Origin of the sequence: Nonomuraea sp. NPDC005730, from assembly GCF_040630865.1 — a bacterium.
Lineage (GTDB): Bacteria > Actinomycetota > Actinomycetes > Streptosporangiales > Streptosporangiaceae > Nonomuraea.
On record NZ_JBEXYK010000002.1, the window covers coordinates 54,263 to 168,507 of the forward strand.

Annotated in this window: 100 protein-coding genes and 1 other RNA gene (2 of these 101 running past the window's edge); 44 read left to right on the top strand and 57 right to left on the bottom strand. The window is 72.1% G+C overall.

The window, feature by feature from the left end; all coding sequences use genetic code 11:
• Window positions 1–512, top strand: partial view of a Xaa-Pro dipeptidyl-peptidase gene (locus tag ABZ444_RS02920; protein ID WP_357991784.1) — the end only. Its footprint begins 1,411 nt before the window's first position; only the last 512 of its 1,923 coding nucleotides appear in the window; its start codon lies off the left edge, out of view; its stop codon occupies window positions 510–512.
• Window positions 513–543: 31 nt separating this feature from the next.
• Here the strand turns inward: ABZ444_RS02920 and ABZ444_RS02925 are convergent, their stop codons facing one another.
• The 5 genes from ABZ444_RS02925 to ABZ444_RS02945 form a co-directional block, all read right to left on the bottom strand.
• Complete coding sequence (locus ABZ444_RS02925; RefSeq protein WP_357991787.1) at window positions 544–2,418, bottom strand: sigma-70 family RNA polymerase sigma factor; 1,875 nt, start codon at window positions 2,416–2,418, stop codon at window positions 544–546.
• A 27-nt stretch (window positions 2,419–2,445) separates the two neighbouring features.
• Complete coding sequence (locus tag ABZ444_RS02930) at window positions 2,446–3,630, bottom strand: FAD-dependent oxidoreductase (RefSeq protein ID WP_357991790.1); 1,185 nt, start codon at window positions 3,628–3,630, stop codon at window positions 2,446–2,448.
• Window positions 3,627–4,367, bottom strand: a complete 741-nt coding sequence (locus tag ABZ444_RS02935; protein WP_357991793.1) for a hypothetical protein — start codon at window positions 4,365–4,367, stop codon at window positions 3,627–3,629. The genes ABZ444_RS02930 and ABZ444_RS02935 overlap by 4 nt, the downstream gene beginning before the upstream one ends.
• Window positions 4,368–4,404: 37 nt before the next feature.
• Window positions 4,405–4,605: a hypothetical protein gene (locus tag ABZ444_RS02940; RefSeq protein WP_357991796.1), complete on the bottom strand. Its 201-nt coding sequence runs from the start codon at window positions 4,603–4,605 to the stop codon at window positions 4,405–4,407.
• Between the two features lie 477 nt (window positions 4,606–5,082).
• A complete protein-coding gene (locus ABZ444_RS02945) occupies window positions 5,083–5,820 on the bottom strand; it encodes a hypothetical protein (RefSeq protein ID WP_357991798.1) in 738 nt (245 codons plus the stop codon).
• Window positions 5,821–6,042: 222 nt separating this feature from the next.
• Between ABZ444_RS02945 and ABZ444_RS02950 the strand changes: the two genes are divergently transcribed.
• Together ABZ444_RS02950 and ABZ444_RS02955 are read left to right on the top strand one after the other, a co-directional pair.
• Window positions 6,043–7,299 carry a Scr1 family TA system antitoxin-like transcriptional regulator gene (locus tag ABZ444_RS02950; protein ID WP_357965360.1) on the top strand — a complete coding sequence of 419 codons (1,257 nt, stop codon included), beginning with the start codon at window positions 6,043–6,045 and terminating at the stop codon, window positions 7,297–7,299.
• Between the two features lie 204 nt (window positions 7,300–7,503).
• Entirely contained in the window at window positions 7,504–8,298 is a 795-nt protein-coding gene (locus tag ABZ444_RS02955) for an SAM-dependent methyltransferase (RefSeq protein ID WP_357992784.1), read from the top strand.
• 78 nt (window positions 8,299–8,376) lie between these two features.
• Here ABZ444_RS02955 and ABZ444_RS02960 read toward each other — a convergent pair whose 3' ends face one another.
• The 4 genes from ABZ444_RS02960 to ABZ444_RS02975 are packed head-to-tail and all read right to left on the bottom strand — an operon-like array spanning window position 8,377 to window position 12,834.
• Entirely contained in the window at window positions 8,377–10,002 is a 1,626-nt protein-coding gene (locus ABZ444_RS02960; RefSeq protein WP_357991801.1) for an MFS transporter, read from the bottom strand.
• Window positions 10,003–10,027: 25 nt separating this feature from the next.
• On the bottom strand, window positions 10,028–10,447 hold the full coding sequence (locus ABZ444_RS02965) for a hypothetical protein (protein WP_357991804.1): 420 nt from the start codon (window positions 10,445–10,447) through the stop codon (window positions 10,028–10,030).
• Window positions 10,444–11,961 carry a hypothetical protein gene (locus ABZ444_RS02970; protein WP_357991806.1) on the bottom strand — a complete coding sequence of 506 codons (1,518 nt, stop codon included), beginning with the start codon at window positions 11,959–11,961 and terminating at the stop codon, window positions 10,444–10,446. Before ABZ444_RS02970 ends, ABZ444_RS02965 begins: the two co-directional genes overlap by 4 nt.
• 54 nt (window positions 11,962–12,015) lie before the next feature.
• Window positions 12,016–12,834 carry a DUF4253 domain-containing protein gene (locus tag ABZ444_RS02975; protein ID WP_357991808.1) on the bottom strand — a complete coding sequence of 273 codons (819 nt, stop codon included), beginning with the start codon at window positions 12,832–12,834 and terminating at the stop codon, window positions 12,016–12,018.
• A gap of 126 nt (window positions 12,835–12,960) precedes the next feature.
• On the opposite strand from ABZ444_RS02975, the gene ABZ444_RS02980 reads away from it, so the two are divergent.
• A complete protein-coding gene (locus tag ABZ444_RS02980) occupies window positions 12,961–13,545 on the top strand; it encodes an HAD-IA family hydrolase (protein ID WP_357991811.1) in 585 nt (194 codons plus the stop codon).
• 55 nt (window positions 13,546–13,600) lie between these two features.
• On the opposite strand, the gene ABZ444_RS02985 is transcribed toward ABZ444_RS02980, so the two are convergent.
• Both ABZ444_RS02985 and ABZ444_RS02990 read right to left on the bottom strand, forming a co-directional pair.
• Window positions 13,601–13,960 carry a hypothetical protein gene (locus ABZ444_RS02985; RefSeq protein WP_357991814.1) on the bottom strand — a complete coding sequence of 120 codons (360 nt, stop codon included), beginning with the start codon at window positions 13,958–13,960 and terminating at the stop codon, window positions 13,601–13,603.
• A gap of 261 nt (window positions 13,961–14,221) precedes the next feature.
• Window positions 14,222–15,349: a TIGR03118 family protein gene (locus ABZ444_RS02990; protein ID WP_357965342.1), complete on the bottom strand. Its 1,128-nt coding sequence runs from the start codon at window positions 15,347–15,349 to the stop codon at window positions 14,222–14,224.
• 119 nt (window positions 15,350–15,468) lie between these two features.
• On the opposite strand from ABZ444_RS02990, the gene ppgK reads away from it, so the two are divergent.
• From ppgK to ABZ444_RS03005, 3 genes are all read left to right on the top strand, one after another.
• Window positions 15,469–16,200, top strand: coding sequence for a polyphosphate--glucose phosphotransferase (gene ppgK, locus ABZ444_RS02995; RefSeq protein WP_357965339.1), 732 nt, complete (start codon window positions 15,469–15,471; stop codon window positions 16,198–16,200).
• Window positions 16,201–16,346: 146 nt separating this feature from the next.
• The gene (gene hrpA, locus ABZ444_RS03000; RefSeq protein WP_357991817.1) at window positions 16,347–20,219 is read left to right on the top strand and encodes an ATP-dependent RNA helicase HrpA; all 3,873 of its coding nucleotides are present in this window, start codon (window positions 16,347–16,349) and stop codon (window positions 20,217–20,219) included.
• Window positions 20,220–20,253: 34 nt separating this feature from the next.
• A complete protein-coding gene (locus ABZ444_RS03005) occupies window positions 20,254–20,916 on the top strand; it encodes an HAD family hydrolase (protein ID WP_357991820.1) in 663 nt (220 codons plus the stop codon).
• Between the two features lie 21 nt (window positions 20,917–20,937).
• Here ABZ444_RS03005 and ABZ444_RS03010 read toward each other — a convergent pair whose 3' ends face one another.
• From ABZ444_RS03010 to ABZ444_RS03025, 4 genes are all read right to left on the bottom strand, one after another.
• The gene (locus tag ABZ444_RS03010; protein WP_357965330.1) at window positions 20,938–21,264 is read right to left on the bottom strand and encodes a DUF5709 domain-containing protein; all 327 of its coding nucleotides are present in this window, start codon (window positions 21,262–21,264) and stop codon (window positions 20,938–20,940) included.
• A gap of 82 nt (window positions 21,265–21,346) precedes the next feature.
• On the bottom strand, window positions 21,347–22,885 hold the full coding sequence (locus tag ABZ444_RS03015) for a gamma-glutamyltransferase (RefSeq protein WP_357991822.1): 1,539 nt from the start codon (window positions 22,883–22,885) through the stop codon (window positions 21,347–21,349).
• Window positions 22,886–22,894: 9 nt separating this feature from the next.
• Complete coding sequence (locus tag ABZ444_RS03020) at window positions 22,895–24,163, bottom strand: MFS transporter (RefSeq protein WP_357991825.1); 1,269 nt, start codon at window positions 24,161–24,163, stop codon at window positions 22,895–22,897.
• 119 nt (window positions 24,164–24,282) lie between these two features.
• Window positions 24,283–26,016, bottom strand: coding sequence for an ABC transporter ATP-binding protein (locus ABZ444_RS03025; protein ID WP_357991828.1), 1,734 nt, complete (start codon window positions 26,014–26,016; stop codon window positions 24,283–24,285).
• Between the two features lie 69 nt (window positions 26,017–26,085).
• On the opposite strand from ABZ444_RS03025, the gene ABZ444_RS03030 reads away from it, so the two are divergent.
• Entirely contained in the window at window positions 26,086–26,505 is a 420-nt protein-coding gene (locus tag ABZ444_RS03030) for a MarR family transcriptional regulator (protein ID WP_357991831.1), read from the top strand.
• 62 nt (window positions 26,506–26,567) lie between these two features.
• Here ABZ444_RS03030 and ABZ444_RS03035 read toward each other — a convergent pair whose 3' ends face one another.
• Together ABZ444_RS03035 and ABZ444_RS03040 are read right to left on the bottom strand one after the other, a co-directional pair.
• Window positions 26,568–27,575 carry an amidohydrolase family protein gene (locus ABZ444_RS03035; protein ID WP_357991834.1) on the bottom strand — a complete coding sequence of 336 codons (1,008 nt, stop codon included), beginning with the start codon at window positions 27,573–27,575 and terminating at the stop codon, window positions 26,568–26,570.
• 207 nt (window positions 27,576–27,782) lie between these two features.
• The gene (locus ABZ444_RS03040) at window positions 27,783–28,937 is read right to left on the bottom strand and encodes a helix-turn-helix domain-containing protein (protein WP_357991837.1); all 1,155 of its coding nucleotides are present in this window, start codon (window positions 28,935–28,937) and stop codon (window positions 27,783–27,785) included.
• A 110-nt stretch (window positions 28,938–29,047) separates the two neighbouring features.
• Between ABZ444_RS03040 and ABZ444_RS03045 the strand changes: the two genes are divergently transcribed.
• Together ABZ444_RS03045 and ABZ444_RS03050 are read left to right on the top strand one after the other, a co-directional pair.
• The gene (locus ABZ444_RS03045; protein WP_357991840.1) at window positions 29,048–31,159 is read left to right on the top strand and encodes a M6 family metalloprotease domain-containing protein; all 2,112 of its coding nucleotides are present in this window, start codon (window positions 29,048–29,050) and stop codon (window positions 31,157–31,159) included.
• 72 nt (window positions 31,160–31,231) lie between these two features.
• Entirely contained in the window at window positions 31,232–33,748 is a 2,517-nt protein-coding gene (locus tag ABZ444_RS03050; protein WP_357991843.1) for a tetratricopeptide repeat protein, read from the top strand.
• Window positions 33,749–33,758: 10 nt separating this feature from the next.
• Here the strand turns inward: ABZ444_RS03050 and ABZ444_RS03055 are convergent, their stop codons facing one another.
• Window positions 33,759–34,733, bottom strand: a complete 975-nt coding sequence (locus ABZ444_RS03055; protein ID WP_357991846.1) for a hypothetical protein — start codon at window positions 34,731–34,733, stop codon at window positions 33,759–33,761.
• 73 nt (window positions 34,734–34,806) lie between these two features.
• On the opposite strand from ABZ444_RS03055, the gene ABZ444_RS03060 reads away from it, so the two are divergent.
• Window positions 34,807–35,589 (top strand): tyrosine-protein phosphatase, encoded by a 783-nt coding sequence (locus ABZ444_RS03060; RefSeq protein ID WP_357991849.1) that lies wholly within the window; start codon window positions 34,807–34,809, stop codon window positions 35,587–35,589.
• A 9-nt stretch (window positions 35,590–35,598) separates the two neighbouring features.
• Here ABZ444_RS03060 and ABZ444_RS03065 read toward each other — a convergent pair whose 3' ends face one another.
• Together ABZ444_RS03065 and ABZ444_RS03070 are read right to left on the bottom strand one after the other, a co-directional pair.
• Window positions 35,599–36,639 (bottom strand): Gfo/Idh/MocA family oxidoreductase, encoded by a 1,041-nt coding sequence (locus tag ABZ444_RS03065; RefSeq protein ID WP_357991852.1) that lies wholly within the window; start codon window positions 36,637–36,639, stop codon window positions 35,599–35,601.
• 35 nt (window positions 36,640–36,674) lie between these two features.
• Complete coding sequence (locus ABZ444_RS03070) at window positions 36,675–37,574, bottom strand: PAC2 family protein (protein WP_357991854.1); 900 nt, start codon at window positions 37,572–37,574, stop codon at window positions 36,675–36,677.
• Window positions 37,575–38,179: 605 nt separating this feature from the next.
• On the opposite strand from ABZ444_RS03070, the gene ABZ444_RS03075 reads away from it, so the two are divergent.
• Window positions 38,180–39,100 (top strand): hypothetical protein, encoded by a 921-nt coding sequence (locus ABZ444_RS03075; RefSeq protein ID WP_357965301.1) that lies wholly within the window; start codon window positions 38,180–38,182, stop codon window positions 39,098–39,100.
• 10 nt (window positions 39,101–39,110) lie between these two features.
• Here ABZ444_RS03075 and ABZ444_RS03080 read toward each other — a convergent pair whose 3' ends face one another.
• The 4 genes from ABZ444_RS03080 to ABZ444_RS03095 form a co-directional block, all read right to left on the bottom strand.
• Window positions 39,111–41,231 carry an ATPase gene (locus ABZ444_RS03080; protein WP_357991857.1) on the bottom strand — a complete coding sequence of 707 codons (2,121 nt, stop codon included), beginning with the start codon at window positions 41,229–41,231 and terminating at the stop codon, window positions 39,111–39,113.
• Between the two features lie 700 nt (window positions 41,232–41,931).
• On the bottom strand, window positions 41,932–42,300 hold the full coding sequence (locus tag ABZ444_RS03085) for an MBL fold metallo-hydrolase (protein ID WP_357992787.1): 369 nt from the start codon (window positions 42,298–42,300) through the stop codon (window positions 41,932–41,934).
• The gene (locus ABZ444_RS03090) at window positions 42,243–42,407 is read right to left on the bottom strand and encodes a hypothetical protein (protein ID WP_357991860.1); all 165 of its coding nucleotides are present in this window, start codon (window positions 42,405–42,407) and stop codon (window positions 42,243–42,245) included. The genes ABZ444_RS03085 and ABZ444_RS03090 overlap by 58 nt, the downstream gene beginning before the upstream one ends.
• Before the next feature lie 59 nt (window positions 42,408–42,466).
• Window positions 42,467–42,847, bottom strand: a complete 381-nt coding sequence (locus ABZ444_RS03095) for a nuclear transport factor 2 family protein (RefSeq protein WP_357991863.1) — start codon at window positions 42,845–42,847, stop codon at window positions 42,467–42,469.
• An 88-nt stretch (window positions 42,848–42,935) separates the two neighbouring features.
• On the opposite strand from ABZ444_RS03095, the gene ABZ444_RS03100 reads away from it, so the two are divergent.
• The 5 genes from ABZ444_RS03100 to ABZ444_RS03120 all read left to right on the top strand — a co-directional run bounded on the left by ABZ444_RS03100 (window position 42,936) and on the right by ABZ444_RS03120 (window position 46,457).
• A complete protein-coding gene (locus tag ABZ444_RS03100) occupies window positions 42,936–43,718 on the top strand; it encodes a helix-turn-helix transcriptional regulator (protein WP_357991866.1) in 783 nt (260 codons plus the stop codon).
• A gap of 83 nt (window positions 43,719–43,801) precedes the next feature.
• A complete protein-coding gene (locus tag ABZ444_RS03105; RefSeq protein ID WP_357991869.1) occupies window positions 43,802–44,191 on the top strand; it encodes a hypothetical protein in 390 nt (129 codons plus the stop codon).
• A 41-nt stretch (window positions 44,192–44,232) separates the two neighbouring features.
• Entirely contained in the window at window positions 44,233–45,060 is an 828-nt protein-coding gene (locus ABZ444_RS03110; RefSeq protein ID WP_357991872.1) for a recombinase family protein, read from the top strand.
• A 130-nt stretch (window positions 45,061–45,190) separates the two neighbouring features.
• The gene (locus tag ABZ444_RS03115; RefSeq protein WP_357991875.1) at window positions 45,191–45,331 is read left to right on the top strand and encodes a hypothetical protein; all 141 of its coding nucleotides are present in this window, start codon (window positions 45,191–45,193) and stop codon (window positions 45,329–45,331) included.
• Complete coding sequence (locus ABZ444_RS03120; RefSeq protein WP_357991878.1) at window positions 45,324–46,457, top strand: methyltransferase domain-containing protein; 1,134 nt, start codon at window positions 45,324–45,326, stop codon at window positions 46,455–46,457. The genes ABZ444_RS03115 and ABZ444_RS03120 overlap by 8 nt, the downstream gene beginning before the upstream one ends.
• A gap of 114 nt (window positions 46,458–46,571) precedes the next feature.
• Here ABZ444_RS03120 and ABZ444_RS03125 read toward each other — a convergent pair whose 3' ends face one another.
• From ABZ444_RS03125 to ABZ444_RS03135, 3 genes are all read right to left on the bottom strand, one after another.
• A complete protein-coding gene (locus tag ABZ444_RS03125; RefSeq protein ID WP_357991880.1) occupies window positions 46,572–47,066 on the bottom strand; it encodes an RICIN domain-containing protein in 495 nt (164 codons plus the stop codon).
• 172 nt (window positions 47,067–47,238) lie between these two features.
• A complete protein-coding gene (locus ABZ444_RS03130) occupies window positions 47,239–48,243 on the bottom strand; it encodes a hypothetical protein (RefSeq protein ID WP_357991883.1) in 1,005 nt (334 codons plus the stop codon).
• Window positions 48,244–48,542: 299 nt separating this feature from the next.
• Entirely contained in the window at window positions 48,543–48,695 is a 153-nt protein-coding gene (locus ABZ444_RS03135; RefSeq protein WP_357991886.1) for a hypothetical protein, read from the bottom strand.
• Between the two features lie 473 nt (window positions 48,696–49,168).
• Between ABZ444_RS03135 and ABZ444_RS03140 the strand changes: the two genes are divergently transcribed.
• On the top strand, window positions 49,169–49,645 hold the full coding sequence (locus ABZ444_RS03140) for a VOC family protein (protein ID WP_357991889.1): 477 nt from the start codon (window positions 49,169–49,171) through the stop codon (window positions 49,643–49,645).
• Here ABZ444_RS03140 and ABZ444_RS03145 read toward each other — a convergent pair.
• Genes ABZ444_RS03145 through ABZ444_RS03155 form a run of 3 tightly spaced genes read right to left on the bottom strand, consistent with a single transcriptional unit; the run spans window position 49,638 to window position 53,575 of the window.
• A complete protein-coding gene (locus ABZ444_RS03145; RefSeq protein ID WP_352359061.1) occupies window positions 49,638–50,486 on the bottom strand; it encodes an ABC transporter permease subunit in 849 nt (282 codons plus the stop codon). The two genes, ABZ444_RS03140 and ABZ444_RS03145, sit on opposite strands and share 8 nt — an antisense overlap.
• Entirely contained in the window at window positions 50,483–53,107 is a 2,625-nt protein-coding gene (locus ABZ444_RS03150; protein WP_357991892.1) for a CocE/NonD family hydrolase, read from the bottom strand. Before ABZ444_RS03150 ends, ABZ444_RS03145 begins: the two co-directional genes overlap by 4 nt.
• Window positions 53,108–53,167: 60 nt before the next feature.
• A complete protein-coding gene (locus tag ABZ444_RS03155) occupies window positions 53,168–53,575 on the bottom strand; it encodes a PaaI family thioesterase (RefSeq protein ID WP_357965262.1) in 408 nt (135 codons plus the stop codon).
• Between the two features lie 25 nt (window positions 53,576–53,600).
• Between ABZ444_RS03155 and ABZ444_RS03160 the strand changes: the two genes are divergently transcribed.
• Window positions 53,601–54,911: a cytochrome P450 gene (locus ABZ444_RS03160; RefSeq protein WP_357991895.1), complete on the top strand. Its 1,311-nt coding sequence runs from the start codon at window positions 53,601–53,603 to the stop codon at window positions 54,909–54,911.
• 69 nt (window positions 54,912–54,980) lie between these two features.
• A complete protein-coding gene (locus ABZ444_RS03165) occupies window positions 54,981–56,165 on the top strand; it encodes a hypothetical protein (protein WP_357991898.1) in 1,185 nt (394 codons plus the stop codon).
• Here ABZ444_RS03165 and ABZ444_RS03170 read toward each other — a convergent pair.
• A complete protein-coding gene (locus ABZ444_RS03170; RefSeq protein WP_357991901.1) occupies window positions 56,123–57,157 on the bottom strand; it encodes a CopD family protein in 1,035 nt (344 codons plus the stop codon). The genes ABZ444_RS03165 and ABZ444_RS03170 overlap by 43 nt on opposite strands.
• Window positions 57,154–57,735 (bottom strand): copper resistance CopC family protein, encoded by a 582-nt coding sequence (locus ABZ444_RS03175; protein ID WP_357991904.1) that lies wholly within the window; start codon window positions 57,733–57,735, stop codon window positions 57,154–57,156. The genes ABZ444_RS03170 and ABZ444_RS03175 overlap by 4 nt, the downstream gene beginning before the upstream one ends.
• A gap of 51 nt (window positions 57,736–57,786) precedes the next feature.
• Here ABZ444_RS03175 and ABZ444_RS03180 point away from each other — a divergent pair, with 51 nt between their 5' ends.
• Window positions 57,787–58,548: a class I SAM-dependent methyltransferase gene (locus tag ABZ444_RS03180; RefSeq protein ID WP_357991907.1), complete on the top strand. Its 762-nt coding sequence runs from the start codon at window positions 57,787–57,789 to the stop codon at window positions 58,546–58,548.
• 26 nt (window positions 58,549–58,574) lie between these two features.
• Here the strand turns inward: ABZ444_RS03180 and ABZ444_RS03185 are convergent, their stop codons facing one another.
• The 4 genes from ABZ444_RS03185 to ABZ444_RS03200 form a co-directional block, all read right to left on the bottom strand.
• Entirely contained in the window at window positions 58,575–59,372 is a 798-nt protein-coding gene (locus ABZ444_RS03185; protein WP_357991910.1) for an SDR family oxidoreductase, read from the bottom strand.
• Window positions 59,369–60,346 (bottom strand): diiron oxygenase, encoded by a 978-nt coding sequence (locus ABZ444_RS03190; RefSeq protein ID WP_357991913.1) that lies wholly within the window; start codon window positions 60,344–60,346, stop codon window positions 59,369–59,371. The genes ABZ444_RS03185 and ABZ444_RS03190 overlap by 4 nt, the downstream gene beginning before the upstream one ends.
• A gap of 69 nt (window positions 60,347–60,415) precedes the next feature.
• On the bottom strand, window positions 60,416–61,015 hold the full coding sequence (locus ABZ444_RS03195) for a TetR family transcriptional regulator C-terminal domain-containing protein (protein ID WP_357991915.1): 600 nt from the start codon (window positions 61,013–61,015) through the stop codon (window positions 60,416–60,418).
• Window positions 61,016–61,026: 11 nt separating this feature from the next.
• Window positions 61,027–62,376 (bottom strand): HAMP domain-containing sensor histidine kinase, encoded by a 1,350-nt coding sequence (locus ABZ444_RS03200; protein ID WP_357991918.1) that lies wholly within the window; start codon window positions 62,374–62,376, stop codon window positions 61,027–61,029.
• Window positions 62,377–62,539: 163 nt separating this feature from the next.
• On the opposite strand from ABZ444_RS03200, the gene ABZ444_RS03205 reads away from it, so the two are divergent.
• The 3 genes from ABZ444_RS03205 to ABZ444_RS03215 are packed head-to-tail and all read left to right on the top strand — an operon-like array spanning window position 62,540 to window position 66,249.
• Window positions 62,540–63,706 carry an acyl-CoA dehydrogenase family protein gene (locus tag ABZ444_RS03205; RefSeq protein ID WP_357991921.1) on the top strand — a complete coding sequence of 389 codons (1,167 nt, stop codon included), beginning with the start codon at window positions 62,540–62,542 and terminating at the stop codon, window positions 63,704–63,706.
• Window positions 63,703–64,740 (top strand): acyl-CoA dehydrogenase family protein, encoded by a 1,038-nt coding sequence (locus ABZ444_RS03210; protein WP_357991924.1) that lies wholly within the window; start codon window positions 63,703–63,705, stop codon window positions 64,738–64,740. The genes ABZ444_RS03205 and ABZ444_RS03210 overlap by 4 nt, the downstream gene beginning before the upstream one ends.
• Window positions 64,741–66,249 carry an AMP-binding protein gene (locus ABZ444_RS03215; protein WP_357991927.1) on the top strand — a complete coding sequence of 503 codons (1,509 nt, stop codon included), beginning with the start codon at window positions 64,741–64,743 and terminating at the stop codon, window positions 66,247–66,249. It abuts the gene before it with no gap.
• On the opposite strand, the gene ABZ444_RS03220 is transcribed toward ABZ444_RS03215, so the two are convergent.
• The 7 genes from ABZ444_RS03220 to ABZ444_RS03250 form a co-directional block, all read right to left on the bottom strand.
• Window positions 66,210–67,331 (bottom strand): C45 family peptidase, encoded by a 1,122-nt coding sequence (locus tag ABZ444_RS03220; RefSeq protein ID WP_357991930.1) that lies wholly within the window; start codon window positions 67,329–67,331, stop codon window positions 66,210–66,212. The genes ABZ444_RS03215 and ABZ444_RS03220 overlap by 40 nt on opposite strands.
• 68 nt (window positions 67,332–67,399) lie before the next feature.
• The gene (locus tag ABZ444_RS03225) at window positions 67,400–68,836 is read right to left on the bottom strand and encodes an Nramp family divalent metal transporter (protein WP_357991932.1); all 1,437 of its coding nucleotides are present in this window, start codon (window positions 68,834–68,836) and stop codon (window positions 67,400–67,402) included.
• Window positions 68,837–68,897: 61 nt separating this feature from the next.
• Complete coding sequence (locus ABZ444_RS03230; RefSeq protein WP_357991935.1) at window positions 68,898–69,686, bottom strand: GNAT family N-acetyltransferase; 789 nt, start codon at window positions 69,684–69,686, stop codon at window positions 68,898–68,900.
• 76 nt (window positions 69,687–69,762) lie between these two features.
• A complete protein-coding gene (locus tag ABZ444_RS03235; RefSeq protein ID WP_357991938.1) occupies window positions 69,763–70,176 on the bottom strand; it encodes an SSI family serine proteinase inhibitor in 414 nt (137 codons plus the stop codon).
• 231 nt (window positions 70,177–70,407) lie between these two features.
• Window positions 70,408–71,469: a M20 family metallopeptidase gene (locus ABZ444_RS03240; RefSeq protein ID WP_357991941.1), complete on the bottom strand. Its 1,062-nt coding sequence runs from the start codon at window positions 71,467–71,469 to the stop codon at window positions 70,408–70,410.
• A complete protein-coding gene (locus ABZ444_RS03245; RefSeq protein ID WP_357991944.1) occupies window positions 71,466–72,494 on the bottom strand; it encodes a dipeptidase in 1,029 nt (342 codons plus the stop codon). The genes ABZ444_RS03240 and ABZ444_RS03245 overlap by 4 nt, the downstream gene beginning before the upstream one ends.
• A 72-nt stretch (window positions 72,495–72,566) precedes the next feature.
• A complete protein-coding gene (locus ABZ444_RS03250) occupies window positions 72,567–74,033 on the bottom strand; it encodes an NAD(P)/FAD-dependent oxidoreductase (protein ID WP_357991947.1) in 1,467 nt (488 codons plus the stop codon).
• Window positions 74,034–74,150: 117 nt separating this feature from the next.
• Between ABZ444_RS03250 and ABZ444_RS03255 the strand changes: the two genes are divergently transcribed.
• The 4 genes from ABZ444_RS03255 to rnpB all read left to right on the top strand — a co-directional run bounded on the left by ABZ444_RS03255 (window position 74,151) and on the right by rnpB (window position 77,511).
• A complete protein-coding gene (locus tag ABZ444_RS03255; protein WP_357991950.1) occupies window positions 74,151–74,951 on the top strand; it encodes a Nif3-like dinuclear metal center hexameric protein in 801 nt (266 codons plus the stop codon).
• A 2-nt stretch (window positions 74,952–74,953) separates the two neighbouring features.
• Entirely contained in the window at window positions 74,954–75,694 is a 741-nt protein-coding gene (locus ABZ444_RS03260) for a C4-type zinc ribbon domain-containing protein (protein ID WP_357991952.1), read from the top strand.
• Window positions 75,691–76,938 carry a bifunctional RNase H/acid phosphatase gene (locus ABZ444_RS03265; protein ID WP_357991955.1) on the top strand — a complete coding sequence of 416 codons (1,248 nt, stop codon included), beginning with the start codon at window positions 75,691–75,693 and terminating at the stop codon, window positions 76,936–76,938. The genes ABZ444_RS03260 and ABZ444_RS03265 overlap by 4 nt, the downstream gene beginning before the upstream one ends.
• Before the next feature lie 182 nt (window positions 76,939–77,120).
• Window positions 77,121–77,511, top strand: an RNA gene (rnpB, locus tag ABZ444_RS03270) — RNase P RNA component class A.
• 579 nt (window positions 77,512–78,090) lie between these two features.
• On the opposite strand, the gene ABZ444_RS03275 is transcribed toward rnpB, so the two are convergent.
• From ABZ444_RS03275 to ABZ444_RS03290, 4 genes are all read right to left on the bottom strand, one after another.
• Window positions 78,091–79,107, bottom strand: coding sequence for an NAD-dependent epimerase/dehydratase family protein (locus tag ABZ444_RS03275; RefSeq protein WP_357991958.1), 1,017 nt, complete (start codon window positions 79,105–79,107; stop codon window positions 78,091–78,093).
• A gap of 33 nt (window positions 79,108–79,140) precedes the next feature.
• Window positions 79,141–81,336 carry a SulP family inorganic anion transporter gene (locus tag ABZ444_RS03280; protein WP_357991961.1) on the bottom strand — a complete coding sequence of 732 codons (2,196 nt, stop codon included), beginning with the start codon at window positions 81,334–81,336 and terminating at the stop codon, window positions 79,141–79,143.
• 80 nt (window positions 81,337–81,416) lie between these two features.
• A complete protein-coding gene (locus tag ABZ444_RS03285) occupies window positions 81,417–82,841 on the bottom strand; it encodes a hypothetical protein (RefSeq protein ID WP_357991964.1) in 1,425 nt (474 codons plus the stop codon).
• A 184-nt stretch (window positions 82,842–83,025) separates the two neighbouring features.
• On the bottom strand, window positions 83,026–83,538 hold the full coding sequence (locus ABZ444_RS03290; RefSeq protein ID WP_357991967.1) for a YbhB/YbcL family Raf kinase inhibitor-like protein: 513 nt from the start codon (window positions 83,536–83,538) through the stop codon (window positions 83,026–83,028).
• 929 nt (window positions 83,539–84,467) lie between these two features.
• Here ABZ444_RS03290 and ABZ444_RS03295 point away from each other — a divergent pair.
• Both ABZ444_RS03295 and ABZ444_RS03300 read left to right on the top strand, forming a co-directional pair.
• A complete protein-coding gene (locus tag ABZ444_RS03295; RefSeq protein WP_357991970.1) occupies window positions 84,468–84,989 on the top strand; it encodes a PH domain-containing protein in 522 nt (173 codons plus the stop codon).
• Between the two features lie 71 nt (window positions 84,990–85,060).
• Window positions 85,061–86,554: a PH domain-containing protein gene (locus ABZ444_RS03300; RefSeq protein ID WP_357991973.1), complete on the top strand. Its 1,494-nt coding sequence runs from the start codon at window positions 85,061–85,063 to the stop codon at window positions 86,552–86,554.
• A 111-nt stretch (window positions 86,555–86,665) separates the two neighbouring features.
• Here ABZ444_RS03300 and sepH read toward each other — a convergent pair whose 3' ends face one another.
• Together sepH and ABZ444_RS03310 are read right to left on the bottom strand one after the other, a co-directional pair.
• The gene (sepH, locus tag ABZ444_RS03305) at window positions 86,666–89,671 is read right to left on the bottom strand and encodes a septation protein SepH (protein ID WP_357991976.1); all 3,006 of its coding nucleotides are present in this window, start codon (window positions 89,669–89,671) and stop codon (window positions 86,666–86,668) included.
• Window positions 89,672–89,832: 161 nt separating this feature from the next.
• Window positions 89,833–90,792, bottom strand: coding sequence for a protease inhibitor I9 family protein (locus ABZ444_RS03310; RefSeq protein ID WP_357991978.1), 960 nt, complete (start codon window positions 90,790–90,792; stop codon window positions 89,833–89,835).
• A gap of 113 nt (window positions 90,793–90,905) precedes the next feature.
• On the opposite strand from ABZ444_RS03310, the gene ABZ444_RS03315 reads away from it, so the two are divergent.
• Window positions 90,906–91,772, top strand: coding sequence for a hypothetical protein (locus tag ABZ444_RS03315; RefSeq protein WP_357991981.1), 867 nt, complete (start codon window positions 90,906–90,908; stop codon window positions 91,770–91,772).
• Here ABZ444_RS03315 and ABZ444_RS03320 read toward each other — a convergent pair.
• From ABZ444_RS03320 to ABZ444_RS03330, 3 genes are read right to left on the bottom strand one after another with little or no spacing between them, the layout of a single operon-like run.
• The gene (locus ABZ444_RS03320) at window positions 91,769–93,046 is read right to left on the bottom strand and encodes a D-arabinono-1,4-lactone oxidase (RefSeq protein WP_357991984.1); all 1,278 of its coding nucleotides are present in this window, start codon (window positions 93,044–93,046) and stop codon (window positions 91,769–91,771) included. The genes ABZ444_RS03315 and ABZ444_RS03320 overlap by 4 nt on opposite strands.
• A 44-nt stretch (window positions 93,047–93,090) precedes the next feature.
• Window positions 93,091–93,813 (bottom strand): polysaccharide deacetylase family protein, encoded by a 723-nt coding sequence (locus ABZ444_RS03325; RefSeq protein WP_357991986.1) that lies wholly within the window; start codon window positions 93,811–93,813, stop codon window positions 93,091–93,093.
• Between the two features lie 55 nt (window positions 93,814–93,868).
• Window positions 93,869–95,071: an MFS transporter gene (locus ABZ444_RS03330; protein WP_357991989.1), complete on the bottom strand. Its 1,203-nt coding sequence runs from the start codon at window positions 95,069–95,071 to the stop codon at window positions 93,869–93,871.
• Window positions 95,072–95,163: 92 nt separating this feature from the next.
• On the opposite strand from ABZ444_RS03330, the gene ABZ444_RS03335 reads away from it, so the two are divergent.
• Window positions 95,164–96,348, top strand: a complete 1,185-nt coding sequence (locus ABZ444_RS03335) for a lytic transglycosylase domain-containing protein (protein ID WP_357991992.1) — start codon at window positions 95,164–95,166, stop codon at window positions 96,346–96,348.
• Here ABZ444_RS03335 and ABZ444_RS03340 read toward each other — a convergent pair.
• Window positions 96,339–97,298, bottom strand: coding sequence for a ferrochelatase (locus ABZ444_RS03340; protein WP_357991995.1), 960 nt, complete (start codon window positions 97,296–97,298; stop codon window positions 96,339–96,341). The genes ABZ444_RS03335 and ABZ444_RS03340 overlap by 10 nt on opposite strands.
• 108 nt (window positions 97,299–97,406) lie before the next feature.
• On the opposite strand from ABZ444_RS03340, the gene ABZ444_RS03345 reads away from it, so the two are divergent.
• Entirely contained in the window at window positions 97,407–99,383 is a 1,977-nt protein-coding gene (locus ABZ444_RS03345; RefSeq protein ID WP_357991998.1) for a prolyl oligopeptidase family serine peptidase, read from the top strand.
• The gene (locus tag ABZ444_RS03350; RefSeq protein WP_357992001.1) at window positions 99,383–100,171 is read left to right on the top strand and encodes an inositol monophosphatase family protein; all 789 of its coding nucleotides are present in this window, start codon (window positions 99,383–99,385) and stop codon (window positions 100,169–100,171) included. The genes ABZ444_RS03345 and ABZ444_RS03350 overlap by 1 nt, the downstream gene beginning before the upstream one ends.
• A 63-nt stretch (window positions 100,172–100,234) precedes the next feature.
• Here the strand turns inward: ABZ444_RS03350 and ABZ444_RS03355 are convergent, their stop codons facing one another.
• Complete coding sequence (locus ABZ444_RS03355) at window positions 100,235–100,399, bottom strand: hypothetical protein (protein ID WP_352359142.1); 165 nt, start codon at window positions 100,397–100,399, stop codon at window positions 100,235–100,237.
• A gap of 223 nt (window positions 100,400–100,622) precedes the next feature.
• Between ABZ444_RS03355 and ABZ444_RS03360 the strand changes: the two genes are divergently transcribed.
• The 4 genes from ABZ444_RS03360 (at window position 100,623) to ABZ444_RS03375 (ending at window position 104,126) form a co-directional block, all read left to right on the top strand.
• A complete protein-coding gene (locus ABZ444_RS03360; RefSeq protein ID WP_349451511.1) occupies window positions 100,623–101,276 on the top strand; it encodes a response regulator transcription factor in 654 nt (217 codons plus the stop codon).
• On the top strand, window positions 101,273–102,583 hold the full coding sequence (locus ABZ444_RS03365) for a HAMP domain-containing sensor histidine kinase (protein ID WP_357992004.1): 1,311 nt from the start codon (window positions 101,273–101,275) through the stop codon (window positions 102,581–102,583). Before ABZ444_RS03360 ends, ABZ444_RS03365 begins: the two co-directional genes overlap by 4 nt.
• A gap of 340 nt (window positions 102,584–102,923) precedes the next feature.
• Entirely contained in the window at window positions 102,924–103,223 is a 300-nt protein-coding gene (locus tag ABZ444_RS03370; protein ID WP_352324238.1) for a DUF4193 domain-containing protein, read from the top strand.
• Between the two features lie 93 nt (window positions 103,224–103,316).
• On the top strand, window positions 103,317–104,126 hold the full coding sequence (locus ABZ444_RS03375; RefSeq protein WP_357992007.1) for a hypothetical protein: 810 nt from the start codon (window positions 103,317–103,319) through the stop codon (window positions 104,124–104,126).
• A gap of 25 nt (window positions 104,127–104,151) precedes the next feature.
• Here the strand turns inward: ABZ444_RS03375 and paaK are convergent, their stop codons facing one another.
• The gene (gene paaK / locus ABZ444_RS03380; RefSeq protein ID WP_357992010.1) at window positions 104,152–105,450 is read right to left on the bottom strand and encodes a phenylacetate--CoA ligase PaaK; all 1,299 of its coding nucleotides are present in this window, start codon (window positions 105,448–105,450) and stop codon (window positions 104,152–104,154) included.
• The gene (gene paaI, locus ABZ444_RS03385; RefSeq protein WP_357992790.1) at window positions 105,447–105,815 is read right to left on the bottom strand and encodes a hydroxyphenylacetyl-CoA thioesterase PaaI; all 369 of its coding nucleotides are present in this window, start codon (window positions 105,813–105,815) and stop codon (window positions 105,447–105,449) included. Before paaI ends, paaK begins: the two co-directional genes overlap by 4 nt.
• A gap of 174 nt (window positions 105,816–105,989) precedes the next feature.
• Between paaI and ABZ444_RS03390 the strand changes: the two genes are divergently transcribed.
• From ABZ444_RS03390 to ABZ444_RS03400, 3 genes are read left to right on the top strand one after another with little or no spacing between them, the layout of a single operon-like run.
• The gene (locus tag ABZ444_RS03390; RefSeq protein WP_357992013.1) at window positions 105,990–106,937 is read left to right on the top strand and encodes an MBL fold metallo-hydrolase; all 948 of its coding nucleotides are present in this window, start codon (window positions 105,990–105,992) and stop codon (window positions 106,935–106,937) included.
• Entirely contained in the window at window positions 106,934–108,484 is a 1,551-nt protein-coding gene (locus tag ABZ444_RS03395) for an FAD-dependent monooxygenase (protein ID WP_357992016.1), read from the top strand. Before ABZ444_RS03390 ends, ABZ444_RS03395 begins: the two co-directional genes overlap by 4 nt.
• Window positions 108,485–108,493: 9 nt before the next feature.
• Entirely contained in the window at window positions 108,494–109,927 is a 1,434-nt protein-coding gene (locus ABZ444_RS03400; protein WP_357992018.1) for a trehalose-6-phosphate synthase, read from the top strand.
• Here ABZ444_RS03400 and ABZ444_RS03405 read toward each other — a convergent pair.
• Entirely contained in the window at window positions 109,860–110,144 is a 285-nt protein-coding gene (locus tag ABZ444_RS03405) for a DUF4235 domain-containing protein (RefSeq protein ID WP_357992021.1), read from the bottom strand. The two genes, ABZ444_RS03400 and ABZ444_RS03405, sit on opposite strands and share 68 nt — an antisense overlap.
• A 107-nt stretch (window positions 110,145–110,251) precedes the next feature.
• On the opposite strand from ABZ444_RS03405, the gene valS reads away from it, so the two are divergent.
• The 3 genes from valS to ABZ444_RS03420 all read left to right on the top strand — a co-directional run.
• On the top strand, window positions 110,252–112,729 hold the full coding sequence (gene valS / locus ABZ444_RS03410) for a valine--tRNA ligase (RefSeq protein ID WP_357992024.1): 2,478 nt from the start codon (window positions 110,252–110,254) through the stop codon (window positions 112,727–112,729).
• A gap of 110 nt (window positions 112,730–112,839) precedes the next feature.
• On the top strand, window positions 112,840–114,030 hold the full coding sequence (locus ABZ444_RS03415; RefSeq protein ID WP_357992027.1) for an AI-2E family transporter: 1,191 nt from the start codon (window positions 112,840–112,842) through the stop codon (window positions 114,028–114,030).
• Window positions 114,031–114,120: 90 nt separating this feature from the next.
• Window positions 114,121–114,245 carry the 5' end (the start) of a PaaI family thioesterase gene (locus ABZ444_RS03420; protein ID WP_357992030.1) on the top strand. The gene runs 430 nt beyond the window's last position, so 125 of the gene's 555 nt are visible here — the first part of the coding sequence; the start codon lies at window positions 114,121–114,123; its stop codon lies beyond the right edge, outside the window.

Here is a 114,245-nt window from a genome sequence, read left to right on the forward strand (position 1 = left end):
ACCTGACCGCCCTGCTCGTCGACTTCGGCGAGGACACCCGCGTCGACTGGCGGCGCGGCCAGGGCGTCACCACGCTCACCGAGGAGGACTGCCACGGCGAGAGCACCGCGGCCGACGACGCCTGCTACAAGAAGGTCACCACGAACGTGGCCACCCGGCCGCTGGAGATCGTCGCCCGCGGCTGGATCGACGTCCAGAACCGCGACTCGCTCAGCCAGGCCCAGCCGCTGCCCGTCGGCACGTACGGGACGGTCAGGTGGCTGACGCTGCCGCAGGACTACACCTTCAGGAAGGGGCACCGGATCGGCCTGGTGCTGGCCGGGACCGACACCACCTACACCAGTGAGGAGGGCACCGGCGCGACCGTCACCGTCGACCTGACCAGGAGCAGCGTGACCGTGCCGTTCGTGCTCGGGACGCCGCTGGCCGACGTGCCCAAGGACAGCGCGACGTTCAGGGGGCCGCGACAGCTCGACCTGCCCGAGCCCGAGCCCGGGTTCCGGTTCTTCTAGCCGCGCGTGGGGCCCCGGCCGATCCGGGGCCTCATCGGCAGTTGCTCCAGTGGACGCCGCGTGCGGCGTCGAGCCGCCGCACGCCCTTGTCCCTGGCGACCGTCCAGCCCACCTTCAGGGTGAGCGTGCCGCCGGCGGTCGCCGTGCCGCCGGTGCGCAGGCCGTCGCCGGTGGCGCGGCCCGTCCAGACGATGGTGATCCGGCCGCGCCGCACGTCGGGCCCTCCCGGGCAGCCGGGCCGCGAACGCGGGTCCAGGACGCGGAACGTCGTGCCGTCGAGGACGATGCCGCGCGTGCCGGTGGCCGAGACGACCCGGCACGTCCCGGTGCACGCCAGCGAGAACGCCCCGGCGCGTCCGGACCCCAGCCACGCCGACCGGGGCGACACCCGGGCCGTGGGCGCCGCCGGTCTCGGCAGGTCGGCCTTCCGGTCCAGGGACGACAGGCCGGACCCGGCGGCCGGGCCGATCGCGGCCGTCCAGCGGGTGGGCGTCGCGGCCGGGACGCCCTGCTGCGCCGCGGCCCTGGTGACCACCGCGGGATGCGCGCGGGCGTTGAGCACGGCCCACACCAGGCCCACCACCAGCAGCCCGACGCCCAGCAGCAGGCCCAGCCTGGCCACCGTGCGGATCGGGGCCTCGATCTCCTGCTCGGCCTCCCTATGGGGCTCCTCCGGCTGCTCCCGCCAGAACTCCTGCCAGGGCGCCTCGCCGTCGAACCGGTCGAGGCCGCCCGGCTCGCCGTTCCAGCCGATGCCGCCGTACCGGATGATCATCGCGCCGGGCGGGGCGGCGGCGCCGTCACCACCGGCCTCACCGCCGCCGATCGGCGCGCTCAACGGGCCGGTCACCGGGCTGTTCACCGGGCCACCGACGGGGCCGCCGACCGGGCCGTTGACTGGGCCGTTGACCACGGTGCCGCTGAGGCCGCCTTCGGCGCGGCTGCCGTAGACGAGCTTGTCGCCCGTCGAGCCGCCGCGGAAGGGCCGGATGCGGCTCGTCGGCGTGAACGGGTGCCGCCCGCGTGCCGCCCGCCCCGGGGGCTCCTGGTCGGCGGCGGCCGCGCCCGCCGCCGACCAGGGGTTTCCCGGTGTCGCCGTCGTGGGGTCGGCGACCGGGGGCATCGGCGTTGCCTCCACGCCCGGCGGGGCCGCGAGGGGCTCCACCAGGGTGCGTGCCAGCACGGGGAAGCCGTCCGCCCGCCAGAGGGGTCCCTGGCCGGGCAGCGGCTGCGCCGAGGCGAGCCGGTTGGGCAGTGTGCCGGGCAGCTCCGCGATCGGCAGCCGGCGCAGCAGCGTGGCGGCCGACATGGTGCGGGGCGCGGCCCGGCAGGCGGCGCAGCCCTGGATGTGACGGCTGATCCGGGCGCGGGCCCGGCGGCCCGGCGAGGTGACCCAGGCCGCCACCCGCGTGGTCAGATCAGGACATCCAGTACGGCCGCGCGCGGCGATGATCGCGGCGAACCAGCCCTCCAGCCCGTCGGCCGCCCGCGCCACCACGCCGCTGACCTCGCCCCGGCTCAGGCCGAAGACGGTGGCCAGCTCGGCGTCGGACAGGCCGTGGCGCAGGGACAGGTCGAGCAGCTCGCGCAGCGGGCGGTCGAGGGAGAGCAGCGCCTCGGGCAGCAGCTCCGACATCCGCCCCGGACGCGACCAGGAGCCGATGCTGGCCGGCTTGGCCACGATCGCGCGGTGGGCGCGGGCCAGGGCGTAGAGCCAGGGCCGGTGCAGGGCGGGGTCGGGCAGCCGGTCCGCGTAGAGGTGGGCGGACACCAGCGCGCCGGCGACCGCCTGCTCGGCGTCGCCCGCGGCCAGCTCGGTGCGGCAGTAGTCGTAGAGGCGGGAGCCGTGCGTGTCGCACAGCTCGCGGATGGCCTGGCGCGCTTCGTCCGAGAGCGTTCGCCACATGCGGTGTCGCACCTCCTCAGCGGTGTCTCAGACGGGCCGGGCCCCACCGGCGGAGCCGGGAACGGTGTCGAGCAGCGAGGCCTGCGCGAGATAGGCCCGCGTGGCCTCCGGGTCGCCGGCGATGGCCCGCAGCCCGGCCATCGCCGCGGCCAGCCGGGCGCTGTCGCGCTCGCGCACGCCGGCCGGCCGCGTCTCGCCGCGCGGGATCACCCGCTGCAGCAGCACGGCCCGTCGCCGCCACGCCCACGCCTCCAGCGCGGTGGGCGGCGCGAAACCGCCGAGCACGGCCGCGATCACCTGGCCGACCTCGACGGCGTCGTGGATGCCGGCGTTCATGTTCAGGCCGCCGACCGTGGAGGTCAGGTGGGCGGCGTCGCCGACGAACAGCACCCGCCCGCAGCGGTAGGAGGTCAGCACGCCCCTGGACAGCCCGAACCGGTCGGCCCCGGTCACGTGGATGGGCCCGCTCGCCCCCGGCAGGGCGCGGCGGACCAGCATCGAGACGTTGGGCGAGGACAGCGGCTCGGTGGCGTCGCAGGGGATCCTGAAGATGATCCGCCAGTGGTCGGGCAGCGCGAGCAGCGTGCACGACTGCTGCACGTCGCGGACGTAGGTGAGCGGCGCCAGGCTCGGCAGCAGCCGGTCGAGCGGCGAGTCGGTGAACACCCGCAGCGCCTGCGTCGGGTAGGCCGACCGGGGAAAGGGCAACCCCAGCGAACCGCGCACCGTGCTGTGGCCGCCGTCGGCGGCGATCATGTACCGGGCCCGCGTCCAGGTGTGGCCGACGCGGACCCGGATGCCGGTGCCGCCCTCGGAGACCCCGTCGACGCGGGTGCCGAAGCGCACGTCGACGTCGGGGTAGGCGTTCAGGGCCGCGAGCAGCAGCGGGGTGAGCGCGGCCTGGTCGGCGTGGATCCTGAACGGGTGCTTGGTCAGGCCGTTGAGCCGGTTCATGCCCATCTCGGCCAGCACGATCCCCGACCGGTCGCGCCACTGCACCCGGTCGACCACGCGGCCCTTGGCCACGAGTTGCGAGGCCACGCCCAGCTCGTCGAGCAGGTCGAGCGTGGCCGGATGGAAGGTGCAGGCCCGCGCCTGCACGGCGAGCTCGTTCTCCCGCTCCAGCACGGTGACCGGGACCCCGGACCTGGCCAGCGAGAGCGCCGCGGTCAGCCCCGCCGGGCCGGCCCCGACGACGATGACGCCGTTCATGCGGGGCGCCTCCCCTGCTCCGCCATGTGGCGGCGGTAGGGCACGCGGCTGAGCGTGACGTGCTCGCCGATGGCCCGCGACAGGGCCCACCAGGCGGCGCAGAGGTTGGACGTGAGCAGCGTGCGGTCGTTGCCGGCGCTGAGCGGCCCGAGCACGGGCAGCGTGGCCATGCCGGTGCCGGTGAACAGCAGCACCGCGTCGCCGGGCACCTCGGCCCGCTCCACCTGCGTGATCAGCTCGGCCGGGGTGACCGCGTAGGAGGAGTAGCCGCCCTTGGCGGCCCGCACCTGCACGACCTGCGTGACGTTGAGCCCCGCCGTCTTCCAGAAGCGCTCGGCCAGCTCGGTCAGCCACGGCTGGTACGGCGAGACCAGCACGATGTCGCTCACGCCGACGTGTTCCACCGCCTCCCTGGTGGCCTGCGTGGAGGAGGCGAACGGCACGCCGGTCGAGGCCGACAGCCGCGCGCACTGGCCGGCGTCGTCGTCGGGGCCCAGCAGGTAGCGGGACTCGCTGCAGGCCATGACCAGGGCGTCGAGCGGCAGGCCGTCGAACGCGCAGACCATGCCGGGCAGGGCCTCGTTGTAGCTCTCCAGCCGTTCGGCGAGCGACACGCCCCGGTGCACGGGGAAACGCGTGACGTGCATGTCGGCGCGCGAGCCGAGCAGGCGGGTCAGCTCGGGCTCCGCCGAGGGATTGGCGGGGGCGACGATCACGCCCACCCTGCCGCGGCTCATCTCACACCTTCCGGGTCGGGGACCGTCCGCATGACGGTCAGGCCAGCGCCTGGTCGATCTCGCCGATCGCCTGCACGGACACCTGCCGGATCCGGCGCAGCCGGTGGACGGTGCGCGCCGGGGCCTCGGCCCGCGACGGCTCGTCCCGGCCCTCGCCCCTCGGCTCCGCGGGCAGGGGCCGCGCGCCCCGTGCGTGCACCTCGTGCGGCTGCCGCCTGGACACCTCGTCGATGAGCATGATCACTCCTGTCGGTCGCGGATCTGGGTGACGCGGGCCGGGCGCGGCCCCCTGACGTCATGGCCACCGGCACGGGGGCCCGCGCGGGCGCCGGCCCCCTGAGGGGGCGGTCGATCAGAGCCGTGGCGCCCGTCACGCCGATCGTCCCGCCCGGCGTCGCCGCCGTGCCGGTGGCGCCGGGCGGGGAGCCGGGCGGGCCCGTCTCCCCGGTCGGGGAGGCCGCCGCCCGATCGCGGGCGGACGGCCACGAGGAAAGCCGGCCCCAGGCACTACCCCTTGGTTTGGCCGGCACGCCAGCCGCTACCGCGCCGGCCGACAGCACCGTGCCGACTTTGTCGGGCACGTGACGCACGGTGCCGGAGGGATGGGGTAGCGCCGGAGCCGGCCGTATGAGGGCCGCCGGCACGGCCGCGCGCGGCGCGGGCGGTGCGGGCGGGCCGGTGGGCGGCGAGGCCCGGCGGGGGAGGGGGAGCGGCGTCATCGCGCCGTCTCCGGGTCGAGCGCGGCCGGTGTGCAGGCCCTGTTGGGCACGCTGACGCAGACCATGCGCTCGGTCAGCCCCGCGCGCGGCCCGGAGGCACGCGAGCGGACGGGCGGCGCCGTGCCGGCCACCGTGCGCGCGACCCTGGCGGCCAGCGCGAGGTGTTCGGCGCAGCGCCGGCTCACCTTCGACTCCAGCCCGGCCACCTGGGCCAGCCTGAGCCTGATCGGTTCCAGCGACGACCTGCGTTCGAGCCCGTCGAGGTCGGCCAGCCGGGTGGGCCAGCGCAGCGCGTCGCGGCAGCGCTCGACCACCGCGGCGGGCAGCTCGGCGGCGGGCAGCCCTTCGTGCCGCAGCCGGGTGGCGATCATGACGGCCGCGAACGACGTGCGGTCGAAGTGGGCCAGCCGGCCGGACAGGGCCGCGCCCAGCATCCTGGCGCGGTGGCCCAGGCAGACCGCGCTCCAGCCGAGCAGCAGCAGCCGCTCGGGGCCGGGCTCGGTGTGCCAGCCGGCCAGCCGCAGCTCGCGGGCCATGCGATGGTGCAGGCGCCAGCGGTGACGCGGGCTGTCCAGCCAGATCTCGACCCCGCCCAGGGGCAGCTCGGCGACCTGGACGTCGCGGCTCGTCAGCGGCCCGGCGACCCGCGCGCAGATGCGCCGGACCACCTGCTGCTGCCCCCGGGAGACCGGATCCTCCAGGAAGCGCGAGCCGTCGAGGGAGTCCATGGTCACGTCCGGCCACCTCCTTGCCGGAGACTCTCGCGAATCGTCCGGGCTGTTAAGCCACAGTTACCACGCGCTCCGATACTGTGCTGGAAAGAGGGGCTATGTCAACTCACACTTTGCGAATAAGTTGATACCTACCCGCCGGGCAGAGCTGGCCCGCGTGGCAGGGGACAGTGGGGGTCTCGTACCTTAGGCTGGGAAAAGTTCACGGGCGGTAGGAGGTGCGCCGTGGCGAACTTCGCCGAACGGCTCGATCTCGCGCTGACCAAGCGCGGCTTCACGGGCGCCCAGGTCGCCTCCGCCCTCACCGAGGCGGGCATACCCATCACGCGCGCCTACGTGAGCCAGCTGCGCACCGGCAAGCAGACCAACCCCACGCTCCAGGTGCTCCGGGCGCTGGCCGCCTGCCTCCAGGTGAGCGTGGGCTGGCTGGTGGGCGACGAGCACTACGAGTCCGGCGCGGTCGAGGACCTGCAACTGCGGGCGGCCGCGATCGGCCTGTCGGCCTCCGGGTTGTCGGAGGGGTCGCTGGCCGTCCTGCGCGGCGTGGTCGAGCTGGCGCGCCGGGCCGAGGGGCTGCCGGGCGAGCCGGAGCCGGTCGCCGAGATCCCCGACGCCGCCACGCCGCTCAACGACTCCCAGCGCCGCGCGCTCGGCAAGCGACTGCACGGCCTGCGCATGGGCGTGCGACTCTCGGTCGAGCAGGTCGAGGGCGCGCTCGGCAAGGGCGCCGCCGCGATCCCCGCGATCGAGGAGGGCCGCCTCGCGCCCACGCCGATCACGGTCGAGCGCCTGCTCGGCCTCTACGGCGTCACCGCCCCGCCCGTCCGCGAGTACGTGCTCTCGCTGGCCAGGGGCGAGCGCGAGGCCGCCTGGTACGACGCCCAGTCGGTGCCCGTCTGGCTGGCCACGGCGTACGCGCTGGAGCAGCGGGCGACGGTGATCCGCACGTACCATCCCCAGTTCGTCCCGCCGATGTTGCAGACCGAGGACTACGCGCGGGCCGCGATCACCGTGGCCGGGCCGGCCACGCTCGGGCAGTCGTCGGTGGAGGAGGCCCTGGCGCTGGTCATGGCCCGCCAGGAGGCGCTGGCCGCGGCCGGTGACACGGTGTTGTGGGCGGTGATCGACGAGGCCGTGCTGCTGCGCTCGATCGTCGGCCCGCACGCCCAGCTCCGCCAGCTCGACCTGCTGCTCGACCACGCCAAGCGGCCCAACGTCTCGCTGCACGTCGTGCCGATCGACGACCCCGCGTACGTGCCTCGCACCGGCCCGTTCACGCTGTGGCGCTTCGCCGAGGCGTTCGAACCCGACGTCGCCTGCGCCCACGGCGTCGAGGCCGACGAGCTGATCACCGACGTCGCCGCGGTCGAGACCTACCACCAGGCGTTCACGAAGTTGTCGGTGACGACCACCACCCGCGAGGAGACGTACGAGGTGCTGGAGCTCCACCGCGAACGCCTCTCGCGCTCGACAGGAAAATGATCTCCGGCCGGCGGCCATTCAGGTAAGGCATATTTCCGCAGAATTAATGCTTTTCCTGTTGTCTTCCGGCGCGTAACGAGGATCATATGGTCTGGGTCATCGAGTGGGGTCCGAAAGGACCGGCTTTTCCCGAGATAGTGGGCGAGGGGAAAGGGGCAACACTCAATGCGTCAGCGTGCCATCCGAAACTTGGCGAAGCTGGAGATGACCCGAGCCATGACAACCCGGGTGCTCGACGCGGCCGCGGGCGGGAAGAACAACTTCTCGGCCGACCGCGATCTGGTACGCCGATATGACCAGGCCGCGTCCGTGACGACCACCGCCGCGCGGGCCGTGCTGCAGTTCCTGGTGCGCGTGGTCCGTCATCTGGCGGCCGAAGGCGTGGACCAGTTCGTCATCGTGGGAAGTGGCGTGCCCAGCGGCCTGCCCGCGGGCGGGCGTTTGCACGACGTGGCCTCGGGCGGCCCCGGCGGTGTGCCCGCCCGGGTGGTCTACGTGGAGAACGACCCGATGGTGCTGGCCGGCGCGCGGGCCACCATCGAGCCGGGCACCGATCTGGTCCGCGTGGTCGAGGGCGACGTGCGCGAGATCGACGCGTTCCTCGACGACCGGGTGGTGCGCGCCTTCCTCGACTGGGACCGACCCGTGGCCGTGCTGCTGGTGTCCACCCACAGCCTGGCCGACGACGAGTACGTCCACTACGTGATCAAGCGGGTCCGCCGGGCGGCGTCCGACGGCAGCTACCTGTCGCTGCTGCAGACCACTTTCGACGGCGTGCCGGGCGAGCTGCTGCCGGCGGTCCGGGACCTGCTGGCGATGACGCTGCCCGGCCACGCCATCCGCGGCAGGCAGGAGGTGGCGGCGCTGCTCGACGGTCTGGTGCTGGTCGATCCTGGGCTGGTGTGGGTCCCGGAGTGGCGGCCCGACGACCACGGCGCCGCCTGCTCCGGCCGGCCGAGCTCGTCGGGCACGTACGGCGCCGTGGCGCGCGTCCCGTGAACGCCTGTGCGCCTGTCAAGCCTCCGCGAACGCCCGGCCGCCTGTCAGCTCCCCGTGAACTCCCTCGCGCCCCGCGCGTCAGGCCCCTGTCGAGGCGGCGGCGGGCGTGGCCGGCTCACCGGCCGCGCCCTTGGCCGGCTCGACCCCGAACACCAGCACCGCCACCACCGCCAGGATGAGCGGGACCGCCCCGAGCAGCGCGGTCGTGCCGATCGACGGCGCCGCCGCCCCGGCCACGAGCACGGCGGTCACGGCCACGCCGCCGGCCTTGCCCATGCCGGCCGACAGCCCGGAGCCGCGCGAGCGCACCCGGGTCGGGTAGATCTCCGAGCTGTAGGCGGCCAGCACCGCGGCGATCGTCGCCGTCCCCACGATCGGCCCGGCCAGCAGCAGGTACAGCCAGGTACGGTCGTGCGCCAGCGTCTCGCCGGAGAAGGCCAGCACCGCCAGCGCCACGCCGACCAGCGCCGACAGCGTGACGATCGTCTTCTTCGCGCTCCACAGGCCGTACATGGCGGCCGAGATGAAGATCAGCGGCAGCCCCAGCAGCGTCGAGTCGCGCAGCGCCCGGTCGGCCGTCTGCTGGTCCAGGCCCAGCTTCTGCAGGTTGGACGGGATCCACAGCTGGAAGCCGTAGGTGACCAGGCCGATGCTCAGCCCGAGCACCACGACGGCCACCGTCAGCCCGGTGAACGGACGGCGGAACAGCCGCGAGTAGCCGCCCGCGTGCTCATCCTCCAAGCGCTCGACGCCGGCGGTGGCCTCCTCGGCGGTGGTGGCCTCCTGGGTGGTGGCGGCCGCGCCGTACCTGGCCAGGACCGCGCGGGCCTCGGCGTCGCGGCCGTGCGCGAGCAGGAAACGCGGCGATTCCGGGATGAAGCGGTTGAGCAGGATGAGGAACACGCCGGTCGGCAGCCCCACCAGCCACAGCACCCGCCAGGAGAACGTCGGCGCCAGTGACGCCGACAACCAGCTGGCCGCCAGGTAGGCGACCGCCAGGTTGCCGCCGATGAGCACCATCACCCAGCCCTTGTGCCGCGGCGGGATCGTCTCGGCCAGCAGCGAGAACGTGATCGGCAACATGCCGCCCGCGCCCAGCCCCATGGCCACGCACATGGCCAGGTTCCACTCGAAGTCCGGCATGACGCCGCAGATCGCGGTGCCGATGAACAGCACCCCGGCGAACAGGATCGACGGCTTGCGCCCGATCTTGTCGCCCATCCAGCCCCACAGCAGCGAGCCGAGCACCGTCCCGGTGAGCCCGGCCAGCGGCAGCAGCGCCACGGGCAGCTCGCCGGCCGGGTTGAGCGCGGACTTCAGCCCGTACTCCTTGGCCATGCCGGGTGCGACGAAACCGAGCGTGATCGGCTTCATGGCGTCGATGATCACCGCGACCGACATGACCACGATCAGCCCGATGTGCGCCGGTCGCATGCGCGCGTCGTCCAGCGCGCGGACCCGGACCTCGGCGGCCGGCCTGGCCGTCAGCGCGCCGGGCGGGATCAGCCCGTACGCGGTGACCGCCAGCCCCGCCACGATCAGCCCCATGCCGATCGTCATCGGCAGGTCCATCGGCATGCCCGCCAGGCGGTAGTGCATGTCCGCGCCGTGCAGGTACATCGGCAGATGCAGCACGACCCCGGCCACCGTGGCCAGGAAACCGAGCCAGAAGTACAGCGGTCGAGCCAGCTCGACGCCCCCCATTGCCCCTCCGTGAGCAGATCCGTGATCAGAGCAGGCGGCCGCCGCGCAGCCGCCATTCGACGAACAACACCCGCATCGGCCCGTTCACGAACAACCACTGGCCGAGCCAGACGAAGGCGAACATCACCGCGAACGCCCACGCCCTGACCGGGCCGGCGACACCGGGGACGAGCCCGCCGTCCAGCAGCACCCACATCAGCAGCCCCTCGGGCACGGCCGTGACCAGCCCGAACAGCGTCGGCCAGTCCTTGTCCCAGCGGAACTGCATGAGCAGGTGGTACAGCAGCTCCCACCCGACGCCCGCGACGGCGACGGCCGGCAGCACGAGGAAGGCGTCCTGGAAGGACATCGGCAGCACCAGGGTGATCAGCGCGGTCAGCGCCGCCCCCACGGTGGCCAGCGTGAACAGCCGGGTCTGCAGCCGCCCGGCCAGCGTCGGGATCAAGCGAGCCTCCTGTTTCCCGCCCACCGCAGCCACTGGGCCGTGGACCTCACCGGCCCGAGCCCCTTGCAGAACCCGCGCCTGGTCAGGTCGGCGGCGATGTCGAGCGCGGCGGTCTGCATGCCGAGGAAGCTGTCCACGGCCAGGAAGTGGTTGCCGGCCGTGGCGGCGCCGGAGGCGTACAGGACGCCGCCCTCGCTCTCGGCGCCGAGCACCTCGAAGTTCGGGCCGACGCTCAGCCGGCCGGCCTTGTTGGGCCGGGCGCCGCCGTGCCGCAGCAGGTCGTCGAGGACGCGGTGCTCCGGCATGTCGGCCTCCAGGCCGGTGCAGTCGATGATGAAGTCGGAGACGTACTGCATGGCGGCGGCGTTCACGCTGCGGGTGTGGGTGACCAGGCGGCCGTCGGGGGCCCGTTCGATGCGGTCGACGACGGCCTGGGTGGGGTGGTACCAGTTGCCCTGCCGGCCCCTGCGCATCTGCTCCTGCCAGCGGGCCAGCTTCGGGGTGGTGGTGCCGGCCAGCGACTTGGAGATCAGCGCGCGCTGCTCGGGCGTGGCCTTCCTGAACCGGGCCTTGAGCTGGCCGCCGAAGGCCGACTTGGGCATCGTGAACGCCTGGTAGGCCCAGCCGTCGCCGCCCTGGCGCCGCATGAACACGCTCGGGCCGTGCGGGCCGGCCACGTACGTGCGGAACAGGTGGACGATCTGGGTGTGCAGGCCGTACCGCTCGCGGTCGTCCATCAGGCGCTGGAGCACCCGCGAGGCCACGATCCCGGCGCCGCGCACGACCACCACCCCCGGGCGTTTGCGCAACTGGTCGTAGACGTGCTCGTGCGGCTCGTAGGCGTTGACCACCCGGTAACGCTCGCCCTGTGCCTGCCGGAACTCCTGGAGGTCGTCGAGGAACTTCAGCCCCGGGTAGCCGACGGCCAGGTGCACGTACTGGGAGCGCAGCACCACCCGCTTGGTCGGCGAGGTGCCCGGCGGCGGCGTCAGCACGGTGAAGTACCCGCCGTCCAGCCGCTTCCTGACCATGCGCACCTGGCCCTTGGCCAGCATGTGCCAGTAGCCGATGCGGTCGGCCTCGCGCCGCACGGTCTGCGTGACCAGCCCGGCGCGCGGGCTGTAGAAGTCGGTGAACAGCGGCTCGGCGAGCACCTGGAGGATCGGCTTGAGCGAGCCGTCCTGCCAGGCCTCCTGCACCGCGTAGGAGGGGAAGCCCCAGATGTTGTCGGGGCGCGCCCCCGCGTCGGACCTGATGCGCTCGTGCGCGGGCAGCTGCGAGACGCGGGTCAGGTACTCCCACGTCTGCCAGGGGGTGTCGCTGGTCGAGAGCACCCGCATGGCCGGGACCGGCACCCCTCTGATGCGCAGCACGTCGACCAGCGTGAACGAGCCGAGCCCGCCGCCCACCGACACCAGCGGCACGTCGTGGACGGGGATGCCGGCCGACTGCACCAGCCAGTCCGTCCAGGACGAGGAATGCAGGAGCTCCGGAGTCAGGTCTCCCCGTGACATGCTGTGACCAAGCCCTCCCTGTCGCGGTTAAAAAGTAGCGTAAAAGCCGGGGATTCAGTCCCACCAGAACGACCAGGCGTGTCGCCCGATGATCTGGTCGGCGTACCCCTGGAGGTCGCCCGGCCCCTGCACGACGTTGTCGGGGCAGAACGCCCAGTGCTCGGCGGCGACGTGGAGGGCGTGCTCGGGGTCGGCCGGCGGCGCGGCCACGCTCAGGTCGAGCGTGTTGAACCCGACGCTCACCACGCGGGCCCCGAACCGGTCCTCCCAGCTGCGCACCACGGCCGCCAGCGGCACCATCCACTCGTTGTGGTGCAGCGCCCCCTGCCAGCCCATGACCGCCAGCGCATCGGCCCCCCGGCCGGCCGCGACCAGCCCGAGCGGCATGCCCTTGGGCGCCAGCTCGCGGGCCAGCCAGTCGGCCACGTCGCCGGGGTCGGCGCGGGGCACCCCCGGCGGCGCCAGCCCCGGGCAGAGCGCCCCGTACGGCTCCAACTCCGCCAGCGCGTCGCGCGGCATCTGCGACACCCACTCCTGCCACACCTCGGTCATGAACCCCTCGGCGGTGAAGTGGCCGATCAGCATCGGGTCGTCGGGCACGATCTGCCCGATCGCCCACGGCTGGGCCGACTCGTCGAGCAGGACCGGCCACAGGCCGCTGTGCGCATGCCAGACCCGCATGAACGCCCAGTCCTCGCCGGCGGCGTGCTCGTCGCTCATCCAGAACGCCGGCCGGGCCGCCACGATCTGCCGGGCGTAGGCGGGGTCGGGCCAGACCACGTCGCCCGCGGGCAGGCCCGGGGGTAGTCTGCGCCCCCTGCCGCCGTCGGCGAACAGCTGGCACAACTCAGGTGGCAGCTGGTGATCGTCCATGCCCTACCGTTCCGATACCGAATCCCGTCTCGGAGATGGTAGTGCCGCCGGTCGCCCTGGGGCTTTGGTGGCACACGAAACCTTCTCGGACCAGCGGATGCGGTACTTCACGGCACAATGATGGCTGTGATCCCCTTTGATGCGGTTCTCACCGATCTTGATGGCGTGCTCCGCCTCTTCGACCACACCGTCCAGGCCGAGATCGAGGCCCGGTACGCCCTGCCGCTCACGGCCACGGCCTTCGCCCCCGAGCTGATCGAGCCGGCCATCCTGGGCCGGATGACCGAGCGCGAATGGCTGGACGCGGTCGCGGTCGCCCTCGGCGGCGACGAGCGGGCCCGCCAGGCGGTGGCCGAGTTCGGGGCGGTGCCGTTCCGGGTGGACGAGGAGGTCAGGGAGCTGCTGGCCAAGGCGCAGCAGCACGTGCCGGTGGTCATCGTGACCAACGCCATGGACACCGTGGAGGAGCACCTCGACCGGCTGGGGCTCACCTACTTCGCCGACGACCTGGTCAGCAGCGCCAGGGTCGGCGTGATCAAGCCCGACCCGCGCATCTACGAGATCGCCGCCGAACGCGCCGGGGCCGACCCCGCGCGCTGCCTGTTCGTCGACGACCGGCTGCCGAACGTGGCGGCCGCCAGGGCCCTCGGCATGACGGGCGTCCACTACCGCACCGTCGCCGACCTGGCGGCCGTCCTCGGCCGGCGCTGAGGCCGGACATGCGCCGGCCCCGCCCGCGGGAGAGCGGGCGGGGCCGGCGGACGGGTCAGTCGGCGCAGATGGCGAACACGCTGATGCCGACGTCGTTGTAGCCGATCTGGCGGCCGAGGGCGATCCAGCCGCGGGCGTCATCGGTGGGGAACGACCCCACCAGGATCGCGCCGTTGCCCCGGGCCTCGCCGCCGCCGCCGAGCACGTGCTTGGAGCCCGGGCAGTAGACCGTGCGGCGCTGGAAGTTGGGGACGTTGGCGTTGGGCAGGGTGACGAGCTGGTAGCCGGGCGGCAGCGCGGCGCGGGTGGCCGCCGAGACGGGACTGGACGCCTGGAGGGCCACGACGGTGGCCGTCACGCAGGCCGCGGTGGCGAGGGCGATGACGGAAAGGAACAGAGACTTCTTGGCTGGCATGGTCTCTCCTTGTCCTGTTCCCTGACAGGCACGGTTTCCGGGCAGCACACGACAAGCCGGCTCATGCGGTGCTTGGGGGCGACGTGAGAGCAGGGATGAGGGTGTTGACACGTTGAGTATCTGCTCCGTCGCATTCCGTGTCCATATGCGGTTCTCAGGTTTTCCGGGAATCCGTGTTTCCGGCGCGGCCCGCGCCGGCCGCGCCGGAAACGTCGAGCGGGCCCGTTCGTGGCCCTGTTCGTGGCCCTGTTCGTGGTGCGGTCAGTAGCCGCCACCGCCGCCGTAGGGCGACTTCGACCTGGGGGCGGCGGAGCGGGTGGGCGCCGGCGTGCTCGCGGGGGCGGCGGCCGTGGAGGTCGGCTTCGTACCGGCGGGCGCGATCACCCCGATCAGGCCGTGCTTGGCGCCCTCGATGCCGGCCGAGAACCACAACGTGTTCACGCCGCCGGTGGCCGCGGTGCCGGGTTCCAGGTCCCACAGGCCGGGGAGCTTGACGGGCCGGCCGCCGGACGTGGTGATCGCGCCCAGGTGGCGGTCGCCCTTGTAGGCGTGCACGGTGCCGTCGCCGAAGTTGCCGACCAGCAGGGCGCCCGCGTACTGGCCCCAGCCGCGCGGCGCGGCGGTCATGGCCCAGGGGGCGTCGAGCCCGACCCTGGAGATGCGGCCGGTCAGGCGGCCGTCGGCGTTGAAGCGGCTCACGAAGCCCTTGCCGGCGCCGAAGACGGGCTTGCCGGTGGTACGGTCGCGCAGCGCGTACGCCACCCAGACGCTGCCGTTGACCACGGCCACGTTGTAGGCGTTGTAGCCGCGAGGCACCCGCGAGTCCTGGAACTGCCAGCCGGCCAGGCGGATGCGCCGGAAGTTCTCGTCGAAGGCGTGCACGCGCCCGTGGGCGAAGTCGGCGGCCAGCAGGAACTCGCCTTCGTCGGTCCGTACGAGCTCCAGGCCCTTGTAGTCGGCGCCGCGGGTGAACGCGGCGATCACGGCGTTGGCCGGGTCGGCCTCGGCGTTCCAGCCGGTGATCGCGCCGCTCGGGCTGCAGAAGATGAACGTGGCGGGTCTCCCCTTCACGGTGAAGCCGTCACCCGGGTTGAACACCTGGCCGGTCGGGGAGCCGCCGGGGATCCAGACCTCCGTCTTCTCCTTCCGGCCCGTGCCGGAGTAGACGGTGGCGGTGCCGGTGCCGGTGTTGGAGACCCACAAGGTCTTGCCCATGGCCAGGCCCCACGGGTTGACGACCTTGGGGTCGGTGACCGGGGCCTTGCCCTTGACGTCCGACACAAGGTTGATGACGTCGAAACGGGTCCTGGTGGTCGCCTGCGCGGGGGCGGTGAGGGTCGTCCCCGCCACGACGGCGACAGCGCAGAGCGTGATGATGCGGAGCCGCATCCGTGCCTCCTAGTGAGCGCTTGTGACGCGAGATACGCGGTGGGCCCGGAGCGGGTTCAGCCGGGCCGGAAATATCGGCAGGCGAGTTTTCCCGTCCAGGGCGGGGGAGAAGGAGAGTCATGAACGTGTTGGGCATCGACATCGGCGGTTCGGGAATCAAGGGCGCCCCGGTCGACACCGAGGCCGGAGAGCTCGTCCAGGAGCGGTTGCGCATCGCCACACCCCAGCCGGCCAAGCCCGAGGGGGTGGCCGAGGTGGTGGGCGAGATCGTCAAGCATTTCGACTGGGACGGCCCGGTCGGCGTCACCTTCCCCGGCGTCGTCGTCGACGGGGTTGTGCAGACGGCGGCCAACGTCCACCACTCGTGGATCGGCGTCGACGCCGCCGCGCTCTTCGGCGGCGCGACGGTGCTGAACGACGCCGACGCCGCCGGCATCGCCGAGATGACCTTCGGCAGGGGCCGCGACCAGAAGGGGACGGTGCTGATCCTGACCTTCGGCACGGGCATCGGCAGCGCCCTGTTCGCCGACGGCACGCTCGTCTGCAACACCGAGCTCGGCCACCTGGAGCTGCGCGGCAAGGACGCCGAGGAGCGCGCGTCGGCGCGGGCCCGCGAGGAGCACGACCTGAGCTGGGAGAAGTGGGCCGAGCGCGTCGAGGAGTACCTCAAGCACGTGGAGATGTTGTTCTCGCCGGGCCTGATCGTGATCGGCGGGGGCGTGAGCAAGAAGGCCGACAAGTTCCTGCCGCACGTCACCATCGACACTCCCGTGGTCCCCGCCGCCCTGCAGAACGAGGCCGGCATCATCGGCGCCGCCCGCCACGCCGCCACCACCCGGCCGGCGCGGTAGGAGGCCACGGCGGGAGAGCGGCGGGGGAGCGGTGGGAGAGCGCGGTCGCGGGGCCGGCGCGATATTGGGATGCGGGAGGCGGGCCGCGTGGGGCACCATGGGCCGTTGGCTCCGGGGCCACGGGGCTCAAATATCCTGAAAGCAGTATGGGAACGCCTTCGTTGTCCTCTCCGCTCGCCGACCTCCAGTCCCGCCTGCCCGAGCTCATGCCGCGCGACCAGCGGCGGCTGCGGCGCAGGCTCGACGGCATGCGCCGGGTCCGCTCCCGCGACGCCCGGGACAAGATCGTCTCCGAGATCATCGCCGACGTCGAGCGCGCCGAGCAGCGGCTGGCGCGCCGCCGCGAGGCCGTGCCACAGGTCCGCTATCCGGAGAACCTGCCGGTCTCCCAGCGCAAGGACGACATCCTGGCCGCCATCCGCGACCACCAGGTCGTGATCATCGCGGGCGAGACGGGCTCCGGCAAGACCACCCAGATCCCCAAGATCTGCCTTGAGCTCGGGCGCGGCGTGCGCGGGCTGATCGGCCACACCCAGCCGCGCCGCATCGCCGCCCGTACCGTCGCCGAGCGCGTCGCCGAGGAGCTCGGCACCGAGCTCGGCGAGGTCGTCGGCTACAAGGTGCGCTTCACCGACCAGGCGAGCGACCGCACCCTGGTCAAGCTGATGACCGACGGCATCCTGCTGGCCGAGCTGCAGAACGACCGCATGCTCGACCAGTACGACACCCTGATCATCGACGAGGCCCACGAGCGCAGCCTCAACATCGACTTCATCCTGGGCTACCTCAAACAGCTCCTCCCGCAGCGCCCCGACCTCAAGGTCGTCATCACCAGCGCCACCATCGACCCCGAGCGCTTCTCCCGCCACTTCGGCGACGCGCCGATCATCGAGGTCTCCGGCCGCACCTACCCGGTCGAGGTCCGCTACCGCCCGCTGGAGGAGGACGACGACCAGACCGGCGGCATCGTCGACGCCTGCCGCGAGCTGGTCACCGAGGGCCCCGGCGACATCCTGGTCTTCCTGTCCGGCGAGCGGGAGATCCGCGACGCCGCCGACGCCCTGTCCAAGGCCGACTTCAGGGGCACCGAGATCCTGCCGCTCTACGCCCGGCTGAGCGCCGCCGAGCAGCACCGCGTCTTCCAGCGCCACACCGGCCGCCGGATCGTGCTGGCCACCAACGTGGCCGAGACCTCGCTGACCGTCCCCGGCATCAAGTACGTGGTCGATCCGGGTTTCGCCCGCATCTCCCGCTACAGCCACCGCACCAAGGTGCAGCGCCTGCCCATCGAGCCCATCTCGCAGGCCAGCGCCAACCAGCGCAAGGGCCGCTCGGGCCGCACCTCCGACGGCATCTGCATCCGGCTCTACGAGGAGGAAGACTTCCTCAGCCGGCCGGAGTTCACCGACCCGGAGATCCTGCGCACCAACCTGGCCTCGGTCATCCTGCAGATGACCTCGATCGGGCTGGGCGACATCGAGGCGTTCCCGTTCGTCGAGCCGCCCGATCGCAGGCAGGTCAAGGACGGCGTCAACCTGCTCCACGAGCTGGGCGCGTTCGACGCCCAGGGCAAGCTCACCGGCGTCGGCCGCAAGCTGGCGAGCCTGCCGGTCGACCCGCGCCTGGGCCGCATGGTGCTGGAGGCCGAGAAGAACGGCTGCCTGCGCGAGGTCATGGTGATCGCCTCCGCCCTGTCCATCCAGGACCCGCGCGAGCGGCCGTCCGACAAGCAGCAGCAGGCCGACGAGAAGCATCGGCGCTTCGCCGACCCCGAGTCCGACTTCCTGACCTACCTCAACCTGTGGAACTACCTGCGCGACAAGCAGAAGGAGCTGTCCTCCAGCGCGTTCCGGCGGCTGTGCAAGGCCGAGTTCCTCAACTACCTGCGGGTCCGCGAGTGGCAGGACATCTACAGCCAGGTCCGCCAGGCGCTCGGCGCCCAGCCCGGCAGCGTGCCCGCCGACCCCTACCAGGTGCACGTGTCGCTGCTGGTCGGTCTGCTGTCGCACATCGGCGTCAAAGATGTCATGGACAAGCAGCGCGCCGCCGACGGGCGGCGGCCGATGCAGGAGTACATCGGCGCGCGCAACGCCCGCTTCGCGATCTTCCCCGGCTCGGCCCTGGCCAAGAAGCAGCCGCAGTGGGTGATGTCGGCCGAGCTGGTCGAGACCTCGCGGCTGTGGGCCCGGGTCAACGCCAAGATCGAGCCCGACTGGGTCGAGCCGCTGGCCCAGCACCTGGTCAAGCGCACCTACTCCGAGCCCCACTGGGAGAAGAACCAGGGCGCGGTGATCGCCCTGGAGAAGGTCACCCTCTACGGCGTGCCGCTCGTGGTCGGCCGCAAGGTCAACTACGGCCGCATCGACCCCGACCTGTCGCGCGAGCTGTTCATCCGGCACGCCCTGGTCGAGGGCGACTGGGACACCCACCACCGCTTCCTCAAGGACAACCGCCGGCTGCTCGAAGAGGTCGAGGAGCTGGAGAACCGGGCCCGCCGCCGCGACATCATGGTCGACGACGAGGCCCTGTACGACTTCTACGACCAGCGCGTCCCCGCCGACGTCGTCTCGGCCAGGCACTTCGACTCCTGGTGGAAGAAGGCCGGGCAGGAGCAGCCGGAGCTGCTCACGTTCTCGCCGGAGATGCTGGTCAACGAGGGCGCCGACATCAGCGCCCGCGACTATCCCGACACCTGGAAGCAGCTCGGTCAGCGGATGAGGCTGACCTACCAGTTCGAGCCGGGCGCCAACGCCGACGGCGTCACCGTCCACGTGCCGTTGCAGGTGCTCAACCAGGTCAACTCCGACGGCTTCGACTGGCAGATCCCGGGCCTGCGCGAAGACCTGATCACCGCGCTGATCCGGTCGCTGCCCAAACACCTGCGCCGCAACTTCGTGCCCGCCCCCAACTACGCCAGGCAGGTGCTGACCGGGGTCAGGCAGGGCGGCGAGCCGCTGCTGGAGGCCGTGGAGCGCGAGCTGCTGCGGCTCACCGGCGTCCGGGTGCCGCGCGAGGCCTGGCAGCTCGACCAGGTGCCCGACCACCTGCGCATCACCTACCGGGTGATCGACGAGCGCAAGCGCACGGTGGCCGAGGACAAAGACCTCGACGCGCTCAAGCGCCGGCTCGCGCCGCGCCTGCGCAAGACCCTGTCGGAGGCCGGCGACGACCTGGAGCGCACGGGCCTGCGCACCTGGAGCTTCGGCACCCTGCCCAAGGTGTTCGAGCAGGGCCGGATGAAGGGCTACCCGGCGCTCGTCGACGCGGGCGAGTCGGTCTCCGTCAAGATCTTCGAGACGGCCGCCGAGCAGCGCCGCGCCCACTGGCCCGGCACCCGCCGGCTGCTCCTGCTCAACGTCACCAACCCGGCCAGGTCGCTGCTCGGCGGCCTGTCCAACCAGGCCAAGCTGGCGCTGTCGCGCAGCCCCCACGGCGGCGCCGTGGCGCTGTTCGACGACGTCGTCAACGCGGCCGTCGACAAGCTGATGCTCGACCTCGGCGGCCCGGCCTGGGACCCGGCCGGCTTCGACCGCCTCCACCAGCACGTCCGGGCCGAGCTGCACGACACGGCGGCCGACGTGCTGGCCAAGGTCGAGCAGATCCTGAGCGTGTGGCACGCCGTCGGCACCCGCCTCGACGGCCTGCGGGCCGGCGCCTCGACCGACGACGTGCGCGACCAGCTCGGCAAGCTCGTCTTCAAGGGCTTCGTCACCGCCACCGGCACCCGCCGCCTGCCCGACGTCCTGCGTTACCTGCGGGCCGTCGAGCGCCGTCTCACCAAGCTCCCGGAGGAGCCCTGGCGGGACGAGGAGTGGATGGACCGCGTGCACAAGATCGAGGACGACTACCAAGACCTGCTGGCGAGCCTCCACCCGGCCCGCCGGGGCGACCCCGACGTGACGGAGATCCGCTGGATGATCGAGGAGCTGCGGGTCAGCTTCTTCGCCCAGACCCTCGGCACCCCCACGCCGGTGTCGGAGAAGCGCATCGTCAAGGCGATGGAGAAGCTGCGGCCCTGAGCTCGGGGCGGCACACGGACGTACAGGGGGAGTGATGGTCAAGGCCGTCAAGGCGGTCGTGCTCGACGTCGGCGAGACGCTGATCGACGAGACGCGCATCTGGTCGCGCTGGGCCGACCGGCTGGGGGTGAGCAGGTTCGTGCTCATGGGCGCGCTCGGCGGCATGGCTGCGCTCGACCGGTCCCACCGGGAGGCGTTCGAGCTGGTCCGGCCCGGTCTCGACGTGGCGGCGGAGATCGCCGCCTGGGAGCGCGACGACCCGGCCGGGCTGCGCAACCACTTCGACGCCGACGACCTCTACCCCGACGTGCGGGAGGCCCTGTCGGCGCTGCGCGCGGCCGGGTTCCAGGTAATCATCGCCGGCAACCAGCCAAGCCGGGCCTTCGACGCCCTGGTGGCGATGGACCTGCCGGTGGACTCGGTGCACACCTCCGAGGGCTGGGGGCTGTCCAAGCCCGCTCCCGAGTTCTTCGCCAAGGTGGCCTCGGTGGCCGGGCGCGAGCCCGGGGAGATCCTCTACGTCGGCGACCGGCTCGACAACGACGTGCTGCCCGCCGGCCGCGCGGGCATGCGCACCGCGTTGCTGCGCCGCGGCCCGTGGGGCTTCCTGCACGCCGAGCGCCCGCAGGCCAAGGCCGCCGACGTGATCGTCGACGACCTGCACGCCCTGCTGCCGGCCCTGCGGCGGCTCACCTGAGGCTCGCGCAGGCTCCGCGGGTCAGGTGAGGTCCTCGTCGGGGTCGATGCGCAGCGCGCGCTCCTCGGCCGACAGGTCCTCCCGATCCGCGTCCCAGTCCACGCCGATGGCCTCGTCCTCGGTGTCGGGGTGGGCGCCCTCGTCGGGCTCGGTCAGGCGGTGCTCCGCGCGCGGGGCGCGGCGCGGGCGGTCGGGCAACTCCTGGCGCAGCCGCTCGTCCAGCGTGGCCTCGTGCTGGGGGTCGTCCTCTTTGACCTCGTGGTGCAGGCCGAGGTCGTCGGTCCACTCCCTGACCTCGATGTCCTGCTCGTCGGCCATGCCGAATCGGTCCGGAGGTAGTTCGCTCATACTGCGCCCTCTACCCACCGTACGGACCGGAATCCTACGACTTGGCCTGGCTTAGGCCCTCCGGTAGCCCATCCTTGTCCATCTAGCGGCCGATCGCGGCGCCGACCAGTGAGCGGGGGTCGGCGGCGCCCGCCAGCATGCCGTCCGGGCGCACGTCGATGAGGTGGGCATGGCCGAAGGAGCTTCCGTACGGCAGCGCGCGCACCGGGTGGCCGAGCGCGGTCAGGCCGTCGGCCCAGGTCGTGCCCTCCTCCAGGTCGAGCACGGCGTCGTTGGGGGCGTCCCAGGTGTCGAAGCCGCTGCCGCCGCCCAGCCGCCAGCGCGGCGCGGCGAGCGCCTGGCCGGGCTCCTCGCCGTGGCGCAGCAGGCGGGTGATGACCTGGGCCAGGATCTGCGGCTGGGCGTCGCCGCCCATCGTGCCCACGACCGTCCGCAGCTCGCCGCCGGGACGGGTGATCAGCGCGGGGGCCAGGGTGTGCGGCGGACGGCGGCCGGGGCCGTACTCGGCCGGGTGGCCGGGACGCAGCGAGAAACCGATGCCGCGGTTGTGCAGGTTGATCCCGGTACGCGGCTCGAAGAGCATGCCGCCGAACCCGGACGCGTTCGACTGGATCAGCGACACGCCCATGCCGTCGCCGTCCACAGCGCACAGGTACGTCGTGTCACCGTCGGCGGACGGGGCCCGCAGGCGGCCGCGCCTGACCGGGTCGACCAGGGCCCGGCGGCGGGCGATCTCGCCGGGGTCGAGCAGGTCCTTGGCGTCTTCGTGCAGCAGGTCGAGCCGGTCGTGCCCGGCGGCCCTGGCGGCCTCGGCCAGCAGGTGGGCCCAGGCCGGATGGCGGGGCGAGCCGGGCAGGTCGAGCCCGTCGAGGACGGCCAGGGACATCAGCAGCAGGTAGCCCTGGGAGTTGGGCGGCATCGACCACACGTCGTGGCCGAAGGCGCGCACCCGTAGCGGCTCGACCCAGTCGGCGCCGGGGGCGGCCAGGTCGGCGGCGGTGTACTCGCCCGCGCCGAGCTCGATCAGGCCCTGGCCGAACTCGCCGAGGTAGAAGCCGTCGCGGCCGCCGTCGGCCACCGCCTGCAGCGCGCGGGCCACGCCGGGGCGGGTGACGCGGTCGCCGGCATGGCGTACGGGGGCGAAGTCGCCGCCGCCCGGCCGCGCGGCCGCCGTACGGGCGCCGGGGACCAGCAGCGGGGAGGCGGGGAAGCCGTCGCGGGCCAGCGCGATCGCGGGCCGCAGCAGCTCGGCCATGGGCAGGCGGCCGTGCCTGGCGTGCAGGGCGAGCCACCCGTCGACGCAGCCGGGCACCGGCACGGACCTGATGTCGTGCAGGTGCGGCATGCGGGTGTGCCCCTCGGCGCGCAGCCGGGCGGGGTCGGCGCCGGACCCGGCGCGGCCGGAGGCGTTGAGCGCGGTGACCGTGCCGTCGTGGACGAGCGCGAACAGGTCTCCGCCGAGCCCGCACATGTGCGGCGCGACCACGGCGAGCACGGCGTTGGCCGCGATCGCCGCGTCGGCCGCCGAACCGCCGCGGTCCAGCGCGCCCACCCCGGCGGCCGAGGCCAGGTGGTCGACGCTGCAGACCATGCCGTTCGGGGCGTATCTGGTGTTGTGCACGTGAAGAGACTAAGCCCGTTCCGGGGCCAGGCGGTTCTCCAGGCGCGGGCGGAAGGCCGCCTGCCGGACGGTCCGGCCGGACAGGCGGGCCAGCGCGAGCGCGGCGAGCAGCGTCGCGGCCACGCACGACACGCCGCCGATGCCCAGCGACAGACGCGGCCCGAACGCGTCGCTCAGCCACCCGAGCAGCGGCCCGCCGATCGCGCCCGCGCCCGCGCTCACCATGCCCAGCGCGGCGATGACCCGCCCGCGCATCTCGTCGGGGCTGTCGAGCTGTGCCCGCGCCGAGACCGTGGTGTCGATGATCACCGCGCCCGCCGCGATCGGCAGCATCATCGTGGCGAACGTCCCCAGAGCGGGCATCAGGCCGCTCAGCGTCTGCGCGACCCCGGTCAGGAACGCGGTGATCAGCAGCAGCCGGATCGTCAGGTGCGGCCGGGTGGCGGCCAGGAAGCCGCCCACGACCGTGCCGGCGGCGAACACGCTGGACAGCAGGCCGTACCCGGCGGCGCCGGACGCCAGCGGGCCCGCGCTCATGGCGGCCATGGTGACCTGGTAGTTGCGGCCGAGGCTGCCCAGCACCAGCGAGAGCGCCAGCACCACGAGCAGCCAGGGGGTGCGCAGCACGTACCGCAGGCCGGCGGCGACCGCGCCGGGCTGCCGCTCGGAGCCGGCGAGCCGGTGGAACTCCGCGCGCCGCATGAGCGCGACGGCCGCGATCACGACGAAGAAGGTGGCCGCGTTGAGCAGGAAGAGCCCGCCGTTGCCGGTCAGCGGCAGCAGCACGCCGGCCAGGCTCATGCCGAGGATGCGTCCTGCCGAGTTCAGGATCGAGCCGAGCGCCATGGCGTTGGGCAGGTCGGCCGGTGGCACCACCTCGGCCCCGAACCGTCCGAGCGCGGGGCCGCCGAGCGCGGAGACCACGCCGCCCGCCAGCGCCACCGCGTAGATCGGCGCGACGGAGTCGACGCCGGAGAAGGCGATCAGCGCCAGGACGGCGGCCAGCGCGGCCTGCGCCAGCTGCGCGGCGACGACGACGGGCCGGGTCGGCAGCCGGTCGGCCAGCGCGCCGCCCCACATGCCCAGCAGCAGCGTCGGCAGCGCCTGCATCACCAGGCTCAGCCCCACGCTGGTGGCCGACCCCGTCATGGTGAGGATGAGCCAGTTCACCCCCAGGACCTGCATCCAGGTTCCGGTGACGGAGACGATGTCGGCTCCGGCCCAGAGCCGGTAGTTGTGGTGGCGCAGGGCGCGGAAGGTGGAGGAGCGCGGTGGCAAGACTGGTCCTAGCCTCGGAAGGGGCAAACGGGGGAGTCAACGCGCGGCTCGATCGCGACGATACCGATTTGCCCGAAATGTGAGGTAAGACACGTTTAAAACTGGTTTAGGGCGAAATTTCAGACCAGTTCGAGCGGGCGGTCCCGGTCCACCAGGGCCGCGTAGTGGCCGCCGAGCGCCATCAGCTCGTCGTGCGTGCCGCGCTCGACGACCTTCCCGTGGTCGAGCACGACGATCTGGTCCGCGTCGCGGACGGTCGACAGGCGGTGGGCGATCGTGATCGTCGTACGCCCCCGCGCCAGCGTCTCCAGGGCTTCCTGGACGGCTCGCTCGGTCTGGGTGTCGAGGGCGCTGGTGGCCTCGTCGAGGATCAGCACCGGCGGGTTGCGCAGCAGCGTCCGGGCGATGGCCAGGCGCTGCTTCTCGCCGCCGGAGAACCGGTAGCCGCGCTCGCCCACCATCGTGTCGTAGCCGTCGGGCAGCGAGGCGATGTGGTCGTGGATGCGCGCGGCCCGCGCCGCCGCCTCCAGCTCCTCGTCGGTGGCCGCCGGACGGGCGAAGCGCAGGTTGTCCGCGATCGAGGCGTGGAACAGGTACGTCTCCTGCGAGACCACCCCGACCACCTCGCTCAGCGTCTCGAACGTCAGGTCGCGCACGTCCACGCCGTCGATGGTGACCCGGCCGCCGGTCACGTCGTACAGGCGGGGGAGCAGGTAGCTGAGGGTGGTCTTGCCCGAGCCGGTCTCGCCCACGACGGCCAGCGTCGTGCCCGCGGGGACGGTGACGTCGACGGCGTGCAGGGTGCGCTCGTCCTCGTAGGCGAAGTCGACCCGCTCGAAGCGCACCTCGCCGCGTACGCCGTCCAGCGTGCGGGTGCCGGGGTGGATGTCCACCGACAGGTCCAGGTACTCGAAGATGCGGCCGAACAGCGCCAGCGAGCTCTGCACCTCGACGCCCAGCCGCAGCAGCGACACCGTCGGCCGGAACAGGCTCGACTGGAGCGTGGTGAAGGCCACGAGGGTGCCGACGGAGATGATGCCGGTGTAGCCGACGGCCCAGTAGATCAGCGCGGGCATCGCGGCCATGATGATCTGGATCGACGACTGCCGCCACCGTCCGGCCATGCTCGTCCGTACGCCCAGCTCGGCCAGTTCGTCGGAGGCGCGGCCGAACCGGTCGGTCAGCTCGGCGGAGCGGCCCATCGTCCGGCCCAGCAGGACGCCGCTGATCGACAGCGACTCCTGGACCATCGAGGAGATCACGGCGAGCTTGCGCTGCCGTTCGTTGGTGATGCGCTTGCGCTCGGCGCCGACCTTCCTGCTGATCCACACGAACACCGGCAGCAGCAGGAGCGAGATCACCGTCAGCCGCCAGTCGAGGGCGAGCATGGCCACGATCGTGGCGATCACGGTGGTGAGGTTGGAGATGATCGAGGTCGCGGTCGAGGTGACCACCGACTGCATGCCGCCGATGTCGTTGGCGATGCGCGACTGCACCTCGCCGGTCCTGGTGCGGGTGAAGAAGGCCAGCGACATGCGCTGGAGGTGGGAGTAGACCGAGATGCGCAGGTCGTGCATCACCCGCTGGCCCACGGTGGTGGAGATGAGCGTCTGCAGCACGTCGAACACGCTCGTGGTGACCGCGACCGCGATCATGCCGAGCGCCAGCAGCGTGAGCAGCAGCGCGTCGCGGGACGGGATCGCCACGTCCAGCACCTCGCGCAGCAGGAACGGCGAGGCCAGCCCGACCAGGGAGGACAGCAGGATGAACGCGCCCACCAGGATCAACCGGCCGCGGTGGGGGGTGAAGAGTCCGATGATGCGCCGCAGCGGCGCGCGTGGTTCGTCGGCCAATATGGCCTCCTTTCGGATGTCCACTCAAACAGAGGTTAACTCATAATTGTTCCGGCTAAAATCGTCGATATGGGAGAGATGGAGCTCGCGGAGCTCTTGCACCTGGTCAGCAGGCGTCTGCGGCACGGATACGTGCATCGGCTGGTGCCGCTCGGGCTCAATCCGGGGCAGGCGCGGGCCTTGCGCGTGCTCGGCGCGGCCGACCGGCCGCTGCGGATGGTGCAACTGGCCGACGAGCTGCGGATCGTGCCGCGCTCGCTGACGCCCGTCGTGGACGCGCTGGAGGAGGCCGGGCTGGTGCGCAGGGAGGTCGATCCGGCCAACCGCCGCTCGACGCTCGTCGTGATCACCGACGCGGGGCGGGCCATGGCCGAACGGGCCAGGGACGCGCGCAGGGAGGCCGGCGAGGGCCTGTTCGCGGTGCTGTCCCGGGAGCAGCGCGACCAGCTCAGGGATCTGCTGGGCGCGGTGGACGGCCAGTTCCGGTGACCGCGTTCGGGTTCAGGTGATCGCGCTCGGTTTCAGGGTTCAGGTGACCGCGGGTTCAGGGTTCAGGTGACCGCGCCGCCGATGACTGTGCCCAGGCAGGGCGGGCGGGCCATCAGCGCCGAGTACGGGTAGCGTCCCCGGGCGTCGAAGACGGCGAAGTCGGCCCGGCTGCCCGGCCCGAGTGAGCCGATCCGGCCCGGCCCGGCGTTCAGGCCCAGTGCCCGCGCCCCGCCCAGCGTCGCGGCCTCGACCAGGCGGCGGTCCAGTCCCCGTACCCGCAGCCCCAGCTCCCGGGCCCGCCGCCGGACACCGGCCGCGAGCCCCAGCAGGTCGCCGGGGCCGGCGCCGGCCGGGGCGGGGCCGGCCGGGGCGGCGTCGGCCGGGTCGAGGCCGTCCAGGGCGCGGCTGCCCAGGGCGAGGCGGTTGCCCTCCTCCAGGAGGGCCAGCACGTCGGCGGCCTGCTCCTGTCCCGGCGGGCAGATCGCGACCACGCTCCGGCGCAGGGCCAGCAGCTTGCGCTCGCCGGGGTCGAGCGGCCGGGCGCAGGCCACGTGGCAGTGGGGGCCGAGCGCGCCGGCCTCGTCCAGGGCCATGGGCGAGTGCCGGTCCAGCCCGGCCAGCAGCCGCAGGCCGAACGTCCTGGCCAGCACGGCGACGTCCTCCAGCACCTGCGGGTCGCGGGTCCGGGCCGCGATCCCGACCGGGCAGGGCCGGTCCACCTCGCGCAGCGCCGTGATCAGCGCGTCCCGGTCGTGGTCCTCCCACTCCTGCTCGCAGGTGCTGGACGCCTCGACGTACGAGACGCCGGGAACGCCCGCGAGATCGGCGGGATCGGCCACCACGGCGGCCCGCGTGGTGACGCCGGGGCCAGGCGGCGTCGGCGCGCAGCAGGCGTCCACCAGTCCGGCCACGATCATGCCCGGCCAGCGGACCTCCTCCGCGACGCGGAAGCGGGACAGCAGCTCGGCCCGCGCGCCCACCTGGAGCACCCGCCCGCCCCTGATCACCACCGTCCCGTCGCGCACGGGCTCGGCGCAGACCGGCAGCACCAGGGGAGCGGAATGGGCCACGACGGGCGCGCGCCTGCCTGAGACCAGCCCCGACGCCGCCCTCCGAACCGGCCCCGGATCCGGCCCCGCATCCGGCCCCGGAAGCCGCCCCGGAACCCGCCCCGGAACCCGCCCCGGAACCCGCGCAGCACGCTTCGCACCCGCCATCGGCGCTCCCGTCGGATTTGCCCTTTTGGCATTAAACGCGAGCGACGGCGGCGAAGGCAATCAGTCTCCGCGGGCGTCCCGGGGCTGGTAGCGGCCGGACAGCCGGGCCAGTTTCAGGCCGAGGTGCAGGGCCAGCCGCTCGCCGCCGTCCTTGAGGTCCGTACGCGCCAGCTCCTCCACCCGCTGCAGCCGGTAGTACAGCGAGGTGCGGTGCAGCCGCAGCGCCCGGGACGTCGCCACCGCGCTGCCCGCCAGGTCCAGGTACGTCTCCAGTGTCTCCAGCAGCGGCAGGTACTGCTCGTCGGCCAGCAGCCCGTCGAGCCCGGGATGCACCTCCTGGTCCGCGAGCTGGGTGAGCATCCGGTAGACGCCGAGCCGGGCCCACTCGGCCGACCGCCCGAGCCCCGGCACCCGCGCGGTCACCTCCGCCGCGTGCCGGGCCTCCGCGTACGACCCCGCCGCCTGCGCCAGTTCGAGCCGGGTACGCCCGACCCCCACCACCACGGGCACCGGCATGGCCGCGTGCAGCTCGTCGGGCGGGACCGGCGGTCCGGCGGTGAGCAGCACGGCGTGGTCGTAGCGCACCAGGTGCAGCGGGTGGTGGCCGCTCAGCCGCCGGCGCAGCGCCAGCAGCCCCTGTTCGAGCGCCAGGCGCAGTCCCTCGTCGGGCTCGGCCGAGCGGGGCCGCGCCACCAGCACGGTCACCGGCTGGCCCTGCGGGAACGCGCCCGCCTCGATGAGCTGCCTGGCCGCGTCCCGCTCGCCGCGCAGCAGGCCGGTGACCGCCTCCAGCTCTCGGTGGGAGGCCAGCCCGGTCGCCAGGCTCTCGTGGAACAGCGCGAGCGCCAGCCCGGGGACGGCCGCGGCGGCCTCGGCCACCCTCTCGTCGGACATGGCCGGCTCGGCGTCGATGAACCACAGGAAGCCGAGCAGGCCGTCGGCGTGCCGCAACGGGACGCACACGCGCGGCAGCAGGCCCAGGTGCGGCGCGCCGGCCGTGCGCAGGGGGGCCTGCGCCTCGTGGACGCCGGCCGCCCGCAGCCACTCGCGCACCTCAGGGGTGGTGTGCCGGCGCAGGATGGAGTCGCGGCGGATGTCGTCCATGGCGCCGTTCTGCTCGCTGTAGGCGATGACGCGCTGCACGCGGTCCTCCAGCAGCAGGGGACGCCCAAGACGGACGGCGAGGTCGTCCACGATCCGCTGGAGATCCGCCAAAGCTCCACCTAGGTCACGCTGGACATTTCGACAAATGTCGGAAGGGTTGCTACACGTCTTCCCTACAGCTGATCGGTGATCTCCGTCAATAACGTCTATACCGTCAATCCGTGAATGCCCCGAAGAAGCTGCTGAAGGGTTTGCTGGCGGCCATCGTGCTGATCCCGGTGAGCCTGATGGCGACCCCTGCTTCCGCAGCACCCCCCACTGTCGATCCCGAGTACCCCTGGCGGCAGAACCACTGGCCGCAGACCCAGCCCTGGCAGCAGGACGAATCGGCCGACGCCCAGACGCTTCGCGCCCGTCCTCCCGGCGGCCTCACGCCCCTCGACCCGCAGATCTGGGAGAACCCCGACCACATGACGTGGGCGGACTACAAGAAGCCGCCGGGCACGAACTGGAACGACCCGGCCGTCAAGGGCTCCAAGCGCACCTTCAAGGGCGCGCTGGTGCTGCTCGACTACCCCAACCAGGCGTTCGTCGTCACCCAGCCCAAGGGCTCGACGATCTACGCCAACCCGAGCGCCGAGGCCCATGACGTCCCGCGCGACCAGGTGGCCAAGTTCTACCAGGACTTCCTCAACACCCCGAACGACCTCAACAAGGGTCACACCATCCACGAGTACTGGATGGAGGACTCCGGCGGCCGGTACGGCGTCGAGCTGACCGGGTTCGGCCCGTACACGATGCCGGGCAAGGACCACGAGTACGCGCTGGAGCCCGGCTTCAACGGCACCTCGGGCTGCCCGGCGGGCGACACCTGCAGCAAGAACCTGCGCACGGACGGCCACAACGCGTGGATCAACGCCGTCGGCGAGGAGGTCGCCAAGCAGTACGACTTCATCTTCTACCTCAGCGCCGGCCAGGACGAGTCGTCCACCTGGCAGGAGTTCGGGATGATGAAGTTCCCCACCAAGGAGGACGTGCCCGACGAGTGGGGCCCGCCCGACCCGGCCCTGCCCAACTGGCTGAAGACGCGCTACGTCGACTGGTCCTCCTGGCAGGCGGCCTCCAACTTCTGGCCCAACGCCAACATCGGCGTCGACTCCGTCCAGGCCGAGAGCTCCGGCATGGCCGTCTACGCCCACGAGTTCAGCCACATCCTCGGCGTGCTGGACAACTACAACAACCCGTACGGGGTGCCGCCGGTCCGGGCGTACACCGGCGTCTGGGAGATGCTCAGCCGCGGCAGCTTCAACGGGCCCGGCGGACCGCACTCCCGCTGGCTGATCCCGCCCACGGCGGGCGCGTCCATGGGCGCCCAGCACATGCTGCGCAACAAGCTCAAGCTCGGCATGGTGGACGAGCAGAACGTCCTGCGCCTGTCGCGTGAGGCGCTCGACGAGTCCGGCCTGGTCACGGCCAAGGTCCTGGCCCGCGCCGTGCGGCCGGGACAGGGCGACCTGTCGGGCGTCAACATCTCCTTCGACGCCCCCGGCGACAAGAGCACCTGCTCGGCGACCGACCCGCTGTGCGACCGCGGCGGTTACCAGAACTACACGGTCGAGGTCGTGGACCGGATGGGCTCCGACTCCTTCACCCCTGACTCCGGCGTGCTCCTGGCCAAGACCAAGAACGAGGACCGGGCGCCGTTCGAGTGGGTGGTCGACGCCAACCCGCAGGACATCGGCATGACCGACTACGTGATGCCCGACGGGACCAAGGTGCCGATCACCGTCGGCGACTACCGCCAGCTCTCCGACGCCCTCTTCCACGCCGGGACCGACTCCGGCAGCGAGTACGAGTACGTGGACCAGGCCAACCGCCTGCACTTCTACGTCACCGACCTCAAGCGCAACCGGAACGGCGAGCTGTCCTACTCCGTCGCCATCCGGTCGCTGGACGGCTCGGGCCCGCAGAAGCGCGGCGTGCGGGTGCTGCCCGCGGCCGGCCTCCCCACCGGCAAGAACGTCTCCACCTGCACGTTCCCGGTGTTCAACACCGGTAAGGCGGCCCCCGCCCAGGGGCAGCACCCCGAGGACGTCAGCGCCTACCTCAACTCCGACGTCTACCGGGTCAAGGCCGAGGTGCAGGGCAAGGGCTGGACCGCCCAGGTGCCCAACGCCCTGGCCTCCGTCGCCTTCGGCAAGCAGGCGCCGGTGACGGTCAACGCGGTGCGCGCGCCCGGCGGCGACCGTCTGGCCCGCGTCAAGCTCACCGCCACCTCGGAGAGCGACCCGACCAAGACCGCCACGGCCACCTGCCACGTGATCGGCCTGTAGCGGAACGATGGGGTACGGCTGGCGCTCGCCGTGCCCCATCGGCTTGAATCACCCCCGGAAGGGGGTGTTCGGGTGCCGGGCAACTTACCGGACAAACCGCGACGTAAGCGGGTGACGTGGGCGGCGCCCATCTCGGCGGGGCTCGCGGCCGGCGCCGCCAGTGTGCTGGCCGCCTCGCTGGAATGGGACATCCCGCCGATGGCCAAGATCGGGGTGACGCTCGCGGCGGCGCTGCTGGTCGGCGTGACCACGTGGGCCACCACCGAGGCCACGCCCCGGCGGCGCGCCGCGCCCGAGCCCGGCGTCCGGCCGCCCGACCAGTGGCCGCCCGTGCCCGAGCACTTCACCGGGCGCGCCGACTCCCTCGCCACCCTGCGCGAGGTCTTCGCCGCCCGCCGGAAGTCCTCCGACCTGTCCCCGCCTCTGGTCGTCTCCGTGTACGGCCGCGGCGGCGTCGGCAAGTCGGCGCTGATGACCAGGTTCGGGCAGGAGGTCGCCGACTGGTTCCCCGACGGCCGGCTGCACGCCGACCTGCGCGGCGGCGTCGACGCCCCGGTACGCCCAGAGGAGGTGCTGATCGGCTTCCTGCGCGGCCTGGGCGTGCGCCTGGCCACCGACCCCGGCGGCCTCGACGAGCTGCGCACCCTCTGGCTGACCTGGACCAAAGGCCGCAAGATCCTCATCGGCCTGGACAACGCCCACGACGCCGCCCAGATCAAACCGCTGATCCCGGCCGAGCCCGGCTGCGCGGTGCTGGTCACCTCGCGCTCCCCGCTGTTCCTGGACGGCACCCACGACACCCGGCTCGGCGTGTTCACCGAGGCGCACGGCGTGGAGCTGCTGGCCCGGCTGGCCGGTGGCGCGCGGGTGGTGGACGACCTGGAGTCGGCCAAGGAGATCGTCCGGCTCTGCGACCACCTGCCGCTGGCGATCAACATCTGCGGCGGCCGGCTGGCCACCCGCGAGCAGTGGACCCTGCGCGAGATGGCCGAGCGGCTGAGCGACGAGCGCCGCCGTCTCGACCAGCTCCAGGTGGCCCAGGGCGTGGACAAGAGCGTGCGGGCCTCGGTGCAGCTCAGCTACGACGACTGCACCGGCATCCAGCGCCGCCTGCTGCGCCTGCTCAGCGCGCTGCCCGCGCCGGACGTGCCCGGCTGGGTGGCCGGCGAGCTGCTCGACATCTCCGGCCTCGACGGCGCCGACCAGCTCGAAGCGCTGATCGACGCCCAGCTCGCCGAGTGCTCCGGCACCGACCAGACCGGCGCGATGCGCTACCGCCTGCACGACCTGGTCCGGGTGTTCGCCGCCGAGCTGGCCGGCCAGGACGAGGAGGAGCGCCGCAGGGCCGCCGTCGAGCGCGTCCTGCACGGCTACCGCCGCCGGGCCGAGGAGGCCGCCCAGCACCGCTGGCCGCAGGACTGGAGCAAGGGCGGCCGGCGCGCCGACGCCGAGGGCCAGCTCGGGGCGGGCGACTGGCTCAACGCCGAGCGGCTGTCGTTGCTCGGCATGATCAACCTGGCCGCGCAGTTCCGGCTCTGGGAGCTGACCTGGGGGCTGTCCAGGGCGTTCTGCTCGTTGTGCCACTCGCTGCGGGCCTACTGGGCCGACTGGGCGGACGTCGCCGACATCGGCTGCGAGGCGGGCCGGCGTACCGGTGACCGGCGCGCGCTGGCCATCGCGCTGCTGAACAGCGCGATCGTGCGCGGCGGCATGGGCCTGCGCGAACGCGGGCTGAACGAGGCCGAGCAGGCGCTGGAGATCTTCGGCGACCTCGGCGAGACCTGGTGGGCGGCCCGGGCCATGCGCACGGTCGGCATGACCCTGATCAGCGGCGGGCACCTCGACCGCGCCCAGGACTACCTGATCGGGGCGATCACCGCGTTCAAGCAGGAGGACGATCTGTGGTGGATGGCCCGCACCCAGCGCAACCTGGCCGAGATGCGCATGGCGGAGCGCCGCCCCGAGGAGGCCCGTGACCTGCTCGAAGACGCCCTGGAGATCTTCCAACGGGCGGGCAACCGCTACTCCGAGGCCCAGACCCTGCGCGTCTACGGCGAGGTGCTGGCCGCCCAGGCGCGCGGCGAGCGCCGGGCCGGCGACCACCGGGCCTCCGATGCCCTGTTCGCCAGGGCCGGGTTCAGTCTCGACCGGGCGGCCGAGATGTTCCGGCAGCGCGGCGAGCTGTGGGAGGAGGCCCGCTGCCTGCGCGCCGCGGGCGAGGTGGGCGATCCGGCGGGCGGGCTGCGGGAGCTGGAGTACGTCCGGCGGGCCGAGGAGATCCTGGTGGCGCTCGGCGACTCGTGGGGGGTGGCGCGCACCGCGGTGTCGGCCGGGCGCGCCCTGGCCCGCCTGGGCCGGATCGAGGAGTCCGGGCACGAGCTGCGCCGCGCCGTACGCGGTTTCCAGGAGCTGGAGGACCGCTGGTGGATGGCCAGGAGCCTGCGCCACCTCGGCGAGGCGCACCTCGACGCGGGCGGCCCGGACGCGGCGGTCGGGCCGCTGGAGCAGGCCAGGGAGATCTACCGCAGCCTGGGGAACGAGGCGGGCATGCGCCGCACCCTGGAGCTCCTGCGGCAGGCCCGGCCCTGAGCGCCGGAGGTCAGGAGTCGCGCGAGGGGTGCCGCTGTGGCCCGGTCGTGCGGTGCGCGGTGCGGTCGTGCCCGCCGGTGCGGGGGCCGAGCGCGCCGGTGCCGTAGGCGTCGCTGAAGGGGCTTCTCAGCAGCTCACCCGCCGCCTGCCTGGCCTGCAGCACGCTCTCCTCGAACAGCTTGCGCACGTGGGCCGCCTGGTCGGACAGCTCCCTGATGCGCTCGTGCGCCAGCTCGTCCCGTACGGTGTCGGCGAGGAGCTGCTGGTACTCGGGGGTCTTGGCGGCCAGCGCCTCCAGGCGCCTGTGCGCGTGGTAGACCTTGTCCGCCTTGAGCACCTGCTTGGCGTACTTCTCCAGGTGGCGCACGCGGTGCGAGAGCGAGGTCCAGGCGGCGTCGAGGGCGCTGGTGTACGGCTTGAAGGCGTCCTCCATGCCCGGCGGCAGCTCGCGGGGGATGAGCCTGCCCTGCTCGGCGTGCATCGACGACAGCCGCCGCAGCCGGTGGGCGATCTGCCAGACCTCCTCGGGCAGCGACACCTGGTTCTCGACCGAGTCGATCAGACCGGCCTTGTGCACCTTGGAGTTCAGCACGGCCGTGGCCGCGTCCTGGGCGCGGCGCAGCAGCACCTGGCAGGGACGGTCGAGGTCCTCGGGCAGGACGTAGCGGTCGGCGTGGGTGGTGGCCAGACGTAGTCGTCGTTTGACGACCCGGTGGGAGCTGTCCAACGCCATCCACCGGATCAGGGCGATCAGCCCCATGCCGAGCCCGGCCACGAAGACGACCTCGGCGTTGCCGGTCACGATCAGGACCATCACCAGCAGGGCCGGAAGCGCGAAGAGCAGAGCGGGGCTGAAACTGGGGTCCATCCGCCTGCCGGAACGGGCCATATGAAGGATGTGCGGGCTCGACCGCAACTCGACCGAGACGTCCGGGGGCAGCGATGGATCGATCACCAGCCGGGGAGGCAGTGCGCGTGGATCCATACGTTCATGCTGCGTTATGAACAAGGAATCCGCTCATGATTGGCTGACATATAAGGTCGAAGTAATGGATGAGATGACAAGATGGATCGATCTGGAAGGCGCCGTCAACGTACGTGACCTGGGCGAACTTCCCACCCGTGACGGCGGGCTCACCCGCCGCGGCCGGATCTTCCGAGCCGACAACCTGCAGGGCCTCACCCCGGCGGACGTGTCGCTCCTGGTGAGCGAGCTGAACCTGCGCCACGTCGTGGACCTGCGCTCGACCGCCGAGGTCAACCTGGAGGGCCCCGGCCCGCTCACCCGGGCGCCGGAGGTGACCCACCACCACCTGACGCTGTTCGCCGAGGGCGGCAGGCACACCGACGTCGAGGCCGACTCCATCGACGGCGACCGCGTGCTGCCCTGGCAGGAACGGGTCGTCGACGAGGAGCTGCGCGTGACCGGCTTCTACTTCGGCTACCTGCGCGACCGTCCGGACGCCGTCGTCGCGGCCCTGCGCGCCATGGCCCTCGACGACGGCGCCGCGCTGGTGCACTGCGCGGCGGGCAAGGACCGCACCGGCGTGCTGTCGGCGCTGGCGCTGGAGGTCGCCGGGGCCACCCGCGAGGCCATCGTGCGGGACTACGTGGCCACGGGCGAGCGCCTGGAGCTGATACTCAAGCGCCTGCGCGCCAGCGACACCTACCGGGACGACCTCGACTCCCGCCCGGCGGACGACCACAGGCCCCGGGCCCGCTACATCGAGCAGTTCCTCAAGGTGCTGGACGACCGCTTCGACGGCCCGATGGGCTGGCTGCGCGGCCACGGCTGGACCGAGGCCGACAACACCGCCCTGCGCGCCCGCCTCCGCGACTGATCAGCACGATCAGCCCAGGTGGACGACCATGCGCTGGGCGGCAGACAGGTGGGCGGCCTCGATGACGGCCAGCGTGTCGATCGAGCCGCGCGGGTCCACCGGCGGCGGCGCGCCCTCGCGCAGCGCGCGTTCCACCCCGCGGTAGAAGTCCAGGTACGCGCCCGGCTCGGTGGGAACGGGCCGGGCGTCGTCGTCGGTGCCGAGCAGGCCCCAGCGGCTCTCCTCGTCCGTGCCGAAACCGGGGGAGTCCGGGGTCAGGCCCGCCCGCAGGCGCTCCTCCTGCACGTCCATGCCGTGCTTGACGTACGCGCCCGCCGAGCCCAGCACCCGCAGCCGCGGCCCGAGCCGGGCCGCCACAGAGCTGGCCCACAGGTGGGAACGCACCCCGCCCGCGTGCCGGAGCGCGATGAACGTGTCGTCGTCGGAGGCCACGCCGGGCCGCCGCACGTCGCTCTCGCAGTAGACCTCGTGCGCCGGGCCGAACAGTTGCAGCGCCTGGTCGACCAGGTGGCTGCCCAGGTCGTAGAGCAGGCCGCCGATCTCCTCCGCGCCGCCGGTCTCCCGCCAGCCGCCCTTGGGCACCGGCCGCCAGCGCTCGAACCTCGACTCGTGGCGCAGCACGTCGCCGAGCCGCCCCTCGGCGATCAGCCGCCGCACGGTGAGGAAGTCGCCGTCCCAGCGCCGGTTCTGGAACACGGTCAGCATGACGCCGGCCTGCTCGGCCAGCCGGACCAGCTCGCGGGCCTCCTCGGCGGTGCGGGCGACCGGTTTGTCCACCACGACGGGCAGGCCCTCGGCGAGCGCGGCGGCGGCCATGCTCACGTGCGTGCGGTTGGGGGAGGCGACCACCACGAGGTCGCTGTGCTCCCACAGCTCACGCACGTCCGGCACGCCGGCCGCGCCGTACCGGTGGGCCACCTCGGCCTGCCGGTCCGGATTCCGCGTCACGACCGCCGACAGCCGCAGGCCCGGAGTGGCATGGACGAGCGGGGCGTGGAAGTACGCGCCCGCGGTGCCGTATCCGATCAGGCCGACCCGGATCTCGCTCATCCGCCCAGGTTAACCGGTACGGCCCGGACCGCCCGTCACTCGTCGTCGCGTTCGGCCAGGAATCGTTCGAACTGGGCGGCCAGCTCGTCGCCCGTGGGCATCGGGGTCGTCTCGGCCATCAGGTTCTCCCGCTCCGCGCCGCCCGCGAACGCGTCGTACTGCTGCTCCAGGCCGCTGATGGCGGTCGACAGCTCCGAGGACGCCTGGATCTGCTCCTCGATCTCCGCCGTCGTACGGTGGGCCGCGTCGCGCAGCGCCTCCATCGGGAACACCAGGCCGGTGCCCCGCGTCACCGCCTCCAGCCCGGTCACCGCCGCCGTCGGGTACTCCGCCTGCGACAGGTAGTGCGGCACGTGCACCGCGTACCCGACCGCGTCGTGCCCCTGCGCGCCCAGCCGCAGCTCCAGCAGCGCGGCCGCGCTCCCCGGAACCTGGACCCGGCCGAAGGCGCTGGTCTGGGAGTTGATCAGCTCGGGGCGGCTGGCGTGCATGGTGATGCCCAGCGGACGCGTGTGCGGCACCGCCATCGGGATGCCGTGCAGCGTGACGATCTTGCTCACCTTCAGCCGTTCCAGCAGCTCTCCCACCGCGCGGGTGAACAACTCCCACTCCCGGTCCGGCTCCGGGCCGCTCATCAACAGGAACGGCGTGCCCGTGGCGTCATGGGTGACATGGACGGCGAGCTCGGGGCTCTCACACTCGACCCAGCGGTCGGTGTCGAAGGTCATGATGGGCCGCCGGGACCGGTAGTCGAGCAACCGGTCCACGTCGAACGTCGCCACGACCCGGTGCTCCAGCTCGGCCAGCAGGTGGCCCAGCGCGAGGCGTCCGGCGCCGCCCGCGTCGACGAAACCGTCGAAGTGGTACAGCAACACCGGATCAGTCAGCTCGGGCGCGTCGTCGGCGAGCCTGTAGAGATCCTTCGGGTCGAACACGGTTGGACAGCCTTTCCCTAGGTACTCTTCCCCAGAACCTATGGCGAGTCGGATCGATTCCGCGCAAGGCACCCTATCGAGGCACAATCCGGCATCCGGCCGGAGGCGGGGGTCCGCCCTGGCCGGCGCGGCGGCTCCAGCATGTCGCCCGCCGACCCGGCAGGCTGGCGTTCCGGTCAATCTCGCCATCATCAAAGGTGACATTTTGCTGATGGTGTCGGCCGATCATGGTCGTGCGGAGCCGGGTGAATGTTCATCGCATCTGGATCCGGCTCCGGCCGCGGGCGCGGGCCGCTTCTCGGGGGCGCGTTCACGCGGGAGTCGGCCGTGGTCAGAGCGCTGCCGGTGACGGAAGCCGATCAGCGGTACGGCGCCTCGTAGGCATTGGACCCGGCCTGAATGTTGGCAATTGCCCAGTTTATCCACCAGGTGCCTTGGAGGGTTCCATAGTGCGAAAAAGGCATTAAAGGGCTCCAAGTTGTCGAGTGTGGCCTTTTGAACAGCCGATCGTCATGCTGAAGGACGTGGCAACTTCTGCGCATTCCTTCAGTAGGCGACCGCTCCACATCCCTCCGCTCCCGTGCCCGTTCCCCAACGAGATCAACGTGCATGCCGCCGAGGTCGACGAGGAGAGCCACAAGTGGCTGGCCGCCTCCAACATGCTCAAGGGCGCCGACACCATCGAACACTTCCGGCGCTCCAAGATCGGCCTGCTCGCCGCTCGTACCAACCCCGAGGTCCCGCGCGACAGCCTCCGGCTGATCAACGACTGGTACAACTGGCTCTTCGCGTTCGACGACGCCTTCTGCGAGGGCGAGCTGATGGGGCACCGGGCCTCCGCGCTCGCCCGCGCCCTGCCGCCGCTCCTGGAGATCCTGGACGACCGCAGAGAGCCCGACGACAAGGACCCCTTCGGCCTCGCCCTCAACGAACTCCTGCACCGCATCGTCGCCACCTCCACCCCGGCGCAGGTGGACCGGTGGCGCATCACGGTCAAGGAGTACCTGTTCGCCCAGATCTGGGAGGCGGCCAACCGCGAGGTCGATCTGATCCCCACGCCGCAGGACTACATCCTGATGCGCCGCATCACCGGAGCCACCTACACCTGCTTCGCCCTCATCGACGCCGGCGGCGGCTACCGCCTCGAGGCCGAGGAGTGGCACCATCCCGACGTCCGCATGTTGTCGGACCTGGCCTGCGACCTCATCGGCTGGGACAACGACCTGCTCTCCTACGCCAAGGAGTGCGACAACGACAAGGCCCGGCACAACCTCGTCACCGTGCTGGCCACCCACCGCAACCTCACCCTCCAGGACGCCCTCCTGGAGGTCTCCGACATGCACAACCAGGCGATCGCCGCCTTCCTCGACCGGCGCGCGGCGCTGGAGGAGTGGGCCCCGCCGCCCGTCCGCACGTACGTCCGCGGCCTTGAGCACTGGGTACGCGGGCACATCGAGTTCTCGCTCGGCAGCGCGCGTTACGTGCACGCGTGGCCGGAGGGCACTTGCTGGCCCCAGGCAGTGTGAGGCCCCGGGATCAGTCCTCGGCCGGGGCGTCCAGGTCGCCGAGCGCGAGCGTGGACGCCTCGTCGAGGTCGAGGCGGGCGCCGTTCTCGAAGGCGTTCTTGTAGGCCAGCTCGCCCATCATCGACTTGCAGTCCTCGACGCACGCGTCGTGGTCGTCGGCCAGGAACGGGGCGCCCATCTGCGGCAGGCCGGCCGTCCGCCAGTTCTGCTGCAACGCGCCCAGCAGCTTGGCCGCCGTCGGCGCCTGCTTGAGCGCGATGAGGATGCGCGCGGTCGTCTCCAGCACCAGGAGCGTGCCCAGCGTGTCGTGGAAGTGCCGCTTGATCCGCAGGCCCTCGCGGGCGTTGTGCAGCGCCTCTCCCGGCCGGTCGGTGGCGAGCCTGGTGCGCGACATCGCCCACTGGGCGTACGAGCTGACCCACAGCTCGCCGCGCTCCCGGCACACCTGAAGGCAGTCCTGGAGCAGCGACTCGGCCTCGAACAGCTCGCCCTGCGCCGACAACACCAGCGACAGCTCGACGATCGCGGGCAGCAGGCCCGGGTTGAGCTCCTTGTTGTCGGTGTTGAACTCGATCGCCACGCCCAGCAGCGCGCTGGCCTTCTGCAGGTCGCCCTGGAGCAGCGCGGCCGTGCCCTGCATCTTCGAGGCCAGGATCACCGCCCTGGAGTCGCCCACCCGGACGGCCTCCGTGCTGCACTGCTCGGCCGCCGTCAGCGCGCCGACGCTGTCACCCTGCGCGCTGCGCACGTAGGACAGCACCCACAGGGCCTTGCAACGCTCCTTGCTCGGCGAGGGGTTGGCCTCCAGCGCGCGTTCGAGGTAGAGACGCCCCTCCCGGACGAAACCGCAGCACACCCACATGAACCACAACGACGCCAGCAGCGTGAGCGCAGAACCGCTGCGCATGGGCGAGGACAACGCGTGCTCCAGCGCGACCCGCACGTTGTCGTGCTCCTGGCGCATGCGCACGAACCAGTAGATCTGCCGCGGACCCGACCACGCGTCTTCGCTGCGCTGGGCCAGGCTCAGGTAGTACTCCAGGTGGCGCTGCCGCATCTGCTGGGCCTGGCCGAGCTTGTCCAGCCACTCCTCGCCGTACTCGGCCAGCGTGTCGATCAGCTTGTAGCGGACGCCGGAGTGGTGGCTCCTGATCATCAGGATCGACTTCTCCACCAGCCCGGTGACCAGATCGGTGATGTCCTCCGACGGCAGCCGCCCGTCGGAGCAGACGAACCTGGCCGCGTCGAGCTCGAAGTCGCCGGCGAACACCGACAGCCGCGCCCACAACAACCGCTCGGCGGGCTCGCACAGCTCGTGACTCCAGCCGATCGCCGCCCGCAGCGTCTGGTGGCGCGGCAGCGCCGTACGGCTCGCGCCGGCCAGCAGGCTGAACCGGTCGGCCAGCAGCCCGAGGATCTGCTCCACCGACAGGGCGCGCAGCCGCACCGCCGCCAGCTCGATCGCCAGCGGGATGCCGTCGAGCCTGCGGCACAGCTCGGCCACCGCGCCGATGTTGTCCTCTTCGAGCTGGAAGTCGGGCACCACCGCCCCCGCCCGCAGCGCGAACAACTGCACCGACTCGTTGGTGAACAGGCTCTCCGCCGGGTCGTCGCCGGGCACCGCCAGCGGCGGCACCGGCACCACCTGCTCGTACGGCAGGTGGAGCGACTGCCTGCTGGTGGCCAGCACCTTCAGGTTGGGCGCGGCCTCCAGCAGCTCGTGGACCAGCTCGGCGCAGCCCTGCACGAGATGTTCGCAGGTGTCGATGATGAGCAGCATGTCGCGCTCGCCGACCCACTCCGACAGCGACTCCGACTCCGCCCGCGAGGACTGGTCGGCGATGCCGAGCGCCGAGGCGATCGTGTGCTTGACCATGCCCGCGTCCTGCAGCCGGGCCAGGTCGGCGAACCACACGCCGTCGGGGTACTGCGTACGGACCTGGTGCGCCAGCCGCAGCACCGTGCGCGACTTGCCCACCCCGCCGATGCCGGTGACGGTCACCAGCCGGGACTCGGCCAGATGCCGCTTGAGGTTGGCGAGTAACCGGGTCCGCCCCACGAAGCTGGTGAGCTCCGCCGGTAGATTGCCTTCTCTCCGCCAGCCTGTAGGGGTGGCCATGCGCAGCCTCACGGGGGATCGGCGACACCTGCCCTGGCATCGTACCGCTGGGCGCGAGGGCTGTCCGTGGAGCCGGGAAGACGACCGGTGTGGGTTTGTACGTCTCGGTAGCATGTTTTCCGTGGACGAATTTCTCCCGGAGCAGACTTCGGACGACACCGACCTCGGCTGGGGCGACTGGCGTGAAGCCGACGCCGACGCCTTCTACCTCGACAACAAGCCTCCGCACTGGGGCTGACCTGGCCGCCCGTGCCATCCTGGGGCCGGGCGCCCGCCTTCCTGGGCCCCGGCCGTTCCCGAAACGGCCCGCCTGATCCCCCCTTCAGGCCCATCGCCCCCAGGGCCGCCCTATCCCGGTACGCCATCTTCTGGCCAGCCGAATCCCACTCGTCCCATTAGGCCGTGTCTCTGCGGACTGTCAGCCGGTCGTTGACGGCGGCGATGTGGCCGGTGGCCTCGGAGCGGACGGCGAGTTCGCCGTACCGGGTGGTGATGCCGCGATGGCGTTCGAGCCGGTTGATGCCGCACCCGACGGCTGAGCGGGCGCGGTGGTCGGCCGCGTCGAAGGACGGCGGACGGCCGCCGCGGCCGCCGCGGCCACCGCGCCGCTGGCGGGCGGCGACGCGGTCGGCCGGTGCGGCACTGTGCTCGCCGATGCTGCCGGATCGTGCGGGAGCAGTACGCCTTGTCGGCCCGGACGCTCAGCTACCCGTCAAGGCTCCGCTGAGGTTGCCCGCCCCCGCGCGGACCGCGTCGCTCTCCTGGGCCGGTGAGGTGCGCCAAGGGTGTGCCGTGGCGGGGCGATCCGGTCGAGGGAGTCGAGCGCTTCGTCGGGGTCGTCGGTGAAGGGGGCCGGCTGCGGTCCTTCCCGCCCGGTGAGGACGTGCCGGTGGTCAGGGCGTCCCCGACGAAGACGGCGTCGGCGAGCGGGACGTGCACCGCCACGCTCCCGGGAGAGCTCCGGCACGCCGTGCTCGCTTCGCAGACGTTCGGCGGAACCGAGGTGGTCGGAGTCGCCGTGGGTCAGGACGAGTCCGCGGACTTGCCCAGGGAGCGGGGTTCGCGCTGCAGGTCCCGCCAGTGGCCGGGCAGTCCGGCGTCGATGAGCGTGATGCCCTCGGCGGTGTCGACGAGGCGGCAGGCCACCAGGTCGTCGCCGAGGCGGTGCAGCTGGGGCGCGAGTTTCATGGGCCCTCCGGCGCCGGGACGCCGATCACGGAAATGGATGTCTGCCGCACGCCGTCGCCTCACAACATTCCGTGCGGAACCCGCGCCGCTTCCGGCACCGGCTGGACCACGTCCCAGTGCTCGACGATCTGCCCGCCGGCCAGCCGCCAGATGTCGACGACGGCGACGCCGCGCGGGTCGTCGTCCGTGGTCATGAGGTAGTGCAGCACCACGTGATCGTCGTCGGCGATGACCCGCTTGAGGTCGAGCCGGGCCCGCGCCACGGGAGTCTCGGTGATGTGGGCGATGAACGCGTCCCGCCCGGAGGGGTTGCCCGGGCTGTGCTCGACGAAGTCCTCGTGCAGGAGCGTGCGGAGCACGTCGATGTTCCCGGCCGCGAACTGGGTGAAGCCGTCGAGGACCAGGTGCTTGTTGCGGGTGGTCGTGCTGGTGTCGTTCATGGGGAACACCGTCGCAGCGGTCGCCCGGCGGTGTCGATTACATGGCATGTAATCGTGCAGGTCGGCGGGGTTCGAGGATAATCGCCGGATGAATCAGGACCGGCCGATCGGCGAGCTGCTGCGCGAGTGGCGGCACCGCAGCGGGCTCAGCCAGCTCGATCTGGCGCTGCAGGCGGACGTGTCCGCCAGGCACGTCAGCTTCGTGGAGACGGGACGGACCATTCCCAGCAGCGCGATGGTGCTGCGGCTGGCCGAGAACCTGGGCGTCCCGCTGCGGGAACGCAACCGCCTGCTGGTCGCGGCCGGTCACGCGCCCGTCGTCCGGGAACGGCCGCTGGAGGACCCGCACCTGGCCTCGGCGCGGAACGTCCTGGAGCAGATCCTGCGCGGGCACGAACCGTTTCCGGCGCTGGCGGTGGACCGGCGCTGGAACCTGCTGTCCGCCAACTCGGCGATCGACGTCTTCCTGGCAGGCGTCGACGCGGAGTTGCTCCGGCCGCCGGTCAACATGATGCGGCTCGGTCTGCACCCGGGCGGGTTCGCGCCGCGGCTGCTCAACCTCGGGCAGGTCCGCGGATTCCTGCTGCCCCGGCTCGCCCGCCAGGTCGCGCGGAGCGGTGACGCCGAACTGAGCGCACTGTACGAGGAGGTGCAGTCCTACGGTCCCGCGGGCGACCCGCGGCCACCCGACCCGGCCGAGATCGCGCTGCCCATCCGCATCCGCCATCGCGGAGCGGAGTTGTGTCTCATCAACACCATCACGACGTTCGGCGCGGCGTTCGACGTCACGCTCGATGAGATCGCCGTCGAGGCGTACTCTCCCGCCGACGACGACACCGCCCGCTTCTTCAGGACGGGAGCCGCAACCTGATACCGCCGGTCCGGAACTATGGACGATCTTCAAGCCACATCACCATCCAGACGCACTTCCCATACGGGGAGCCGCCGGCAGTGATGCGGGCGCGCGTCGCGGCCGCCCACGCAGAGCAGGCGTTCGCCGAGCGCCTGGTGGAAGTGGCGTGGAGGCAGGTGCGGCCGGAGCACGTCGCGCTCCTGCACCACGCTCGCAGCTCCCGGCAGGGGCACAAGGAGACCGGCGCGCCCGGCCTGAACCCCAGAGGGCCGTTCGGCGGCAGCGACCCCTACGCCGACATCGCGGCCATCGTGGACGGCCGTACCGGCGACGACTACGACGAGGCCGACGAGCGGCGCCACGTCCAGCTGTTCGGAGAACCGGCCCTCGTGCTGGAGATCGTCTTGCGGTCCGGCAGCTTCGAGCCCGGCACCTACCAGCGGTCAGCGAGCGGACGCCGGCAGGCCGCGTCCGCAGCCACGGTTTCGTGAATGTCGCCACCACTGTGTGAGCGTGTTCTTACGCTGAGTGGATGACACAACCCCCCGCATCGTGGATCTTGTACGCCTACAGCGTGGCCAACGATGTCAGGGCCACTGACCGGCAACTGGCCGAGATGCGTGGCTGGGTCGCGGATCGCGGCGGCGAGATCGTCGAGGAGTGCTTCGACCTCTGCGGCCGCGGCCAGCTCCAGGCGGTACTGACCCGGGCCGCCAACGACGGCGCCGGGGTCCTGGTCGTCGATCGGGCCCGGCTTGGCCGCCACGGACCGGACCTCGACCAAGTGCACCAGGCGATCAAGGCCGGGACCGTCATCCATGTGTTGCGGGAAGGGCGGCCCGTCACACTCGAAGATTCCGCCCTCGGCGTCTTGCCCGCCCACGACCCTGCTCCCGCTGAGGTCGCTCGGCGGGAACGCCGGCAGCTGCTCGCCGAGGCCCGCGCCCAGCGGGCGAAGGCCCAGCGGTTCTGCGACGAACGGGCCGAACGGGTCCGGCGGCTGGAGCAGGACCTGGGCATCGTCGTCCGGCCCTTCCGCTGCCCATGCGTCCTGCGCCACCCCGACCGGCCCGAGCCGGAGGGGTTCGGTCACTGCACCTGCCCGATCGACTTCGGCCACCTGCACGACCACGGCATGTCCTGGTGGCGCGGCGACACCATGTTCGCCGCGGTCGTGGAGCCGTACGAGGTCTGCGGCGAATCGGTCGCCGTCCTGACCGGGTCCTGCCGACCGTTCGACCTGCGGGTGCAGGTCAGCGGCCGGCACGCGGTGCACTGCCCGCCGTACACGCTCGCGGTCGTGGTGCTGCGCGGCAAGGACACCTTGCCGGATCGCGGGCGACCGGCCGCCGCCGGCTGACGGGCGCGTGGGACCCGAAGGCGTATCTGCACGCCCTCCCCTCCTCGGGCGCCTTGCCAGGGCCGGAGTGTGACCGTACGGTCACGATGAGCACGCGCCGGAGGCGACCGTACGACGAAGGGAGAGCGCCATGGGCAGGCACGGAGGCGGCGGCAAGAAGAACACCTACGAGGACTTCGAGCCCCCGGGCGACGAGCGGTACGACGGGGAGGGCAAGGGGGGCGGATCACGCGAGAAGCCGAGGCCCTCCGGCGGCAGCGCCGATGACTGACCACGACCTCGAGGGGCTGCTCGATGCCATGATGGCGCGCATCGTCTCGGTGCGCGCGCCGGTCGGTGACCGGATCGAGCAAGCCCTGCGGGCGGTGCGGCGCCACCACTACGTCCCGCCGGTGGCGCTGATCCCGGCCGGCGACCGGCCGTACCTGGTCGACCGGGACGCCGACCCCGAGGAATGGCTCACCGCCGTCTACACCGAGGGCGCGATCGTCACCCAGCTCGACGACGGTGCGACCGACCTGCGTGCTTTGGAAGGCGCCTACAGCTCGTCGTCGTCCGCGCCCGCGACGGTCGCCGACCTGCTCGAACTCCTCGACCCCCGCCCGGGAGACCGGGTACTGGAGATCGGCACGGGCCAGGGGTGGACGTGCGCGCTGCTGTGCCACCTGGCCGGTGCGGAGAACGTGACCTCCATCGAGGTCGACCCGGCGCTCGCGGCCGCGGCCGCGGACAACCTCGCCGGGGCGGGCCTGCACCCCCGCCTGGTCGTCGGTGATGGCGCCGCGGGGGACGCCGGCCGCGCCCCGTTCGACCGCGTCCACGCCACCTGTGCCGTCCGGACGGTGCCCTACGCCTGGATCGAGCAGTGCCGTCCCGGAGCGGTGATCGTCACCCCCCTGCACACCGGGATCGGGGACGGGCACGCGCTGCGGCTGGTCGTGCTGCCGGACGGCACCGCGCACGGCCGTTTCCGGGAGTACGCCGACTACATGACCCTGCGGTCACAGCGCCCCGTCCACCATCCGGACCCGGACGGGGTCCAGCCGCGGGAGAGCACCACGCGCGTGGACCCTCGCATGATCGCCCACGCGCCGCCCGGCGCCCGGCTCGCGGTCGCCGCCCTGACGGGGCTGCGGCTGGACATCCGGGAGGAGCCGGGGCGTTTCCTGGCCTGGGTGTCGGGCGGCCCGGGGGAGAAGGCATTGGCCGTCCGGGAAGACGGGCAGGACGAGTACACGCTGTTCGAGCTGGGCGACCGGCCGGTGTGGGACGAGGCCGTGGCCGCCTACTTCCAATGGGTCCGGCTGGGGGAGCCCCGGCGCGACCGGTTCGGCATGACGGTCAGCCCCCAGGGGCAGCAGTACTGGATCGACTCACCCGCCCGGGTGCTGGGCTGACAGCCGCCGGGCCCGCGCCCGGACGCGTCCCCCATCTGTTGCATGAGTTGGGCGCGACCTGGAAGGGTGACCCGCTGCGCTGTTCCAGGACGCGCCCACGCCCGCGTACTGGTGCTAGGGAACGACCTTGAGCAGCCAGAGTTCGTTCTGTTCGTGACCGGGTTCGGACTGCACCACGCGCGCGCCCGGGTCGGTGGAGGCGTTCGCGACTGCCAGCACCTTGCCTGAGTGCTTGGCGATGAGCCGGTAGACGCCCGCCTCGTGCTCCTTGAGGTACCAGATCTGGCTGGGGCTGCCGTTGATGCCCCACTGCATCGCGAAGTCGGAGTTCTGGTTCGCCAGGGTGACGTCGAGGGCCTTGCCGGAGTGCTCGGCGATGAACTTGTAGCCGCCCTCGGCGGGTTCCAGGCGGAAGATCTGGTTGGGCTTTCCGTGGGGAGTCCACTGGATCACCCAGCCACCGTCGGACATGTCGTATTCCATGATGTCGAGGGCGAGCCCGGACTTCTTGTTGATCAGGGTGGCTCGGGCCGGGATGTCCATGGGGGTCCTCTCGAACTGGAGCGGGAGGTGGCGGTGCGCCGCCTTGTCTCCATAAGAGACGATCACGCACGGGAAATCACCTCTCGGCCATGACCGCTTCCGGACAGGGTTTTGCTGCAGGAAAGCGGCGGACTCTCACCCAGGGCTGGCGCGTGCTGAGTGGTGGCTGACGCAGGCCCCCCGGGGGAGCGCTCTGAGCTTGGGGCTGCCCGGGTCCACGTAACAAATGTACCGACATTCAAATTCGGGGATCTCTGAATTGCTGGAATGCCAGGCGAATACGTTTCCAGATCCCGATCTGTCGTCGCGTGATTTCCTGCTGCCGTTCCTTGGCGGCCTGTTCGATCGCCCGCATGTCCAGGAGCCGTTCGACATGAACGGAAACCAGCTCGGCGATCTCGGTGGCGCTGACCGCCTGCTCCGTGCGGTGTTTCGTGCGTACCTCCCAAGCTGCCTCGCCAGCCCACGTAAGCAGGGAGAGAGCCGCACCGGTGAGGAGACCGGCCCAATAGAGGGACCGCTCGGCCGCCTTCTGAGCGGGCATCGAGGTGAAGTTCCCGTACTGTGAAGAAACGGCGCTGGTGCCGGTCGAATCGTAGGCGGATATCGGCGACAGGTTGATCGGCTTTGCCGTCGCCCGCCAATGGAGCCCGGGTCCCTTATAGTCCGCCGAGATCACTTCGGGCTTGATGTCGGTGGCATCCTCGTCTGTGAGTTGAACGTTCCAGCTGGCTGAGATGGCGGCCACGGCGTCGCGCTGCCCTTCGACGCTGAAACCGGGCAGATGCGCGCTGAGCGCAGGTCCGTTCCTGGCGAACAGGGGAGTCCTCAGCTTGCCGGTGATCCAGAACCAGCGGTCTGTCCCGCACGTCTCGCCGGCCAAGAGGGTGGTGAAGGAGGTGGCCCCGGGCGTTTCGATGCTCGGTTCCTCCGTCTCCGTCGCCTTGACTGTCCCGCCGGAGAAATCAAGGGACTCGGTACGGAGATCCTTCAGGTAGATGGTCGTCGGCGTGCACAGGGAACTGCTGCCCGGCTGGGCGGGGACCGCCGCCTGAAACTCCATGCGGAAATAGGAGGGGTCTTCCTCGGTCATGTAGAACTGAATGGAGATGTTCTTGGGGACGGTGCCGAGGTTGAGGTGAACCCCTCCTGAGTCGGGAACGCTGGGGAACGTGGTAATCGCGCTCTCGTACTCCCGTGTCCCGAGGAGCATCATGATCAACGCGAGCAGGGTCAGGGACACCGGTAGCCGCCATGGTCCGGTGAACAGCCGGGCCGCCTTGCTCCCTAACTCGCTGTGCGGAAGATCCGCCGCGTCCAGACCGTCATCGGCAGGCCCTGGACGATCAAAGACAGTGTGAGGCACATCAACAACATCCCCATCCCGCGATGGCGCGGTACGGCATGGCCACGATCTGTTTTCATCGCGTGACATCTCAGCAAGAATGCGCCGGCGCTGCTCAGCGCGCTGTGTTGACACCTCATGGCCAACGAGGCGTGCGCTGGCATCGAACGCATCGCCGCTGGTTGTGGGCCGGGCTCTCACCTCTCACCGAGGGAGAGCCGCTCGTGGATCAGTTCGAGCTTCCCGAGGGCATCACCGCGCTGGGCGACGACGAACTCGCCGAACTCCTGGACGGCGCGGTCGCCGTCTCCGTCGCCAGGTCGCACGACCTGCCAGCACTGCACCGGCACGACCGTCTCCATCACGGACTACGCGCCCGACGGGTCCACGCCGTACACGCCGGTCGAGGTGGTGGAATGCGGACAGCGCCCGCCGAGCCTGCGCGAGCAGGTGCGGAACGCCGTCTCGGTCGCCGCAGACCCAGCCGACCCGACTGGCTCCACGTTCATCTACACCGTCACCAACAGCGAGGACCCCGCCCAGACCGGCACGGTCCGGATGACGGCCGGCGAGCCGCCGGGCAACGGCTCTACCACCTCACCGCCCGCACCAGTCCGGAACGCGCGCAGGACACCTTCGTCATCGAACCAGATGCGCAGGGCATCGCGGCTGGAGGATGCCCTTCCTGGACGTCTCAGACTTTTTCAAAAATTCTTCGGGACGCGTGTCGATCCGCGCCCGTCCCGTTCGACGCGTCGATGAAAGGAGGGGGACGGGCACGGACCCGGCCCCCGCGACACGTCTCGAAAGGACGACCGGCGACATGCAGAAGATCACGACCTACCTGTGGTTCGACAACCAGGCCGAAGAGGCGGCCGAGTTCTACACCTCGATCTTCGCCGACTCCCGCATCCTGGATGTCCAGCGCTACCCCGAGGGCGCCCCCGGGCCTACCGGGCAGGCCATGATGGTCTCCTTCGAGCTGGCCGGGCAGCGTTTCCTCGCCCTGAACGGCGGCCCGCAGTTCACCTTCACCGAGGCGATCTCCCTGTACGTCGACTGCGCCTCCCAGGAGGAGGTCGACGACCTGTGGGCCAGGCTCACCGACGGCGGCGAGGAGTCGCAGTGCGGGTGGCTGAAGGACCGGTACGGCCTGTCGTGGCAGATCGTCCCGAGGGCCCTGCCGGAGCTGATGAGCGTGCCGGACCCGGCCGCCGCCCAGCGGGTCATGCAGGCCATGCTGGGCATGCGGAAGATCGAGATCAAGGGCCTGGAGGACGCCGCCAAGGGCGTCAGCTGACCACGTCCTTGCGCCGGAACCTGCGGAAGGCCACGGCGATCAGGATCGCGGCATAGGTGATCGACACCGAGGCGCCCTTGGCCATCCCGCTCCAGTCGAGCTCGGGGGCCAGGGCGTCCAGCCACGCGTTGTTCCAGAACGTCGGCAGGAACTCGCGCAGCGTCCCCAGCGCCTCGACCGCCTGCAGGATGGTGCACACGATCCACAGGCCCACCGCCCCGCCCACCGCGCCGAGCGGCGAGTCGGTCACCGTGGAGACGAGGAACGCCAGGGCCGCCACCACGAGCTGGCTGACCAGCGCGTAACCGATCACGATGCCGAACCGGGGCAGCACGTCGAGCGCCGGGATCGTCTCGCCGGTGCCGGGCACCTGGATGTCGTGCCAGCCGAACGCGACCGTGCCGGCCAGCAACGCCATCAGCGGCAGGCAGATCACCGCCGCCGCCGAGAAGCCGAGCGCCACGATCAGCTTCTGCCGCAGCAGGCGGTCGCGGGGGACCGGCGCGGCCAGCAGGTAACGCAACGACGACCAGTTGGCCTCGGCGGCCACCGTGTCGCCGCAGAACAGGGCGACCGCCACCACCAGCAGGAAGCTCGCCGACACCGACAGGGCGAACGCCGCGAAGTTCAGGCCGCTCGCGGTGGCCAGGTCGCTGATCCGCACCGACGACTGCCCCTGGTTTCCGGACTGCGGCCCGAACTGGAACGCGATCACCAGCACCCACGGCAACGCCAGCAGCAGCCCGAACATGACCAGCGTCCGCCGCCGCTTGAACTGCCTGACGATCTCCACGCGCAGCGGCAGCGTGCGGCGCGGCGCGTAGCCCGGCGCGGCGGTCATGATCTGTCTCCGATGAGGTCGAGGAACACGTCTTCCAGGCGCGGACCGCCGTGCCCGCTGCCGTTGCCCGCCGCCGAGCTCAGCAGCCGCGACACCGGCCCGGTGGAGACCAGCCGGCCGCGGTGCATGACGACCACGTGGCTGCAGGTCTGCTCCACCTCCGCCAGCATGTGGCTGGAGACGATCACGGTACGGCCGTCGCGCGCGTAGCGCTTGAGCACCTCGCGCATCTCCCTGATCTGGGGCGGGTCGAGGCCGTTGGTGGGCTCGTCGAGCACCAGCAGGTCGGGCAGGCCGAGCATGGCCTGGGCGATGGCCAGCCGCTGGCGCATGCCCTGGGAGTAGGTGCGTACGGCGCGGTCGAGCGCCTTGCCCAGGCCCGCGATCTCCAGCGCCTCCTCGAAGTGGGCGTCGGCGGCGGGGCGGCCGGTGGCGGCCCAGTAGAGCTCGATGTTGTCGCGGCCGGACAGGTGCGGCAGGAAGCCGGGGCCCTCCACGAACGAGCCCAGCCTGGACAACACGGGCGCGCCCGGGGTGACGGGGTCGCCGAAGATCCGGATCTCGCCGGAGTCGGGGCGGATCAGGCCCATCATCATCCGCATCGTGGTCGTCTTGCCGGCGCCGTTGGGGCCGAGGAGGCCGAGGACCTGGCCCTGCTCGACCCGGAACGACAGCCCGTCGACGGCCCGCTCGCCGTTGCGGTACGCCTTGGTCAGCCCGACGATCTCCAACGGCACCTCCCGGCCGCCGTCACCGCCCGGCGCCTGCGATGCCCCGCCACCGTCCGGGCTCGCGCCGACGACGGCCCTGGCAGCCGAGGCGCGGCCCGAGGGGCGGCCGGTGGCCAGGAGGACGGCGGCGGCGAGTACGGCGGCCAGGGGCATCGCCCACACCCACCAGGCCACCCCGGTCGGCGGCGCGGCGAGCGTGCGGACCGTGGGGACGGCCAGCGCGGGCGAGGCCAGGGAGACGCCGAACGCGGCGGGCTCGGCCGGGGTCGCGAACCCCATGTCCGTCGTGGTCACGACCAGCCGCAGCCGGTGGCCCACGGCGAACCGGTGGTCGACGGCCGGCAGGGTGACCGTGGCCTCCGCCGAGCCGGCCCCCTCGGGGATCGTGACCCGGAACGGCGCCACCAGCCCCGCCGGCAGCGCGGGCGGCTGGGCGGCGTCGGCGACGTCGTAGAGCTTGGCGAACAGTGTCGCCTGGCCCTTGCCCGACACCTTGACCTTGACCGTGGGGCTGCCGGTGAGCTGGAGCGGGGCGGTGAGCGGCGGTGACTCGAACGCCGCGCTCTGGCCGGGCATGTCGATGGACACGCCGGCGCCGCCGCCCTGGCCGCCCAGCAGCCCACCGACGCCGGGAACCGTCGAGATCGAGGCGGGGGCACCGCCGGGCGGGTTGACGACGTTCTGCTCGGGGCCGGCGAGCTGCACCGTGGTGGTGTCGGTGCCGGCCAGGCCGGGGTAGGCGGCGGCCTCGGGGTGGAGCCTGATGCGCTGGCGGGTGCCGGGGTCGCGGCCGCCGTCACGGGTGACGGTGAACGCGCTCACCGCGGGCGCGGCCTCGCGCTTGAGGTGGTGGGCGAACCAGGCCGAGGACTGGTCGTAGAGCCAGTCGGCCTCGCCGTTGCCGCCGTCGTGCCCGCCGTCGAACCAGGCCATGCTCACCGGCGTGCCGGCGGCGGCGATGACCCGGGCGTTGGCGTCGGCGTGGGCGAGCGGGAACAGGGAGTCGCGCTGGCCCTGCAGGAGCAGGGTGGGCGCCTTGATCCGGCCGGCCACGGTGACCGGGCTGGATCTGCGCAGCAGCGCGATGGCCTCGGGCGTCGCCCGGCCGTCTTCGGCGACCTGCTGGTAGATGTCGCAGATCGCCGGCAGGAAGCGGCCGCACCTGGCCTGCTCGACGGTCAGCGGGGCGGCGGCCTCGCGGCGGGACTGGGCGGCGAAGGTGTCGAGGGAGACGCCCTGGCCGAAGAAGATGCCCGCCCACATGCGCTTGAAGACGCCGTCGGCCACGCCCTGCCCGATCGCGGACCGGGCGCCCGGACCCGTGGCGGATCCGCCGACGGCGTTGGGGAAGAGGGCGTCGGCCAGGTCGGCCCAGGTGATCTGCGGGACGATGGCGTCGACCCGCTGGTCGAAGGCGGCGGCCATCAGGGCGATGGCCCCGCCGTACGAGCCGCCCGTGATGCCCACGCGAGGGTCGCCGGCGGCGTCGAGCTGGACCTCGGGCCGCCTGGCCAGCCAGTCGACGAGCTGCTTGACGTCTTTGACCTCGTAGTCGGGCGAGTTGAGCGCGATCTCGCCCGTGGAGCGGCCGAAACCGCGCGCGGACCAGGTCAGCACGGCGTAGCCGTCCTGGGCCAGGCGGGCGGCCTGCTGGCGGACGCTCTGCTTGCTGCCGCCGAACCCGTGGGCGACCAGCACGGCGGGCGCCTTCCCGCCGCCGGCGGGCGGGAAGAACGTGGCATCGAGCTCCACCCGCTGGTCGTCGGCGGGACCGTCGACGACCGTGATCCGCTGATCCTGACCGCGCGCCTGCGCGGCGGACGGCCACACCAGCCACGTCGTCACCCCGATGACGGCGAGCACCGCGACCAGCGCGGCCACACGTTTCATGGCGGTGAGCCTACTTTCCGCACCTGAGAGATCCCTGAGACGGCCGTCGCCGGGCGGCCGTCAGCCGAGGATCGCGTAGACGGTCGAGGCGTGCGCGGCCGGGTCGCCGTCGCCGTCGGGCGTCAGCGTGACCTCCGAGAAGGCCAGCGAGCGCCCCAGCTTGGTGACGCGCACGTCGAGCAGCACGTCGCGGCCCACCACCGGCCGCTGGAACGTGGTCGACTGCTGCACGGTGGTCATCGGCACGAACCCGCCCCTGGCGGAGGAGATCGCGACGACGGTGGCGGTGTCGGCGGCGGCCATCATCGCCTGGCCGCACAACCCGCCGCCGTCCCTGGCCAGAGAGTCGGACCAGGGGAGCCGGACGACGGCGTGCCGCTCGCCCACCTCCTCCACCCGCAGCCCGAGCTCCTGGATCCAGGGAGCGAAGTATTGCCGGAGAATCGCCTGTGCGTCTTCTGGAGTCACGCGCTCATCATGCACGCTGTAGGGCATGGCGGAGGAGCGGAGCGAGCGTCCTGTGGACAACTCGACGGAGGGGGAGACGGGCGACCTGGCCGAGGTGTTCCTGCCGTCCACCTACGCGGCGGACGTCCCCTATGACCTGTATGCCCGGCTCCGCAGGGAGAGCCCGGTCTGCTGGATCCCCGAGCCGGCCGTCGGCCCGTGGCGCGAGGGGCCCGGCTACTGGGGCGTGTTCCGGCACGCCGACGTCAAACGGGTGCTGCGCAGCCCCGACGACTTCTCCTCCCATCTCGGCGCCACCCAGATCCGTGACCCCGACACCCCTGCCGACCTGGAGTTCGTCCGGTCGATGATGCTCAACATGGACCCGCCCGACCACTCCAGGCTGCGGCGGATCGTGGCGGCCGCCTTCACGCCGCGCGCGGTCCGCGCCCTGGAACGCACGATCAAGGACCGGGTGGCGGCGCTGCTCGTGCCCGGCGAGTGCGACTTCGTCGAGGTGGCCGCCGACCTGCCGGTCTGGACGCTGGCCCACGTGATGGGCGTGCCCGAGCAGGACAGGCGGCTGCTGTACGACTGGGCCTCCCGCGTCATCGGCTACCAGGACGACGACTACGCCGGCCTGTCCACGACCGAGGTCGAGTCCCTGAGCCCCGTGGGCCGCCTGGCGGTCGCCGCCCGTCCCGAGCTGGAACCGGGCATGAACCCAAGGTCGAGGGCCGCGCTCACGGACATGTTCGCCTATGCCCACGCCCTGGCCGACACCCCGCACGAGTCCGTCATGTCCGCCATGAGGAAGGGCGGCCTGACCGGGGCCGAGTTCGAGAACATGTTCTTCCTGTTCGCCGTCGCCGGGAACGAGACCCTGCGCAACGGCATCCCAGGCGGCCTGCTCAGCCTGCTCCGCCACCCCGCCGAGCTGGCCCGCCTGCGCGCCGACCCGTCGCTGCTGGAGTCCGCGGTCGAGGAGATGCTGCGCCACTGGCCCCCGGTGATGGACTTCCGCCGTACGGCCACCCGCGACCTCACGCTCGGCGGCCGGCGCATCCAGGCGGGCGAGAAGGTGGTCGTCTACCACGCCTCGGCCAACCGCGACCCGGCCGTCTTCGCCGACCCCGACCGCTTCGACGTCGCCCGTACCCCCAACGACCACGTCAGCTTCGGGTTCGGCCCGCACTTCTGCCTCGGCGCCCACCTCGCCCGCGTCCAGCTCCGCGCGGTCTTCGCCGAGCTGCTCGCCTGGGACGTCGAACCCGCCGGACCCCCGGTACGCCTCACCTCCAACTTCCAGAACGGCCTCAAACACCTCCCGGTACGCCTGACCCGCCGCCCCGCCTGAAGGCCGCCTGCCAGCCGGACAAATAGGACATCTGAGACCGATGGGCCGGATGACCGTAAGATTTGCGCCGTGAAGTCACCAGCATCGTTCAAGAAGGCCGCAGCGTGGGCCTTGCCGTACTGGACCAGAGGCCAGGCGGGGCGCGAGACGCCGCAAGACCTGTTCCGGGTGCTCTACTTCGGATGGCTGGTGGCGCTCACGCTCAAGCTCCTCGGCTCGGCCTGGGACGTCTCGTGGCACTTCAAATGGCTGCGCGACGACCTCGCCCCGCCCCACCTGCTCAACTCCGCCGGCACCGCCCTCGTCGTCGTCCTGACCGTCGTCCACGGCTACACCGGCTACGGCGTCGACAAGGCGGCGCTGCGGCTCATCCAGTGGGGAACCGGGATCTTCCTCGTCGCGGTGCCGCTCGACCTGATCAACCACCGCGTCAACGGGCTCGACATCACCTCGTGGAGCCCGTCGCACATCATGCTCTACGTGGGAACGTTCTTCATGATCATGGGTGTGATCAGGGGCTGGTTCATGGGCGCGCCCCCCGGCCGGGAGCGCACGGTCGTGCTGGGCGCGTTCCTCGCGTTCTTCCTGGAGAACGTGCACTTCCCCGAGCAGCACCAGGAGTACGGCATCCTGTCGCTCGGCGCCTGGGACAACCAGGCCACCTACGCCGAGCCGATCCTGCTGCGCTTCGCCGCCGACCAGATGGGCCGTCCGGTCGACCGGATCATGATGAGCGGGTTCACCCTGCCGGTGCCCGACTACCTCTACCCGGTCTTCGCCGTCGTCGGCGGGCTGTCGGTGCTGGTCGCGGCGAGGCTGCTGATCGGCAGGTTCGGCGCGGCGACGCTGGTGGCCGGCGCGTACGTCGGGTTCCGCACGCTGATCTGGCCGCTGCTCACCTTCGGCGGCTTCCCGCCGTCGGCGGTGCCGTTCTTCTTCGTGGTGGCCGGGCTGCTGGTCGACCTGGCGTTCCTGGTGCGCGTCCCGGCCGTGCGCGCCGTCGTGGGGGCGGTCGCGGTGACCGCCGGCGCCTACGGCGCGCTGGCCGTGCAGAACGCGGCCATGGGCCCGGTCTACGGCGCGATCAAGGGCCAGACCGGGCTGTACGGAGCCCCGCCCCTGGTCACGTCGTCGGCCCTGTGGGCCGGGCTCGGCCTGCTGGCCGCCTGGCTGGCCGCCGAATGGCTCGCCGGGCGGCGCGACCGGCGGCCTCAGCCGATCGAGGCCCGGGTGATCGCGACCGCCACCCCGTAGGCCAGCCCCATCACGCCCACCTCGGCCGCCGTCCAGCTCACCAGGGCGGTGGCCCCGCCGCGGCGGATCACCGGCAGCAGGCGGAAGCGGATGTGGGCGGCCAGCGGCACCAGCAGCGCCACCAGCGCCGTCTTGATCACGACGAGCACACCGTAATGGCTGGTCACGATCGCGCCGGGCAGCTCGACGCCGGGCGTGAGCGCCATCGTGCCGAGCCCCGTGACCAGACCGGACAGCGCGACCAGGAGCAGGCAGACAGTGGCCATCCTGGAGAACTTCGGCAGCGCCACGGCCAGCAGCCCCCGGTGGGGGGCGACGAACACGGCCGTGGCGGCCAGGCCGCCCGCCCAGGCCGCCGCGCCCATCACGTGGATCTCCATCGAGATCATGATGGGGTCGTGCCACACGGAGTTGACCGCGTGCCCGGTGACCGGGATGGGCAGCAGCCCGAACAGCGCCACGATGATCCGCAGCTCCGCGGGCACCTTCTCGCCGAACCTGACCGCCATCAGCCCGATGCCCGCCGCCGCCAGCGCGCACGCCGCGCTGAACAGCAGCCCCTGCCCGGTGCCGACCTCCTCGACGTAGGAGGCGATCAGGCCGAACGTGGGCACCCGGCCCGGATTGAGCTCGGCCGTCTGGAACACGATGGTGAGCAGCGCGCAGATCGCCCACGCCCAGGCCGCCAGCACGGCGAGCGGACGCACCCGGCGCAGGACCGGCTCGGTGGCGTCGGGGGCGTCGAAGCCGAGCAGCTTGGGCACCAGGCTCAGGCCGACCACGGCGACGGCGGCCAGGTCGAGCAGCACCCGGACGACGGGCAGGCCGTAGGCCACGACCGGCCCCGGCATGGGGATGCCCGGCACGGACTCCTGCGCGGTGAACGTGGACGCCGCCACGGCGGCGACGATCCCGCACACGACGAAGGCGCCGGCGACGAGCCGGCCGCCTCCGACGTGCTGCCCGGAACGCGAGGAAACGGTCGCAGTCACGCCCGCGTGCCCTCCGACTCCGATTCCGATTCCGTCTCCGGAGAGGCGGGATCGGGGGCCGGGGTGGCGCGGCGGAGGGCGACGGCGGTGCCGGCGGCCAGCAGCAGCAGCGCGGCCACGATCCACACGACCGCCATGCCGGCCCCGCCGTTGGCCGCCGCCTCGGCCGCCTCCGCGCTGTCGCCCTGCTCGGTCTGCCCGGCCGAGACGCCGGTGGCGGAGGCGGCCATGGTGAAGCTGATCTTCCCGGTCACCGGATGGCCGTCGGCGGACAGGATCCGGTAGCCCACCACGTACGAGCCGCCCGCGGGCAGCGGCCTGACCTTGACGGAGACCCGCTCGGCGGCCACCTCCGCCGCACCGTCGGCCCACGAGGAGCCGTCCGCCCCCGTCACGCCCACCTGCGCGTAGCCCTGGCGGACCGCCTGGTCGAACACCAGCGTCACCCGCGCGGGCGAGGCGGACAGCGTGGCGCCGTCCTTCGGATCGCTGCCGACCAGCACGTTGTGCGCCTGCGCGGGAAGGGCGAACCCGACCGCGGCGCACGCGAGCAACAGGACCGTGAGTAGCCGCCTCACCGATCAAAACCTTCCATCGAACGAGTCTCGAACCCGTATATGGTCCCACCCATGACGGACCTCTTCGGCGGCGCGGCGCCCTACTACGCCAAGTACCGGCCCGCTCACGGCGATCCGGCCATCGACCGGCTGGCCCGCGCGTTCGGCCCGGACGGCGTCGTGCTCGACCTCGGCTGCGGCCCGGGGACGATCGCGATCCCGCTGGCCGGGCGGGTGCGCGAGGTGCTGGCCGTGGATCCCGACGAGGAGATGCTGGCCGAGGGGCGGCGGCTGGCGGCGGGCGTGCCCGGCGTCCGCTGGTTGCGCGGCGACTCCACGACGTTGCGGGAACTGCCGCCGTTCGGTCACGTCGTGATGGGCAGGTCGTTCCACTGGATGGACCGCCGCGCGGTGCTGGCCGACCTCGACGCGCTGCTGCCGCCGGGCGGCGTCGTCGCCCTCGTGGGCCCCACCCGCGACCCCGGCGAGGAGCCGTGGGAGCCGGTCATGCGCCGGGTGCGCGAGGAGTTCGGGGTGAACACCTGGACGGCCGCCGGCTCCTTCCAGCAGACCGGCGAGCACCACCACGACGTGCTGGCCGCCTCGCCCTTCGCCGACCTGGAGGCGAGCCGGTACGAGCACCGCCTCGCCTACGACCTCGACGCCGTGCTCGGCCTGCAGCTCTCCTACTCCTACACGGCCCCGGCCAGGCTCGGCGAGCGCCTGCCCGCGTTCGTCGAGGCGGCCAGGGCCGCCCTGCTGGCCGCCGAGCCGTCGGGCCGCTGGGAGCTGACGACGACCACCGAGGTCCTCATCGCCCGGCGTCCCGAGTAGCCCGTGGCCCGCCCGGCGGCCGGGCCTCAGCGCCGGGTGAGCCGCCGGACCGCGAGGCCCGCCACCCGTACCGCCGCCGACGGCCACAGCCGGGCGGCGCGCCAGGCGACCCGCCCCGAGGCGGGCGCCACGATCAGCGCCTTGTTCCTGGCCACCCCGCGCAGGATGTCCGCGGCCAGCGCGTCGACGGGATAGAGCCGCCCCTGCGCCCGCACCGCCGCCCTCCTGGCGTGGGCGGCGATCTCGTTCTGGGGCAGCCCCGGGTTGGCGTGGTCGAGCAGCGGCGTGTCGATGAACCCCGGGCAGACCACGCTCACCCGCACCCCGTACGCGGCCGCCTCGGCCCGCAGCGCCAGCGAGAGCCCGACCACGGCGTGCTTGCTCGTCGTGTACGGCAGCATCAGCGGCGCGGGCACCAGCCCGGCCAGCGAGGCGGTGTTGACGATGTGCCCGAACCCCTGGTCCACCATGATCGGATAGGCCGCGTGCACGCCGTGGACGACGCCGCGCAGGTTCACGTCGATCGTCCGGTTCCAGTGGTCGAGTGTCAGCTCACGGGTGCGGCCGCCGACCGCGATGCCGGCGTTGTTGAACAGGAAGTCGAGCCGCCCGCGTTCGGCCTTCACCCGCGTGACCAGCGCGGCCACGGCCTCGGCGTCGGTGACGTCGAGGCGGGCGAACTCCAGGCCGAAGTCGGCGGCGGCCTGCTTGCCCGCCCGCTCGTCGACGTCGGCGATCACCACCGCCACGCCCCTGCGCCGCAGCTCCCGCGCCACCGCGCGGCCGATCCCGGACGCGCCCCCGGTCACCACCGCGACCTTCACCGGCGCGGCTCCGCCCATATCCCCATGGCCTGCCAGACCTTCCTGCTGACGACGTTGACGAGCCCGATCTCGGCGCACAGCTCGCGGGTCCTGCCGACCGAGTCGCGGATCTCCCGCCGGGCGGCCGGGTTGTCGCGGTAGATCTCGGCCACGACCCCGGGTGGGACGCGGAAGTGCCTGATCATCGGGCCGGGCGGCGCGAGCATGATGCGGGCCATCACGCCGAGCACGACCGGCGAGATCACGCTCAGCAACATCCGCCGGTGGCGGGGCATGCGCGGCACCCGGCTGCGGAGGTAGTGGCGGGCGAAGGAGATGTGCCTGGCCTCCTCCGCGATGTGGATGCGCATGATCGTCTCTTCCAGCGGATGGTGGGCCCGGCCGTCCTTCAGCACCTTACGCTGCACGTGGTCGATGGGGTCCTCGCCACCCAGGACGAAGACGAAGAACAGCTCGGTGGAGATCAGCGGGATCCACGGCGCGATCTGGGCGACCAGGGACAGCGGCCGCGGCATGCCGCGGATCGGGAGCTTCGTGCGGTTCACGAACTCCTGGAACATCATCCCGTGATGTCCCTCTTCGATGGTCTCGTGGTAGACGTACCGGAACTCGGGGGAGCCGTTCGGCAGGCGGTAGGCGTAGTTGAGCAGGCCGCGCTTGAGCAGGTTCTCGAACTGCAGGCCGATCTTCATGGCGGTGGCGACCCGCCACAGGCCGATCCTGGCGCGGACCTCGGGGGAGCGGCTGCGGTACCAGGGGTGGCCGCCCAGCTTGTCGACCTCGGGCAGTTCCCAGCGCGGGTCGGCCTGGTCCACTTGGAACTCAGGGTCGTCCCACGGGATGTCGCGGTAGGGCTCCCAGTGTTTGTCGACCGACGCCTTCGACAGGCGTTCGATGACCGCTTCGTAGGCGGTGCGGTCGGCGACCCTCTCGTCGTTCTCCCTGGCGGCGGTAGAGCTAGGTGCGGATGTCATCGCGGGTGCTCCTCTCCTCGCCCCAGCAATTGTACGAAGGATCCAATAGGCGCGGAAGAGGGACCCGGGTCACAGGTTCTCGACCGGCAGCCCCAGTTCTCCGGCGACCGCCGTACGCAGCAGGACGGCGGCCCGGCGGCGTGAGAGCACGTGGGGATGCACGTGCGTCTGGACCGCCAGGCCGTCGATGAGCGCGAAGATCCGCCAGACCGCCTCCTCCGGATCGCCGCAGGCGAACGCGCCCGAGCGCACGCCGTCGTCGATGATCGACCGAAGCAGCGAGCGGCTGCGCGCGTCGATCCGGCGGGAGATCTCCTCCAGTTCCGCGCTGCGCATCGCCTCGGCCCAGGCGTCGATCCACAACCGCCACTCGTCCGAGGGGATCGCCGGCGAGCAGCGCCGCAGCAGGGCGCGCAGCCGTTCGAGCGGGCCGGCGGGGGACTCCTCGATGTCGGACAGCGCGTCGAGGTGCAGCCTGGCCGCATAGCCGAACGCCTGCGCGAACAATCCGTCCTTGGTGTCGAAGTGGTAGAAGAGCAACGCCTGGCTGACGCCCGCCGCGCGGGCGATGTCCAGGGTCCGGGTGTGACCGAACCCCTGCTCGGCGATCACTTCGCAGGCCGTCTTGAGGAGGTCTTCGCGCCTTAATCGGCTGAAACTGGGTGTCACAGCGAGTAACTCTAACTACTGATCAACGGTATTTGTAGGACAAACCGGGCGCCGCGTTCGGAGGGATCGACGGTGAGCGTGCCCTCGTGGGCCTCGGCGATCTCGCGGGCGATGGGCAGGCCGAGCCCGGTGCCGCCGGGGTCGCGGCGGCGGGAGTCGGCCAGGCGGACGAACCGCCGGAAGACGGCTTCGCGCTGGTCGGCGGCGATGCCGGCGCCGTCGTCGAGCACCTCCAGCACCGCCTGTCCCTCGTGTTCACCCACAGTCACAGTGATCATGGTATCGGCGTGCCTCTCGGCGTTGTCGAGCAGGTTCGCCAGCAGGCGGGACAGCCGCAGCGCGTCGCCCTCGACGACCACGCCCGAGCGCAGCCGCGTCTCCACCAGCTTGCCCTCCGGGCGGCGGAGCAGCTCCTCCCGCACCAGCCTGGCCAGGTCCACCGGCTCCCGGCGGCCGGGTGCGCCGGCCTCCAGCCGGGACAGGGTCAGCAGGTCGCCGACGATGTTCTGCAGGCGGTCGAGACCCTCGATCACGCGCCGGCCGGTCCGGGGCCAGTCGGTCTCCTCGGGGACGAGCATCGCCTCCTCGACCTGCGTGCGCATGGCCGCGATCGGGCTGCGCAGGTCGTGGGAGGCGTCGGAGGCGAACCTGCGCTGCTGCTCCACCGCGCGTTCGAGCCGGTCGAGGGTCTCGTTCACGGTACGGGCGAGGTCGTCGAGCTCGTCCCGGTGCCGTCCCCTGGGCACCCGGCGGCCGAGGTCGGTGGCGGTGATCTCGGCCAGCTCGTCCTTGATCGCCGAGACCGGGGTCAGCGCCTTGCGCGCGGTCAGCCAGGCCACGCAGGCCGTGACGGCGGCCAGCAGCAGCACGCCGAGCCCGGTGGCCGGCGGGTACCAGGGGCTGATGTACCAGGGGAGCTCGGGGGTGTAGGCGTAGATCATCCAGGGGCGGCCGCCGACGTGCGCCCGGAAGCCGACGGTGATCAGGCAGTGGACGCCGTGCACCCGGTTCGTGCAGGCCGTGGTGTCGAGGCGGGCGTCGGTGCCGGTGGCGGTGCTGGTGCTGAGCGGCGGCTGCCCGGTCAGGCGGGGGCTGGCCTGCCGGATCCGGCCGTCCGTGTCGACGACCTGGATGAGGTCGGTGCCCTCGGTGACGGCCACGGGCCGCAGGCGGCCGGGGGCGTCCCGCTCGACGACGAAGGCGATGCGGCGCGCGGCGCCGGCGGTCTGGTCGGTGAGGAAGCCGGTGGCCATCGTGTGCACGATCGGCGTGACGAGGAGCGCGGTGACGCCGTAACCCGCCAGCGCGCACAGCAGGGCGGCCAGCGTCAGCCGCCGTTGCACGGACCAGCGTCTGAACATGAGCACGCACCCTCCGATGACCAGATGATCACAGGAGGCGGGATCGGTCCTAATTAGCGGAGTTTCGACGACAAATGCAGCCGAAAGGCCCTCCAGAGCATTGCTCTATGCGTGCCGCCGCGACCTGACTAGAGTAAGTGAACACTGATGCCAAGGAGTCGATGTGGACCTTGCAGAGTATCGGCGTGCCGCCGCGGAGTGGCTGCGCGACAACGTCCCGGCCGACGATCAGTCGGGGGCCGACGCACTCGCCCGCGCCAAGGAGTTCATGGCCAGGCTCTACGACGCCGGCTACTCCGGCATCACCTGGCCGCGGCAGTGGGGCGGCCAGGGGCTGACGCAGGCCGAGGAGCGCGCCTTCGCCGCCGAGGCGCGTGACCACACCCTCCCGACGTACGTCTTCTCCATCGGTCTCGGCATGACCGGGCCGACGCTGGTGGACCGGGGCACCGACGCGCAGCGCGAGCGTTTCGTCCGGCCGCTGCTGCGCGGCGAGGAGGTCTGGTGCCAGCTGTTCTCCGAGCCGGGCGCCGGCAGCGACGTGGCCAGCCTCCAGACCCGCGCCGTACGCGACGGCGACACCTGGGTGGTCAACGGCCAGAAGGTCTGGACCTCGGTCGCCCACCACGCCGACTGGGGGCTGCTGCTGGCCCGCACCGACGTCGAGGTGCCCAAGCACCGCGGCCTGACCATGTTCGTGGTGGACATGCACCACCCCGGCGTGACGGTCAGGCCGCTCAAGGACATGTCCGGCCGGGCCAACTTCAACGAGATCTTCTTCGACAACGTGACGATCCCCGACGAGCACCGGATCGGCGAGGTCGACGACGGCTGGAGCGTGGCCGTCACCACCCTGCTGCACGAGCGGCTGTCGATCTCCGCGGGCGTCGGCATGGGCGGGCAGAAGGACAACCCGGCCACCTTCGAGGCGCTGCGCGAGACGCTCGACACCAGCGACCCGCTGGTCCGCGACCAGCTCGTCGAGCTGCACATCCGCAGCCGCGCCCTGGCCCTGTACAACCAGCGGCTCGCCCAGGAGACCAGGGCGGGCATCTTCCCCGGCGCCCGCGGCAGCGCCGCCAAGCTGCTGCTGGCCGAGCTGACCCTGTTCCAGGCCGACCTCGCCACCCAGCTGGCCGGCCCCGAGTCGGTGGTCGGCGACCACCCGCTGTCCCGGTCGATCTCGCTGGCCCCCGGCATGGCGCTGGGCGGCGGCACCAACGAGATCATGCGCAACATCGTCGGCGACCGCGTCCTCGGCCTGCCGCCGGAGCCGAGGGTGGACAAGACCGTGCCGTTCAAGGACCTGAAGGTGGGGACGCAGGGGTGAAGCTCGTACTCAGCCAGGAACAGCAGCAGCTCCGCGAGGCCGTGCGCGACTTCCTGCGCGCCGCCTCGCCGCTGCGCAAGGCCCGCGAGGGCTACGACCCCCAGGTGTACGCCCGGCTCAACGGCGAGCTCGGCCTGTCCGGCCTGGTCGTCCCCGAGGAGCACGGCGGCGCCGGGGCCGGGCTCGCCGACCTCGCGGTGGCCCTGGAGGAGACCGGCGCCGCGCTGCTGCCCGGCCCCTTCCTCGCCACCCAGTTCGCCGCGCTCGCGCTCACCCAGGTGCCCGACAAGGAACTGCTGGGCGGCATCGCGGAGGGCCGCGTCGCCGCCACGCTCGTCCAGCCCGAACACGACCTCGCCTTCGACGGCACGGCCGTCACCGGCGCCCTGCCCCGGGTCCTGTCCGGCATGGAGGCGGACATGCTGCTCGCGCCCGCGCCCGCGCCCGGCGACGGCGGCGTGGTGCTGGTGGCCGTCGACCTGGCCGGCCCCGGCGTCACGCGGACCCCGCTGGAGACGCTCGACCTCACGCGCGGCCAGGCGCGGGTGACCCTGGAGCACGCCCCCGCCCGCGTGCTCGGCCGCCCGCCCGCCGGCAGCGGCATCGGCGACCGGCTGTGCGTCGCGCTCGCCGCCGAGCAACTGGGCGTGCTGCGCGCCTCGCTGGACGCCATCGTCGCCTACGCCAAGATCCGCGTCGCCTTCGGCCGATACATCGGCTCCTACCAGGGCGTCAAGCACAAGCTCGCCGACATGCACGGCAAGCTCGAACAGGCCGAGTCGATCGTCAGGTACGCCGCCTGGGCCGCCGACGAGTCCCCCGCCGAGCTGCCCGGCGCCGCCGCCCTGGCCCAGGCGTACGTGGGCCGCGCATGCTTCGAGGTCGCCCGCGACCACCTGCTCCTGCACGGCGGCATAGGTTTCACCTGGGAGCACGACGCGCACCTGTTCTACAAGCGGGCCAAGACCGACGAGGTGCTGCTCGGCCCGCCCCGCATCCACCGGGCCCGTCTCGCGGAACTCCTGGAGCTGTAGATGGACATCAGCGGCCTGCCCGGCTTCTACGCCATCGCCGCCGCCGACCCCGGCCGCCTGGCCGTGATCGACACCGACGGCACGCGGACCACGTACGGCGAGCTGCTCGCCCGGGTCAACCAGGTCTCCCACGGCCTGCGGGCCCGCGGGCTGGGCAAGGGCGACGTGGTCGCCGGCGTGCTGACCAATGGCATCGACGCCGTCGTCATGCTCATGGCGACCGGCCAGATCGGGCTCTACTACGTGCCGGTCAACTGGCACCTCACCGAGTCCGAGGTGTCCTACATCCTGGCCGACTGCGACGCCAAGATCGTGGTCACCGACGCCGCGCACGCCGTGCCGGGCGCGGAGACCGGCACGGCGGGGCTGGCCGAGGGGCAGCCCGCGGACGCCCCCGCCGAACGTACGGCCGGGGCGGTCATGTGGTACACCTCCGGCACCACCGGCTTCCCCAAGGGCGTGCAGCGCGCGCTGCCCGACGCCGAGCCGGAGGCCATCGTGCCGCTGTACACGTGGTTCCTCGGCGAGGTCGTCGACCTCGTGCCGGGCGACGCCGTGCACCTGGTGACCTCGCCGATGTACCACTCGGCGCCCTGCGCGCACACCCAGTTCGCGCTGCACCTCGGGCACACGGTGGTGATCACGCCCAGGTTCGACCCGATCGACATCCTGGAGCTGATCCAGCGCCACCACGTCTCCAACGCCATGATGGTGCCGACCATGTTCCACCGCATGCTGCAGCTCCCCGAGGACGTCCGGGCCAAGTACGACGTGTCGAGCCTGCGCCAGGTCATCCACACGGCCGCGGCCTGCCCGGTCGCCGACAAGCAGGCGATCATGGACTGGTGGGGCCCGGTGCTGTACGAGTACTACGGCTCGACCGAGTCCACGATCGCCTTCTCCGTCAAGCCGCACGACTGGCTGGCCAGGCCCGGCACGGTGGGCCGTCCGGCGCCGACGTTCGAGGCCAGGATCCTCGACGAGAACGGCGAGGAGCTGCCGCCGGGCGAGCCCGGCATGATCTACGTCAAGTCGTCGATGAGCTCCTTCGAGTACCGCAAGGACCCGGCCAAGACCGCCGCCAGCATGCTGGGCGAGTGGTACGCCCCCGGCGACATCGGCTACCTCGACGACGACGGGTTCCTGTTCCTGTGCGACCGGCGCACCGACCTGATCGTCTCCGGCGGGGTGAACATCTACCCCGCCGAGATCGAGGCCGCGCTGCTGGAGCATCCCGCGGTGGCCGACGTCGCGGTCATCGGCGTCCCCGACGAGGAGTGGGGCCACAACGTGGTCGCGCTCGTGCAGCCCGCCGAGGGCGTCGAGCCGGGCCCCGCGCTCACCGCCGAGCTGCTCGAACACTGCGGGCCCCGGCTCGCCCGGTTCAAGCACCCGAAGGTCGTGGAGTACCGCGACCGGCTCCCGCGCACCCCCACGGGGAAGTTGTCGCGCTCGAAGGTGCGCGAGGGTTACCTGGCCGAGGCGGGGAACACCAGCTCCTCGCTGTAGCCGCGGTCGTCGCCGAGGTAGAAGCGGGTGGCGAGGGTGCGGTCGGCGGTGTCGAAGAGCGTGGTCCACAACGTGCGGAACGGCTCGGCGGGATCCTCCGCCGGCCGGACCGCGCGCAGGCTGTCCCGCAGGTCGTCGGCGGACATCGTGGCGCCCTTGCTGCGCTCGTACAGGGTGCGCAGCCGGCCGTAGGTGCCCAGGCTCGACGGGGTGTCGGCGGGCAGGGCCATCGGGTCGGGATGGCGGTGCAGCAGGTGGTTGGTGACGCACAGCGGGCCGTCGCCGAACTCGACGGCGTGCTCGGTGCCGTCCGGGCCGCGTTCCCAGACGAACGCCTGGCCGTGGGCGTCGGCGACCAGGTAGTGCAGGGGCAGGCCGAGGTCGTACTGCTTGGCCCCCAACAGCGCCTGCTTGGCCTGGGCCGCGGTCTCGCAGGTGTCCATGAGGAACCGGGGCAGTTGCAGGCTGCCGAGCCCGACCTGCGGGACGTCCAGCCGCGGCGGGGTGGCGGTCTCGGCGTCGGCGATCAGCAGCATGACGGCCAGGCCGGCCTCGTTGATCCCGTCGATGCAGCCGTCGAGGCCGTTCATGGTGATGACGGTCGAGGCGAGTCCGTCGTCGGGCACGGTGCTGATCACGTACGGGCGGGCGGCCATGGGCAGTTCCCCGGGGCGGGGCGGCTCGCCCGCGACCTGGCTGGTGGTGTGCAGGAAGAAGTCGTAGTTGCGGCCCACCCTGCCGTGTCCGTCGGAGGAGGCGGACGGCGGGCACCACAGGGCCGAGCAGGCGGCGTCCGCGGGCACGTAGTTCCAGCCGTCGAGGGCCAGCTCGTCCTGGTCGGGGTCGAGGCCGAGCGCCGCCGCGGCGCCGTCCATGCGGGCGTGATGCTGCGGCCAGTTCCGTTCGAACCAGGACATCCTTGCTCTGATCACCGCCGGGTCGGCGGTGCTGGGCGACCAGCCGAGCCGGCGGGCCTCCTCGGTGAGCACCCGGCCGATCTCGAACTGGCTGCCGGTGACGGTGAGGTGCGTGACGAGCTGGAAGTCGTCATTGCCGCCCGCCACGCAGGTCATGTTGGTCATGCCGCCGATGTTGCCGCCGCCCGCTGACCGGGCTCCTACCGTCCGCTGACCGCCCCGCCGGACGGCGATCAGCCGATCAGCTTCCGCACCTGCTGGACGACCACCAGGACGGTCAGCGTCCCGAAGAAGGCCACCGACCAGACCAGCGCCGCCAGCCGGTACGACCGAACCTTGATCGCCTCCGGCAGCGCCCGCCGGTTCAGCACGATCAGCAGGATCGAGTACACGAACATCATCACCGCCGCGAAGCACGCCGAGAACACCAGCAGGATCAGCGGCTGGTCGAGCCCGAGCAGCAGGATCGCGATCCCGACCAGCGTCATCGCCCAGACGGTGACGAAGTACACCCGGTTCACCGAGACGGGCCGGTCGCGCAGGTAGACCGTCTTGATCGTGTCCGAGGCCAGCCGCGAGGTGTAGTCGACGATGCCCATGGCCGAGGCGAACAGGGCCAGCGCGCCGATCACCCAGAACAGGATCCCGAACCACGGGCCGACCACGCCCTGCAGCGCCTCGCCCTCGACCTTCAGGAAGCCGATGTTGTCCTTGCCCGCCACCTCCGGCCGGCCGAAGACGGTCGAGTAGGCCAGCATCGACATCAGCCCGATCGTCAGGAACGACACCAGCGCGAACGTGGCGCCCTGCTCGGCGTTGGCGAAGCGCCACCACCGGCGCCAGCGGGCCAGGTTGTCCTGCGTGGGCGGGAACTGGAAGCCGGTCGAGGCGGCCGCCTCCTCCTCGCCGGTGACCGGGCTGACCAGGCGCGGGACGTACGAACCCATGCCGAAGCCCTTGTCGCGGATCCAGTTGCTCTGGCACAGGTTCTGGCCGCCGCCCGCGCCGGCGTAGGCGACGGCGCCCATGAGCACGGCGATCCCGAGCTCCCCGGCCGGGAAGCGGGCGCCGACGGTGAGCCCCTTGCCCAGCTCGACCCAGCTGTCGGCGTTGATCGCGAACAGGATCGCGACCACGGCCAGCGTGGCCACCAGGGCGATCTTCACGAAGATCACCCGTTCGAGCAGCGTGTAGATCACCGGCGCCAGCGTCAGGCCCAGCGCGATCACGACGAGCATGCCGATCGCGATCCAGCGCACCCCGCCCGCCCCGGCCCCGGTCAGGTACGTCACCATCGTCGCGGACGTGGTCACCCACCCCGGCCACAGGTTCGAGGCCAGCGTCATCACGACGAAGACCAGCCCCCAGTGCCGCCACATCCGGCTGAACCCGGTCAGCGCGGTCTCGCCGGTGGCCAGCGTGTACCGCTCGATCTCCATGTTCAGGAACCACTGGGTGACGATGCCGACCGCGGCGCCCCAGACGAACACCAGCCCCACCTGGGAGGCGATGTAGGGCCAGAGGATGAACTCGCCCGAGGCCAGCCCCACCCCCGCCCCGACCAGCCCCGGGCCGATGACGCGCCAGGTCGAGCGGGGAGGGTCGGGCAGGTCGCGGACGGCGACGGACGGCAGGACTCGCGCGGGGACGGTGGGGGTGAAGTCCGTCATGCGGATCTCCTTGTTCGGCTTCCCGTACCGTCACCTTACGCAGATCGCTTACGCCGGTGAACTATCCGGTCAGGGTCACCACGTAGTCCCCGTGGTCGGTGAGCCCGTCCACCCGCCCGCCGGACTCCATCAGGCCGCCCAGCGTCTCGCGCATCGCCGCGCGCCAGGCCCTGGCCGCCGCCGGGTCGTGCACGCGCAGCCGTTCGATGTCGCTCGGCGTGCCCACCAGCACGACGTCCGCGTCCGCCGGTCGCACGACCGGGCCGGAGCCGTCCTCCGCCAGCACCCGGGCGCGGCCTTCGGCCGGTTCCACCCGTGGCCCGAGCGGGCGCTCGTCCAGCGGCCACACCGCCAGCAGGCGGTCGGAGGAGTCGCCCTCGTTGATCGCGTCGGCCATGACGCCGTAGAAGTCGCGCAGGTACTCCTGCGGGCGGGCGCCCAGCTTGACCAGGTTGAACCGGGCGTTGCGGCGGACGAGCGGATCGAAGGTCCAGGTGACGCGATCGAGGCCCCGGTCCAGGCACCACGCCCGCTGGTGCAGCTTGAGCGCGTAGCCGATGCCCCGGCCGATCGAGGCGCCCGTCACGTGGGAGTGCAGCGCGCCCTCAGCCGCCCGGAAGCCCACCGACGCGCCCACCAGCACGTCGTTCTCGTACGCGCCGGCCACGTAGTTGCCGGTGTGCGCGAACCCGACCATCAGCTCGACGCTGACCGGCGCGTTGCCCGGATCGGGCCGCCAGATCTCGTCGAAGAGCCCGAAGACCTGCGCGAACTCGCCGATCTCGTGCAACTCGCGGATCGTCACACCACTCTTGGCCGCCGCCTCGGCGGCCTCCTCCCGGCTCGTCATGCCCCCCACTATGCCCGCCGGACGGCGAGATGCCCGCCCGCGGTCCGCGGACGGGCATCTCAGGGGCTGCCGGAGATCACTTCACCAGCGGCCCGAGCGTGCGCTCCATGACGCAGTCGTTCTCGAACTTCCGGTCGTAGGACGTCGTGCGGCCGTACCAGTGGCCGCTGACGTGCACGGAGACGGGGGCGTAGTTGCGCGGGCACGCGCCCGGATCGACGTTGAGGTCCTTGATCACGCCGTCGACCTCGTGCAACTCCGCGCAGGCCGTGCGGGGGCGCGGGTGGGTGCCGCCGTCGGGGTCGCAGGTGAGCCGCATCGAGTACGCGCCGCCGCCGTTGCTCGGCGTGACGGTGATGAACAGCAGCACGCCCGGCTCGTCGGCGGCGGCGGCACCGGCCGGGCTCGCCCCGAACGGGACGATGAGCGCGGCGGACGCGCACAGGGCTAGGGCGGCCGTCCTGCGAGCGGCGGTCAGCACGGATGTCATGGGAACCTCCCTGGTCAACGTGCGCCCCGAGAGTGGCGGCGCACGTCAAATGACTACAGGTAGTCACCATATCGATACCACTGGTGAAGGAGTGACAGAATGCTGTCCCCGCTGATCACACCCGCTCCCGCCGCCGGGCCCGGCCGTCCCGCTCAGGGCCGCGCCGCCGGGCCCGGTCGTCCCGCTCAGGGCCGCGCCGCCGGGCCCGGTCGTCTCAGCGCGCGGCCTCGATCAGCGCGCGGCCTCGATCAGGGCGCGGAGGAGGGCCGCGCGGCGTGGCATCTCGGCCACCACCACGTGCTCGTGGTCGGCGTGCGCGCCGCCGCCCACCGCGCCCAGCCCGTCGAGCGTCGGGCAGCCGGCCCCCGCGGTGAAGTTCCCGTCGGAGGCGCCGCCGACCGCCGCGTCGGTCAGCGGGCCCATGTCCAGCCGCCCGGCCAGGTCCTGGGCCAGGGCGTAGAGCGAGGCCGACATCGCGGCTTCGAGCGGCGGCCGGTTGGGGCCCCCTTCGACCTCCAGCCGCGTGCCGGGCACCACGGGGGCCAGCGCCCGCATCGCGGCGTCCACCCGCAGCTGCTCGGCCACCGTGCTCGCCCGCACGTCGACCCCCACCGTCGCCTCGGCCGGGACGGTGTTGAGCGTGGTCCCGCCGCGCAGCACGGTCGGGGTGACCGTCGTGTCACCGGCTCCGAGGGCGGCGATGGCCAGGATCTGGTGCGCCAGCTCGACGCCCGCGTTCGCGCCCTTCTCCGGCTCCAGCCCGGCGTGGGCCGCCTTGCCGTGCACCCGCAGCGTGTACATCGACGTGCCCTTGCGGGACGTCTTCAGCGCGCCGCCGTCCGCGCTGGCCTCCATGACGAACGCGGCGGCCAGCCCACGCGCGGTGTCCGTGATCAGCGGCGCGGACGTGATCGAGCCGAGCTCCTCGTCGCCGGTGACCAGCAGCGTGACGCCGTCGAGCGAGCCGAGCCCGGCGAGCGCGTGGAAGGTCTGCACCAGCCCGGCCTTCATGTCGAACACACCCGGCCCGCGCGCCACCCCGTCGACGACCGACCAGGGGTGGGTCGCCAGCGTGCCGATCGGCCAGACGGTGTCGTGGTGGCCGAGCAGCAGCACCCTGGGCGTGCCGAACGACCAGCGCAGATGGGTGACGCCGTCGATCACCAGGAACTCCGGCCGGGCCCCCAGGTAGCGGGTCCCCATCGCGGCCACGACCTCGGCGCTGCGGGCCACGGCCTCCAGATCACGCGAGAACGACTCGCACAGGACCAGCTCCTCCAGATCCTCGATCATGCCAGCCGCTCTCCGAGGAACCGGTGGACGTTCCCCCCGATGATCTTGGCGACGTCCTTCTCCGGCAGGCCGCGGGCGAGCAGCCCCTCGGTCACCATGGGCAGCCCGGTGGGTCCCTCCAGGCCGGGGATCGACGCCTTGGGGTCGAGGTCGTCGGGCTCCAGGTCCTCGCAGCACGGGGGCGTCAGGTCGTCCATGACCTCGCGGATGAAGTCGGGGCCGAGGCCGACGTGGTCGATCCCGGCCACCCGCGCGACGTGCTCGATGTGGTCGAGCAGGCGGTCGAGCGTCATGTCCTCCGTGCGCTCGGCCAGGAAGGGGGCGAAGAAGTTCACGCAGACCACGCCGCCCGTGGCGGCGACCGCGCGGAGCTGGTCGTCGGTGAGGTTGCGGTGGTGGTCGCGCAGCGCGCGGGCCGCGGAGTGGGTGGCCATCACCGGCTTGGTCGCCAGCTCCAGCACGTGGGCCACGCCCGACGCGCCGAGATGGGAGACGTCGAACACCATGCCCAGGCGCTCCATCTCCTGCAGGGCGGCCACGCCGCGGCTGGTCAGGCCGCTGCCGGTGGCGTCCTCGGCGCTGCCGTCGGCCAGCGGCGTACGCCCGAAGTGGGCGATCGAGGCCACCCGCACGCCCAGCCGGTGGACGGTCGAGATCAGCTCGACGCTCTCGTCGAGCCCCGGCATGCTCTCCAGCGCGAGCACCAGGGCGATCTTGCCCTCCGCCAGCGCCGCGTCGATCGCCGAGGCGTCGAGGCAGAGCCGTACGGTGTCGGGGTTGCCCTCCGCGATCACGTGGGCGCACTCGATCATGCGCAGCGTCTGCCGCAGCGCGCCCTCGGGCCGGTACTGGTCGTCGATGAAGACCGGCAGGATCTGCAGGTCGACCCCGCCCTCGACGAGCTGCGGCAGCCACCGCTCGCGGAAGAAGGAGGCCCACTGCTGGGGCGGCCGGGCGGCGACCGCCATGAGCAGATCATTGTGGGTGTCGGCCACGACGGCACGCCGGTGCAGGGGAAGCGTCATGCGAAGGACGTTACCGCGCGCCCCCGACCTGCTCCAACGCACCTCAAGTCCGATTTTTTGCCCATATCTTGTTCACCGCACCGAAGACGGGATCTCCTCGACCGTCCGGTACGCCCCGCGCGGCGGCCGGGCGGTGAGCCGCCGGTAGAGCGTCGTCGGGCCGGGCCAGTTGTTGGTGACCCGTCCCTCGGCCGTCTTGTACCAGCTCCGGCACCCCCCGCCCCACACCATGCGGGCCATCTCCGCGTCGAGCTGCCGGGTCCAGGCGGCCATCGCCTCGGGACGCACCTCGATCGGCCCCTGCTCGGCCACCCGCGGCAGGCACGCCATGACGTGCCGCACCTGGCACTCGATCATGTAGATGATCGAGTTGTGCCCGAGGTTCGTGTTCGGGCCGTAGAGCAGGAACATGCTGGGGAAGCCGGGCACCGAGATGCCGAGGTAGGCGTGCGCGCCGTCGCGCCACTGCTCGGCCAGCGACCGCCCGCCGAGCCCGGTGACCTCCATCGGGGCCAGGAACTCGGTGCTCAGGAAGCCGGTGGCGTACACGATCGTGTCGGCCTCGCGCAGCCCCTCGGCGGTCTCCACGCCCTTCGGCCCGATCCGGACGATCGGATCGGTGACGACGTCGACGTCCGGCCTGGTCAGCGCCGGGTAGAAGGCGCTGTCGATGACGACGCGCTTGCAGCCGGGCGGGTAGCCGGGCGTCAGCTTCGCCCGCAGGACGGGGTCGGGGATCTGGGCCCGCAGGTGGGCCAGGGCGCGCTTCCTCAGCAGGCCGGCGCTCCAGCCCTCGGCCAGGGCCGGGTAGAGCGTGGCCTCGGCGTACCGGTAGATCCACTCGCGATAGGCCCGCTGGAGGCCCGGGACGTAGTGGAAGGCCAGCCGGGCGAGCGGGCCGAAGGTGGCGTCGGGTTTGGGGATCACCCAGTTGGGCGTGCGCTGGAAGACGTCGAGGTGCGCGGCCCGCTCGGCGACGGTCGGGATGAGCTGGGCCGCCGACGAGCCGCTGCCGATCACGGCGACGCGGCGGCCGGTGAGGTCGTGGTCGTGGTTCCAGCGGGCCGAGTGGAAGGAGACGCCCTCGAAGTCGGACATGCCGGGGATCTCGGGCAGGTGGGGGCGGTTGAGCTGGCCCACGCTCATGACGACCACGTCGAACGCCTCGGTGCGCTCGCCGCCGTCGTGGATGCTGGTGATCTGCCAGCGGCGGCCGTCGAAGACCGCTCGCCGTACTTCCGCACCGAAGCGAATTTTCCGCCTGACGTCGTATTTATCGGCGCAATGCTCTAGATAGCCCAAGATTTCGGGTTGGGCCGGGTAGCGGCGGGTCCAGCTTCCGTACTTCTCGAACGAGTACGAGTACAGGTGCGAGGGGATGTCGCAGCCCGCGCCCGGGTAGCTGTTGTCCCGCCATGTGCCGCCGAGGTCGGCGGCCTTCTCGAAGACCGTGAAGGGCCCGATCCCGGCACGCCGCAGCCGGATCGCCATGCACAGGCCGCCGAAGCCCGCTCCGATGATCGCGACGCTGGGTGCCATGCCGTCCTCCGCGAAGTCAGGATCCACTTACAGTACGCCGAACCGCGTTCTGACGACACCCTCCGCCACGCCCCGCGCGACCCTTCCGCGGGCCGGTAGTCTGCGCAGGTGGCTGCTGTGACGCTGACTGAGGTGATCGAGGTGCTCGAGGCGGCCTACCCGCCCGCCCGGGCCGAGTCGTGGGACGCGGTGGGGCTGGTCTGCGGCGACCCCGCCCGCCGGGTGCACAAGGTGCTGTTCGCCGTCGATCCGGTCGCGGTCGTGGGCGAGGAGGCCCTCGACTGGGGCGCCGACCTGATCGTCACCCACCACCCGCTCTACCTGCGCGGCACCACCAGCGTGGCCGCCACCACGCCCAAGGGCCGCCTGATCCACCGCCTGATCAAGCACGAGATCGCCCTCTACACCGCCCACACCAACGCCGACACCGCCAATCCCGGCGTCTCCGACGCCCTGGCCAGGGCCGTGGGCCTGACCGGCGACCTCGTACCGCTCCAGCCCTTCCCCGACGACCCCTGGCGCGGTCTGGGCCGCATCGGCGAGCTGCCCGAGCCCACGACGCTGGGGGAGTTCGCCGCGCAGGCCGCCAAGGGGCTGCCGCGCACCGCCGGCGGCCTGCGGGTGGCGGGCGACCTGGCCCGTCCGGTCTCGCGCGTGGCGGTCAGCGGCGGCGCGGGCGACTCGCTGCTCGGCGCGGCCAGGGCCGCGGACGTCGACGTGTTCCTCACGGCCGACCTGCGGCACCATCCGGCCGGTGAGTTCGTCGAGTCCGGGGGCCCCGCCCTGATCGACGCCGCCCACTGGGCCACCGAGTGGCCCTGGCTCGACAGCGCGGCGTCCATCCTGCGCTCCGGTGGCGTTACCGTTGAAACGCGCGTCTCCGCCACGGTCACCGATGCTTGGACAAGAGGATATTGATCATGAAAGCAGCCCCTGAGGCCCAGAAGCGACTGCTCGACCTGGCAGAGCTCGACTCCGTGATCGACCGGCTGGCGCACCGCCGGCGCACCCTGCCCGAGCTGGCCGAGATCGACGAGCAGTCCAAGCGCCTGGCCCGGCTCGTCACCCAGGTCATCGAGGCCGAGACCGAGGCCGGCGACCTCGCGCGCGAGCAGACCAAGGCGGAGAACGACGTCGACGCCGTGCGCACCCGCGCCGACCGCGACCAGAAGCGCCTCGACTCCGGCGCCGTGACCTCCCCCCGCGACCTGGCGAGCCTGCAGTCCGAGATCGCCTCGCTGCAGAAGCGCCAGGGCGACCTGGAGGAGGTCGTGCTGGAGATCATGGAGCGCAGGGAGGCGGCCGACAGCAAGGTCACCGACCTGGTCACCCAGCGCGACGAGCTGGCCGCCACCCGCGCCGCCGCCGAAGACCGCCGTGACGCCGCGCTGACCGAGATCGACAAGGAGGCGGGCGAGGTCCGGGGCCGCCGCGCCGCCGTCGCCGGCGAGATCCCCGCCGACCTGCTGAAGCTCTACGACAAGCTCAAGGAGCAGTACGTCGTGGGCGCCGCCATGCTGCACGGCGGGCGCTGCCAGGGCTGCAAGGTGGCCCTGTCCATCGCCGAGATGAACTCCATCAAGGCCGCCCCCCACGACGAGGTGCTGCGCTGCGAGGAGTGCCGGCGGATCCTGGTCCGCACCCCGGAGTCCGGCCTGTGACGTCCTACGTCATCGAGGCCGACGGAGGCTCGCGCGGCAACCCGGGCCCGGCCGGCTACGGCGCGGTCGTCCGGGACGCCGCCGACGGCCAGGTGCTGGCCGAGGCCGCCGAGGCGATCGGCGTCGCGACCAACAACGTGGCCGAGTACCGGGGGCTGATCGCCGGGCTGACCGCCGTGCTGGGCGTGGGCGGCGAGGGCGCCGAGGTGGCCGTGCGGATGGACTCCAAGCTGGTCATCGAGCAGATGGCCGGGCGCTGGAAGATCAAGAACGAGGGGCTGCGTCCGCTCGCCCTTGAGGCCGGCGCGCTGGCCAGGCGGCTGCGGGTGGTCGAGTGGACCTGGATCCCGCGCGAGCACAACAAGCACGCCGACCGGCTGGCCAACGAGGCCATGGACGCCGCCGCCAAGGGCCTGACCTGGAAGGCGGGCGGCACCCACGACACCGGCGCGCGGGGGGCCGCGGCCGTCCCGGCTGCCGGCGTGCCCGCGGCCCGCACACCGTCGCCGGTCGTCGAGCAGACCGACCTCCTCGACGCGGGCGCCATCGCCGAGCTGTCGGCCCCCACGGCCTCCGTGGCCGCCGCCCAGCAGCGCTCCAAGGGCACCGGCTGGGCCCCGCCCACCCGCGTGGCCACCTCGTTGCTGCTGCTCAGGCACGGCGAGACGCCGCTGTCGATCGAACGCAGGTTCTCCGGCCTCGGCGACGCCGAGCTCACCGCCAACGGGCTGGCCCAGGCGGCGGCGGCGGCCGAGCGGTTGTCGCGGGAGCCGTACCGGCCGGACGTGATCGTCTCCTCGCCGCTCAAGCGGGCCAGGCAGACGGCCGAGGCCGTGGCCCGGCGCACCGGGCTCGACGTCGAGATCGACGAAGACCTCAGGGAAGCCGATTTCGGCGCCTGGGAGGGGCACACGTTCACCGAGGTGCAGCGTGAGTGGCCCGCCGAGCTGGCCGCCTGGCTGGCCGGTCCCGACGCCGCGCCGCCCGGGGGCGAGAGCTTCGCCACGGCGGCCCGCCGCGTCCAGGCGGCGGGGGAGCGGCTGCTGGAGCGCTACGAGGGCAAGACCGTGCTCGTCGTCTCCCACGTGACGCCGATCAAGATGTTGCTGCGTGACGCCCTCACGGCGCCTCTGGGCGCGCTCTACCGGATGCACCTCGACCTGGCCTGCCTGTCGCTGATCGAGTACTACGCCGACGGCCCCGCCGTGGTGAAGTCGTTCAACGACACATCCCACCTCCGCTGAGCACGACCGATCTCGGCATCACGTCCCAGTCGAATTGAGCGCGGCCGCGCCGGGAGCCGCCAGAACATCCCGGCGCGGCCGCTGCTGCCTCCGCCCCCCTCAGGCGGTGACATGCCCATTCCACCCAATCGATCTTGCGACTCGGTTGGGAACGGCTTGAGGTTTGATAACCTCCCTGAAGACGAGTCGGCCGGGCGGCCGCGTCGGGCCTTCGGGCCCGCCGAGGAAGGTCCGGGCTCCACAGGGCAGGGTGGTCGGTAACGCCGACCCGGGGTGACCCGCGGGACAGTGCCACAGAAAGTAGACCGCCTCCCGCCTCGGTGGGAGGTAAGGGTGAAAGGGTGGTGTAAGAGACCACCAGCGCCCACGGTGACGTGGGCGGCTAGGTAAACCCCACCCGGAGCAAGGTCAAGAAGGGACGCTCTCCGGAGCGTTCCGCGCGCGACGTTCGAGGGCTGCTCGCCCGAGCCGCGCGGGTAGACCGCTTGAGGCCGCCGGCAACGGCGGCCCTAGATGGATGGTCGCCCCTTCGTTCGCGAAGGACAGAACCCGGCCTACAGGCCGGCTCGTCTCTCACCTCCCAGTTCCTGAGCCTCGCGGCCGTGCACGATCAGGGCGTACAGCACCAGTACGTCCACCGCGATGACCGCGAGCGACCACCACGGGTTGACCGCGATCCAGGTGAGCTGCGTCATCGCGTTGATCATGACGAGAACCACCGCCACGACGCGGGCCCAGGTCTGCCCCACGGTCACTGCGATACCGGTCAGGAGCAGGACGACCCCGAACAACAGGTGGATCCAGCCCCAGGTGCCGATGTTGAAGAACAGCAGGCGGGATGGTGTGCGGACGAACAGCCCGCTGTTGATCACCCCGTACAGACCGGTGATGATGTTGAACACGCCGGCCATGATCATAAGCATGCCGGCGAACCATACCCAGCCCACCCAGCCCGTGACGGGCCTGCTCTGGTACGTCATCGTCGAACCCTCCCCCGTGAGTTCACGTACACCGGCAGTCACCTGCCCGTCGAGCTGCGGTGTATGCGTCTTCCCAGCTCACGAGGTTTCGACGACCCGTCAGGCGCCCGGCCGGGCGGCGAGGGGCGGAAGCCCAGCCACCTCCAGGAACGCCTGACGGCCCGTCGCGGGGTCAGGAGGAGCGGGTGTCCCAGGCGGCGAGGATGGCGGCCTCCTTCTCCGGAGCCATCCCGTGGACCATCCTTCGCCCGTAGGAACGCTGCTCCTCCGGGATCTCCCGCAGCCACGCCCACGTGTCACGCACGGTCTCCGCGACCGGACGCGCCCGCAGCCCCGCGGCCTCGGCCTTGCCCGTCGGCACGCTCCAGAAGTTGTCGGTCTCCTCCGACGGCGGCCCGCCCCACAGCGGCAGCTCCACGAACGCCCCGGCCCCCTGCGCGACCAGGAACTCCGCGTCCATCCAGACGAACTCCGCGTCGGACCCGGTGACCTGCTTGCACAGCTCCAGCCACTCGCCGTAGGTGGTGTTGCCCGCCGGGCCGGTCACCGCGAACCGGCCGGTGACACCCCGCTCGGCCTGGTCGAGGGTGAAGATGGCCACGTCGCGGGCGTCGACGAGCTGCATCGGCGCGGCGGGATCGCCGGGCGCCAGCACCCGGCCGCCCCGCGAGATGCGGGTCAGCCACCAGGGCAGCCGGGCCACGTTCTCGTACGGGCCGAGGATCAGCCCAGGCTGGATGATCAGCGCGTTGCCGTCGAAGCCCTGCTCGACCGCCCGCTCGCACCCGGCCTTCAGCACGCCGTAGTCGCCGTCGTCGGGACCGGCGTCGGGCTCGCACGGCCATCCGGCGGTGTCCTCGGTCGCGGCCTTGGCGGGGAACCCGTCGAGGGCCGAGACGCTGGAGATGAACGCGTACGTCGCCGCCCGGCCCGACAGCGCCCGCACCGACTCGCCCACCACCCGCGGCACATACCCGGACGTGTCCACAACGAAGTCCCACGACCCGCCGTCGGCCAGCCGCTCCAGGTCGGCGACGGACTCCCGGTCGCCGCGCACGGTCACGACGCCCGGCACGTCGCCGCCGCTCTGCCCTCTGTTGAACGTCGTGACCTCATGGCCACGCGCCAACGCCTCCTCCGCGATGGCGCGCCCCAGGAACCCCGTGCCGCCGATGAGCAAAATCTTCATGAACCCATCTTCGGCGCCCGGCGGGACGCGGGCTCACAACTTCACGGAGAGCGAAGACCGCAGCGGCGGCACCAGGTGCACCCGCGCCGACCCGATGTCGAAGTACAGGCCCACCAGCTCCAGCTTGCCCGCCCTGACCTGCTCGTCCACCTTCCGGTAGGTGCGCAGGTTCTCCAGCTGCTGCTGGACGTTCACCCGGCACAACACGTCGAGGGCCCCCTTGTGCAGCCGGTCGCCCTCGGTCTCGATGAACCTGGCCAGGCTGTGGTTCCCGTGCCGCAGCCACCGCCGCAGCCCCGGCAGGCTGCCGGCCTGCACCCCGGCGCTGAGCACCCCGGCCATGGCCCCGCATCCCGAATGCCCGCACACGGTGATCGTGCGCACGCCGAGCACCTGCGTGGCGTACTCGATCGCGGCCACCACCGAGTCGTCGTGCGGCTCGGAGCCCCGGCGCGGCACCAGGTTGCCGATGTTGCGCACGGTGAACAGGTCGCCGGGGCCGCTCGCCGTGATCAGGCTGGGCACGATCCTGGAGTCGGCGCACGTGATGAACAGGTGGGTCGGCTGCTGCTTGCGCGCGAGCTCGGTGAAGATCGGCCGGGCCAGCGGCGCCGTGGTGCGGTGGAAGTCGCGCGACCCTTCGGCGCGGGTCGCCGGGGTCGAGCCGCCGTCGTCGGGGATGGCGCGGCGCTGCGGGCGCGTCCGCCGCTTCGCCCACGGCACCCACCGCCGGTCCGGCGACCTGCCGGGGTACGCGCGGGCCCCGCCGGCGGCCAGCGTGTACCACTCGTCGTGCGGCTCGTCGAGGTCGACCGTGCCGCCCGCCTGCTCGTGGTCCAGCCGCCAGGAGTGGACGGCCTCGAAGGCCGCGTTGTCCATGAACTCGATGGTGAGGTCGAGGTCGACCGGCGTGCCCGCGGGGATCGACCGCAGCTCGTGCGTGAGCCTGGGCACGCCGAGGAACGTCAGCGAGCCGCTGATCGTCACGTGCAGCCGGCCGTCCGGCTCCTCACGTTTGCGCACGCTCACCCAGGTCAGCCGGCGCAGCGCCAGCAGCGCGGCCAGCGCCACCCCGGCCAGCACCCCCTCTGCCAGGCCCAGCACGATCACGGTCATCGCGGTCACGACGTAGACCGGCACCTCGCCGTGCCCGCGGTCCTTCCTGACGCGTGCCAGGCCCACCATCCGCACGCCGGTGAACACCAGCAGCGCCGCCAGCGCCTCCAGCGGGATCAGCCGGACCGACCAGCCGAACCCGACCGCGAACCCCAGCACCCACACCCCGTGCAGGATCGACGCCGACCGGGTGCGCCCGCCCGCCCGCACGTTCGCCTCCGTACGCACGACGCCGCCGGCGATCGGCAGGCCGCCCAGCGCCCCCGACACCATGTTGGCCACGCCCTGGCCGGTCAGCTCCTGGTCGAGGTCGGCGCGGCGGCCGGGGTGCGTCCCGTCGGCGGCGGACGCGCACAGCAGCGACTCGACGCTGCCCAGCAGTGCCACGAGCAGCACCGCGCCCACGATCGTGTGCCAGTCGGCGGACGGCAGCACGGGGAAGCCCCACCCGGAGAAGCTGCCCGCCAGGTCGACGCGGGTGACGTCCCAGTCGGCCAGCCAGGCGACGCCCGCCGCGGCCGGCAGTGCGACCAGCGGGGCGGGCACCACCCTGACCGGCGCGGGCAGCCGCGTCCACGACGCCAGCACCACGATCGTGAACAGGCCCAGCGCCATCTTGTGCCCGTGGAGGCCGGCGATCTGGCCGGGCAGCTCGGCGAGGTTGGCCAGGGCCGAGAGCTGGGGCTGCCCGCCGAGGACCACGTGGAGCTGGGAGAGCGCGAGGATCACGCCGACCGCGGCCAGCAGGCCGCGCACGACCGCGGGGGAGACGGCCGGGACGACCCTGGCGGCCTTGACCACGCCGAGCACGAGCTGGACGACCCCCGCCAGCAGCGTGATCATGCAGGTGGCCCGCCAGCCGTGGATCCGCACCAGCTCCACGACCACCACGGACAACCCGGCCGCGGGCCCGCTCACCTGGACGGCCGATCCGCCCAGCGAGCCGGCCACGACCCCGCCCACGACGGCGGCGATGAGCCCGGCGGCCGGCGGGGCGCCCGAGGCCGCCGCGATGCCCAGGGAGAACGGGACTGCGACGAGGAAGACCACGAGCGAAGCGGGTAGATCATGCCGTAGCGTACGCAACCAGCTACTGAGGGTATCGCCGATCATGTCGGAAACCCTAGTGGTGCGCCACCCCCGCTTTAGGGGGTCGTCGCGGGGGTTTTACTCATTCGGTAAGGGGCCGGAGATCACCGGTAGTAGTCGTTGTAGTCCTGCTCGGGGGCCCGGCGACGGCCGCCGCCTTTGTCGCCCTGGCCGGGGGCGGCCGCGCCCTGCGACTGCCCGCCGTACGTCGGCCAGTTCGCCGTGCCGGACGGCGGCTCGGGCCAGGCGGGGCCGGGCCCGGCGGTGAAGTCGCCGGTCTCGTACGCCACCGAGGACGGCGCGGGCGGCACCGGCGGAGCCGACAGGACGTCGTCGTAGGCGGAGACCGCGCGGGCGGGGACGGTCGGCGTGCCGGTGGCCGGAGAGGGACCAGTGATCGGTGAGCCGGAGTCGTCGGCCACGGCCCAGCCGGAGCGCACCTCGTACGAGGCGGGGAACGCGGCGGCCGGCGAGGCGGCGGCGGGCTGCTCCACGAAGGCGGGCCAGGAGCTCGCCGGGCCGCCGTAGGAGGCGGGGGAGGGGTCGTCGAGGATGTCGGGCGAGGCGGCGGGCCAGGAGCCGGAGGTGGCTGCGGCGGGCGCGCCCGTCCAGGTCGTCTCAAGAGCGTCGGCCGCGCCGGGCGCACCGTTGCCGACGGCGTTGTTGGCCGCGTTGTTGTACGCCGGGAACGGGTCGCTGGTCGGTGCGCCGTGGATCGGCGCGACCGGCGCGACCGGGAAGGACCCGCTGGAGGTGACGCCCGCGTAGGACCCGCCACCGGCGGCCGGGTAGGCGGGGAACGAGCCGCCGCCCGCTGCCGGGACGGCCGGGTGGGCGCCGCTCGCGGGCAGGGGCTCGGGACGCGAGGCCGGCACGACGGGCTGGGCACCGCCGCCGAGGAGGCTGAGCACGTCGGGCGTGGGCGCCGCGAACGTCACCGTGCGCTGGTCGGCCATGTCGGAGGCGGAAGGGGTGGGCCGCTTGGCGGCCTCCACCAGGTCGGCGAGGTTGGCCGCGGCGGCGGCGGGCTGGCGCTGGGGCAGCGGGGCCTGGACGGTCGCGGCGTTGGGGTCGGGCTTGGGCTTCGCGGGACGCTCACGGCGCTCGGCGGGCTGCTCGCGCTCGACGGGACGGGACGCGCCCTTCCTGGCCGCCACTGTGCCGCCGGCGCCGAAACCGCCCTCCTCGGCGTCGCTGCGGATGTTCGCCCAGAACTCCTCGTCCTCGTGGTCGGTGGTGGGGTTGCCCCACTCGTCGACGCCACGCCTGCCACGCTGGCCGGTGCGCACCGGCTTCGGCTTCACCTCGTCGATCGGGGAGAAGTCAGGGCTGAAATTGTTCATGCGCGGTTCGTGCGCGGCGAACTCGTCGGTGGACCGGGCGTGCGTCATCTCCTCCTTCTCGGCCATCTCCTTCAGCCGTTCCGGAGGGAGAGAGCTCTCCCGGCGGTTCATGGAACGCATGCCCAGTGCCACGACGACGAGCACGAGGAGCACGACAGCGACCAAGCTCACGACGACCGCGATCATTGCACCACCCTCAAAGCCATGGCCTCCCTGTGGCATCGGTGAGATCGCGCGGCCATCGACGCGATCTGCCCCCTTTGATCACCAATGCCTAACAATTGGATCTGATTCTGTCGGACCACTATGAGAGTTGTCACACCCTACGCAAAGAATTGGTCCATCCGGTCTACCTGCGGTGATCGCCCTGTCACTGGATGTTCACCGCCGTCAGCCGGCCCCGGGCGATCGTGTGGTCGGCGATCTCCTTCAAGATCTCGGGGAGGCCGCCCTCCTTCGCCTCGACCTTGTCGTTCAGCGTGTAGACGGTGAACCGGTAGCTGCCCGGAGTGTTGCAGGGCGGTTCGTAGCCCGCCTTTCCACTGGTCACCTTGGCCTGGCCGGAGCCCTCTGGCGGACTCTCGGCGGCACCCGGCCCCAGCTCGGTCGTGGTCGCCGGGATGTTGTAGAGCACCCAGTTAACGGCCGATTCGGAGGGAGTATGGGAATCGACCACGATCGCGATCGACTTCGCCTTCGGCAAGGGTTCGCTGGACCAGCGCAGCGGCGGGCTGCCCTGGCGGCCTCGGCAGGAGAACTCGCTCGGCAACGGCATGCCGTCGCGCAACTCGGGGCTCGAGACGTTGATCTCCGCGATCTCCTTGGCCTGGGATCTTCCGATGCCCAGGGCGGCGCAACCTGACAGGGTGAGCGCGAAAGCCACCACTGTCACACTGACAGCGGCCCGCCTCACACGTGATGCCGTGTTACACAGCCCCATGCCGGATGATGCTACGCGGCTCTCGGCGGTGCGCAGACCGTTTCCCGATGGTCGGTCGTCGGTAGAGGAGCCGAAACCGGCCGGAATGCGGTGATCTGGGAGGTGAAGTTGACCACAGGGGCGGCGTCGGCAGAGGTTCGAAGGTGACGATCCGATGACCTGCCTGGCCTGCCCGTTCCCCGGGGCGCGCGGCGCGGTCGTGGCGCGCGAGCTGACAGGACAAAACGGGCATGGTTTCGGACGGCGCCCAACACGCAAAATTCAGATGCGCCGAACGAGGCAGATGTGCTCGTACGCGCGGACGGCGGCTGCCCACGTTCCTGTGCCTCGCGGGGCGGACGGCGGCTGCCCACGTTTGTGTGGCTTGTGGGGCGGACGCCGGGCGGCCCCTGTGTGTGGCTTGCGGGTGGACGGCGGCTGCCACGCTTCGTGAGGGCGTTTCGCGCGTGGTGCGGTAACGCGCCGCCGGGCCTGGATGGCACGAACGTGGCGCCGCCGACGTGGCCCAGCTCGACAGCCTGCGGCCGGCCGCCACCGAGCATGCACCCGCCGCACCCGGCCGGCCGTCCGACACGCCGCGCCGCCCGTCCGATCTTTACCTGCCGCCCCGCAGGGCATGGGGGGCCTGTGTGCCGTCGTCGTGACAGGCGTTCGCGCTCCTCGACCAGGCCGGGCTCCCCTCGGGGCCTGCCGATGACCCTCCGAACAGCCTGAGCCCCCGTGCCCCCGCCGGAGGCGGCCTCCAAAGGCTGCCGGTACGCGGGGGCCGGTCGGCGCTGATTGTGGGGCGTCGCCGTGCCCGGGTGATGGGAAAGATCTTCGGGGGTCGGGGTCAGATCGTCTTTCGGGGCGTGCGCCCTAAGCTGGTCCTTGTGACGTCAAAAGGCCCACTGCGTGACCCCGCCCACCGCGTCTCGCCCAAGGCCCGCCGCCTGTGGTTGCTGCAGGCGGCGATCGGGTTCGTGTTCTTCGTGGGCGGTTCGGCCGTGGTGGCCGGGTGGGTGGGCGGCAGCGGCTGGTCGTGGGTCCCGTCCTGGTTCGCCGCGCGTTCATGGCTGTTGCCGCTGGTGGTCGGGGTCGTGCTGACGCCGTTCCTGGCGGCGGAGCCGTTCATCCGGTACGCCGTCCACCGCTGGGAGTTGTCGGGCGACGTCGTCTACGCCAGGTCGGGGTTCCTGACCAGGGAGTGGGTGTTCGTGCCGGTGAGCCGCATCCAGACGGTCGACAAGGGCCAGGGGTGGATGGAACGGCTGCTCGGCCTGGCCACGCTGGAGATCCGCACCGCCTCCCACGCGGGCTCGTCCACGATCAAGGGCCTCGACTTCGAGGTGGCGGCCGGGCTCGCCGAGCGGCTCGCCCATCGCGCCGAAGAGCTCAGGGACGACGCCACGTGACCCAGCCGCCACCACCACCGCCCTCTCTGCCTCCTCCTCCGCCGCCACCGCCCATGCCGCCCATGCCGCCCGTGCCGCCACCGCCCCCCGCGCCCCGGCGGCTGAGCCCCAAGGTGCTGCTCATCGATCCGGTACGCATGCTGCCCTCGCTGCTGCTGCCCCTGGTCGGCGTGCTGTTCGTGGGCGGCTTCTCGGCCAGGTCCTACGCGTGGGCGGCGTTCGGTGTGGTCGGCACCGTCGTGTTCGCGGTCATCCGCTGGGCCACCTTCACGTACGAGATCGTCGGCGACCGCCTGGAGACCAAGCGGTCGCTCATCAGCCGCTCGATCAGGACCATCCCGCTGGAACGGGTGCGCGGCGTCGACGTGTCCACGCCGCCCATGCACCGGATTCTCGGGCTCGCCGTGCTCAAGGTCGACACGGGCGCGAGCGGCGACGACGAGGAGGCCGCGCTCGACGGCGTCACACTGCGCGAGGCCGAACGCCTCAAGGCGGTGCTGCTGCGCCGCGCCGTCCAGGTCAGGACGGCCGAGCACATCCCCGGGCCCGGCCCCGCCCCCGTGGACCGGCCGATCATCGCCGTCCCGCGCCGGTGGCTCCTGTACGGGCCGCTGTCCGGGGCGTACCTGCTCACGCCGTTCGCGCTGGCCGGCGGCGCGGTGGGGCTGGCCTTCCAGTGGGGCGACGACCTGGGGTTCGGCCAGGACGCCGCCTGGAGCGCGGGGGAGTGGCTGTGGGAGCGCCCCTACCTGCTGCTCGTCGTGGCGCTGCTGCTGGTCGTCGCCATGCCGTTCGTCGGCGGCGTGATGTACGCGGTCTTCAACTGGGACTTCAGGCTCACCCGACGCGACGGCTACCTCGTGGCCGAACGCGGGCTGATCAACCGGCGCAGCGTGTCGCTGGAGTCCCGGCGGGTGCGCGGTTACGAGATCGTCGACGGTCTGGCCGAACGCCTGGCCGGGGTCGTCCGCGTCTGGGCGATCGTGACCGGGCTCGGCGACTCCGAGACGCGCGGGCAACTCCTGCCCGACGTGCCGCGCCAGGTCGCCGTCGGCGTCACCGCCGACGCCGTGGGTCCCTTCCGCTCCACCCTGCGCGCCCATCCGCCCGTGGCCCGCAACCGCCGCCTGTTCCGGGCGGTCTTCCCGTGGCTCCTCCTGGCCACGCTGAGCGCCGCCGGGGCGTGGGCCACAGGAATGATGCTCTGGTGGATCCTGACGGTCCTGGCGTTGCTCCTGGCGGGCGCTGGGGTGTTCCTGGGCCTCGACCGGTACGCCTCCCTGGGACACGGCTACGACGGCGCCCGGCTGGCGGTCCGGTCGGGGTCGTTGCGCCGCGCCGAGGCCGTGATCGAACGCCGGGCCGTGGTGGGCTGGCGGCTGCGCCAGACCTGGTTCCAGCGACGGGCCGGGGTGCTGACGCTGATCGCGGGGGTCGGGGCGGGCAAGGGCGGTTACGACGCGCTGGACGTCTCGGAGGCTCAGGGGGCGGCGTTTCCCGCCGAGGTGACGCCGGAGTGGCTGGCCCCGTTCACGCAGCCCCACGCGGTCCCGCCACAGAACTGAACGTTTCCGCCGGACCAACCAGCCATGCGTTCCTGAACGACCGAGGCCGCGCCCCCCTGTCGAGGTGGGCGCGGCCTGTGGTCGCCGATGGTGTCCCTGGTCGGGTGCGGGTCAGTCCTGGCGGCGGGCGCCGAACATGATCTCGTCCCACGTCGGCACGGAGGCTCGGCGGCCGCGCGCATTCTTGCGCGCCTGACGCGCGGCCGGAGCGGGCGGCGGAGAGGGCACCGGGACGTCCTCCTTGCCGGGGCCCTTGGCGTCGTCCTTGCCGGGACGCGCGGCCGGGACCGGAGGGGTGCCCTTGGGTGCGCCGGGACCCGGCTTGGGCCTGGGCGCGGGCGCCTTCTTCTCGGCCACCTCGACCTCCTCGGCCACCTCCTCGGCCACCTCCTCGGACGCCTCCGGCACGGCCACGTCCTGAGCGGTCGCGTCCTGGGCGGCGGGCTCCGGCTCGGTGTCCGGGGACTTCTCCGTAGCCTCCGCCGGAGCGGCCGAGGACTCTTGGGCGGTCGCGTCGGCCGGCACGTCCTGCGAGGTGGCGGCTGAGGTCTCGGCGGCCGGTGTGTCCTGGGTGGCAGACGTCTCGTTGGCCGGTGCGTCCGGCGTCGCCGTCTCGGCTTGGGCTGCTGTGGCGGCCGACGATTCCGAACCGGACGTACCGGGCTGGGTCGTGGCGTCTGCCTCGGCGGTCGTGGTGGGCTCCGAGGCGTCCTCGGCGGCTGCCGTGGTCGCCGGTGCGGCGGTCGGTGCGCTCTCGGTGGTCGCCCGTGGTTCGGTGGCCTGCGCTGTGGTTGCCGCGTCCTCCGGCTCGGCGGTGGCGGTCGTCGCTTCCTCCGGCCCGGTGGATTCGGGCGCAGGGGACTCGGACGTCTTGGGCGCGGGCTCCGCGGCGGTCGTCGCGTCCGAGGCGGTCGCCTCGGTCGTGGCGGGCTTCTCGCTCGTGGCGGGCGCGGAGTCGGTGGCGGCCACCGCGGGCGTTTCGGTGGGTGCGGCCACGGAGGACGCCTCCGCCGCGGCGTCCGGGACGTCCGTCGCACCGGCTGCCGAGGCGTCCGACGAGGACGCGGTGGAGTCGCTTGCCTCGGGCGTGGTGGCCTGGGCACTGCCGGTGTCGGAGGTGATGGCGGCGGCGTCTTCGGGCGCGGGAGAACCGGTGGTGTCGGTCTCGGGCGCGGTGGAGACGGGGGTGGCGTCGGCCTCCGGCGTCGTGGAGAGCTGAGCATCCCCGGCCGAGCTCGTCGGCTGGGCCTCCGTGGCGGCCGCGGTCTCCGGCTGCACGTCGGGCGTGGCGACGGTTTCCCGCCGCACATCGGCCGTGGCGGAGGTCTCCGGCTGCGCCGTGGAGGCGGCCGGGGGCTGCGGCTGGACAGGCTGCGGCTGGACGGGCGTCGCGGCGGCGGGCGTCGCGACCGGAGGTGCCGAGGCGGCGGGCTGGGCCGGGACGGAAGCGTCGGGCTGGACGGTGGGCTCACCACCGGCCGTCGGCGAGGACGGCTGCTCCGCCGACCGCGTCGCCGGGCCTTCAGGAGCGGCCGACGTCGGCAGGGCCTCAGGCACCGCCGACGTCGCGGAGACCTCGGGAGCCGCCGACGTCGGGGAGACCTCGGGAGCGGACACCGCCGCCTGCCGGCCGAGAGACTCCGGAGCGGCGGGCGACGGGGTGTCGGCCTCAGGAACGGCGGGCGACTGGACCCCGGCCTCCGGAGCGGCGGGCGGCCGCGCACCCGGCGACGGGGTGACCGACGGCCGCCCATCCAGCGACGGGGTGACCGGCGACTGCGTGCCGGGTGCCGAGGTCGCGGGTGGTTGCGTGCGGAAGTCCGAGGTTGCGGGTGGCTGCGTGCGGAAGTCCGGGGTCGCGGGTGGCTGTGTACGGAAGTCCGAGGTCGCGGGTGGTTGCGTGCGGAAGTCCGGGGTCGCGGGTGGCTGAGTGGACGCCGCCGGTTCGGCAGGCGGTTCGGCGGGCGACGGGTGGGAGGTGAGCGGGCGCGAGGGCGGGGTGGCGGGCGCGTAGATGGAGTCGTCGCGCTCGCCCGAGCGGCCGGAGCCGAAGTCGGGCAGCCACGGTGACGTGCCGCCGCGGCGGGAGGAGGCGTCCGTGGAGCGGCCGAAGCCGGTCTCGCGGCCCGCGGTCTCACCGCGCTGGCCCTCCCCGCGGTCCCCGCGGTGCCCCTCGGCGCGGGACGGGTCCGGGTGGAAGCCCTCGCCCCGGAAGGGGGCGCGGGCGGTGTCGGGCAGGGACGCCGAGTTGTCCGACGCGCTCTCCCGCCCCGGGGACGGCCGGTCGAACGGCACGTCACGCCCGGGCACGTCGCGTCCCGCGAGGTCACGCCCGGGCAGGTCGGGGCCGCGGCCGTAGCCGCCGGTGTCGGCGGGCCTGGGCGGCGGGGTGTAGCCGACGGCCGGCTCCTCCGGCTCGCGGCGCACGACCGAGGGGAAGGGCAGCGGGTCGGAGGCGAGCGGCGGCACCGGCTGCAGCTTGGCCACCCGCGGCGCGAACGGCGTGACCGTGGTGTCCTCCACCACGGCGGGCTCTGGATCGAAGTCGGCCGACGACAGGCGCATGGCCTCGTCGTCGTGCGGGGAGACGTGCCGCTTGCGCGGGTCGAAGAGCCATTCGGCGTGGCGCGTGTGACCGTTCCAGACGTAGCCGAGCTTGACCCGCCACAGGCCGTCGTCGCGCTTGGCCGAATCCCAGTCGATCTCGTCGGTGGGCACGCCGCGCCTGGTCAGCCGCTCGGCCACCAGCTCGCCGAGGGTGGGACCGGGTGCGGTCTCCCCGGGCATGCGGACGGCGACACGTTGCGCCTGCTGGGCGACGTACTCCCGCTCCTGCAGCACTGGACCCTCGAACCAGCGGACTCGTTCGACCGGGATCCCGGCGGTCGCGGCGATCTCTTCCGCTGTCTCTCCGGCGCGGATGCGTGCCTGGATCTCCTTGGGGCGCAACGGGCTCTCCACTTCGATCTCGTACTGGCCGAGACGGGAGAAGTTGCCGCGGACGGCAGCACGGAGCCGGTCGTCCACGGGAAGGGTGAAGCGCGTACCCCGCCCGGCAGTAGCCAGCACGAGATAGGTGCCGTCCTCACTCACCGCGACGAGTCGGAGCTCCTGCATGCGAGTCCCTTCGTCAGCGTCGCCATTCTTCCCCCGGACCCTTGAGTCTCTCGCGTGTGCCGGTTGCCTGCCAGCACCGTACCCGGCATGTCCGAACATCGCCTTCCTGGGAAGCCCCGGGGGCGATGTGACGCCGGTCACATTTGTGGATTCCATTTCCTCTAGCGCCCGCCGCGGTGCATGAGGAGGTTAGAGCTCCTCGACGGATTCTGGCGAATCGCGGCGCGTGCTGTTGTGCACTTCAGCGAACTCGCGACAAGGGAGGGACCGGCGTCGGGACGGCGTTCGAGAAGACGTGCCGCATCGGCGGCGAGGTACGGGGCGCCCGCCGAGAACGCCTGCCCGCCGGAGGCGATCTGGCACCAGCTCGAGTCGGCCGCGCCCACGACGAACACCCCCGAGCGCACCAGCGACCGTACGGCGGCACCGAGCGCGGGCGAGTCGGCCCCGTCGGCGGCGAGCGTGACGACGGACGGGCCGCGCGCGTGCCGCCGGATCCAGTCGAGCCCGGCCAGCACGTCGGCCAGCGAGCCCGACCCCGCGCAGCCGAGCACCCGCACCGACCCGATCCCGGCCTCCGGCGCCCGCGAGGCGACGGCCCTGGCCACGCGCGTGCCGTGCCCGCCGCAGTCGCGCCCGGTGCCGCCGGTGGCGTCGAAGGCGCGCCAGGCCCGGTCGCCGAACTCGGCCCTGGTGACGTCGACGCCGCTGTCCACGACATACACGGTCGTGCCCGCGCCCGTGCCGGGGTCCGTGTCGGAGGCGGCCTCGGCGGGGGCGGGCGCGTCGGCGGGCATGGCGTGGATCTCGCGGTCGGGCTCGACGGCCAGGACCCGCGGATCGGATCTGAGCTCGGCCAGCTCGCCGACGGTGAGGAAGGTGGCGAAACCCGGCAGGGCCTCGGTGTAGTAACGCCGTACCCGCCATCTCACCTCCGCGACGAGGTCCCGGGCGTCCGCGCGGCTGCGGGCGGTGACGATGTAGGGCCGGGTGGGCTCGGAGGCCGAGGGGCGCAGGGCGAGTCCGGAGGCGGGCGTCATGGCGAGAGGGACAGCGGTCGTCGCGGCCGTCGCCACGGCCGCGGCGAGGTAGACGGAGGGTAGGCCGAATCGTCGGGGCACGAGTTACGAGGATGCCTGTCACGCAGGTCACAGGAACAACGGGACACGCGCTCGCGTCTATTCACGAGGAAGCTCTTTACCGAACGCATGACCAGAGGGGACTGATCCGGGGGATGACCGGCGAGCAGCGGAAGTTCGAGCTGAGCGTGCCACAGATCCTCGGGAGCGCCCTCGCCGCCGTCACCGCCGCGGTGGCCGCCTCCTACCTCGGGGTGGCGGGCACCGTGATCGGCGCCGCCGTGGTCAGCATCGCCAGCACGGTGGCCAGCGCGGTCTATACGCACTATCTCAAGCGCACCGGCGACCGGGTCAAGCAGCACACGCTGTCCGCGTGGCGCGAGGAGCAGGAGGAGGGGCAGGGCCTGCTCGCCGCCGCCGCGAACGCCACCCCGGCCGCGGGCGAGGAGACCGCCGTGCGCCGGGCCGGCGAGCCGACGGCCGCGCACGCCGTCCAGGGAGGCGGCGACCAGGGGCGTGACACGCTGGTCATGCCGGTCGCCGTGCCCGCCGGGCGCAGGGGGCTGCCGTGGCTGAAGACGGCGGTCGCGGCCGCGCTGGTGTTCGCGGTCAGCATGGGCGGCATCCTCGCCTTCCAGGCCCTCGACCACCGGACGCTGCACGAGCGGGTCACCGGCGGGCAGACGCCGGTGAAGGAGCAGCAGCGCGCTCCCGTCCAGGATCAGGGGCGCGACCGCCAGGACCGCGACGACCGGCCGACCGGCGTGACGCAGTCGCCGACCCCGACCCCGACCCCGACGCCCACGGACACGCCGCGCACGCCGCCGCCGTCCGGGACCGGTGAGCCGAGGCCGAGCAGCACGCCGACGCCCACGCCCACGGACACGGTCGAGCCCGTTCCCGAGACGCCCGGCCCCGGCGAGGAGGAGCAGGAGCGTCCCGACCCGGGCGAGCAGCAGTCCAGCGCGCCCCCGGCCACGACGCAGCCGGACGAGCCGCCCGTGCAGCAGGAAGGGCGCTAGCCGAGCACCACGTCGAGGTAGTCGTTGGTGAACACCCGGCGCGGGTCCAGCCGGTCGCGCAGCGCGACGAAGTCGTCGAAGCGGGGGTAGACCTTGCGCAGGTACGCGGCGTCCCGGGTGTGCATCTTGCCCCAGTGCGGCCGGCCGTCCAGCCGGTTCATGATCTCCTCCACGCCCTCGAAGTAGGCGGGGTTGGGCGTGGGCCGGTAGATGTGGCAGGCGACGTAGGCCGAGTCGCGGCCGTACGCGGTGGACAGCCAGGCGTCGCTGGGCGGCGTGACGCGGACCTCCACGGGGAAGGTGATCTTCCAGTCCATCCTGTCGACGAGGTCGCGGGTCTCGCGCAGCGCCTGGGCCAGGTGCTCGCGCGGCACGGCGTACTCCATCTCCAGGAACCGCACGTCGCGGCGGGCCGTGAACACCTTGTACGAGGTGTCCACCGCCTCCGAGTCGCCCAGCGCGGCCGCGCTGATCGCGTTGATCCGCGGGATCAGCGCCGGACGCCGCCCGCCGACGGCGCAGGCGGCGCCGAAGATCGTGTTCTCCAGGAACACGTTGTCCAGCCAGTGCTTGAACGGGCTCGGCGGCCTGGCCGGGCCCGCGTCCCTGTTGTTGGTCTTGACCAGGCAGGCGTCGGTGTGCGGCAGCCAGAAGAAGTCGAGGTGCTCGTTGGCCGAGGTCAGCGAGTCGAGCGAGGCGAGGATGTCGGTGAGCGTCATCCTGCGCCGCCGGTTGCGCAGCAGGAACGCGGGCTCCACCCGGAACGTCACGGCCGTCAGCACGCCCAGCGCCCCGAGGCCGACCCGGGCCGCGTCGAACAGGTCCTCGCCGGGCACGGCCGTGACGACCGAGCCGTCGGCGAGCACCAGTTCCAGCTCGGCGACCTGGTCGGCCAGGCCGCCGCTGTCGCGGCCGGTGCCGTGGGTGCCGGTCTGGATCGCGCCGGCGACGGTCTGCTCGGTGATGTCGCCCATGTTGGCCAGGGCCAGCCCGCGCTGGTCGAGCAGCTCGTTCAGCATCTTGAGCGGCGTGCCGGCCAGCACCGTGACGCGGTCCTCGCCGGCGGACCTGATGCCGCTCAGCCCCTCGGGGCGGAGCATGATCCCGTCGGTGAGTGCCACCCCGGTGAAGGAGTGGCCCGTGCCGACCATGCGCAGGCGGCGCCCGGCGGCCGAGGCGTCCCGCACGGCCTGGACGACGTCCGGCACGCTCGCGGGGGTACGCACCTCGGCAGGGGCGCCCGTCTGGTTCCCGGCCCAGTTAGTGAAGACCATGAGGCGCCCCTCCGAGCGTCGTTCCGATTAAACGTGAACGATACTCACTTCTCCCAGCCTTCGGGAACCGGGAAAATCTGACCGGGCTGCAGGTTCTGCTGCTTGATCACGTCGGAGACCGTGACCAGCTGGTACCCCTTGGCCTGCAGCGACTTGATGATCGCGGGCATGGCGTCCACGGTCTGCTTGACCCAGTCGTGCATGAGGATGATGCCGTCGCGCTCGGCCACCTCGAGGGTCTTCTTCTTGATGGCCTCGACGTTCTTGGTGTCCCAGTCGTGCGAGCCGGCCGTCCACAGGATCATGGGCATGCCGAACTCGGTCGCGACGTCCGACACCTGGATGTCGGCCAGCCCGTACGGCGGGCGCAACAGCTTGGGCTCGACGCCCGCCGCCTTCTTGACCGCGTCCTGGGTCTTCTTGATCTCGGTCCTGATGACCCCGGCGTCGACCTTGGTGAAGTCGGGGTGCTTGTAGCTGTGGTTGCCCACCTCGTGGCCCTCGGCGACCATGCGCTTGACGAAGGCCGGACGGCTGTTCACGTACTGGCCCTCCAGGAAGAACGTCGCCTTGGCGCCGGACTTCTTGAGGGTGTCGAGCAGAGTGCCCGCGTACTGGCCGGGCCCGTCGTCGAAGGTCAGCGCGATGCATTTGACCTGCTCGCAATCGACCTCGGCCTTCTTCGGCGTCTGGGCGAACGCGGGCGCGGGAGCCAGGGTGACGCAAACTGCCGCGATAGCTAGAAGTGAAGTGATTTGTCGGGACATAGCAAAGCTTCCGGTGTGATGGGTGTTGCGAGGGATAACTCCCGACGGTAGCGGATCAGCTCTTCAGAGGTGAAGGCGCGTCGGGAAGTCTCAGCAAACCCGAACCTCCGACGCCCACGACCGCCGCCAGCAACGCCGACCCCACCGCGAACCCGTACGCGTCGGACGCGCCGAACGCGTCGGTGAGCCGCCCGCCCGCCCACGCGCCGATCGCCACGCCGAACCCGATGGAGGTGGAGATCCACGCCATGCCCTCGGTGAGCAGGGACGGCGGCACCAGCCGCTCGGTGAGCGAGAACCCCGTGATGAGCGTCGGCGAGATGGCGAAACCGGCCACGAACGCCGCCACCGCCATGACCCACGCGTCGTCCACGAACATGATCGGCAGCAGGCCCACCACGAACACGCCCAGCGAGCGGACGAACCGGGCGCGCAACGAGATCCGCCACTCCCGCGAGCCGAACCACAGCCCCGACACCATCGACCCGCCCGCGAACGCGGCCAGCAGGAACCCGGCGGCGCCCTTCACGCCGTGCTCCTCGGCGAAGGCGACCGTGATCAGGTCCACCGAGCCGAACACCGCGCCCAGTCCGAGGTAGACGCACGACAGCAGGGCGATGCCGGGGATCAGGATGGGCGTGCCGCCGGCCGTCCTGACCGGCTGCACGGGCGGCTGCGTACGCCGTTGTGCCGCCAGGGCCAGGCAGCCGCCGAGCATGCACACCACCGCCACCACCAGCCCCGCGTACGGGTTGACCGCCGTGGCCAGCACCGTGACGATCGCCGGCCCGGTGACGAAGACCACCTCGTCGGCCACGGACTCGAAGGCGAAGGCGGTGTGCAGCGTCCCCGTGCCGCCGTGGATGGTGGACCAGCGGGCCCGCACCATCGACCCGATGGACAGCGAGGACGCGCCGATCAGCAGGCCGGAGGCGTACAGGGTCCATTCGGGCAGGCCGAACGCGGCGCTGAGCATCAGCGCGGCCATCGCCAGCGCGTTGATCAGGGAGAAGGGCACGATCACCCGGTTCTGGCCGAACCTGTCCACCAGCCGCCCCGACAGCGGCGCGGCGATCGCGAAGGCCACGTTGGTGGTGGCGCCGACCGCGCCCGCGGTGGCGAAGGACCCGGTGACGGTGGAGATCAGCAGCACGACGCCGATGCCGAGCATGGACATCGGCATCCGGCCGACGAACCCGGCCAGCACGAATCCCTTGACGCCGGGCCCTTTGAACAACCCCCGGTAAGGCCCGACCACGCTGTTTCCCCCTTACTTAGCGCCCCCACGATGGCGCACCGTCTGTCCGGAAGGCAAGTGATATTTCCGGTGAGTGGGTTAACGTGTGCCTGATGTCCGGTCTTCCCTCTCTCCGCGCGGTCCTGCTCATGGTCCTCGGCGTGCTCGTGGTCACCGCCGCGGCCGGAGGAGTCGTCGTGCTCATGGGCGATGACCTGGTCAGAACGGCCCAGGAGCCGGTGCGCAGGCCGATCACCCGCGCGGTTCCCGAGGCCGCTCCCCGCCTCGACCAGCTCGTACCCACGACGGCGCCGGTCAAGGATTTCGGCCAGGGCGGGCCGGGCGTCACCGTGACGCCCCCGCGCGTGCTGGCGATCGCGCCCGCCACGGTCTCCCGGCGGACCCGGCTCGCTCTCGGCGCGCTCAAGCACGTGCAGAAGGCCGCCGTCGTGGACGCGGGCGCGGTCAAGGTCGCCGGCACGTCGCTGAACCTGCTGGCCGTCGACCCCGCGGACTTCCGCTCCTGGACGCCCCAGCCCGTCGCCGACCAGCCCGCCGTCTGGAGCGCGCTGGCCAGGGGCGAGCTGGTCGCCGAGGCCGGCACGACGCGCAGGTACGGCATGATCCTCGGCGCGATGTACCAGGTGGACGGCGGCCCGAGGCTCCGGGTCGCGGCCTCGGCCACGCTCGGGCTCTCCGGCGTGGACGGCCTGGTCAGCGCGGAGGTGGGCAGGTCGCTCGGCTTCGCGAAGGGCGTCGCGGTGCTGCTGCACGGCAAGCCGGGCACGATCGGCGAGGCCGGGGTGCGGCGGCTGCTCGGCAAGGGCGCGCAGGTCGTCGTGCTCGACGCGGCCAGCCGAGCCCGGCAGCAACAGCAACAGCCGCAACAACAACAGCAGCAGCCGGTCACCGTCGGCCGCCCGAACAGCTACCTCGACCTCTACAAGGCCGCCGCCACCCGCTGCCCCGGCCTGTCCTGGACGGTGCTGGCGGCCATCGGCCAGGTCGAGAGCAGCCACGGCCGCAACAACGGCCCCTCCAGCGCGGGCGCCCTGGGGCCGATGCAGTTCATGCCCGCCACCTGGAAGCACTACGGCGTGGACGGCGACGGCGACGGCAAGGCCGACATCTGGAGCCCCTACGACGCGGTGCCCGGCGCCGCCAACTACCTGTGCGCCAACGGCGCGGGCAAGGGCGGCACGAAGCTGCGCAAGTCGATCTGGTTCTACAACCACTCGTGGGACTACGTGAACAAGGTCATGGGCATCGCCGAGGCGTACGCCCGCACCTACGCCTGAGGCCGCCCGCCGGGCCGGACCGGACGCGGGCAGCAGGTGAGCGCGCACGCGACGGGCTCCGGCTCGTCCATCAGCTCCCTGACCATGCGCACGAACGCCGGATGGGTGCCGGCCGTCGCCGCGCGCTCCATCGGCAGGCCGAGCTCGGCGGCCACCTGCCGGGCCTCGGTGTCGAGGTCGTAGACGACCTCCATGTGGTCGGAGACGAACCCGATCGGCACCAGCACGACCGAGCCGGCGTCCGTCTTGCGCAGGAAGTCGCACACGTCGGGCTCCAGCCACGGCACCTGCGGGGGGCCGCTGCGCGACTGCCACACCAGGTGCCACGGCTCGTCGCGGCCCAGCGCCTGGTTGACCAGCTCGGCGCTGCGGCGGATCTGGGACTCGTACAGGCCGCCCGAGGGGCCGGCGGTCTCGGCCATCGAGACCGGGATGCTGTGGGCGGTGAAGACGAGCCGGGCGTCATCGCGGCCGAGCCGCTCCAGCGCCTGGCGCGTGTGGTCGGCCATCGCCGCGACGAACCCCGGATGGTCGCCGAAGTGCCGCATCTTGATCAGCTCGGGGCCGCCCTCGACGGAGATCCTGGCGATGTCCTCGTAGTACTGGCGGCAGCTCGAATACCCGGCGAACGCCGAGGTGGCGAAGACGGCGGCCCGGCGCACGCCGTCGGCCGCCATCCGCCGCACGGTGTCCTCGCCGAAGGGGTGCCAGTTGCGGTTGCCCCAGTAGACCGGCACGCCCGCGACCGGGCCCAGCGCCTCGACCAGCTCGCGGTTCTGCCGGTTGATCGGGCTGACGCCGCCGAAGCCCTGGTAGTGCTCGGCCACCGCGAGCAGCCGCTCGCGCGGCACGCCGCGCCCCCGCACGACGTTCTCCAGGAACGGCAGCACGTCGTCGGGCCCCTCGGGGCCGCCGAACGACAGGACGAGCAGAGCGTCGTAATCAGCCACGTGTCAAGCCTAGTCAGGAGACCGGGCGGTCCGGCCGGAGGGAGCACGAGGGGGTGGGGAGCACGGCGTCAGCCCGCGGAGCGCCGGTCACCAGGTAGGTTCGATCGAGTGAGCGCATTCGATGACATTCGTGACTATGTGGCCATTCCCCGGGTCCTCTCCCTGAAGCTCTCGCCTGACGGCTCCCGTCTGATCTCGGCCGTGCAGGCCCTCAATCCCGACGGCAAGTCGTACGGCACCGCGCTCTGGGCGATCCCCCTCGACGGTGAACCGTACCGTCTGACCCGTTCCGCCAAGGGCGAGACGGCCGCCGTCTTCACCGACGCCGGGGACGTGCTGTTCACCTCGGCGCGCCCCGACGCCACCGTCAAGGACGGGACCGACGAGGTGCCCGCGCTGTGGCTGCTGCCGCGCGCCGGCGGCGAGGCCCGCCAGATCGCCACCCGCCCCGGCGGCATCGGCGCCGCGCGCACGGCGGGCGACGTGGTGGTGTTCGCCTCCGACGTGTTCGACGGCGACGAGTCGACCGAGGAGGAGCGGCGCAAGGCCCGCAAGGACGCCGGGACCAGCGCGATCCTGCACGAGGGCTACCCGGTCCGCTACTGGGACCACGACCTCGGCCCGGCCCGCACCCGGCTGTTCACCGGCCGGCTCGGCGCCGACCGCCTGGAGGACGTGCGCGAGCTGACCCCCGACGCGGGCGAGGCGCTGCGCGACGCCGCCTTCGAGCTCACCCCCGACGGCTCCACCGTGATCGTCACCTGGCGCAGGTACCTGTCCGGCGGCGACAGCCGTACGGACCTGGTCGCCATCGACGTGGCCACCGGCCGGCGGCGCACCCTGCTCACCGACGAGGCGCACGACTTCGGCGGCCCGATCGCCGTCTCGCCCGACGGCACGCGGGTGGCCTGCGCGCGCGAGCGCATCACGAGCACGGACGTCTCCGTCCGCGTGGAGCTGTGGATCGCCGACCTGGCGAGCGGCGAGGGCCGGGCCTACGCGCCCGACCTGTTCCCGATGGACCTCGCCTGGGCCCCCGACTCCTCGGCCCTCCACCTCGTCGCCGACCACCAGGGCCGCCGCCCGGTCTTCCGCGTCCCGCTGGACGGCGAGCACACCAGGCTCACCGGCGACGACGCCGCCTACCTCGGGATCAACGCCAGCGCCGACGGCGCGTACGTCTACGCCCTGCGCAGCAACATCGCGCTCGCCCCCGCCCCGGCCAGGATCGACGCGGCCACCGGCGAGATCGCCGACCTGCCCTCGCCGGCCCCGCGTCCCGAGGTGCCGGGCACGCTGACCGAGATCTCGGCCACCGCCGACGACGGCGCGACCGTGCGCGGCTGGCTCGTGCTGCCCGAGGGCGCCTCGGCCGACAACCCGGCGCCGTTCCTGCTGTGGATCCACGGCGGCCCGGTCGCTTCCTGGAACGACTGGCAGTGGCGCTGGCAGTCGTGGATCATGGCGCAGCGCGGGTACGCCGTCCTCATGCCCGACCCCTGCCTGTCCACCGGCTACGGCCAGGAGATGATCGACCGCGGCTGGGGCGCCTGGGGCCCCCGCACCCAGGCCGACCTCGACGCCATCGTGGACGTCGCCCTGGCCAGGGACGACATCGACAACGAGCGCGTGGCCGCGATGGGCGGCTCGTTCGGCGGCTACATGGCCAACTGGCTGGCCGGGCACACCGACCGCTACCAGGCCATCGTCACCCACGCCGCGCTGTGGAACCTCGACCAGTTCGCCGGCACCACCGACTCCTCCCTGTACTGGCAGCGCGAGTTCGGCGAGCCCGGCTCCGAGCGCTACGAGCAGCTCTCCCCGCACCTGGGGCTGGGCAAGATCACCACCCCGATGCTCGTCATCCACGGCGACAAGGACTACCGGGTGCCGATCGGCGAGTCCCTGCGCCTGTGGTGGGACCTGCAGCGCACCGACGTCGAGTCGAAGTTCCTGTACTTCCCCGACGAGAACCACTGGATACTCAAGCCGGGCAACATCGTCGCCTGGTACGAGACCGTGCTGGCCTTCCTCGCCCAGCACGTGCTCGGCGAGGAGTGGAAGCGCCCGGACTCGGTGGCCTGATGACCGACTTCCTGCGGCTGGCCGAGGACGTCGCCCGCGAGGCCGGGGACATGCTCCTGGCCAAGCGGCCCACGATGTCGGAGGACGTCGAGACCAAGTCCAGCCCCACCGACGTCGTCACCATCCTGGACAAGGCGTCGGAGGAGCTGATCCGCGAGCGCGTCCTGGCGGTCCGTCCGGACGACCGGTTCCTGGGCGAGGAGGGCGGCGAGGCGCCGGGCGCGTCCGACGTGCGGTGGATCGTCGATCCCGTCGACGGCACCGTGAACTTCCTGTACGGCCTGCCCGACTGGGCGGTGTCCATCGCCGTCGAGGTCGCCGGGCGGGTCGTGGCCGGGGTCGTCAACGTGCCGGCGCGCGGCGAGGTGTTCACCGCCGCGCTCGGCGAGGGCGCCTGGCTGGGCGATGTGCGGCTGCGCTGCAACAGCGGGGTGCCGCTGGCCCGGGCGCTGGTCGCGACCGGGTTCGGCTACTCGGCGCCGCGCCGCGAGGTGCAGGGACAGGTCGTGGCGGCGGTGCTGCCGCGGGTGCGCGACATCCGGCGCGGCGGCTCGTGCGCCATCGACCTGTGCTCGGTGGCGGCGGGCCGGGTGGACGCGTACTACGAGCGCGGCACCAACACGTGGGACCACGCCGCGGCCGGGCTGGTGGCGACCGAGGCGGGAGCCCGGCTCGGCGGCCTGCGCGGCCGGCCGGTCGGCCCGGAGTTCGCGCTGTGTGCGGCGCCCGGTCTGTTCGAGGAACTGCACGACCTGCTCGTGCCGCTGGACCCCGAACGCGACTCCTGACGGCGCCGCGAGCATGACAGGACGGCCGGGGCCCGGCGGGCCCCGGCCGTCGCACGCGTATGTCTAGCGCGGCAGCGGGACGCCGTGATCGTCGGCCAGGCGGCGCAGGTCCTCGATCTCGGCGGTGAGGGTGTCGGCGAGGTAGTCGTCGCCGGTGCTGCGGGCCTCGGAGAGGCCCTTGTAAGCCTGGTCGAGGCGGCGTTCGATCGTGGTGGTGAACTCGCCCATCTCACCTACTCTCTCAGGGGTTCGATCCGTGCGGGGCGAAGGGACCCCATTGCCAGTGGATGTCCGGGCAATGGGTGTCCCGACGGCATACCCCGGGTTATCGCCCTCTGAAACATGAATTTGTGCGGCCCCTGCCCGGCACACCCCTGGACATGCCTTACCGTGCGCTTATCGAGCCTGTAGGCAGAATGAGACCCCGGACCCGGAAAGAGGTGTACCAGGCGTGCGAGTGCTGGTTGTCGAGGACGAGCGGGTGCTCGCCGACGCGATCGCGACCGGGCTGCGGCGTGAGGCCATGGCCGTCGACGTCGCCTACGACGGCGGCGGCGCCCTTGAGCGCACTTCCTACATCGACTACGACGTGATCGTGCTCGACCGCGACCTGCCGGTCGTGCACGGCGACGAGGTGTGCCGCCGGCTGGTCGAGCAGCGCTCGGCCTCGCGGATCCTCATGCTGACCGCCTCCGGCGACGTGGACGACAAGGTGGAGGGGCTCGGCCTCGGGGCCGACGACTACCTGGCCAAGCCGTTCGTGTTCATCGAGCTGGTGGCCCGGGTGCGCGCGCTGGGCCGGCGTTCGGCGCCCGCCCTGCCGCCCGTGCTGGAGCGGGCCGGGATCCGCCTCGACCCGGGCAAGCGGCTGGTCGAGCGCGACGGCAAGGAGATCGTGCTCACCAAGAAGGAGTTCGCGGTCCTGGAGGAGCTGATGCGCGCCGAGGGCGCGGTGGTCAGCCAGGAGGACCTGCTGGACAAGGCGTGGGACGAGAACATCGACCCGTTCACGAACGTGGTCCGGGTGACCATGATGACGCTGCGGAAGAAGCTGGGCGAGCCTCAGGTGATCGAGACCGTGCCCGGGGTTGGGTACAAGTTGTGAGCGAACGGCCAGAGCGCGGGGCGGGGCCGACGCATCCGATGATCAGCCCCCATTCGGCCAGGAAGGCGACGCGCGTGCAGGAGGCGCCACCCCCGAGCGGGCCGCCGGCCTGGGACGGCCCGCCGCCGCCCGGCTCCGAGACGCCCGCCCGCAGCACCCTGGAACGGGTCAGGGGGCTGCCGGCCAAGGTGAGCATCCGGTGGCGGCTCACGCTCACCTACAGCGCCCTGGTGTTCGCCGCCGCGGCCGTGCTGCTGTTCGTCGTCTACTCGATCGTCGGCAGGTCGATCGAGAACGCCTGGCCCGACCTGATCACCGACGACCTCGACCCGCTCGACGCCGCCATCATGCAGAACCGGTGGACCCTGGCCAAGGGGCGGGCCGTCAGCAGCGCGCGCGACGCGCTGTTCGGCAGCTCGTTCATGGCGCTGGCCGGGGTCGGCATCCTCGCGCTCATCATCGGCTACTTCGTGGCCGACCGGGCGCTGCGGCCGGTCGCCCAGATGACCAGCGCGGCCCGCAAGCTGTCGGAGAGCACGCTCGCCCACCAGCGCATCGCCCTGCGCGGCCCCAACGACGAGCTGAAGGAGCTGGCCGACACCTTCGACGCCATGCTCACCCGGCTCAACATCGCCTTCGACACCCAGCGCAGATTCGTGGCCAACGCCTCCCACGAATTGCGCACGCCGTTGACGATTAACCGGACCGTCCTGGAGATCGCGTTGTCGGATCCGGAGGCGTCCGAGGACCTCAAAGCGCTCGGGCGCACGCTGCTGGAAGTCAACGCGCGTAACGAGAAGCTCATCGAGGGACTGCTGTTGCTCGCCAGGAGCGAACGAGAACTCGCGGTACGCAAACCGCTCGACGTTCAGGAAGTCGCGCAGACGGCCGTGGAACAGCTCGCGCCCTTCGCCGCCGAACACGGCGTGACCGTTGTGGCCGAACTGGTCAGCGCGCCTACCGTGGGCGACCCGGTGCTTCTGGAGCGGTCGGTCAGCAACCTGCTGGAGAACGCGGTGAAGTACAACCTTCCCGAAAACGGAAAAGTCTGGATCCGAACGGGAATGGCGGACGGGGGGCTGGTTGTTCAGGTGGCCAACACGGGGCAGCACGTCCCGGCGTACGAGGTGAACAGCCTGTTCGAGCCGTTCAGGAGGCTCCACGCCGACCGCGTGGAATCGGCCAAGGGGTCGGGTCTGGGGCTGTCCATCGTCCGTGCGGTGGTGCAGGCACACGGTGGAAACGTGACCGCGGTGCCGCGTGATGGCGGAGGACTTGTGGTGACGATTCGGCTTCCGACGCGTTGATCGAGCGTCCTTGAGTGGGCCATGGGGCGCCGAGGGGTGACGTTCAGGCGTGTTCGTCCGCGTGTTGATGTAGTGGGGGCGTCTCGTTCTCGCCGTACATGTGGTTGGATGTGCCGTCGAACACGGTGGTGCATGACGCCAAGGCTGTGGGTTTCGCCATATTTGGCTAACCATTGCCGTCGGCAGCAGGCCCTGTCGTGCTGGGAGGTTCGTTGTCCGTTCGCGCGGGGTACCGATGGAAAATCTCCCCGACGGAACGGGCACAAGATGGGCCTCCCGGACGTTAGAAGACGCGCGATGAGCGCGAAGACATATAGATGAGGGGGATGGAGTAAGCACAATGGCTACCGACTACGACAGCCCGCGAAAGACAGACGACGACCTGGGGGAGGACAGCCTCCAAGAGCTCCAGGCGCGGCGTACCGACAAGTCGTCCGGCAGCATCGACATCGACGAGACCGACCTCGCCGAGTCGCTGGAGCTGCCCGGCGCGGATCTGTCGAACGAAGAACTCTCCCTGCGGGTCATTCCCCGCCAGGCCGACGAGTTCACCTGCTCGCGCTGCTTCCTGGTGCATCACCGCAGCCAGCTGGCCTCCGAGAAGAACGGCCAGCAGATCTGCCGGGAGTGCGCCGCCTGACCGCTGGAGCGAAGGAGCTCAGGGTGAGGGACCCAAGGCACGACCGAGCCCGCCTACCCTGAGCGGTCGCGACCAAGAGGACGGAGGCATCGCGTGGCCGAGCCCGAGAAGGACAAGCAAAAGACGGACGACGGGATCGCCGACCCCGACAAGGAGGTCGGCGAGCTCGTTGTGCGGCTCACCGAGCCCGGTGAGCTGGAGCCGGCCGAGCGGCGCAGACTGCTCGGCCGACTAGCCAGGTCCCTGGCCACAGGGGCGAAGAGGGCCCGCGAGAGCGGCGCCGGCCGCGGCCGCTGGCTGGCCGACGTCTTCCTCGGCATCGCGCCCCGCATCCCCATCCGCGACCTGTCGACGCTTTCCGAGCATCATCACGGCCTCACCGGCGAGGAGCTCGCCGACGACCTCGTGCGCACCGCCCAGAAGGCCACGATGACGGTCGGAGCCATCGGCGGAGCACTGGCGGCGGCCCAGTTCGCCGCACCACCCCTTCTGCTCTCCGCGCCCGCGCAGCTCGTCGCGGAGACCATCGTCGTCGCCGCGATCGAGGTCAAGCTCCTGGCCGAGCTGCACGAGGTCTACGGCGTGCGCGTCCAGGGCACCGGCACGCAGCGTGCCTTCGCCTTCACCTCCGCCTGGGCCAGGCAGCGCGGGATCGACCCCCTCGCTCCCGCGTCCGTCTCGCTCGCGCTCGGCGCTGCGTCCAAGGCCGCTCTTCGCAACCGTCTCATGCGCACGCTCGGGCGCCATCTGACCACGTTCGGCCCCTTCCTCACCGGAGCCGTCGCCGGCGGCGCGCTCAACCGCGGCGCGACCGGCAAGCTCGGCAAGGCCATCCGCGCCGACCTGCGCCTCAAGGGCCCGTCGTTGCCGCCGCCCGACCCCCGTGACGAGCTGACGCCGTAGCCCGGCTGCCGCGGGGTCGGCGAGGTCAGACGTCCCGTCTGTCCACCACGCGCTTGAGCTTGCCCACCGACCGCTCCAGCGTCTCGGGGTCCACCACCTCGACCTCGACGCTCACGCCGACGCCCGCCTTGACCGCGTGCCGCAGCGCCCGCCCGGCCTCCTCGCGGCCGGTCGCGCCCGGCCGCGCCTCGACCCTGACGGTGAGCACGTCGAGCCGGTCCGGCCGGGTCAGGTGCAGCTGGAAGTGCGGCGACAGGCCGGGCACGCGCAGCACGAGCTCCTCGATCTGGGTCGGGAACACGTTCACGCCACGCAGGATGATCATGTCGTCGGTGCGGCCGGTGACCTTCTCCATGCGGCGGAAGGCGGGCCTGGCCGTGCCGGGCAGCAACCGGGTCAGGTCGCGGGTGCGGTAGCGGATGACCGGCATGGCCTCCTTGGTGAGGCTGGTGAACACCAGCTCGCCGCCGTCGGGGGCGGGCCGGCCGGTGAACGGGTCGACGGTCTCGGGATAGAAGTGGTCCTCCCAGACGTGCAGGCCGTCCTTGGTCTCGACGCACTCGTTGGCCACGCCGGGGCCCATGACCTCCGACAATCCGTAGATGTCGACGGCGTGCAGGTCGAAGCGCTCCTCGATCTCGGCGCGCATGCGCTCGGTCCAGGGCTCGGCGCCGAAGATGCCGATCTCCAGCGAGCTCTCGCGCGGGTCGAGGCCCTGGGCGGCGAACTCGTCGAGCAGCGCCAGCAGGTACGACGGCGTGACCATGATGACCCTGGGCCGCAGGTCGGTGATGAGCTGGACCTGCCGGGCCGTCATGCCGCCGGAGGCCGGCACCACCGTGCAGCCCAGCCGCTCGGCCCCGTAGTGGGCGCCGAGGCCGCCGGTGAACAGCCCGTAGCCGTACGCCACGTGCACCACGTCGCCGGGACGCCCGCCGGACGCCCGGATCGACCGGGCCATCACCTGCGCCCAGACGTCGAGGTCGGCCTTGGTGTAGCCGACGATCGTGGGCTTGCCCGTGGTGCCCGAGGAGGCGTGGACGCGTGCCACCCGCTCGCGCGGCACGGCGAACATGCCGAACGGGTACGACTCGCGCAGGTCCTCCTTGGTGGTGAACGGGAAGAGCGCGAGGTCCTCCAGGCTCCGGCAGTCGCCGGGGTGCACGCCGTGCTCGTCGAACTTGCGCCGGTAGAGCGGCACGTTGTCGTAGGCGTGGGACAGCGTCCAGCGCAGGCGCTGCAGTTGCAGGGCCATGAGCTCGTCCCTGGAGACGCGCTCGACCGGGTCGAGCTCCTCGGGGGACGGCGGCGGGAAGGGCCTCATCTCAGCTCCCTGCTGCGCCCGCGGAACTCCGCGACCACCCGGCCGCCGGCCCCGCGCACGGTGATGTCGTAGATGCCGCTGCGGCCGTAGGTGGTGCGCTCGGCCGCCTCGGCCACCAGCACGTCGCCCTCGTGGGCGGGGGCGACGAAGGTGATCTCGGCCCCGGCCGCCACGGTCACCGGGCCCCGGGTGTTGCACGCGCAGGCGAAGGCGGTGTCGGCCAGGAGGAAGATGTAGCCGCCGTGGCAGATGGCGTGTCCGTTGATCATCTGGCCGGTCACGGCCATCCGGCACACCGCGCGCCCCTCGGCCAGCTCCACCAGCTCGATGCCCAGGGCGGCGGAGGCGGTGTCGGCGTCCAGCATGCGACGCGCGCTCTCCAACAGGTCTCCCTTGCTTACTGACCGAATGTTCGGTAAACACTTCCCCGTCCTGCCGAGCACTGTCAAGGGAGGGCCGGCGCAGCGGAGCTGTAGGAGCCGTTTGTGGGGTATGTCCTGGTTCGTCAGCGGGTCGGCCTCAGCGCGTGAGGAGAGACGATGATCAAGCCGTTCGCCTCGTCGGCGGATCTCGGTGAGAAGCGGCAGTCCCTTGAGGTGCTGGCGGAAGGCGTCTACGCGCTCACCGCCGAGGGCGACCCCAACGTGGGCGCGATCGAGGGCGAGGACTTCCTGGTCTGCTTCGAGGCGCTGGCCACGCCCACGGCCGCCGGTGAATGGCTGGCCAGGCTGCGCGAGCACACCGGCAAACCGGTCAGATACCTCGTGCTCTCGCATTACCACGCGGTCCGCGTGCTGGGCGCCTCGGCGTTCGGCGCGGACGTCATCGTGGCCCACGACAAGACCCGCGAGTTGATCGCCGAGCGCGGCGAGCAGGACTGGGCCAGCGAGTACGCCCGGATGCCCCGCCTGTTCAAGGACCCCGGCTCGATCCCCGGCCTGACCTGGCCCACCGCCACCTTCGGCGACACCTTCACCATCGACCTCGGCGGCGGCAGGGGCGACCTGGTGCTGGCCCACTGCGGGCGCGGCCACACCGAGGGCGACCTGGTGGCCTGGCTGCCCGAACGGCGCATCCTGTTCGCCGGCGACCTGGTGGAGTCGCAGGCCGCGCTCTACACCGGCGACGCCTTCCACCGTGAATGGGCCTCCGGCACGCTCGACCGCGTCGCCTCGTTCGGGGCCGAGACGCTGGTCGGCGGCAGGGGAGCGGTGGCCCACGGCAAGGCCGCGGTCGAGGCGGCCATCGCCCAGAGCCGCGACTTCCTCACCGTGATGCTGCGCGAGGTCGGGGCGGCGGGCGGGCTGAAGGAGGCGTTCGAGCGCACCCACCGGGCCCTGCGGCCCCGCTACGGCGGGTGGCCCATCTTCGAGCACTGCCTGCCCTTCAACGTCTCCCGCCTCTGGGACGAGCTCCACGGCGTCGAACGGCCGCGCGTCTGGACCGCCGAGCGCGACCGCGAAGTGTGGGACGAGCTCCAGTCATGAGGCCCGCGGAGTCCGTGCCGCAGGTCGTCGTCGTCGGCGCGGGCCCGGTCGGCCAGACCGCCGCGTTGCTGCTGGCCCGCTGGGGCATCCGGGTGCTGGTGCTGGACCGGCGGCAGGCCCGCGACGGCGGCGGCTCGAAGTCGATCTGCCAGCAGCGCGACGTGCTCGACATCTGGGCCGCGGCGGGCGCGGGCCGGGTGGCGGAGGAGGGGCTGGCCTGGACCACCGCCCGCACGTACTACCGCGACCGCGAGCTGTTGTCCTGGTCCTTCGACGGCCAGGGCCCGCTGCCGCCGTGCGTGAACATCTCCCAGGCCCGCACCGAGCAGCTGCTCGACGAGGTCATCGCCGACCAGCCGCTCATCGAGGTGCGCTGGGGCCACGAGGTCACCGGGCTGGTCCAGGACCCGGCCGGGGTCGAGGTGCAGTGCGGGCAGCGGCTGCTGCGCGCCCCCTACGTGCTGGTCTGCGCGGGCGCGCGGGCCCAGCAGGTACGCCGGTCGCTCGGCGTCTCCTTCGACGGCGAGGCGTTCGACGACCAGTTCCTGATCTGCGACATCCGGGCGGATCTGCCCGGCTGGGAGAAGGAGCGGCGCTTCTACTTCGACCCCGTGTGGAACCCGGGCCGGCAGGTCCTCATCCATCCCTGCCCGAACGGGACGTACCGGATCGACTGGCAGATCGCACCAGACTTCATCCCAACAGAAGCCGATATCTCGCAGAAAATCCGGCAAATCATCGGGGATCGGCCGTACGAGCTGATCTGGCACAGCACGTACCGGTTCCACTCCCGCATCGCCTCGCGGATGCGGGTCGGACGGGTGCTGCTGGCGGGCGACTGCGCCCATCTGGTGGCGCCCTTCGGGGCCCGGGGGCTCAACTCGGGCGTACCCGACGCCGAGAACGCGGCCTGGAAGCTCGCCTTCGCGCTCAACGGCTGGGCCGGGCCCGAGCTGCTGGAGTCGTACCACGCCGAGCGGCACGCGGCGGCGCGGGAGAACCTGGAGGTGACCGCCGCCACCATGCGGTTCCTCGCGCCCAGGACGGACCGGGACCGGGCCAGGCGGCGGGAGGTGCTGGAGGGCGGCCTGGTCGCCGAGGTGGACTCCGGGCGCTTCGCCGAGCCCTACTGGTACGTGGACTCGCCGCTCACCACGCCCGAGCCTGGCCGGCCGTTCGGGGGGCGTCCGCCGAAGGGCGCGCTGTGCGAGCCGGCCCCCGGAGTGATCCTGCCGGACGTGCCGCTGGCGAAGGGCAGACTGCGCGAGTTCTGCCGGGACGGTTTCCTCGTTCTGTTGGGCGATATGTGCGATTCGAGTTTGTTTGTGCAGGTCCTGGGCAAGGTCATTACGGCACCGCTCGCCGTCCGCGAGCTCACGGAGATGGATGCGACCGGCTCGCTCGCCGAAAGACTCGGTGCGCGGCCGGATGAAGCATGGGTGATCAGGCCAGATGCCCACATCGCCGCGATCATTCCCCGCGGGGGGCCGGACGAGGTCGCGGCCGCCGTGAGCCGCGCCTGCGGCTCTCCTCGACCAGAGCCCTAGGAGGACTGCGTGACCGGCCGTAGCTCGTTTCTGATCGTCGCGAACCGCTTGCCGGTCGATCGCGCGATCGAGCCAGACGGAACGGCCTCGTGGCGCAGGAGCCCGGGGGGGCTCGTGACGGCCATAGCGCCCGTGATGAAGCGCCGCCACGGCGCCTGGGCCGGTTGGCACGGCGCGCCGGACGAGAAGCTCGAACCGTTCGAGCAGGACGGCATGAGCCTCATCCCCATCCCGCTGTCGGCCCGCGAGGTCGAGCTCTACTACGAGGGTTTCTCCAACGCCACGCTCTGGCCGCTCTACCACGACGTGGTGGCGCCGCCGGTGTTCGAGCGGGAGATGTGGGAGACCTACCGTTCGGTCAACGAGCGCTTCGCCGCGGCCGCCGCCGAGGCCGCCGAGGAGGGGGCCGTCGTCTGGGTGCAGGACTACCAGCTCCAGCTCGTGCCCGCGATGCTCCGGCGGCTCCGGCCCGACCTGCGGATCGGCTTCTTCCTGCACATCCCGTTCCCGCCCGTCGAGCTGTTCTGGCGGCTGCCCTGGCGCAAGGAGCTGGTCGAGGGGCTCCTCGGCGCCGACCTGGTCGGCTTCCAGCTGCCCGGAGGCGCCTCGAACTTCCGCAGGTTGTGCCGGCGGCTGCTCGGGCTGCCGTACAAGGGGAACGAGATCTTCCTGGACGACCGGGTGGTGACCACGCAGGCGTTCCCGATCTCGGTGGACTTCGGGCAGCTCGACTCGCTGGTGCGCGAGCCGCACGTCGTGGCGCGGGCCAAGGAGATCAGGGGCGAGCTGGGCGATCCCGAGCACGTGCTGCTCGGCGTGGACCGGCTCGACTACACCAAGGGCATCGGCCAGCGTCTGGAGGCGTTCGGCGAGCTGCTCAAGGACGGCAGCCTGCACCCCAACGAGGCGGTCTTCGTGCAGATCGCCACCCCGAGCCGCGAGCGCGTGGACGAGTACCGCAAGCTGCGCGACGACATCGAGCTGCAGGTGGGCCGGATCAACGGCGAGCACGCCCAGATCGGGGTGCAGCCGATCCAGTACTTCCACCAGTCCTACGGCCACGACGAGCTGGCCGCGCTCTACCTGGCGGCCGACGTCATGGTCGTCACGCCCCTGCGCGACGGGATGAACCTGGTGGCCAAGGAGTACATCTCCTGCCACCACGACCTTCAGGGCGGGCTGGTGCTCAGCGAGTTCACCGGGGCGGCCGACGAGCTGCGGCAGGCGTACCTGGTGAACCCGTACGACATCGAGGACGTCAAGCGGCAGATGATCGCCGCCATGCGGGCCACGCCGCACGAGCTGGCCCGGCGGATGCGCACGATGCGCCGCCGGGTGGCCACCTACGACGTGGACCGCTGGGCGAGCGAGTTCCTCAGTGCCCTTGAGTCACCTGCTTCACAGACTTCCACGCGTCGTAGCGCTTCTTGGCGGTCCGGTTGACCACGATCTGCGCCACGGACATCCCGACGCCGGTGAGGATCGCGTAACCGATCGCCTCACCCATGCTGACCTCGGGCGAGTCGTCGTCGAGGGGCGGCTCCTTGCCGGTCGCCTTGACCCAGACGAGCCCGAGGAGCTTCTTCATCCCCCACGCGGTCGCCATGCCCACCAGACCACCGATGACGCGCCAGGCGATGTCGGGTTTGTCCTCCGCCATGCCAACTCCCTTCCCCTATGTAACGAACACTAGTCTCTAACGCTTGCCCGCCCCCCGAAGCCGTACCATAAGGAGGCATGACTCAACAGCGACTACGCCATGCATCCATGCCGGAAAAGCCGACCCTCGACGGCTTGGAGCAGGTATGGGTAGCTCGCTGGCAGGAGGAGGGCACCTACCGCTTCGACCGGTCCAAGCCGCGCGAGCAGGTCTACTCCATCGACACGCCGCCGCCGACCGTGTCCGGCTCCCTCCACGTCGGTCATGTCTTCTCCTTCACCCACACCGACATCATGGCCCGCTACCAGCGGATGATCGGCAAGTCGGTGTTCTACCCCATCGGCTGGGACGACAACGGCCTGCCTACCGAACGGCGGGTGCAGAACGTCTACGGGGTGCGCTGCGATCCGTCGCTGCCGTACGATCCCGACTTCGTTCCACCGGACAAGCCGGGCAAACGTGAGATCTCCATTTCGCGGCGCAACTTCGTCGAGCTGTGTCGCCGGCTCACCGCCATCGACGAGAAGGCGTTCGAGGAGGTCTGGCGCCGGGTCGGCCTGTCGGTCGACTGGAACCTGCTCTACACCACCATCAGCGACGAGTCGCAGGCGGTCTCCCAGCGGGCGTTCCTGCGCAACCTCGGCCGCGGCGAGGCCTACCTCGCCGAGGCGCCCACGCTGTGGGACGTCACCTACCGCACCGCGGTGGCCCAGGCCGAGCTGGAGGACCGCGAGTGGCCCGGCGCCTTCCACCGCATCTCCTTCTACGGCGAACGCGGGCCGATCTGGATCGAGACCACCAGGCCCGAGCTGATCCCGGCCTGCGTCGCCCTGGTCGCCCACCCCGACGACGAGCGCTACAAGCCGCTGTTCGGCACGTCCGCGCTCACGCCGCTGTTCGGCGTCGAGGTGCCGATCCTGGCCCACCACCTGGCCGAGCCCGACAAGGGCTCCGGCATCGCGATGATCTGCACGTTCGGCGACGTCACCGACGTCACCTGGTGGCGTGAGCTGCACCTGCCCACCCGGCCGGTCATCGGCTGGGACGGCCGGGTGCTGCCCGAGCCGCCCGACGGCGTGGAGCCGGAGCCGTACAAGGAGCTGGCCGGCAAGACCGTCCACAGCGCGCGCGAGCGCATCGTGGAACTGCTGCGCGAGTCCGGCGACCTCGACGGCGACCCGCGTCCGGTGCGGCGTCCGGTGAAGTTCTACGAGCGCGGCGACAAGCCGCTGGAGATCGTCACCACCCGCCAGTGGTACATCCGCAACGGCGGGCGCGAGCAGGCGCTGCGCGCCCGGCTGCTGGAGCGCGGCAGCGAGCTGGCCTGGCACCCGCCGCACATGCGGGTGCGCTACGACAACTGGGTCGAGGGCCTGACCAGCGACTGGCTGATATCCCGCCAGCGCTTCTTCGGCGTGCCGTTCCCGGTGTGGTATCCGCTGGACGAGGCCGGGAACCCGGTCCACGACGCGCCGATCCTGCCCGCCGAGGAGTCGCTGCCCGTCGACCCGTCCTCCGACGTGCCGCCCGGCTACACCGAGGAGCAGCGGGGCGTGCCCGGCGGGTTCATGGCCGACCCCGACGTCATGGACACCTGGGCGACCTCGTCCCTGACGCCGCAGATCGCCGGCCGCTGGGCGAGCGACGACGACCTCTACCGGCGCGTGTCCCCCTACGACCTGCGGCCGCAGGCGCACGAGATCATCCGCACCTGGCTGTTCTCGACGGTGGTCCGCTCCCACCTGGAGTTCGACGCGCTGCCGTGGAGCGACGTGGCGATCTCCGGCTGGATCCTCGACCCCGACCGCAAGAAGATGTCCAAGTCCAAGGGCAACGTGGTCACCCCGCTCGACCTGCTGGAGCAGCACGGCTCCGACGCCGTCCGCTACTGGGCCGCGAACGGCCGCTACGGCGTGGACACGACGTTCGACGTGGGCCAGCTCAAGATCGGGCGGCGGCTGGCGATCAAGATCCTCAACGCCTCGAAGTTCGTGCTCGGGCTGGCCGGCAGCGAGGGCGAGGTCACCGAGCCGGTCGACCTGGCGATGCTCGCCGCCCTGTCCGACATGGCCCGCGAGGCCACGCAGGCGTTCGAGTCCTACGACCACACCCGCGCGCTTGAGGCCGTCGAGCGGTTCTTCTGGTCCTTCTGCGACGACTACCTGGAGCTGGTCAAGGCGCGGGCGTACGAGTCCGGGCCGGCCGCCGCCTCGGCGCACGCGGCGCTGCGTCAGGCGCTCGACGTGCTGCTGCGGCTGTTCGCGCCGGTGCTGCCGTTCGTGACCGAGGAGGTCTGGTCCTGGTGGCGGGAGGGCTCGGTCCACCGCGCCGCCTGGCCGGCTCCCGAGCGCGGCACGGGCGACCCGGCGGTGCTGACCGTGGCCTCGGAGGTGCTGCGGCGGATGCGCAAGGCCAAGTCGGAGGCCAAGGTGTCGATGCGGGCCGAGGTGTCCAGGCTGACCGTCTCGGGGCCGGAGGCCGATCTCGTCCGGCAGGCCCAGGACGACTTGTGCGCGGCGGGCGTCGTCGAGGAGTTCGTCCTCGACGGCGGCGACGTGCTGACCGTCGAGGTGCACCTGGGCTGAGGCGTGGCCGTCCGGCACGGGCGGTGAGGGCCGCTTCCTTCGCCGCCCGTCCGGCATCCCGGCGTTTTATCGGTGCGCATCCCCGGCCCGGACGTGCCAGTCTTGAACACGTGCAGATCGACCGCCCCACCACACTCGTACCGCCCGTGCTGGCCAAGATGGCCGCATGGTGCGGGTGCCTGATCCTCGTCGGCGTGGTCGTCTACTTCTTCGTCCAGGCGATCGCCCGGCTCACCTTCGTGGCGCTGCCCGTGGCGATCGCGCTGCTGCTGACCGCGCTGCTGTTCCCGCTGACCAAGAGCCTGCGGCGGGCGGGCCTGCGGCCCATCTACGCCACCTGGCTGACCATGCTGGTCGCGCTGGCCGTCCTGGCCGGCACCGGCTGGCTGGTCGGGGCGCGGGCCAGCGAAGAGTTCCCCAACCTGGTCACGCAGGTGCAGGCCACCGCGCGCTCGGTCCAGGAGTGGCTGATCACCGGCCCGCTGCACCTGAAGCAGGCCCAGATCACCGGCTACGTCGACGAGATCGCCACGATGGTCAACGCCCAGCGCACCGCCATCACCGGCACGGTGCTGTCGGCCAGCGCCGTCGCGATCGAGGTGCTCGCGTCCATCGTGCTGCTGCTGTTCGTGACGTTCTTCCTGCTCAAGGACGGCGACCGCATCTGGTCGTGGTTCCTGCGCGCCTTCGGCTCGATGTCGCCGCGGGTCGACCGGGCGGGCCGGGCGGCCTGGACCACGCTCTCCCACTACGTCCAGGGCACCGTGGCCGTGGCCGCCGTGCACGGCCTCATCATGGGCATCGTGCTGGCCGGCATGGGGGTGCCGCTGTGGGCGCCGCTGGCGGTGCTGATCTTCTTCGCCAGCTTCATCCCCATCGTCGGCATCTTCTTCGCCGGCACCGTCGCCACCCTCGTCACCCTCGGCGCCAAGGGCCTGGTCTACGCGTTGATCTTCCTGGGCATCCTCATCGTCGAGCAGCAGCTGGAGAACCACGTGCTCCAGCCGCTGATCGTGGGCAGGGCGCTCAACTTCCACCCGCTGGCGATCATCCTGGTGCTGTCGGTCGGCGGCATCCTGGCGGGCATCGCGGGGGCGGCCGTCGCCGTGCCGGTCGCGGCGGTGATCTACCGGGCGTTGCCGGAGCTGCGCCACAAACCGCCCGCCCTGCCACCGCCGCCCCACCACGAACCGCCGTCGGGCGAACCGCCGTCCGGAGGCGCCCCTCCCGACGGTGAGCCCCCGTCCGGGGGCGCGGGTCCCGTGGGAGGGCCGGTCGAGGTCGTGCGTCCGGCGGAGTAGCCGCCCGCGGGATGACGTGGAGCGGGCCGGGTGGTTCCGATCCGGTGTCGAGGGCGAGTCCGGGGGCCGCAGCGAGTAACCTCGTCACCCGTGACGCGTTCCTCCCTCACCACCCCGCCGCCGGACGCCTCGGCGCCCGCGGCCCATCCCGGCGCCCCGGCGCCGGGCAGTTCCCTCGGCTCCCACTACAGCCGTTGCTTCGGCTGCGGCGACGA

Coding starts and splice junctions, on each gene's coding strand:
- ABZ444_RS03030 (WP_357991831.1), top strand. CDS start 26,086: ATGGGAGAGATGGAGCTCGCGGAGCTCTTGCACCTGGTCAGCAGGCGT.
- ABZ444_RS02960 (WP_357991801.1), bottom strand. CDS start 10,002: ATGGGGGGCGTCGAGCTGGCTCGACCGCTGTACTTCTGGCTCGGTTTC.
- ABZ444_RS03350 (WP_357992001.1), top strand. CDS start 99,383: ATGACCGACTTCCTGCGGCTGGCCGAGGACGTCGCCCGCGAGGCCGGG.
- ABZ444_RS02925 (WP_357991787.1), bottom strand. CDS start 2,418: ATGTGGCGAACGCTCTCGGACGAAGCGCGCCAGGCCATCCGCGAGCTG.
- ABZ444_RS02935 (WP_357991793.1), bottom strand. CDS start 4,367: ATGAGCCGCGGCAGGGTGGGCGTGATCGTCGCCCCCGCCAATCCCTCG.
- ABZ444_RS03390 (WP_357992013.1), top strand. CDS start 105,990: ATGATCAAGCCGTTCGCCTCGTCGGCGGATCTCGGTGAGAAGCGGCAG.
- paaI (WP_357992790.1), bottom strand. CDS start 105,815: ATGCTGGACGCCGACACCGCCTCCGCCGCCCTGGGCATCGAGCTGGTG.
- ABZ444_RS03120 (WP_357991878.1), top strand. CDS start 45,324: ATGACTGACCACGACCTCGAGGGGCTGCTCGATGCCATGATGGCGCGC.
- ABZ444_RS03100 (WP_357991866.1), top strand. CDS start 42,936: ATGAATCAGGACCGGCCGATCGGCGAGCTGCTGCGCGAGTGGCGGCAC.
- ABZ444_RS02930 (WP_357991790.1), bottom strand. CDS start 3,630: ATGAACGGCGTCATCGTCGTCGGGGCCGGCCCGGCGGGGCTGACCGCG.
- ABZ444_RS03325 (WP_357991986.1), bottom strand. CDS start 93,813: ATGTCCCGACAAATCACTTCACTTCTAGCTATCGCGGCAGTTTGCGTC.
- ABZ444_RS03090 (WP_357991860.1), bottom strand. CDS start 42,407: ATGAAACTCGCGCCCCAGCTGCACCGCCTCGGCGACGACCTGGTGGCC.
- ABZ444_RS02940 (WP_357991796.1), bottom strand. CDS start 4,605: ATGCTCATCGACGAGGTGTCCAGGCGGCAGCCGCACGAGGTGCACGCA.
- ABZ444_RS03150 (WP_357991892.1), bottom strand. CDS start 53,107: ATGAAACGTGTGGCCGCGCTGGTCGCGGTGCTCGCCGTCATCGGGGTG.
- ABZ444_RS03395 (WP_357992016.1), top strand. CDS start 106,934: ATGAGGCCCGCGGAGTCCGTGCCGCAGGTCGTCGTCGTCGGCGCGGGC.
- ABZ444_RS02970 (WP_357991806.1), bottom strand. CDS start 11,961: ATGTCACGGGGAGACCTGACTCCGGAGCTCCTGCATTCCTCGTCCTGG.
- ABZ444_RS03235 (WP_357991938.1), bottom strand. CDS start 70,176: ATGACATCCGTGCTGACCGCCGCTCGCAGGACGGCCGCCCTAGCCCTG.
- ABZ444_RS02990 (WP_357965342.1), bottom strand. CDS start 15,349: ATGCGGCTCCGCATCATCACGCTCTGCGCTGTCGCCGTCGTGGCGGGG.
- ABZ444_RS03230 (WP_357991935.1), bottom strand. CDS start 69,686: ATGACGAGCCGGGAGGAGGCCGCCGAGGCGGCGGCCAAGAGTGGTGTG.
- ABZ444_RS03140 (WP_357991889.1), top strand. CDS start 49,169: ATGCAGAAGATCACGACCTACCTGTGGTTCGACAACCAGGCCGAAGAG.
- ABZ444_RS03355 (WP_352359142.1), bottom strand. CDS start 100,399: ATGGGCGAGTTCACCACCACGATCGAACGCCGCCTCGACCAGGCTTAC.
- ABZ444_RS03260 (WP_357991952.1), top strand. CDS start 74,954: ATGAAAGCAGCCCCTGAGGCCCAGAAGCGACTGCTCGACCTGGCAGAG.
- ABZ444_RS03315 (WP_357991981.1), top strand. CDS start 90,906: ATGACCGGCGAGCAGCGGAAGTTCGAGCTGAGCGTGCCACAGATCCTC.
- ABZ444_RS02955 (WP_357992784.1), top strand. CDS start 7,504: ATGACCCGAGCCATGACAACCCGGGTGCTCGACGCGGCCGCGGGCGGG.
- ABZ444_RS03110 (WP_357991872.1), top strand. CDS start 44,233: ATGACACAACCCCCCGCATCGTGGATCTTGTACGCCTACAGCGTGGCC.
- valS (WP_357992024.1), top strand. CDS start 110,252: ATGCCGGAAAAGCCGACCCTCGACGGCTTGGAGCAGGTATGGGTAGCT.
- ABZ444_RS03010 (WP_357965330.1), bottom strand. CDS start 21,264: ATGAGCGAACTACCTCCGGACCGATTCGGCATGGCCGACGAGCAGGAC.
- ABZ444_RS03160 (WP_357991895.1), top strand. CDS start 53,601: ATGGCGGAGGAGCGGAGCGAGCGTCCTGTGGACAACTCGACGGAGGGG.
- ABZ444_RS03105 (WP_357991869.1), top strand. CDS start 43,802: ATGCGGGCGCGCGTCGCGGCCGCCCACGCAGAGCAGGCGTTCGCCGAG.
- ABZ444_RS03370 (WP_352324238.1), top strand. CDS start 102,924: ATGGCTACCGACTACGACAGCCCGCGAAAGACAGACGACGACCTGGGG.
- ABZ444_RS03180 (WP_357991907.1), top strand. CDS start 57,787: ATGACGGACCTCTTCGGCGGCGCGGCGCCCTACTACGCCAAGTACCGG.
- ABZ444_RS03200 (WP_357991918.1), bottom strand. CDS start 62,376: ATGTTCAGACGCTGGTCCGTGCAACGGCGGCTGACGCTGGCCGCCCTG.
- ABZ444_RS03005 (WP_357991820.1), top strand. CDS start 20,254: ATGGTCAAGGCCGTCAAGGCGGTCGTGCTCGACGTCGGCGAGACGCTG.
- ABZ444_RS03225 (WP_357991932.1), bottom strand. CDS start 68,836: ATGACGGACTTCACCCCCACCGTCCCCGCGCGAGTCCTGCCGTCCGTC.
- ABZ444_RS02975 (WP_357991808.1), bottom strand. CDS start 12,834: ATGGACGATCACCAGCTGCCACCTGAGTTGTGCCAGCTGTTCGCCGAC.
- ppgK (WP_357965339.1), top strand. CDS start 15,469: ATGAACGTGTTGGGCATCGACATCGGCGGTTCGGGAATCAAGGGCGCC.
- ABZ444_RS03095 (WP_357991863.1), bottom strand. CDS start 42,847: ATGAACGACACCAGCACGACCACCCGCAACAAGCACCTGGTCCTCGAC.
- ABZ444_RS03285 (WP_357991964.1), bottom strand. CDS start 82,841: ATGATCGCGGTCGTCGTGAGCTTGGTCGCTGTCGTGCTCCTCGTGCTC.
- paaK (WP_357992010.1), bottom strand. CDS start 105,450: ATGAGGCCCTTCCCGCCGCCGTCCCCCGAGGAGCTCGACCCGGTCGAG.
- ABZ444_RS03215 (WP_357991927.1), top strand. CDS start 64,741: ATGGACATCAGCGGCCTGCCCGGCTTCTACGCCATCGCCGCCGCCGAC.
- ABZ444_RS03405 (WP_357992021.1), bottom strand. CDS start 110,144: ATGGCGGAGGACAAACCCGACATCGCCTGGCGCGTCATCGGTGGTCTG.
- ABZ444_RS03240 (WP_357991941.1), bottom strand. CDS start 71,469: ATGATCGAGGATCTGGAGGAGCTGGTCCTGTGCGAGTCGTTCTCGCGT.
- sepH (WP_357991976.1), bottom strand. CDS start 89,671: ATGCAGGAGCTCCGACTCGTCGCGGTGAGTGAGGACGGCACCTATCTC.
- ABZ444_RS03060 (WP_357991849.1), top strand. CDS start 34,807: ATGACAAGATGGATCGATCTGGAAGGCGCCGTCAACGTACGTGACCTG.
- ABZ444_RS03275 (WP_357991958.1), bottom strand. CDS start 79,107: ATGAAGATTTTGCTCATCGGCGGCACGGGGTTCCTGGGGCGCGCCATC.
- hrpA (WP_357991817.1), top strand. CDS start 16,347: ATGGGAACGCCTTCGTTGTCCTCTCCGCTCGCCGACCTCCAGTCCCGC.
- ABZ444_RS03190 (WP_357991913.1), bottom strand. CDS start 60,346: ATGACATCCGCACCTAGCTCTACCGCCGCCAGGGAGAACGACGAGAGG.
- ABZ444_RS03245 (WP_357991944.1), bottom strand. CDS start 72,494: ATGACGCTTCCCCTGCACCGGCGTGCCGTCGTGGCCGACACCCACAAT.
- ABZ444_RS03145 (WP_352359061.1), bottom strand. CDS start 50,486: ATGACCGCCGCGCCGGGCTACGCGCCGCGCCGCACGCTGCCGCTGCGC.
- ABZ444_RS03250 (WP_357991947.1), bottom strand. CDS start 74,033: ATGGCACCCAGCGTCGCGATCATCGGAGCGGGCTTCGGCGGCCTGTGC.
- ABZ444_RS03220 (WP_357991930.1), bottom strand. CDS start 67,331: ATGACCAACATGACCTGCGTGGCGGGCGGCAATGACGACTTCCAGCTC.
- ABZ444_RS03280 (WP_357991961.1), bottom strand. CDS start 81,336: ATGATCGGCGATACCCTCAGTAGCTGGTTGCGTACGCTACGGCATGAT.
- ABZ444_RS03055 (WP_357991846.1), bottom strand. CDS start 34,733: ATGGATCCACGCGCACTGCCTCCCCGGCTGGTGATCGATCCATCGCTG.
- ABZ444_RS03320 (WP_357991984.1), bottom strand. CDS start 93,046: ATGGTCTTCACTAACTGGGCCGGGAACCAGACGGGCGCCCCTGCCGAG.
- ABZ444_RS03115 (WP_357991875.1), top strand. CDS start 45,191: ATGGGCAGGCACGGAGGCGGCGGCAAGAAGAACACCTACGAGGACTTC.
- ABZ444_RS02985 (WP_357991814.1), bottom strand. CDS start 13,960: ATGCCAGCCAAGAAGTCTCTGTTCCTTTCCGTCATCGCCCTCGCCACC.
- ABZ444_RS03335 (WP_357991992.1), top strand. CDS start 95,164: ATGTCCGGTCTTCCCTCTCTCCGCGCGGTCCTGCTCATGGTCCTCGGC.
- ABZ444_RS03065 (WP_357991852.1), bottom strand. CDS start 36,639: ATGAGCGAGATCCGGGTCGGCCTGATCGGATACGGCACCGCGGGCGCG.